81 protein-coding genes, 9 tRNA genes, 1 rRNA gene, 1 riboswitch and 2 other annotated features are annotated in these 102911 nt (G+C 30.4%); of the genes, 77 read left to right on the forward strand and 14 right to left on the reverse strand.

Translation table 11 applies throughout. The features are described from left to right. Nucleotides 1-353: 353 nt before the first annotated feature. From carA to CLCHR_RS04690, 3 genes are all read left to right on the forward strand, one after another. Complete coding sequence (carA, locus tag CLCHR_RS04680) at nt 354-1403, forward strand: glutamine-hydrolyzing carbamoyl-phosphate synthase small subunit (protein WP_079438533.1); 1050 nt, start codon at nt 354-356, stop codon at nt 1401-1403. A gap of 14 nt (nt 1404-1417) precedes the next feature. After that, entirely contained in the window at nt 1418-4627 is a 3210-nt protein-coding gene (gene carB, locus CLCHR_RS04685) for a carbamoyl-phosphate synthase large subunit (RefSeq protein WP_079438534.1), read from the forward strand. Between the two features lie 156 nt (nt 4628-4783). Then, entirely contained in the window at nt 4784-5020 is a 237-nt protein-coding gene (locus CLCHR_RS04690; RefSeq protein ID WP_079438535.1) for a hypothetical protein, read from the forward strand. Between the two features lie 120 nt (nt 5021-5140). Here CLCHR_RS04690 and CLCHR_RS04695 read toward each other — a convergent pair whose 3' ends face one another. Further along, on the reverse strand, nt 5141-6250 hold the full coding sequence (locus CLCHR_RS04695; RefSeq protein WP_079438536.1) for an HD-GYP domain-containing protein: 1110 nt from the start codon (nt 6248-6250) through the stop codon (nt 5141-5143). A gap of 330 nt (nt 6251-6580) precedes the next feature. Between CLCHR_RS04695 and murI the strand changes: the two genes are divergently transcribed. The 5 genes from murI (at nt 6581) to CLCHR_RS04720 (ending at nt 12385) form a co-directional block, all read left to right on the forward strand. Next, on the forward strand, nt 6581-7390 hold the full coding sequence (murI, locus tag CLCHR_RS04700) for a glutamate racemase (RefSeq protein ID WP_079438537.1): 810 nt from the start codon (nt 6581-6583) through the stop codon (nt 7388-7390). A 101-nt stretch (nt 7391-7491) separates the two neighbouring features. After that, a complete protein-coding gene (locus CLCHR_RS04705) occupies nt 7492-8016 on the forward strand; it encodes a peptidylprolyl isomerase (protein WP_079438538.1) in 525 nt (174 codons plus the stop codon). Nucleotides 8017-8061: 45 nt separating this feature from the next. After that, nucleotides 8062-8433 carry a DUF3783 domain-containing protein gene (locus tag CLCHR_RS04710; protein ID WP_079438539.1) on the forward strand — a complete coding sequence of 124 codons (372 nt, stop codon included), beginning with the start codon at nt 8062-8064 and terminating at the stop codon, nt 8431-8433. Nucleotides 8434-8435: 2 nt separating this feature from the next. After that, complete coding sequence (locus CLCHR_RS04715; RefSeq protein ID WP_079438540.1) at nt 8436-9104, forward strand: helix-turn-helix domain-containing protein; 669 nt, start codon at nt 8436-8438, stop codon at nt 9102-9104. Between the two features lie 110 nt (nt 9105-9214). After that, complete coding sequence (locus tag CLCHR_RS04720; RefSeq protein WP_079438541.1) at nt 9215-12385, forward strand: S8 family serine peptidase; 3171 nt, start codon at nt 9215-9217, stop codon at nt 12383-12385. A gap of 139 nt (nt 12386-12524) precedes the next feature. Here the strand turns inward: CLCHR_RS04720 and CLCHR_RS04725 are convergent, their stop codons facing one another. Continuing rightward, on the reverse strand, nt 12525-13481 hold the full coding sequence (locus tag CLCHR_RS04725) for a radical SAM protein (protein ID WP_079438542.1): 957 nt from the start codon (nt 13479-13481) through the stop codon (nt 12525-12527). 55 nt (nt 13482-13536) lie between these two features. Continuing rightward, a complete protein-coding gene (locus tag CLCHR_RS04730; RefSeq protein WP_079438543.1) occupies nt 13537-14613 on the reverse strand; it encodes a YkvI family membrane protein in 1077 nt (358 codons plus the stop codon). Nucleotides 14614-14892: 279 nt separating this feature from the next. On the opposite strand from CLCHR_RS04730, the gene mnmL reads away from it, so the two are divergent. Beyond that, complete coding sequence (mnmL, locus tag CLCHR_RS04735; RefSeq protein ID WP_079438544.1) at nt 14893-15819, forward strand: tRNA modification radical SAM protein MnmL/YtqA; 927 nt, start codon at nt 14893-14895, stop codon at nt 15817-15819. 59 nt (nt 15820-15878) lie between these two features. Next, complete coding sequence (locus CLCHR_RS04740; protein WP_079438545.1) at nt 15879-16598, forward strand: 2-phosphosulfolactate phosphatase family protein; 720 nt, start codon at nt 15879-15881, stop codon at nt 16596-16598. A 157-nt stretch (nt 16599-16755) separates the two neighbouring features. On the opposite strand, the gene CLCHR_RS04745 is transcribed toward CLCHR_RS04740, so the two are convergent. Further along, on the reverse strand, nt 16756-16977 hold the full coding sequence (locus tag CLCHR_RS04745) for a (2Fe-2S)-binding protein (protein ID WP_079438546.1): 222 nt from the start codon (nt 16975-16977) through the stop codon (nt 16756-16758). A 343-nt stretch (nt 16978-17320) separates the two neighbouring features. On the opposite strand from CLCHR_RS04745, the gene CLCHR_RS04750 reads away from it, so the two are divergent. Both CLCHR_RS04750 and CLCHR_RS04755 read left to right on the forward strand, forming a co-directional pair. Beyond that, nucleotides 17321-18004, forward strand: coding sequence for a response regulator transcription factor (locus CLCHR_RS04750; RefSeq protein WP_079438547.1), 684 nt, complete (start codon nt 17321-17323; stop codon nt 18002-18004). A gap of 3 nt (nt 18005-18007) precedes the next feature. After that, nucleotides 18008-19351 (forward strand): sensor histidine kinase, encoded by a 1344-nt coding sequence (locus tag CLCHR_RS04755; RefSeq protein WP_079438548.1) that lies wholly within the window; start codon nt 18008-18010, stop codon nt 19349-19351. A 64-nt stretch (nt 19352-19415) separates the two neighbouring features. Here the strand turns inward: CLCHR_RS04755 and CLCHR_RS04760 are convergent, their stop codons facing one another. Further along, nucleotides 19416-20225 carry a helix-turn-helix domain-containing protein gene (locus CLCHR_RS04760; protein ID WP_079438549.1) on the reverse strand — a complete coding sequence of 270 codons (810 nt, stop codon included), beginning with the start codon at nt 20223-20225 and terminating at the stop codon, nt 19416-19418. A gap of 275 nt (nt 20226-20500) precedes the next feature. Further along, nucleotides 20501-20590, reverse strand: a riboswitch (cyclic di-GMP riboswitch). Nucleotides 20591-21040: 450 nt separating this feature from the next. Here CLCHR_RS04760 and CLCHR_RS04765 point away from each other — a divergent pair. From CLCHR_RS04765 to CLCHR_RS04785, 5 genes are all read left to right on the forward strand, one after another. Next, complete coding sequence (locus CLCHR_RS04765; protein WP_079438550.1) at nt 21041-22093, forward strand: FtsZ/tubulin family protein; 1053 nt, start codon at nt 21041-21043, stop codon at nt 22091-22093. A gap of 704 nt (nt 22094-22797) precedes the next feature. Beyond that, on the forward strand, nt 22798-25911 hold the full coding sequence (ileS, locus tag CLCHR_RS04770; protein WP_079438551.1) for an isoleucine--tRNA ligase: 3114 nt from the start codon (nt 22798-22800) through the stop codon (nt 25909-25911). 252 nt (nt 25912-26163) lie between these two features. Beyond that, complete coding sequence (locus CLCHR_RS04775) at nt 26164-27162, forward strand: LacI family DNA-binding transcriptional regulator (protein ID WP_079438552.1); 999 nt, start codon at nt 26164-26166, stop codon at nt 27160-27162. Nucleotides 27163-27422: 260 nt separating this feature from the next. After that, a complete protein-coding gene (locus CLCHR_RS04780; RefSeq protein WP_079438553.1) occupies nt 27423-27866 on the forward strand; it encodes a MarR family winged helix-turn-helix transcriptional regulator in 444 nt (147 codons plus the stop codon). Beyond that, the gene (locus CLCHR_RS04785; RefSeq protein ID WP_079438554.1) at nt 27859-29232 is read left to right on the forward strand and encodes an MATE family efflux transporter; all 1374 of its coding nucleotides are present in this window, start codon (nt 27859-27861) and stop codon (nt 29230-29232) included. The genes CLCHR_RS04780 and CLCHR_RS04785 overlap by 8 nt, the downstream gene beginning before the upstream one ends. Before the next feature lie 137 nt (nt 29233-29369). On the opposite strand, the gene CLCHR_RS04790 is transcribed toward CLCHR_RS04785, so the two are convergent. Further along, nucleotides 29370-29555, reverse strand: a complete 186-nt coding sequence (locus CLCHR_RS04790; protein ID WP_079438555.1) for a hypothetical protein — start codon at nt 29553-29555, stop codon at nt 29370-29372. Between the two features lie 110 nt (nt 29556-29665). Between CLCHR_RS04790 and CLCHR_RS04795 the strand changes: the two genes are divergently transcribed. The 15 genes from CLCHR_RS04795 to CLCHR_RS04865 all read left to right on the forward strand — a co-directional run bounded on the left by CLCHR_RS04795 (nt 29666) and on the right by CLCHR_RS04865 (nt 46428). Beyond that, nucleotides 29666-30241, forward strand: a complete 576-nt coding sequence (locus tag CLCHR_RS04795; RefSeq protein WP_079438556.1) for a nucleoside recognition domain-containing protein — start codon at nt 29666-29668, stop codon at nt 30239-30241. Between the two features lie 52 nt (nt 30242-30293). Then, on the forward strand, nt 30294-30818 hold the full coding sequence (locus CLCHR_RS04800; protein WP_079438557.1) for a spore maturation protein: 525 nt from the start codon (nt 30294-30296) through the stop codon (nt 30816-30818). A 126-nt stretch (nt 30819-30944) separates the two neighbouring features. Beyond that, complete coding sequence (locus tag CLCHR_RS04805; protein WP_079438558.1) at nt 30945-32189, forward strand: aminopeptidase P family protein; 1245 nt, start codon at nt 30945-30947, stop codon at nt 32187-32189. Between the two features lie 86 nt (nt 32190-32275). Further along, the gene (locus tag CLCHR_RS04810) at nt 32276-34051 is read left to right on the forward strand and encodes an aminopeptidase P family protein (protein ID WP_079438559.1); all 1776 of its coding nucleotides are present in this window, start codon (nt 32276-32278) and stop codon (nt 34049-34051) included. A gap of 98 nt (nt 34052-34149) precedes the next feature. Next, nucleotides 34150-34393 (forward strand) — a binding site (T-box leader). Between the two features lie 192 nt (nt 34394-34585). Further along, on the forward strand, nt 34586-36514 hold the full coding sequence (metG, locus tag CLCHR_RS04815) for a methionine--tRNA ligase (protein WP_079438560.1): 1929 nt from the start codon (nt 34586-34588) through the stop codon (nt 36512-36514). Between the two features lie 263 nt (nt 36515-36777). Beyond that, complete coding sequence (locus CLCHR_RS04820) at nt 36778-37563, forward strand: TatD family hydrolase (protein WP_079438561.1); 786 nt, start codon at nt 36778-36780, stop codon at nt 37561-37563. Nucleotides 37564-37836: 273 nt separating this feature from the next. Next, nucleotides 37837-38886 (forward strand): 3D domain-containing protein, encoded by a 1050-nt coding sequence (locus CLCHR_RS04825; RefSeq protein ID WP_079438562.1) that lies wholly within the window; start codon nt 37837-37839, stop codon nt 38884-38886. Nucleotides 38887-39031: 145 nt separating this feature from the next. Then, nucleotides 39032-39589 (forward strand): ribonuclease M5, encoded by a 558-nt coding sequence (gene rnmV, locus CLCHR_RS04830; RefSeq protein ID WP_079438563.1) that lies wholly within the window; start codon nt 39032-39034, stop codon nt 39587-39589. Beyond that, complete coding sequence (gene rsmA, locus CLCHR_RS04835) at nt 39590-40435, forward strand: 16S rRNA (adenine(1518)-N(6)/adenine(1519)-N(6))-dimethyltransferase RsmA (protein ID WP_079438564.1); 846 nt, start codon at nt 39590-39592, stop codon at nt 40433-40435. It abuts the gene before it with no gap. Between the two features lie 103 nt (nt 40436-40538). Beyond that, a complete protein-coding gene (locus CLCHR_RS25080) occupies nt 40539-42833 on the forward strand; it encodes a collagen-like domain-containing protein (RefSeq protein ID WP_079438565.1) in 2295 nt (764 codons plus the stop codon). Nucleotides 42834-42845: 12 nt separating this feature from the next. Further along, on the forward strand, nt 42846-43415 hold the full coding sequence (locus CLCHR_RS04845; RefSeq protein ID WP_079438566.1) for a hypothetical protein: 570 nt from the start codon (nt 42846-42848) through the stop codon (nt 43413-43415). Between the two features lie 250 nt (nt 43416-43665). Continuing rightward, the gene (locus tag CLCHR_RS04850; protein ID WP_079438567.1) at nt 43666-44436 is read left to right on the forward strand and encodes a prolipoprotein diacylglyceryl transferase; all 771 of its coding nucleotides are present in this window, start codon (nt 43666-43668) and stop codon (nt 44434-44436) included. Further along, the gene (locus CLCHR_RS04855; protein WP_079438568.1) at nt 44426-45259 is read left to right on the forward strand and encodes a YhfM domain-containing protein; all 834 of its coding nucleotides are present in this window, start codon (nt 44426-44428) and stop codon (nt 45257-45259) included. Before CLCHR_RS04850 ends, CLCHR_RS04855 begins: the two co-directional genes overlap by 11 nt. A gap of 20 nt (nt 45260-45279) precedes the next feature. Continuing rightward, nucleotides 45280-46119 carry an Mrp/NBP35 family ATP-binding protein gene (locus CLCHR_RS04860; RefSeq protein ID WP_079438569.1) on the forward strand — a complete coding sequence of 280 codons (840 nt, stop codon included), beginning with the start codon at nt 45280-45282 and terminating at the stop codon, nt 46117-46119. Between the two features lie 117 nt (nt 46120-46236). After that, nucleotides 46237-46428, forward strand: coding sequence for a ferredoxin (locus CLCHR_RS04865; RefSeq protein ID WP_079438570.1), 192 nt, complete (start codon nt 46237-46239; stop codon nt 46426-46428). Nucleotides 46429-46583: 155 nt separating this feature from the next. Here the strand turns inward: CLCHR_RS04865 and CLCHR_RS04870 are convergent, their stop codons facing one another. Together CLCHR_RS04870 and CLCHR_RS04875 are read right to left on the reverse strand one after the other, a co-directional pair. Continuing rightward, nucleotides 46584-46790, reverse strand: coding sequence for a hypothetical protein (locus CLCHR_RS04870; protein WP_079438571.1), 207 nt, complete (start codon nt 46788-46790; stop codon nt 46584-46586). Nucleotides 46791-46911: 121 nt separating this feature from the next. Further along, on the reverse strand, nt 46912-47760 hold the full coding sequence (locus CLCHR_RS04875) for a DegV family protein (RefSeq protein WP_079438572.1): 849 nt from the start codon (nt 47758-47760) through the stop codon (nt 46912-46914). Between the two features lie 357 nt (nt 47761-48117). Here CLCHR_RS04875 and CLCHR_RS04880 point away from each other — a divergent pair, with 357 nt between their 5' ends. The 5 genes from CLCHR_RS04880 to CLCHR_RS04900 all read left to right on the forward strand — a co-directional run bounded on the left by CLCHR_RS04880 (nt 48118) and on the right by CLCHR_RS04900 (nt 55280). Then, nucleotides 48118-50226, forward strand: a complete 2109-nt coding sequence (locus CLCHR_RS04880; protein WP_079438573.1) for an anaerobic ribonucleoside triphosphate reductase — start codon at nt 48118-48120, stop codon at nt 50224-50226. Nucleotides 50227-50662: 436 nt separating this feature from the next. Then, a complete protein-coding gene (gene nifV, locus CLCHR_RS04885; RefSeq protein WP_079438574.1) occupies nt 50663-51829 on the forward strand; it encodes a homocitrate synthase in 1167 nt (388 codons plus the stop codon). An 18-nt stretch (nt 51830-51847) separates the two neighbouring features. Beyond that, nucleotides 51848-53770: an aconitate hydratase gene (locus CLCHR_RS04890; RefSeq protein ID WP_079438575.1), complete on the forward strand. Its 1923-nt coding sequence runs from the start codon at nt 51848-51850 to the stop codon at nt 53768-53770. A gap of 239 nt (nt 53771-54009) precedes the next feature. Further along, nucleotides 54010-54519: an anaerobic ribonucleoside-triphosphate reductase activating protein gene (gene nrdG / locus CLCHR_RS04895; protein WP_079438576.1), complete on the forward strand. Its 510-nt coding sequence runs from the start codon at nt 54010-54012 to the stop codon at nt 54517-54519. Nucleotides 54520-54668: 149 nt separating this feature from the next. Further along, nucleotides 54669-55280: a DNA-3-methyladenine glycosylase gene (locus tag CLCHR_RS04900; RefSeq protein ID WP_079438577.1), complete on the forward strand. Its 612-nt coding sequence runs from the start codon at nt 54669-54671 to the stop codon at nt 55278-55280. A 235-nt stretch (nt 55281-55515) separates the two neighbouring features. Here the strand turns inward: CLCHR_RS04900 and CLCHR_RS04905 are convergent, their stop codons facing one another. Then, nucleotides 55516-56481: a glycosyltransferase family 2 protein gene (locus CLCHR_RS04905; RefSeq protein WP_079438578.1), complete on the reverse strand. Its 966-nt coding sequence runs from the start codon at nt 56479-56481 to the stop codon at nt 55516-55518. 36 nt (nt 56482-56517) lie between these two features. Next, entirely contained in the window at nt 56518-57603 is a 1086-nt protein-coding gene (locus tag CLCHR_RS04910; protein ID WP_079438579.1) for an HD-GYP domain-containing protein, read from the reverse strand. A 391-nt stretch (nt 57604-57994) separates the two neighbouring features. On the opposite strand from CLCHR_RS04910, the gene serC reads away from it, so the two are divergent. Continuing rightward, nucleotides 57995-59077: a 3-phosphoserine/phosphohydroxythreonine transaminase gene (gene serC, locus CLCHR_RS04915; RefSeq protein ID WP_079438580.1), complete on the forward strand. Its 1083-nt coding sequence runs from the start codon at nt 57995-57997 to the stop codon at nt 59075-59077. A gap of 448 nt (nt 59078-59525) precedes the next feature. On the opposite strand, the gene asnS is transcribed toward serC, so the two are convergent. From asnS to murC, 3 genes are all read right to left on the reverse strand, one after another. Beyond that, the gene (gene asnS / locus CLCHR_RS04920) at nt 59526-60920 is read right to left on the reverse strand and encodes an asparagine--tRNA ligase (protein ID WP_079438581.1); all 1395 of its coding nucleotides are present in this window, start codon (nt 60918-60920) and stop codon (nt 59526-59528) included. 478 nt (nt 60921-61398) lie between these two features. After that, a complete protein-coding gene (locus CLCHR_RS04925) occupies nt 61399-62097 on the reverse strand; it encodes a metallophosphoesterase family protein (protein ID WP_079438582.1) in 699 nt (232 codons plus the stop codon). A gap of 43 nt (nt 62098-62140) precedes the next feature. Next, the gene (gene murC, locus CLCHR_RS04930; protein ID WP_079438583.1) at nt 62141-63520 is read right to left on the reverse strand and encodes a UDP-N-acetylmuramate--L-alanine ligase; all 1380 of its coding nucleotides are present in this window, start codon (nt 63518-63520) and stop codon (nt 62141-62143) included. A gap of 286 nt (nt 63521-63806) precedes the next feature. Between murC and purR the strand changes: the two genes are divergently transcribed. The 38 genes from purR to murD all read left to right on the forward strand — a co-directional run bounded on the left by purR (nt 63807) and on the right by murD (nt 100848). Then, nucleotides 63807-64622: a pur operon repressor gene (gene purR, locus CLCHR_RS04935; RefSeq protein ID WP_079438584.1), complete on the forward strand. Its 816-nt coding sequence runs from the start codon at nt 63807-63809 to the stop codon at nt 64620-64622. Between the two features lie 258 nt (nt 64623-64880). Continuing rightward, entirely contained in the window at nt 64881-65159 is a 279-nt protein-coding gene (gene spoVG, locus CLCHR_RS04940) for a septation regulator SpoVG (RefSeq protein ID WP_079438585.1), read from the forward strand. A gap of 334 nt (nt 65160-65493) precedes the next feature. After that, nucleotides 65494-66864, forward strand: coding sequence for a bifunctional UDP-N-acetylglucosamine diphosphorylase/glucosamine-1-phosphate N-acetyltransferase GlmU (glmU, locus tag CLCHR_RS04945; protein WP_079438586.1), 1371 nt, complete (start codon nt 65494-65496; stop codon nt 66862-66864). A 48-nt stretch (nt 66865-66912) separates the two neighbouring features. Then, nucleotides 66913-67878, forward strand: coding sequence for a ribose-phosphate diphosphokinase (locus CLCHR_RS04950; protein WP_079438587.1), 966 nt, complete (start codon nt 66913-66915; stop codon nt 67876-67878). 310 nt (nt 67879-68188) lie between these two features. Beyond that, nucleotides 68189-68875 (forward strand): response regulator transcription factor, encoded by a 687-nt coding sequence (locus tag CLCHR_RS04955; RefSeq protein WP_079438611.1) that lies wholly within the window; start codon nt 68189-68191, stop codon nt 68873-68875. Next, nucleotides 68876-70312, forward strand: coding sequence for a sensor histidine kinase (locus CLCHR_RS04960; protein ID WP_079438588.1), 1437 nt, complete (start codon nt 68876-68878; stop codon nt 70310-70312). It abuts the gene before it with no gap. A 1-nt stretch (nt 70313) separates the two neighbouring features. Further along, entirely contained in the window at nt 70314-70889 is a 576-nt protein-coding gene (gene pth / locus CLCHR_RS04965; RefSeq protein ID WP_079438589.1) for an aminoacyl-tRNA hydrolase, read from the forward strand. 14 nt (nt 70890-70903) lie between these two features. Beyond that, complete coding sequence (gene mfd / locus CLCHR_RS04970) at nt 70904-74407, forward strand: transcription-repair coupling factor (RefSeq protein ID WP_079438590.1); 3504 nt, start codon at nt 70904-70906, stop codon at nt 74405-74407. A 198-nt stretch (nt 74408-74605) separates the two neighbouring features. After that, nucleotides 74606-75640 (forward strand): peptidylprolyl isomerase, encoded by a 1035-nt coding sequence (locus tag CLCHR_RS04975; RefSeq protein ID WP_079438612.1) that lies wholly within the window; start codon nt 74606-74608, stop codon nt 75638-75640. 279 nt (nt 75641-75919) lie between these two features. Then, nucleotides 75920-76468 carry a stage V sporulation protein T gene (spoVT, locus tag CLCHR_RS04980; RefSeq protein ID WP_079438591.1) on the forward strand — a complete coding sequence of 183 codons (549 nt, stop codon included), beginning with the start codon at nt 75920-75922 and terminating at the stop codon, nt 76466-76468. Between the two features lie 96 nt (nt 76469-76564). Continuing rightward, entirely contained in the window at nt 76565-78100 is a 1536-nt protein-coding gene (locus CLCHR_RS04985; protein ID WP_079438592.1) for a putative polysaccharide biosynthesis protein, read from the forward strand. A 15-nt stretch (nt 78101-78115) separates the two neighbouring features. Next, a complete protein-coding gene (gene yabN / locus CLCHR_RS04990) occupies nt 78116-79567 on the forward strand; it encodes a bifunctional methyltransferase/pyrophosphohydrolase YabN (protein ID WP_079438593.1) in 1452 nt (483 codons plus the stop codon). Between the two features lie 220 nt (nt 79568-79787). Beyond that, nucleotides 79788-80063, forward strand: a complete 276-nt coding sequence (locus tag CLCHR_RS04995; protein ID WP_008422747.1) for an HU family DNA-binding protein — start codon at nt 79788-79790, stop codon at nt 80061-80063. A gap of 70 nt (nt 80064-80133) precedes the next feature. Then, nucleotides 80134-80394, forward strand: a complete 261-nt coding sequence (locus CLCHR_RS05000) for an RNA-binding S4 domain-containing protein (protein ID WP_079438594.1) — start codon at nt 80134-80136, stop codon at nt 80392-80394. A gap of 120 nt (nt 80395-80514) precedes the next feature. Beyond that, the gene (yabP, locus tag CLCHR_RS05005; protein ID WP_079438595.1) at nt 80515-80808 is read left to right on the forward strand and encodes a sporulation protein YabP; all 294 of its coding nucleotides are present in this window, start codon (nt 80515-80517) and stop codon (nt 80806-80808) included. Nucleotides 80809-80817: 9 nt separating this feature from the next. Further along, a complete protein-coding gene (gene yabQ / locus CLCHR_RS05010; RefSeq protein ID WP_079438596.1) occupies nt 80818-81210 on the forward strand; it encodes a spore cortex biosynthesis protein YabQ in 393 nt (130 codons plus the stop codon). A 76-nt stretch (nt 81211-81286) separates the two neighbouring features. After that, nucleotides 81287-81574 carry an FtsB family cell division protein gene (locus CLCHR_RS05015; protein WP_079438597.1) on the forward strand — a complete coding sequence of 96 codons (288 nt, stop codon included), beginning with the start codon at nt 81287-81289 and terminating at the stop codon, nt 81572-81574. 156 nt (nt 81575-81730) lie between these two features. Further along, nucleotides 81731-82141, forward strand: coding sequence for a S1 domain-containing RNA-binding protein (locus tag CLCHR_RS05020; RefSeq protein ID WP_079438598.1), 411 nt, complete (start codon nt 81731-81733; stop codon nt 82139-82141). A 271-nt stretch (nt 82142-82412) separates the two neighbouring features. After that, nucleotides 82413-82501 (forward strand) — tRNA-Leu (locus CLCHR_RS05025). 21 nt (nt 82502-82522) lie between these two features. After that, nucleotides 82523-82598 (forward strand) — tRNA-Met (locus tag CLCHR_RS05030). A gap of 7 nt (nt 82599-82605) precedes the next feature. Further along, nucleotides 82606-82682: transfer RNA gene (locus tag CLCHR_RS05035), tRNA-Met, on the forward strand. A gap of 6 nt (nt 82683-82688) precedes the next feature. Beyond that, a tRNA-Leu gene (locus CLCHR_RS05040) sits at nt 82689-82777 on the forward strand. A gap of 21 nt (nt 82778-82798) precedes the next feature. Continuing rightward, nucleotides 82799-82874: transfer RNA gene (locus CLCHR_RS05045), tRNA-Met, on the forward strand. 77 nt (nt 82875-82951) lie between these two features. After that, nucleotides 82952-83040 (forward strand) — tRNA-Leu (locus CLCHR_RS05050). A gap of 553 nt (nt 83041-83593) precedes the next feature. Beyond that, on the forward strand, nt 83594-86005 hold the full coding sequence (spoIIE, locus tag CLCHR_RS05055) for a stage II sporulation protein E (RefSeq protein ID WP_079438599.1): 2412 nt from the start codon (nt 83594-83596) through the stop codon (nt 86003-86005). A 204-nt stretch (nt 86006-86209) separates the two neighbouring features. Continuing rightward, entirely contained in the window at nt 86210-87616 is a 1407-nt protein-coding gene (gene tilS, locus CLCHR_RS05060) for a tRNA lysidine(34) synthetase TilS (protein WP_079438600.1), read from the forward strand. A 2-nt stretch (nt 87617-87618) separates the two neighbouring features. Next, nucleotides 87619-88158 (forward strand): hypoxanthine phosphoribosyltransferase, encoded by a 540-nt coding sequence (hpt, locus tag CLCHR_RS05065; RefSeq protein WP_079438601.1) that lies wholly within the window; start codon nt 87619-87621, stop codon nt 88156-88158. A 74-nt stretch (nt 88159-88232) separates the two neighbouring features. Further along, the gene (gene ftsH / locus CLCHR_RS05070) at nt 88233-90041 is read left to right on the forward strand and encodes an ATP-dependent zinc metalloprotease FtsH (RefSeq protein ID WP_079438602.1); all 1809 of its coding nucleotides are present in this window, start codon (nt 88233-88235) and stop codon (nt 90039-90041) included. 281 nt (nt 90042-90322) lie between these two features. Beyond that, the gene (locus CLCHR_RS05075) at nt 90323-91993 is read left to right on the forward strand and encodes a formate--tetrahydrofolate ligase (protein ID WP_079438603.1); all 1671 of its coding nucleotides are present in this window, start codon (nt 90323-90325) and stop codon (nt 91991-91993) included. Nucleotides 91994-92177: 184 nt separating this feature from the next. Beyond that, entirely contained in the window at nt 92178-92978 is an 801-nt protein-coding gene (locus CLCHR_RS05080) for a type III pantothenate kinase (RefSeq protein WP_079438604.1), read from the forward strand. Between the two features lie 46 nt (nt 92979-93024). Then, entirely contained in the window at nt 93025-93990 is a 966-nt protein-coding gene (gene dusB / locus CLCHR_RS05085; protein WP_079438605.1) for a tRNA dihydrouridine synthase DusB, read from the forward strand. A gap of 397 nt (nt 93991-94387) precedes the next feature. Then, entirely contained in the window at nt 94388-94870 is a 483-nt protein-coding gene (greA, locus tag CLCHR_RS05090) for a transcription elongation factor GreA (protein WP_079438606.1), read from the forward strand. A gap of 13 nt (nt 94871-94883) precedes the next feature. Next, nucleotides 94884-96389 carry a lysine--tRNA ligase gene (lysS, locus tag CLCHR_RS05095; RefSeq protein WP_079438607.1) on the forward strand — a complete coding sequence of 502 codons (1506 nt, stop codon included), beginning with the start codon at nt 94884-94886 and terminating at the stop codon, nt 96387-96389. Between the two features lie 293 nt (nt 96390-96682). After that, nucleotides 96683-96757 (forward strand) — tRNA-Asn (locus CLCHR_RS05100). A 321-nt stretch (nt 96758-97078) separates the two neighbouring features. Next, a tRNA-Asn gene (locus CLCHR_RS05105) sits at nt 97079-97153 on the forward strand. 405 nt (nt 97154-97558) lie between these two features. Continuing rightward, nucleotides 97559-97633: transfer RNA gene (locus tag CLCHR_RS05110), tRNA-Asn, on the forward strand. Nucleotides 97634-97710: 77 nt separating this feature from the next. Further along, nucleotides 97711-97884: a binding site (T-box leader), on the forward strand. A gap of 50 nt (nt 97885-97934) precedes the next feature. After that, nucleotides 97935-99326, forward strand: coding sequence for a glycine--tRNA ligase (locus CLCHR_RS05115; protein WP_079438608.1), 1392 nt, complete (start codon nt 97935-97937; stop codon nt 99324-99326). A gap of 145 nt (nt 99327-99471) precedes the next feature. Further along, nucleotides 99472-100848, forward strand: a complete 1377-nt coding sequence (gene murD, locus CLCHR_RS05120) for a UDP-N-acetylmuramoyl-L-alanine--D-glutamate ligase (protein ID WP_079438609.1) — start codon at nt 99472-99474, stop codon at nt 100846-100848. A 92-nt stretch (nt 100849-100940) separates the two neighbouring features. On the opposite strand, the gene CLCHR_RS05125 is transcribed toward murD, so the two are convergent. Continuing rightward, complete coding sequence (locus tag CLCHR_RS05125; protein WP_079438610.1) at nt 100941-101951, reverse strand: DUF5050 domain-containing protein; 1011 nt, start codon at nt 101949-101951, stop codon at nt 100941-100943. A gap of 638 nt (nt 101952-102589) precedes the next feature. On the opposite strand from CLCHR_RS05125, the gene CLCHR_RS05130 reads away from it, so the two are divergent. Further along, a 16S ribosomal RNA gene (locus CLCHR_RS05130) occupies nt 102590-102911 on the forward strand; the annotation flags it as partial.

The following is a 102911-nucleotide window of genomic DNA, read 5'->3' on the forward strand; positions in this document are numbered from 1 at the left end:
CTAATAAAACGATATGATAAACAAAGAAAAAATTATATAAAATATTAAACTATCCTTAATTTATCTTGACATAGAATGATCTATCAACTAAAATATTGAGAAAGAGAAAATTTAAAAGTTAAGATGCACTTTAACTTGGTCCTGTGAGGCCAAAAAGGGAACACGACTATGATATTTGGAAGCGTTGAAAAATTTCATAGCTTATTTTTTGAATTCAAATATTTGTAAGGTATATCACAGGATAGTGAAGAGCGTAGTTTTTACTGCAGTCTCTTTATTATCCTTTTGTTTTATATAAACAAAAATTTATAAGGTGTAGTTTTAGCAAAAATATATTTGTAGGAGGCTTGAGCATGAAGGCAAAGCTTATATTAGAAAATGGCATGGTTTTTGAAGGGAAGGCTTTTGGATACCTGAAGGAAAGTGTTGGAGAAGTAGTATTTACAACTGGTATGACAGGTTATCAAGAAGTACTTACAGATCCATCTTATTACGGACAAATAGTAACTATGACTTACCCTTTAATAGGTAATTACGGAATCAATCTTGAAGATATGGAATCAGATTCAATAAAAGTAAGGGGCTTTATTGTAAGAGAAAAGTGTAATATGCCTAGTAACTTTAGATGTGAATTAGAACTTGAAGATTTCTTAAAACAAGGAAAGGTTATTGGGTTAGAAGGAATAGATACAAGAGCTTTAACTAAAGTATTAAGAAATAGTGGTACTATGAGAGGAATTATTACACTCGAAGATGTTGATGATGAATATGTTAAAGAAAAAGTTGCGGGCTTTTCTACTAAGGAAGCTGTAAGAACTGTTACTACAGAAAAATCTTATACTGTTGAAGGCACAGGAAAGCATATCGCAGTTATGGATTTTGGTATAAAGACTAATATAATAAGGAACTTTAAAAAGAGAGGATGCAAGTTAACTGTATTCCCAGCCACAACTACAGCTGAAGAAGTTTTAAATGTTAATCCAGATTTAGTATTCTTATCTAATGGTCCTGGGGATCCAGAAGATTTAGATTTTGCTATAGAAAATATTAAAAAATTAGTTGGAAAGAAACCAATAACTGGTATTTGCTTAGGTCATCAATTATTAGGTTTAGCGCTAGGTGGTAAAACTACTAAATTAAAATTTGGGCACAGAGGATGTAATCATCCTGTTAAGGATTTGGAAGCTAACATTGTGCATATAACTTCTCAAAACCACGGTTATGTAGTAGAAAAGTTACCAGATGATATGGAAATTACTCACGTTAATATAAATGATGGAACTGTAGAAGGAATGAAGCACAAGACTTTACCAATATATTCAGTTCAATTCCATCCAGAAGCATCAGCAGGTCCAAAAGACAGTGAATACATATTTGATAAATTCTTAGAATATGCACTATAGGAGGGGTAAGTAAAATGCCATTAAATAAAGATATAAAAAAAGTTTTAGTTATAGGATCGGGTCCTATAGTCATAGGTCAAGCGGCAGAGTTTGACTACTCAGGAACTCAAGCTTGTGAAGCGTTAAAATCAGAAGGAATAGAAGTTGTACTTGTGAATTCAAATCCTGCGACAATAATGACAGATAAGGAAGTAGCGGATAAAGTTTATTTAGAGCCGTTAACATTAGAGTTTGTTGAGAAAGTTATTGCTAAAGAAAGACCAGATAGTTTACTTGCAGGAATGGGTGGTCAAACAGGACTTAACCTGGCTGTAGAATTACATGATTCTGGTACTTTAGAAAAATATAACGTAAAAGTAATTGGAACATCTATTGCATCTATTAAAGAAGGTGAAGATAGAGAATTATTCAGAAATATGATGAATAAAATTGGGGAACCAGTTATAAAGAGCGAAATTGTAACCAGTTTAGAAGAAGGTATGGATTTTGCAAATAAAATTGGATATCCAGTTATAGTTAGACCAGCGTATACTTTAGGTGGATCTGGCGGCGGTATTGCTAATGATGAAGAAGAACTTGAAACTATATTAAGATTAGGACTTCAATTAAGTACAATAGGTCAAGTTTTACTTGAAAAGAGCGTTAAGGGATGGAAAGAAGTAGAATACGAAGTAATGAGGGACTCTTATGGAAACTGCATTACTGTATGTAACATGGAAAACATAGATCCTGTTGGTATACATACTGGTGATAGTATAGTAGTTGCACCATCACAAACTCTTTCAGATAAAGAATATCAAATGCTTAGAACAGCATCAATAAATATAATTAATGCAGTTGGAATTGAAGGTGGATGTAATGTACAATTTTCATTAAATCCAAATTCCTTTGAATATGCAGTTATAGAAATTAATCCTAGAGTATCAAGAAGTTCAGCTTTAGCATCAAAGGCAACAGGGTATCCTATTGCAAAGCTTGCAGCTAAAATAGCACTTGGATATGGATTAGATGAAATAAAAAATGCAGTAACTCAAAAGACTTATGCATGTTTTGAACCAACACTTGATTATGTTGTTGTTAAGATACCAAAATGGCCTTTTGATAAATTCTTTGGCGCTGATAGACAATTGGGAACTAAAATGATGGCTACAGGAGAAATTATGGCTATCGGAGCTAATTTTGAGCAAGCGTTTTTAAAAGGTATTAGAAGTTTAGAAATAGGAAAATATTCTTTAGACCATAAGAAATTTAAGGAATATAGTATTGCAGATTTAAAAGATATAGTAATGAAACCAGACGATGAAAGAATATTTGCGCTATCTGAGATGATAAGAAGAGACTATATGATAGATAGAATAAACAAAATTACAGGTATTGATATGTTCTTTTTAGAAAAGATCAAATGGATAGTTGAAGAAGAACAAAGATTAAAACTTAGTAAAATAGAAGATTTAGATAAAGAATGGTTACACAACTTAAAGAAAAAAGGATTTTCAGATAAAGCTATTGCAGATATGTTGAAGGTTAGCCCAGATGACATTTATAGATTAAGAGATATATGGAATATAAAACCTTCGTATAAAATGGTTGATACTTGTGGAGGAGAATTTGAAGCATTATCACCTTACTATTACTCAACATATGAGCAATATGATGAAGTTGAGGTATCAGACAATAAAAAGGTTATAGTTATAGGTTCAGGTCCAATAAGAATAGGTCAAGGAATTGAATTTGACTATGCGTCAGTACACTGCGTAAAAGCATTAAAGAAACTTGGAATTGAAACTATTATAGTTAATAATAACCCAGAAACAGTAAGTACTGACTTTGATGTATCAGATAAATTATACTTTGAACCATTAACTGAAGAAGATGTTTTAAATATAATAGAAAAAGAAAAGCCAGATGGTGTAATACTTCAATTTGGAGGTCAAACAGCTATTAAGCTTGCAAACTTCTTGAAAGAACAAAATATTGTAACACTTGGAACTACAGCTGATCAAATAGATATGGCTGAAGACAGAGAAAAGTTTGATGATTTATTAGAGAGATTAGGAATAACAAGACCAAAGGGTAAGGGAATATGGTCTTTAGAAGAAGGATTAGAAGAAGCTAGAAGATTAAAGTTCCCAGTACTTGTTAGACCTTCATATGTAATTGGAGGTCAAGGAATGGAGATAACTCATGATGAAGAAGAGTTATCATACTATTTAGAGAATGCTTTTGCTAAAGACAGTAAGAATCCAATACTTATAGATAAATATCTAATGGGTAGAGAAATAGAAGTAGATGCTATATCAGATGGAGAAGATATTTTAATACCAGGTATCATGGAGCACTTAGAAAGAGCTGGAGTTCATTCAGGGGATAGTGTAACTATGTACCCAAGCCAAAATATTTCTGACAACATTAAAGCTGATGTATTAGAATATACTAGAAAGTTAGCTCTAGAAATTGGAATAAAGGGTATGATAAATATTCAATTCATAGAATTTGAAGGAGAATTATATGTAATTGAAGTTAATCCAAGAGCATCAAGAACAGTACCATATATAAGTAAGGTAAGTGGAGTTCCAATAGTAGATTTAGCAACACGAGTAATGCTTGGTGCTAAATTAAAGGATTTGGGATATGGAGTAGATGTATATAAAGAGCCTAAATTAGTTTCAGTTAAAGTACCTGTATTCTCAACTCAAAAATTACCTAATGTTGAAGTAAGCTTAGGGCCTGAAATGAGATCTACAGGAGAAGTTTTGGGAGTTGGTAGAAATCTAAAGGAAGCACTTTATAAAGGATTTGTTGGGGCGTATATGTACCCTTCAAAGGAAAAGGGAAAAATACTTGCTACAATTAACAAGCATGATAAGGCAGAATTCTTACCAATAGCAAAAGATTTAGCATCAGTAGGATATAAATTTATTGCAACATCGGGAACTTGTGAGTTATTAAGGGAAGCAGGTATAGAAGCTGAAGAAATTAGAAAAATAGATGAAGAAGAACCAAATATTTTAGATATAGTTAAGAATAGAGAAGTGGACCTGGTTGTAAATACCCCAACTAAGGGAAATGACTCAAAAAGAGACGGATTCTTAATAAGAAGAGCAGCTGTTGAGAGAAACTTAGGAGTAATTACTGCATTAGATACATTAAGAGCTATTGCGGATGTAGAACTTGAGAAGTTTGATGAAAGTAAAGATTTAGAAGTATTTAATATAGCAGAATAAGAAACATAAATGGACCTCTAAGGACTTAAGATTAATATATCTAGTCTTTAGAGGTTTTTTGTAAAAAAATGTTGTTTAGATAGAATTGTTGACAAATGAACATATGTTCTATATAATACAATTAATGAACATATGTTTGGTTAGGAGATGTGTATTGTGAGTGAAATAGGAAATTTTTTTGTTAAAGTTAATTGTAAGAATGTTGATAATATTAGAAGTTTAATAATAGATAGACAAGGGAATTTTATGAGTCAACAAGAGAAGTATATAATGTGTGCAGGAAAGTATGACAAAAATGGATGGACATTAGTTTTTAGAGCTAGAAGCTATAAAGAAGCAGAAGAATTAGCAAATTTGAATCCATTTGAACATAAGAAACAAAGAATTAATTAAAGTAATATTTAACAAGCACTATTTATAAGTGTTGTAAAAGTATGATATATAATATTATTTTCAAATAAATATTAATAGATAGAAAAACAAGCTACAAATATAATAAATCGGCAGCTTATTTTATACTTCATATTTTATATTAGATATAACTACTGAAAGGTTGTCCACTAAATTAATCTTAGAGCCAACTTTATTTGGTAGATTACTTTTAAGTATTTTTACAACTGGTCTTAATGGAAAGTTCGGAAGAGTTTCTTCAACTACCCCTATGTCGCCATTACTCAAACTTACAATTGTGCCTTGAGGAAAAGGAATAACAATTTTGCAAAATACACTAATCATATCATAATCAAATAGTGTTCCTGCATTAGACATTAAATATTCTAGTGCATCACTTGGGCACATAGCTCTTTTATATGGCCTATCAGATGTTAATGCATCATATACATCCGCAATACTAACAATTCTAGCCAAGTAGCTAATTTCTTTACCATTTATACCATTAGGATAACCTAATCCATCAAATCTTTCGTGATGTTGTAAAACTATTAATTTAATATGAGCACTTAAAGTAAAAAATCTATTTAGAAAATTATATCCATATCTTGAATGATTTTTTATTATATCAAATTCTTCTGGCGTTAATTTTCCAGGTTTTTGAAGAACCTCTCGTGGGATGAATGACTTTCCAATATCATGAATTAGCGCACCAATACAAAGATAAGTTAAATTTCTTTTCGAAAGATTTAAACTAATTCCAAGTATAAGTGATATAACAGCAACGTTAACACAATGGGAATAAGTGTAGTTATCCATGCTTTTTATATCAACTAATGAAAGAAGTACATTTTTATTTGACAAAACATTTTCTAATAATTCATCTGCTATTTTATTAATTGAGTTAAAGTATTTTTTCTCTTGCTTTGAATACTCTTTGATACTACGTTGCTCAAATTTATGAACCGAAGCTATCCTTTCTATATCGGAAAAAGTTTCCTTAATAACAGATATAGATTTTTGCCTTAATTCTGGTTTTATTATATCTTCAATTTCAGCAGTACTGTAGTCATCAACTATATAAAGTGAAAATATTTTATATTCTTTAACTTTTTTTAATATAGCATCAGTCAATACAACTCCAGCTTTAAGCAAGCATCGCCCATCAGAAGTATATATATTTTTACCCAATAAAGAACTTTCTCTAACACATTCAATAGGAATTAAACGCATAATTATATACCTCGCTGCAATAATAATAACAATTATATCATAAAAATTGTGTAAAATTATAGTATAATAATGAAAAAAATGCTAAGGTATAGGATTTTAATATAATTAGCAAAAGAATTAAATCTAATATATAAATGAATACTACAATCGCTAGACATCAGGTAGATAAAGTAATAAAATATTTATTATGATAAGTTTTTAGATTTAACTGATTAAATTTATAATTTCTTAAGTAATAAAAGCAAACTATGTGTTGTTCAGTTTTGTCTATATTTTCGTAAATATTTATTATAAAATGAGCATGTTTTAAATATAGTTATATCATTTTACATGCCTAATTTTAGAGAAAGATGGAGTGAGGGCACTTTGTATATTAATAATAATCCAATAGGATTTTTTGACTCAGGGGTCGGTGGATTAAGTGTAATGAAAGAAGCTATTTTCGTCATGCCCAATGAAAATTATATATATTTTGGAGATTCAAAAAATGCTCCTTATGGAACTAAGGAGTTGGATGAAGTTAAAGATCTTACTTTGAAAGCGGTAGATTTTTTATTAAATAAAGAAGTTAAGGCAATTGTAGTGGCTTGTAATACTGCGACTAGTGCAGCTATTGAATTAGTTAGAAGTCAATATAAGCATATTCCAATAATAGGAATAGAGCCGGCATTAAAGCCGGCAGTAAAGCTTAATAGAAAAGGTAATATAATAATAATGGCAACGCCCATGACGTTAAGAGAAAAGAAATTTAAATCATTAATGGAGAGATATAAAAGTGAAGCGAGTATAATATCTTTACCTTGCGCTGGACTTGTAGAGTTTATAGAGCGAGGAATTCTAGAAGGTAAAGAATTAGAAAATTATTTAAAAGAAAAGTTTAAAATATATCTGGAAGATGATATAAGTGCAATAGTTTTAGGATGCACACATTATCCTTTTATTAAAAAGGCTTTAGCTAGCGTTGTTGGAGAAAATGTGCCTCTTATTGATGGGGGAAAGGGTACCGCTCAAGAATTAAAAAGAAAACTTTTAGAAAAGGATCTATTAAATGATTCAAAGTCAAAAGGAGAGGTAATGATCTATAATTCTATAAATGATAATAATATTATAGATTTCTGTTATAATCTAATTAATATATAAATATAATTTAGATTTATAAATGCACATGAGTTATGAATTTAATTTTATATTTTAGATAATAATACTATTTAAGATTGATTTCGAGAGGAGAAATTATTAAGATGAAGAATCCAATTATTACAATGACTATGGAAAATGGTGGAGTTATTAAAGCAGAATTATATCCTGAAATAGTACCAAATACGGTAAATAATTTTATAGATTTAATTAATAGAGGATTTTATGATGGATTAATTTTTCATAGAGTTATTCCAAACTTTATGATTCAAGGGGGATGCCCAGAAGGTAGCGGTATGGGTGGTCCAGGATATTCTATAAAGGGAGAATTCACAAGTAATGGATTTAAGAATACTTTAAAACATTCAAGAGGTGTACTATCAATGGCTAGAGCAATGAATCCAAATTCAGCAGGTAGCCAATTCTTTATAATGGTAGCAGATTCGCCACATTTAGATGGGCAATATGCATCATTTGGTAAGGTTATTGAAGGAATGGAAGTAGCAGATAAAATTGTTGCTCAAAAGACTGATAGGTCAGATAGACCATATGAAGATCAAGTTATTAAAAGTGTTACAGTTGATATGCAAGGCGAAGAAATGAAGGCACCTGAAATAATAGAAGATTAAAAGACATATTAATTTAAGTTATAAAAATGAAAAGAGGTGTCATAAATGGCTACAAATAATAAGTGTATATTAGCATATGGGTTAGATCAAGAACAAATTGATAAAATTAAAGGACAGAATATTAAAGTCATAGAAGTAAATAATAAGATGGCTTTAATGAAAATAGAAGATATAATTAATGGGAATACCAATGATAATTCTTATGATGAATTGCCATTAAATGAGAAGGCACTTATTTTTAATGGATTTAAAGACGAACAATTAAAAGTTACTATTCGATACATCAGAGGGTTTGTTCAAGGTGGAGTATTAGCTATATCTACACCACAAAACTATAGATGGACATTTAGCTATTTATTAGAACATTTGATTGAAGAAAGAGAATGGTTTAAAGAACAACAAAAGGGGAGAAAGTAAAAGTGAGTCGTGTAGGAGAAAATATTAAGCAGGCTAGAGAAAAAAGTGGTATGACAGTTAAAGCTCTAGCAAAGAAGCTAGGTGTAGCGGAAAAATATTTGAATGAAGTTGAAATGGGAAGAAAAGTCGCACCAGAATCGTTCATTGATAAAGCAGCTAAGGTTTTAAAAGCTGATTTAAATGATATCAGCATGGTGGTTACTGATGAAGCTTTAATGGAAGAAAAAAAGACTTTAAAGGAACTTCCAAAAAGAAATGTAGAAAGTTCAGAAGTGTGGACAGATGCCTTTTCATCAGTACTTAGAAGTGTTCCTATATATGATTACTCTTTATCTAATAAAAAAGGATCAAAAGAAATGCCTGTTCATTCAAATAAGATAGATAATTACCCACAAGACAAAGTCTTCTATTTAGAAATAGAAGATGATGAAATGAACGGTTTTAGAATGTTAAAGGGAGATATTGCTTTTGCTCATAGTGTAAAGGAAGTAAGCAACAATGGTTTTTTCTTAGTTGACTATAAGGGGAAGAGGAAAATACGACAAGTAAAAGTTCTAGGAAATGCCAAGTTGCTTTTGGTAAGTAATGCAGGAAGTTTGATCACTGAAACTATGGAATTAAAAGAAATAGACGTAATTGCAAAATTAGAAAGAGTTGAAATCAAACTATAACTAAATAATGAAAAGAGTATAACTGGATCTTCCAGTTATGCTCTTTTTTATTACATAAGAATATTTTATGAGTAATATAATTTAAAGATAGAATTATTTGGGATGTGATTATGATAGTGGCATTAGAAAGGCAATTACCCTCAAAGGTAGATGCATCAATAGGATTATTAACTAATGTACCAAAAGCAATACTAGATGAGTTAGGCTATAAATATCAAAGTCAAGGTAACAACATAGAACTTACAATTCTGTATAGAGGTAATGAAGAGGAAACAAGAGCATTCGTTGAAGGAATAGGTGGGAGTTTTCAAGACTTGGGGTTTAACTTTGCAGTAGTTATTATACCTGCTAATATGCTAGAGCAATTGGCAGCTAGTACTACAATTCAATATATAGAATTACCTAAAAGTCTATACGAGCAAGATCAAGAAAGTAATAGAGTATCATGTATACCTCAATTATCTCCTGATTTTAATGTTTCAGGTGAAGGTGTATTAGTTGGATTTGTTGATTCAGGAATAGATTATACTCATCCGGCATTTATGAATACACAAGGAACTACTAGAATAGAGTATATTTATGATTTGAGCACTGGAGGTCAGGTTTATAACAAACAAACCATTAATGAGGCAATAAATTCTTCTAATCCATTTTCAATAGTTCCTTCACTTGATAATACAGGGCATGGAACGCACGTAGCAGGTATTGCATGTGGTGGAGGAAATATTAACCCAATGTACAAAGGTGTAGCACCTACTGCGTCAATAGCGATGGTTAAAGCTGCAAGAGGAACCACAATTTTAAGTTCACAGATAATGCAAGGTATTAAATTTTTGTTAGATAAGAGTAAGGAACTAAATATGCCTTTAGTTATTAGTATTAGCTTAAGTACAAACGATGGAGCTCATGATGGAAGCAGCTTACTTGAACAGTATATTAGAACAGTTTCAAATTTAGAGCGGGTATCTATAACTATTGCAGCTGGGAATGAGGGAGATGCCGGGCATCATGTTGGAGGAGAATTACTTAAAACACAAAGGAAAATTTTCAATATAGCAAGTGAAGAAAAGTCCATAGTTATGAATTTATATAAACCAATTCTGTCAAATATGTCAATGACGATAACAAATCCAACAAGCCAAAGTAGTGGAAATATTACTATACAAGAGGGATATATCCAAGGAGCAATAGGAAGTGATAGGTACGATATATATGTATCAGGTCCAAAACCTTTTGAGTTGAATAGTGAAATAAAAATAATACTTTCAGCGAGAACTAATTTTCTAGCTCAGGGAGTATGGGCTTTGGAATTAAATGTTATAAATGAATATTTGGGAACATATTCAATATGGCTTCCAGTATTAGAAGGTCTTAATCCAGCAACAAGATTTTTAGAACCAAATCAATTTAATACGCTGGGGATACCTGCTACAGTGGATAATATAATTGCAGTAGGAAGTTATAACTATCGAACTAATAACTTATCATCGTTCAGTGGAAGAGGAGCACAAAATCAGGGGAATTTAGTGAGACCGGATTTGGCTGCTCCTGGAGAGGAGATAGTTGGGCCAGTGCCAAATGGAGGATATGATAGTAAAACGGGTACATCCATGGCCACACCTCAAGTTGCAGGAATATGTGCACTAATGATGCAGTGGGGGATTATCCGAGGAAATGATCCTTATTTATTTGGACAAAGGTTAAAGTACTATTTAATAAAGGGGGCGCAAAGAAGACGCATAGATGTAACATATCCTAACCCTTTGTGGGGGTATGGAGAAGTATGCGCATTTAATAGTTTAAAACTACTTCAAAATGATTTAAGTTCCATTTTAACTAGGAGATATATATCTAATAAAGATATACCAGTAATAAATATCAACCTAAGTAAATATAATATTCTGAGAAAAAATATAAAGAGGAAGTTTATGGAGAGTACAAGTAGTGGAAGTTCTACACAAAATATTGGTAGATTAAAAATTCAATGTTTCAGAGGATCTGATTATATTCCAATTGATGGTGCTAGAATAACTGTAAGAGGAGGAGAAGGCTCTGATAATGTAAATAGTGTTCAGCTAGTTACAGATACTGTTGGCTTGACACAAATAATAGAATTAAATGCACCACCTTTAGAATATTCTCTAAATCCGAACAGTAACCAGATGCCTTATAGCCTATATGATATAACAGTTGAAAGAGATGGGTTTAATCCGATTATAATACGCGGATGTCAGGTATTTCCTACACAAGTTGCTTATCAGATATGTAATTTAACAAGTAACTCAGGAAGGGGAAGTATGCGGCAAGAAGTTATAAATATACAACCAAATAGGTTAAATGGTAATTTTCCACCTAAGATACCAGAGGATCCAGAGAAACCATTACCAGCACCAACTTCAGGGGTCGTATTGCCTCAGCCTATAGTTCCAGAGTATATTATTGTACACCAAGGAGGACCTGATGATCCATCAGCACCAAATTACAAAGTTCCATTTAAAGATTATGTAAAAAATGTTGCTTCTAGTGAAATATATTCAACATGGAATGAATCTGCTATAAGAGCAAATATTTTTTGCATTGTATCATTTACATTAAATAGAATTTATACTGAATGGTATAGGGGAAAAGGAAAGAATTTTGATATTACTAGCTCAACAGCCTATGATCATGCATTTAATTTCGGAAGAAATATTTACGACAGTATAAGTGAAATCGTAGATGAAATATTCTCTACTTATATAAGACGAGTTGGAGCTAAGCAGCCACTTTTATCACAATATTGTGATGGTAAGAATGTTACTTGTCCGCAGTGGTTAAGTCAATGGGGAAGCCAGAAATTAGCACAACAAGGTATGGTACCTTTTGAAATACTAAGAAATTATTATGGAAGTGATATTGAATTAACTACAGCTGAAAAGGTTTCTGGAAGTCCTCAATCATATCCAGGAAAACCACTTACTATAGGATCTTCAGGCCAACCTGTAAGAACAATACAAAATCAATTGAATAGAATAGCTAGAAACTACCCTTTAATACCTAAAGTAGCCGAAGATGGGCAGTTCAACCAAAAGACTGCAGATGCAGTAAAAACATTTCAACAGATATTTACATTACCACAAACAGGTATAGTTGATTATGCAACATGGTACAGAATTTCAGATATTTATGTTGGAGTAAGTAGAATAGCGGAGCTTAGAGGAACATTAGGAATGCGTGAGTTTATTCCACCAGTTATACCAGGATTAGATAATAAAAGAGGAATACCAAAATTTTATTACTAATTTGATTTTATCTAATTTTGAATGTGAAATACTTTTGGTATATGAAGCAAATAAGGTTAATAGGGATGTATTTGTAAGAGGTTTGATTTATTATTATCACAAATACATCCCTGTATATTTAATGCAATTGAAAATACATCTATTTTTTTACACCATCTAAATTAAATTCAGGAATAAAGTCAGATGTATTAGTACCTTCGTCTTGAATAAAACCATTTTTAATTCCAAGTTCCAAAGCGTAATTAATTAAGCTGTCATAATGTTTGGAATTAAGTGGCCTATTAATCTCTGGAAAGTTGTGAGCTTTAAACATAGGAATGTATTGGTTCATTAAACTTATATAAATATCATCCTTATACCTATTATATAAAAAATCTATAATCTTCTTTGAATCAAAAAGAAGTCCTGGTAACATTAAGTGTCTTACAATAACTCCTTTGATCATATTTCCCTTTGAATCAAATTTAGGTATTCCAACTTGACTAACCATTTCACTTATTATTTGTATTGTATTGTCAGCATAATTATCAACATTAGAATATTTTTTAGCATATTTATCATTGAAGTACTTAAAATCTGGTAAATAAACATCAATATATCCATCTAATAATTTTATAGTCTCAATGGAATCATAACTATTAGTATTATATAAGATTGGTATAATTAATCCATTTTTCTTTGCAATTTTTAATGAGTCAATTATTTGAGGAACAAAGTGAGTTGGAGTAACCAAATTAATATTATTAGCACCTTTTTCTTGAAGCTCTAAGAATATTTCTGAAAGACGATCTATAGATACTTCAATTCCAGTAACTAATGGATTGGAATTTGGAGGTTGAATATCTAAATTACATTCTATACCTTGACTTATGTTGTAATTCTGACAAAATACACACTTAAGGTTACAATGAGAAAAGAATACAGTACCAGAACCTTTTCCTTGTGATATAGGAGGTTCTTCCCAAAGGTGCAGAGAGGCTCTGGCAATTTTTACTTTATTTGATGCTCTGCAAAATCCTATTTCACTATTATTTCTATTAACTTTGCAATTTCTAGAACAGAGAGTACACTCGTCTAATAAGCTTAAATAATTCATTTGTATCAATCCTTCTGATGGTAATTAAACTTTATATTAATAAAGTATATCATATTTATTTTTCTTCAGGCATATTAGAAAGTTCTTTTTTATGTTTGAAAAAGAAAAATATGCATTGAAATATAAATATTAAGCTTAATAACCCGAACATTGGATATAACTTAGTTATTAGGTTTCCAAATCCAAATTGAGAAATTACAAGGGCAATACCAATTACTATGAATATAGCCTTTTTAAATTTGATATTAAATGAGCGTTCTATAGTTTTACTAATTGAATATATATCTGATACTTCAGTTGAAAACATCTCTAGCCAAATAATTACAAGTAGCAGAGCTTGAATTATATTACCAAATCTATTTGCTACAAAAAGTAATGGAATTTCATATTTATATATATAAGGCTGATTAACTGTTAGTAATAAATTAATCATTAAGCAAAGTATAGTAAGACCAATTGAACCAACTATAATTCCCATAATCATGGTTCTAGTTTTTTTCATTTGTGTACTAAGTGGAACTAAAACACCGGATGCCGAAAGTGTATTGTATCCTGCATATAATATTGTTGAAAATAAGATTCCAGATTTCCTAGGTGGGAAACTAGATATATTATTAAGTGAAACAGAATCCTTACAAAATGTAAAATATAAAACTGTAATTAAAGAAAGAGTGCAAACTAATCCAGGTACAATGAATGAGTTTACTTCAATCAGGCCTTCTGTATCCCTAAGTAAAAAAAAGATACCAACTAAAATCATTATTAATGAACCAATTATTTTTGGAATTCCAAAGAATTGGTGAATTAAAGCCCCACTTCCAGCAAGTATTATTGAGGCACTAGAGATTAAGAATAAGGTAGTTATTACTCCAGTAAACTTACCAAATATATTTGGACTTATTATATTCATAACGTCACTATATGAACTAAGGTTGTAATGAATACTTATTTTCGAGATTATTGAACTCATCAAAATATAAAATATACCACAACCTATGATACCTAAAAAGCTAGATAGTCCATATTGAGTGAAAAATTCTGTGATTTCTTTTCCAGAGGCAAGTCCAGCACCAACAATCGTTCCAATAAATACAGTGGCAACTTGAAATACCTTCAATAATTCCTTTTTCAAATTTATCCCCCTTGAAGAATGTTTCTTTTACTAATTATATAAGCTTTACTTTTGATTTATTCTTTAAATGTTACAATATTTAAAGAAAGTATATTAAAAAGACATAGGTATTTTTTTAGGTTACAATTTATAAGTAACATTCATAATGTACATTTATTAATTTAAAATGTAGAATTAATAAAGAATAAAAATTTAGTTACATAAATTAACAAAGATAAAATTAATATATAAAAAGTGTTGTAGTAAATAAAATGACTTCACATAATACTAGGAGGAAACATGAATAATTTTTGGTCAGGAAAGAGATATCATAGTTTAAACTATTTTTTAAGAAACAAATTTGGAGAAAAAGTATTCAAAATATCATTAGACGGAGGCTTTTCTTGCCCTAATAGAGACGGAAAGATTAGTAAGGGTGGTTGTCTTTTTTGTAGTGAAAGAGGTTCTGGAGATTATGCAGGCGATAGAGAAGTATCAATAGCAAATCAATTTGATGATATAAAAAAAATGATGGCACAGAAGTGGAAAGGTGGGAAGTACATAGCTTACTTCCAGGCTTACACTAATACATACGCACCTGTTAGTGAATTAAGAAGAAAATATGAAGAGTCACTGAATCAAGAGGGGGTTGTAGCAATTGCAATAGCTACAAGGCCAGATTGTCTAGATGACGACGTATTAGACTTATTAGAAGATATAAATGGTAAGGTTTATCTTTGGATAGAACTTGGTCTTCAAACATGCAACGATGAAACTGCAAAGAAAATAAATAGAGGTTATAGATTAGACGTTTTTGAGAATGCAATGAAGAAACTAAAAGAAAGAAATATAGATGTAGTTGTACATGATATTTTGGGATTACCAGGTGAAACCAAAGATGATATGATAAAAACAATAAATTATATTGCTCATTCAGGCGCTAAGGGGATCAAATTTCATCTTTTACATTTAATGAAGCAAACACCTATGGTGAAGTTATATGATGTTGGTGAGCTTGAATTTTTGTCCCAAGAGGATTATATTGAGCTAATAACAAAAGGAATAACTCTTTTGCCAAAAGAGATGGTTGTGCATAGACTGACAGGAGATGCACCGAGAGAACTTTTAATTGGTCCAATGTGGAGTCTAAAAAAGTGGGAGATTTTAAATTCCATAGATAAAGCTTTAGAAGATAATGATATGTGGCAGGGAAAGAACTTTAAATGAGAAATTTTAGAGATCAAATACTGTTAATAGGTATTTAAAAATAAAGGAGGGATTCAACAATGAAGATAGATGTTATAATATCCGCTGAGGACATACATGATAGTAAAATTAAAAATAAGATAGTTGTTGTAATAGATATATTTAGGGCAACTTCTGTAATTATTACAGCACTGAATAATGGATGCAAGGAAGTTATTCCTTATTTAACTATTGAAGAGACATTAGAATTTGCTAAGAAATTAAATAGAGAAGATTATGTGCTAGGGGGAGAAAGAAAAGCAGTTAAAATAGAAGGTTTTGATCTATCTAACTCTCCACTAGAATATACTAAAGAATTAATAAGAAATAAAACAGTTTTATTTACCACAACAAATGGAACTAGGACTCTTGCAAAATCAGTTTCAGCAAAAAAGGTATTTATAGCAGCTATGATAAATGCAGAATCTGTAGCAAAGAAGCTGATTAACATTAATGAGGATGTAGTAATCATCAATGCAGGGACGAATGGGAATTTTTCAATGGATGATTTTATTTGCAGCGGATATATAATTAATGAAATGTTAAAATATAATAAGAGTATGGAACTTACAGATATATCAAAAACAGCAAATATAATATATAAGGAAAATTCCGATATTTTAAGTTATGTGAGAAAAGCAACACACTATACTGTGATGAAGTCTTTAAAGTTAGATTCTGATATCGAATATTGCGTTAGAAAAAGTATTATAGAGATAGTGCCAGAATATGATGGGGAGAGAATTACTTATACAAAATAAGATAGCTAATAAAATAAATTATTAAATAGATGTAGTTATTGAGAGTATGTATAAATAACCTTTAATATGAGAAGAACACATACAAGTCATAAATAAAAAGTATGTGTTCTTCTTTACTTAATTTTAGAACTTGATTTTTATAAATAATCAAATTAATTTAATAGTTATCGTCTTTATGTTTTTTTAACAGTTCATATATTCGAGGAGAGCAATTTCTCCCTTTACAAGCACCGCTGCCTGCTCCAGTAGCGGCCTGAACTTCTTTTACTGTTGAAGCACCATTTCTAATTGCTTCTTTAATTTTAGATCTAGGAATTGCCTTACAAGTGCAAGTTTTTGTTAATTTATCTAAAATAGCTTCATTCAAATTATTATCCATATTAATTCTCCTAAAATACATTATTAAAGTTAAAGAAAATATTCTTTAACTCAATTATACAGTTTAGATAAAAAGTTTAAAGAAAATTATTTAAGAAAGTAATATTATTGATTTTATTTTAATATACTAATTATTTAATTATATGTAATAGAAGCTTTTAATATGCTTATTTAAAATTGAAGGCTATAGATTTTGCTATTTAGAATTTTGAAAACTGCAAAACATGAGGAGATTAAGCTATTATTAAGAAAATTATTATATAATTGAAATAAAATTAGAGGATAATGGAGAAGTTAGTTCATCTACTAACTGATATATGATTATTAAACTAGAGGTGATGATAATGGTAAATGTGTTGCTCGTTGAAGATAACATAGAAATAAGTAAAAATATAGAGGAATATTTTAAAGGAGAGGTAGAAATTCAGGCTGTTTATAATGGCTCAGATGCAATTGAATATCTGGGAGCATATGATTATGATATTGTAATTTTAGATCTTATGTTACCAGAAGTAAGTGGAATGGGTGTTTTAAAGCACATCTCTAAAAATTGTTTAAATACTGGAGTGATCATATTAACAGCTAAGGAAGAGCTTGGAGATAAACTTAAGGCTTTTAATTTGGGGGCTAATGATTATCTAACTAAGCCGTTCTTTATGGAAGAATTAAAAGCTCGTATTAATTCAATTTTAAAAAGCATGGGAAAAGTTAAAAAGCCTAATATCCTTGAATTTAAGAACATGGAAATAGATATGAAGGTAAAAAAAGTGTTTATAAATAACAAAGAGCTAGAATTAAATGAGAAATTATACAGACTTATTGAGTATATGGTAATAAATAAAGGTGTATTATTATTTAAGGAACAAATATTTGATAATGTGTGTGGATACAATAGTGATGCAGCAACTGAAATTATCGAGGTCTATATAAGTAGGTTAAGAAAACAACTATCCGCATTCGGGTATGGTAAGTATCTTATAACTAAGAGAGGGATGGGATATTTACTAGACGAAAGTATAGAGGATTAAAACATGAAAAAGGATATATTTTTATCAACAAAGAAAAAAATTATAGCTACAAGTACAATTGTAGTATTTACATGCTTAATTGTATTTGCAATAATAACTCAAATATTATACTCATCAACGGTTTTAGATAATATAGATCACCAACTTATAGAACAAAAAAAATTCTTTCTTCAACAGGAATCGGATTTTAGTTATGAACAGGGTCTAAACAAAAATGATGTTATTACAAGAGAAAATGGATTAGGCGATAAATTTAAGGATAAATCATTGCAACAACAAAATAAACCTGAAGGTTTTAGTGGAAGATTAGATGGAAAACCAGCACATATCCCTCCCAATTTAATTGTTATTATATATAAAAATAATACTTTTGAAGCCATGAGTAAAAATTTATACTTTAGTGAAGAGAATTTACCAGTGATTCCATTAAGTGCAGAGGATGAGATAGTTACAATTACAAGTGGTGGGTATAGTTTCAGGGGTATAGTAGTTAATAATGGCGAATATAAAATACAAGTTCTTGCTAATATTGATGCTGAAGAACGTTCATTAAGCAGATTAAGAAATTCTATTATAGCAAGTTTAATTATACTTATTATACTAGCAACATTACTTTCAGCATATCTAGCTTCTAAAGTAATAAAGCCAATTAGGGAAGCTTATGAGAAACAGGTTTATTTCGTTCAAGATGCATCTCATGAAATGAGAACTCCATTGGCTGTAATTAAAGGAAAACTGGAACTATTAGCTCATTCATGGGGAGATACTATAGATAATCACTTTGAACATATTTCTAAGATGATGACGGAGGTAAGAGGACTAGAAAAACTAAACAGTGATTTATTACTATTGTCAAAAGAAGATTTAGATTTAGCTGTTAATATCACGAGTTTTAAACTAAATGATTTTATTGATGATTTAAGTGAATTTTATTTGGATTTAGCGGAGATTAAGGAAAAGACCTTTAAAGTAAATGGATTAGAAGAAAATATATCTGTTCAATGGGATTATGATAAGGTAAAAAGATCAATAGTAATTTTAATTGAAAATGCATTTAAATATACTAATGAAAATGGTGAGATAATATTAAGTGTAGAGGATATGAACAAATATGTTAAGATATCGGTAAAAGATAATGGAATAGGAATTAAGGAAGAAGAACAATCTCGTATATTTGATAGATTTTATAGAAGTGAAGCTGTTAGAGGAGAAAATATTGGTGGTACTGGAATTGGATTAAGTTTATTGAAATCAATTTCGAAAAATTTTGGGATAAAACTGAAAGTTAACTCAGAGTATGGTAGTGGATCAGAGTTTATTTTAATAATCCCAAAGATAATAAAGTAAGAATATAACAAAATAAGAACAAGTTAGAATAATGATTTTAACTTGTTCTTATTTTATTAATAAATTATCTAAGCCCAAACAGCCTACCCATAAAACTTAATTTCTCTTTAGTAGTATCCATTTCCTGTTGGACATAATAAGCGCGCTCTATAACATTTTTGAATCTTCTAATTTCATCAATTAAATTTATATCCCTAGAATTAGAAGCTTCATTAAACTTATCAAATTGTAATTTTAGAATATCTTCTAAGGAAAGTTTCTCTGAAATTAAATTATCTATTTTTAGAGATAGCTCATTATATAGGTTATTTTTTTCTTCATAAGCTTTCTCAAATTTATAGTCAATGTATTCTTTTATTTCTTTTAACATATCTTCCTTAAATAGTTTTAATTGATCATTTTGTTCCGATGCGAGGTCAACAATTTTTTTAATGCGTAATTCATTATCTTCTTTAATCTTGTTTGATAAAGTTTCCTTTAAACTACTAATCTCTTTATTTTCAAGATCAATTATCGTTGATATTATTTCTTTAACAGATAAGGAATTACTTTCTTTAACTTCAACTAATTCTTCCAGGTTCAATGGTAGTGATTCACAGTATTTTTGAATCTCCTTAACAGTCATTCCTTTATTTTTCAAGTTAATTAAAAACTCAAGTTTATCTATATCACTATTGGTATATCTAAACTCTTTATTTAAAATTTCAATTTTTAGAATGTTATCAAAAACATTAGTATAATACCGTATACTACTATCTTCTTCCCCTAATAAACTGGCTACTTGATTAATTGAATAATGTAATATATCCCCCCTTTTTATGTTTTTTACAGTTAACTTATCAGGAATATGCATATATTTATCTTCATAATCCATAATATTTTAAACCCCCTCTTTTAGGTTAAAGTAAAGTATTAATTATCGCAGTTAAGTTATTCTGATGTATATTGGAAAGTAAAAGTATAAGAGAAAATTTATATAAATTATTTTTAAATACAAATAGTTTTTTGAAATAGAGTATTTGAGAATATTGTAGGCAATTAACTATAAGATTAGTTGCGTTCAATAAGTTTTCAAAAAATAAAGGTGACTATATAATAATAGTCACCTAAATATAACAAAAGTAAAAAAACATCTTATTATAATTATATTTTGGCAACCTGACAATCATAGAAAATTAAATTTTCCTTAGACTCATGGCTTTGCGACCCTACTTTTCAATAAGTGTGCTAGTATCATTTATAGTTATAAAAAATTATATTTTAAAAGAGCTTGTTTATGTTTTAATTATAGAATAATTAAAACATCTTATCTATAAATATTTTCTAATTTCCATGAAACTCAAGAAATAACTTTCGAAAATAAATATATTTTAGTATGTAAAGTTAACTTTATAATATAAAGTTAGTAATATGTAATAAGTAATATTAAAATTGTACATTCATTAATATTATCGACAGATTATAAAGTGTTTTTACCTTATTCGATTATATTACTTATTTTAACCTTAAATTACTTATTTATATTAAATATCCTTTAAATATTAATAAATATAGTATAAAATTGTAATGTAATAAAATATTTCTAATAACTATTATACAATAAATACAGGCATATAAAAATCAAAAAATCAAAAAATCTTTTAGAATAGTAAAAAATCCGATATATATTGATTAAATAGGGGGATTATTATGGAAAAGAGCAAAATATTATTAGTTGCATTAGGACAAGGTGCAGGTAACATTGTTGATGGTCTGTTAGGTAGAAATAAGAATTATAATGGATTATTTTTTAATAGTAGTTTATTTGATATTAAACCATTAAAAAATGCAAATATAGATAAAAACGTTTATTTATATCCAGGGACAGATGGATCTGGCAGAGATAGAAATAAATCAAAAGAGATGATAAAAGATAATGCAAATGCAATAGGAACTTTATTAAGAAAGTATCCTCAAACAGAAGTTATGGTTGTTTTTACAAGCATGGCAGGGGGGACGGGATCTGGCGCAATCAAGACGTTCATACAGATAGCTTCAGCTGCTATTCCAACTACAAAAATTAATGTAGTAGCAATTCTTCCAAGCCTGACAGAAGATCAACTATCATTTAAGAATACAATAGAATGTTGGAATGACATTAATGGTGTAATTGATTCAATTAGTGATATTAAGTTTGTTGATAATAATAAAAGAAATACTTATAAAGAAATAAACAATGAAGTGATTGAAAGCTTAGATTTAGCATACAATCTAATGGGAATTCATATTGATGGAAATATTGATAAAAAGGATTCGTTTAGAATAAATACTGCTGAAGGATCTGGTATTGTTTTAAAGCTTTATGATGGTTTAAAGGATGAAAAGACGGCAATAGATCTGGCTATAAAAAACAGTGTATTTGCTCAACCTGACACATATGATTGTGATTATTTAGGGATAAATTTAAAAATAGACGGATACGATCCAAATGAAGTATCAAAATGCTTTGAAGTTTATAAAAGCACATATATTACCTATAACAATGATTTCAATATAGTTGTTCTAGGTGGATGTGACACACCTACTGAGTCAATTAAGTTAGTTAAAATGGCGTTAGATGATAAATCTAAAAGAAAATTATCAAGGAGCAGGGACAGGGGAATCATTATAAATATTGATGAGAATGTTGGTAAGGAAAATAACCCTAAAATTGAAGAGTTAAGTGAGTATAATAATGATGAATTAGAATTCTCTTTTGATTAAATATATAATAATATAAAAAGCTATTTCTAAGTAGGAATTACTACACCTACGTAGAAATAGCTTTTTTATTTTATATTAAAAGTATATATTAGTACTTTATAATAAATTTATGGATCAATATATACAATTATAAACCTTATTGCAAGGTATGCATGTGCCAATATCATAATCTATTATTTGTCCACAATTATTGAAAAAACATCATGGTTACCTTTTCTCTGTTATATTTGATGTTAATGAATACAATATAACATTTAGGTAAACTATAGGTAAATAAATAAGTGTATTAATATTAATAGAACTTTATCTTACAAGATACTATTAATTGACATTTAAAAATCATTAATATATAATATTACAATAAAAGACTATGATTAGGAAAAGTACCTTAGATATTATTTTTAGAGAGTAGCTGTATGGTGCAAAGCTATAATAAATCTCGGAGAAAATCACCTAGGAGTTGGAGACTGAAAAGCATTAATGCCCAATAAGTTATCACGTAACAGCCTGCGTTAAAGGATAGAGTATGTATGTACTTGAAATAAAGCATTTAATATTATTTTTTAGATGTTTTGCCTTAGGTGGTTTGCGAATTCAACTTCGTCCTGTAGGATGGAGTTTTTTTACGTTTAGAAAAATATATAAATTTTGAAAAATTATTGAGGAAAATATATAGTTTACTCAGAATGAAAGGGGAATTTTTAATGTACAATAAGGTAGATTCGTCAAAAGGTACCGTCAACATGGAAAAAGACATAGCAAAGCTTTGGAAAGAAAGAGATATTATCAAAAAAAGCTTTGATTCAAATCAGGATGGAGAATATTTTACTTTCTATGATGGACCTCCAACAGCAAATGGAAGACCTCACGTTGGTCATATTTTAACTAGAGTTATGAAAGATATTATTCCAAGATATAAAGTTATGAAGGGACATAGAGTTCTAAGAAAAGCAGGATGGGATACTCATGGTCTTCCAGTTGAACTTGAAATAGAAAAGAAGCTTGGAATTTCAGGAAAAGAGCAAATTGAAGATTTCGGTGTAGAAAATTTCATTAAAGAATGTAAAGATAGTGTATTTTCATATGTTAGTTTATGGGAAGAGATGTCACATCAAATAGGATTCTGGGTTGATATGGAAGATCCATATGTAACTTATCATGATGATTATATAGAATCAGAATGGTGGGCATTAAAGAAGTTATGGGATAAAGGTTTATTATATAAAGGTCATAAGGTAATGCCTTACTGTCCAAGATGTGGAACGGCTTTATCATCTCATGAAGTTGCTCAAGGGTATAAAGATGTTAAAGATTTAACTGCAACTGCAAAGTTTAAAGTTAAAGGAGAAGAAAACAAGTACATTCTTGCTTGGACAACAACTCCTTGGACATTACCATCTAACTTAGCATTATGTATAAATAAAGCATACACATATGCTGATGTTAAAGTTGGTGAGGAAGTTTATGTATTAGCTAAGGACTTAATTGGAACTGTTCTTGGAGATACAGAACATGAAGTAATCAAAGAATATAAAGGTGAAGAATTACTAGGTACTGAATATGAACAATTATTACCTTTTGCTAAGGTTGAAGGTAAAGCATTTGTAGTAATTCATGGAGATTATGTAACACTTTCAGATGGTACTGGTATAGTACACATTGCACCAGCTTATGGTGAAGACGATAGTCTTGTTGCAAAGCAAAATGGTATTACATTTGTAAACTTAGTAGATGCAAGTGGTAACTTTGTTGAAGAAGTAACTCCATGGGCAGGAAAATTTGTTAAGAAGTGCGATGAAAGTATCTGTAATTACTTAGAAGAAAATAATAAATTATTTAATAAGCACAAACATCTTCACTCATATCCTCATTGCTGGAGATGTGACACACCACTTTTATACTATCCAAAAGATAGTTGGTTTGTTGCAATGACTCAAATGAGAGATAAATTACTTGAAAATAATAATAAAGTAAATTGGTATCCTGATAACATTAGAACAGGAAGATTTGGTAAGTTCCTTGAAAATGTTATTGACTGGGGTATTTCAAGAGATAGATACTGGGGTACACCACTTCCAATATGGCAATGTGAATGTGGTCACAGAGATTGTATAGGAAGTAGAGCTGAATTAGAAGAAAAGGCAACTACAGATTGCAAGGGAATAGAATTACACAAACCTTATGTAGATGGAATCAAGTTAAAATGTTCTGAATGCGGAAAGGAAATGAGTAGAACTAATGAAGTAATTGACTGTTGGTTTGATTCAGGGTCAATGCCTTTTGCACAATGGCACTATCCATTTGAAAATAAAGAAAAATTTGAAAAGAATTTTCCAGCTCAATTTATATCAGAAGCTGTTGACCAAACAAGAGGATGGTTCTATACATTAATGGCTTTATCAACATGTTTATTTGATACAAATCCATTTGAAAACTGTATAGTATTAGGTCACGTATTAGATAAAAAGGGACTTAAGATGTCTAAGTCTAAAGGAAATGTTGTTGATCCATTTGAAGTGTTAAACAGTCAAGGTGCAGATGCTACAAGATGGCATTTCTATACTGCAAGTGCTCCATGGCTTCCAACAAGATTCTCAGTTGATGATGTTGCAGAAACTCAAAGAAAGTTCTTAGGTACTTTATGGAACGTATATTCATTCTATGTTTTATATGCTGAAATAGATAATTTTGATCCAACTAATTATGCTGATTTTGTTTCAGACAACGTGATGGATAAATGGATTATATCTAAGCTAAACACATTAATTGAAACAGTTGATGATGGATTAAACACTTATAAGATTACTCAAGCAGCTTTAGCTATTGAAGACTTTACAGATGAATTATCAAACTGGTATGTAAGAAGAAACAGATCTAGATACTGGACACAAGAATTAACAGATGATAAAATTGGTGCTTATGTAACATTATATAAAGTGTTAGTTAACCTAGTTAAGGTAGCATCGCCATTTGTACCATTTATGACAGAAGAGATTTATCAAAATTTAGTTTTAAATCTTGATAAGAATGCTCCAGAAAGTATTCACTTATGCACATGGCCAGAAGTGAATAAAGAAGCTATAAATGAAGAATTAGAAAAGGAAATGGATTTAGCTTACACATTAGTTAAGCTTGGAAGAAGTGCTAGAAATGCTGCTAACATTAAAAATAGACAGCCGCTTTCAGAGCTGCTTATTTCAACAAAATCACTTCCAGAATATTATGGAGATATAGTAAAAGAAGAATTAAATATCAAGATGGTTGAATTAGGAGCTGACCTTTCTAAATATGTTAACTTCGAAATTAAACCTAACCTACCTGTTATAGGTAAAATGTACGGTAAATTAATTCCTCAAATCAGAAAGGCAATTTCAGAAAAGAATCAAATGGAATTAGCTCAAAAGATTCAAAATGGTGGAAGCGAAACTATAGTTGTCAATTATATAGAAATAGTTCTTACAAACGAAAATCTTTTAGTTACTATGCAGGGATTAGAAGGTTATGCATTTGCAGGGGAAGGTGAACTAGGAGTTGTTTTAGATACAACAGTAACACCAGAACTTCAAGAAGAAGGGCATGTAAGAGAAATTATTTCAAAGATTCAGAACATGAGAAAAGATAAAGGGTTTGAAGTTGCAGATAGGATTAACCTTTATGTAGCAAATAATAATATGTTAATAGATATTATTAGAAAATTTGAAGAAACAATTAAGAAAGAAACTTTAACTTCTGAAATTATTTATAACCAAGAAACTGCTTACTCAGAAACAGTTATAAATGGTGAAGTGCTAAATATGAATGTCGAAGTAATAAAATAATGAAATCGGCTAGGAATAAAAAGATTCTCTTGGAGTTCCTAGCCATTTTGTTTTATATTAATTCTAGTTAAAATAATACTAACTTATTATTATACTTAAGATCTTTTAATAAAATTATGAATTTAAGTTTAAAAACTATGATTTCTGACAAAACTTAGAATAAAATAATAAATTATTGTAAGTTCTGTTGATTTATAATGTAATATATTAGTATAATGAAATTATCTAGAAAAATTCAAAGGAGGAATAATAATGGCTACTTCTATTAAGGATGTTGCAAAAGAGGCTGGAGTATCAATTGCAACTGTTTCTAGAGTTTTAAATGATATCGATGTAGTAAACGAAGATACTAAGAAAAAGGTATTAGATGCAATTAAGAAACTTGGATATAGACCTAATATAGTCGCAAGAAGTTTAAAAACTCAAAGAACAAAAACAATAGGAATTTTACTTCCGGATATATCAAATCAATTCTATCCAGAGATTGTAAGAGGTGCTGAGGACGTTTCAAATATATACGATTACAATATAATATTGTGTAATTCAGACCTTGATATAGAAAAGGAAAAAGAATATTTAAGAGTACTTAAAGAAAAAATGGTTGATGGTGTAATTTACATGAGTAGTTCTTTAAATGAAGAAATATTAGAATTAATCAATGAATTAGATTTAAAAACCGTGTTAGTTGAAACTAGAGATAAAGAAGGACTATTACCGAGTGTAACAATTGATAACGTTAAGGCTAGTTATGATAGCACAAAGTTATTAATTGAAAAAGGAATAAAAGAAATTGCTTTTATAGGACCAGAAAAGGAAAGCAGAAATGCATGGGGAGATAGGTATATCGGGTATGAAAATGCCATGAAAGAATCAGGAATTGAAATAGATTCTGAGTTAGTGTACCTAAGCTCAATGAAAGTAAAAAGTGGATACGAAGGAATACAAAAATTCTTAAAACAAAATAAGAAGTTTAAGGGTGTCATATGTGCATCAGATGATATAGCAATGGGCGCAATAAATGCTCTAAGAGACAATAAAATAAAAGTTCCTAAAGATGTTAGCGTGGTTGGATTTAATGATAATTTTGCAGCATCAATATTCTATCCAAAGATTACAACAATTTCTCAACCAACTTATGACATGGGATCAGTTGCAATGAGAATGCTTATTAAAATGTTAAATAAAAAAGAATTAGATGAACCACATTATGTTTTAGAGCATCAGTTAGTTGAAAGAGAAAGTACGGTTTAGTAAGGAATAAAAGTAATTTCTAAAATCTATATTTGATTTTAACGATTACTAAAATAATTAATCTATAAGCTTTAAGATGACTGTTTCAAAATAATTAAGTATTATTTCGAAACAGTCATTTATTGTCCAAAATTTAGATAGTTGCACTCGCAACTATCTAATGTTAATATAATTAGTGCAACCATTAATTTGAATATGTGATAAATATGGGCAGTGTATGAGACTATATTTATTTAATAGTATGATAGGAGAGAAGAGAGATGGAAGGTTACCAACATATAGGCAAATATATTGGTGAGATTCATAGATCTAGTTGTATGTATTTTAGCAAAAGGTTTAGTAAGTTTGAAATAGGTTCAGGCCAATACCTATTCTTGTTAAATCTTTATAAGAATCCAGGAATAACACAGGAAGAATTAACAGAGAAGGTTAAGCTAGATAAAGCAACTACAGCAAGAGCCATAAAGAAACTAGAAGATAAAGGTTATGTGAGGAGAATTAAAAAGGAAAGTGATAGACGGGCTTATATGCTGGAACTCACAGAAAAAGCAGAGCAAATAAAAGAAGAAGTATTTTTAATAATGGAAGAATGGGAAGATAAAATTAGGAGTTGTTTTACAAATGAGGAATCTGAAGAATTAATGAAATTATTAAATAAACTATCTAAAAGTTCTTTGATAAGTAAGGGGGAATTATATGAATAATCAAAAGAGATTAGAAGAAATGAGTGTAGGGAAATTATTGTTGGAGTTTTCTATTCCAGCTATTATAGGTATGTTAGTAAATACTTTATATAATATTATTGATAGAATATTTATTGGGCATATAGAAGGAATAGGAAATCTAGCTATGGCCGGTGTTGGAGTAACTATGCCACTTATGACTATAATATTAGCATTTGGTATGTTAATTGGAATTGGTACAGCTACAAAGATATCAATAAAGCTTGGAGAGCATGATAAAGAAAGCGCTGAAAAGTTATTAGGGAATGCATTCACACTAATAATAATAATAAGTATTTTTTTAACAGTATTTGGACTAGTATTTTCAAATCCATTATTAAAAATGTTTGGAGCAAGCGAAAATATTATAGGTTACGGAGAAGATTTTATTCAAGTAATTTTTATTGGATGCATATTTAATATGATTAGTTTTGGTCTTAATCATTCAATTAGAAGCGATGGAAGTCCTAAAATAGCAATGGCATCAATGCTTATGAGTGCTATTATAAATATTATATTAGACCCTATATTTATATTTGGTTTAAATTTAGGAGTTAGAGGAGGAGCACTTGGAACCGTTGTTGCACAATTAATAAGCAGTATTTGGATTTTATATTATTTTACTAAAGGATCTAGTACCCTTAAAATTAGGAAGAAGAATTTAAGACTCGATAAAAAATCTGTAATGGGGATAATTGCTATAGGAGTAAGTCCGTTTAGTATGCAAATTGCCCAAAGCGCCGTGCAAATAATTGCAAATAATTCTTTGCAAATATATGGTGGAGATATAGCAGTAAGCGCTATGACAATAATAGGTAGTCTGGCTATGGTGTTTTTAATGCCGATTTTTGGATTAAATCAAGGGCTCCAGCCTATAATAGGATATAACTTTGGCGCTAAAAAATATGATAGAGTAAAGCAAGCTGTAAGATATGGAGTTATTGCGGCAACTATAATTGTTACAGTAGGATTTATAGTTATAGAAGCAGCTTCAGAGCTATTAGTTAAAGTGTTTAACAATGATCCTTCTCTTATAGAAGTTACATCCCACGGAATGAGAATATTTTTACTTATGCTTCCATTTGTAGGAGGGCAAATTATAGTCACTAATTACTTCCAATCTACTGGAAAAGTTAAAATATCAATGTTATTAAGTCTGTTAAGGCAGGTTATAATATTGATTCCATGTCTCTTAATAATCCCTATGTTTAAGGGATTAGATGGCGTATGGATTGCAGGAGCGACTTCTGACTTTTTATCAGTCATAATAACATATGTGGTGTTTGTAAGAAAATCAAAGGAACTAGTAGAAAATAAAAAACCACAAAAAGTTATACTTGAAAATTAAAGGATTTGAATTTAAATATTTTTCTTAAACTTTATCGAAATAACAACTTATATCTGGGGAATGGGTATATAAAAACAATATATAAAGCACAGGAATACAGTAGTATTACCTGTGCTTTTAATTATATTATATGTAGTTTAAAGGATTCCTTCGGTTTTTAAAATATTCTCTAATTTTTGAACTCTAGATGATAGATTAATAAACTTTTCTTTTAGTAGTTCCTTTGAAGGTTCATTATCAGTTATAAATTTTTCTATATCTTCTACAGTTTTTAAAGCTTCCTCTACATCTTGTTGAGCTATTTTTAAATTTAAATCGTCCATAAAAGTTCTCCTCTTAAATATAATTATGTTTAGTAACTATATCCTATCACTACTAAAAAATAAGTGCAAGGAATATAAATGTAAAGAACAATTATACTATGGGGGAGAATATGATAAATTATATTTGGTTCATTTTAATATTTTTTGGTGTTTTAGTTGGATTACTAAGTGGAAATGGAGAAGTAATTTCCAAGGCTATAGTAAATTCTAGTAGTAGTACCGTAACTTTTATTATAGAACTTACAGGAATAATGTGTTTCTGGTGTGGAGTTATGAAGGTAGCGGAAAATAGTGGTCTTACAGAAAAAATATCTAAATTATTAAAGCCTATTCTTAAGCGTATATTTAAAGAAGTTGCTAAGGATGAAAAGGCTTTAGGTGCTATAGTCATGAATCTTACTGCTAATATGATGGGATTATCTAACGCTGCAACACCTTTTGGAATTAAAGCAATGGAAGAAATGGATAGGCTTAATAGAGATAAGGGAACTGCATCTAATGACATGGCACTTTTTCTGGTCTTAAACGCGACATGTATTCAATTAATACCATCTACGATAATTTCAATAAGGGCAGCTTGTAATTCAGCAAATGCAGGAGTGATAATACTACCTACGCTAGTATCTACAGCAACTGCAGCAATAGTTGGAGTAATATGTTGTAAAATTTTGCAGAGATATTTTTAGGAAATGAAATAGTATCATCATAATTAATTTTGCAGGAGGAATAATAAATAGTATGTTTAATTATTTGAGTAAAAGCATAATACCAATAATATTTTTACTTATTATAACATATGGAATGTTTAAGGGACGAAAAGTCTATGAGTGGTTTATTGAAGGCGCTAAAGATGGTCTAATGGTAACGTTAAGAATCTTTCCGTACCTTTTAGCTATGATAATTGCTGTACAAATATTTAAGGAAGCGAACTTAATGAATTTGTTAAATAACTTAATAGCTCCAATCGGAAACTTAATAGGATTGCCAAAAGAGCTAATTCCACTATTAATAATAAAGCCGCTATCAGGAAGTGGGGCTATTGGTGTATTTACAGATGTAATAAAAAGTTTCGGACCAGATACAAGAACTGGGCTTATAGCATCAGTTGTAATGGGAAGTACAGAAACGATATTTTATACAATTACAGTTTACTTTGGTGCAGTAAAGGTAAAAAAAATACGGCATACTTTATGGGCAGCAGTTTTCGCTGATCTTACAGCAATAATTATGGCTGTATTTGTGGTTAATTTATTTTTAGTTTAGGTATCCTAGTGACAAAAGTTTTGGTATATTAATTTCTTATTGTCATTAAGTACCTTTATTTGTATAAATTTTTGCAGTATCATATTTAGAGAAAGAAATATTTGTAGAAAGAAAGAGGCTAGGTTTATGGATAAGAGTACTTATATAGATAATAGAAAAAAATTTATAGAAACAATAGAAAATAATTCAATAGTAATATTATTTGCAGGAAAGCCATGCAAAAAAACAGGTGATGAGTTATATGAATTTACTCCAAGTAGAAATTTCTACTATTTAACAGGAATACAAGAACAAGAACATATTCTTGTATTATCTAAATATAAAGATGTTATAAATGAAAAATTGTTTTTAAAAGATATAGATTTAGATAAGGAAATGTGGAATGGAAAGACATTAAGAGATAGCGAAGGAAGAGAAATATCAGGGATACAAGACGTAGTATATATAAAGGACTTTAATTCATATATAAATAGATTGGTTAAAGGAGCTGAAGAAATTAATTTATACTTGGATTTAGATAGAGAAGATATTGATGAAGCTGATTCAATAGCTAATATTTTTGCAAAAGAAATCAAAGATAAATATCCTCAGCTTACAATAAAGAACTTTTCAAACAAGATTGCACCGCTAAGAATGACTAAATCTGAGCAAGAAATAGAAGAAATGAAAAAGGCAATAGAGATTACAATTGATGGTGTAAAATCTTTAATGAGAAATGCAAAAGCTGGGATGAAGGAATATGAGCTTGAGGCATATTTTGATTTTGAATGTAAAACTAAAGGTGTTAAGGATTTTGCATTTAGAACAATAGCAGCGTCAGGTAAAAATGCGACGATACTTCATTATGTAGAAAATAATAGTGAGATAAAGGATGGAGATTTAATACTTTTTGATTTAGGGGCACAATGGAACTTATACAATGCAGATATAACCAGGGTGTTTCCGGTAAATGGAAAGTTTACAGATAGACAAAAGGAAGTTTATGAAGCTGTTCTTAGAGTTAATAAAGCGGTTATTGATAGAATAAAACCAGGAATTGATTCAAAGGAACTTAATATATGGGCTAGAGATTTAATTGCTGAAGAATGCATTAAACTAGGAATTATTAAAGAAAAAAGTGAAGTTACAAAATATTATTGGCATAGTATAGGACATAGTTTAGGATTAGATACTCATGACTTGGGAATTCACGGAAGAGAATTTATATTTACTGAAGGAATGGTATTTACTGTAGAACCAGGAATATATATAGGCGAGGAAAGCATAGGTATAAGAATAGAAGATGATATTTTAGTTACTAAAGATGGATGTGAAGTTCTAACAAAGAATATGATAAAAGAAATTAGTGAGATTGAAGAATTTATGAAGTAAGATAGAATGAAGAAAATAATAGGTATATTAACTGGTTATTTTCTTTTGGATATTAGAATAAGAAATAATTTATAGTGGGGATGAATATGAAAGTATCAGAGAAAATACAAAAATTAAGAGAACTAATGAAGAAAGAAAAGATAGATTATTATATAGTGCCAAGTGGAGATTTTCATCAAAGTGAATATGTGGCTGAATGCTTTAAATCAAGAGCGTATATAACTGGATTTACAGGCTCAGCAGGAACAGCCATAATAGGAAGGGAAAAGGCAATTCTATGGACAGATGGAAGATACTTTATACAAGCTAATGAGCAATTAAAGGATTCCGGGGTAGAACTGTTTAAGATTGGAATTCCAGGATGGCCAACTTTAGAAGAATGGTTAATTGATAATATGGCCGAGGGGCAAACTTTAAGCTTTGATGGTAGAGTAGTATCGGTTAATCAATATAAAGAGATTCTAAGAATAAAAGAAAATAAAAATATAAACATTGTTATGGATAAAGATTTAATTGATCAAATTTGGATAGATAAGCCTAAAATGCCTAAGGAAATGATTTTCTTACATGATATAAAATATTGTGGAAAGTCTGCTGGTGAAAAAATACAAGAAGTAAGAAATGAAATGAAGAAATTAGGTGGAAAATCATATATTATAGCATCTTTGGATGATATAGCTTGGCTTTATAATATTAGAGGTAATGATGTAAAGTATACGCCAGTAGTATTAGCATATGCGCTAATAGATGAGAAAGAAGCAGTGCTATATACTAATGAAGAAAAAGTATCAGGTATAGATAAAGAAAAATTATCTAGCGAAGGAATAGAAATAAAAAGCTATGAAGATGTATTTAAGGATATAAAGGAAATAAAGGATAGCGTTATATTAGATTCTGATAAGGTAAGTGCTTACATATACGAGCAGATACGTGATGATGTGAAGAAAATAGAAGAATTGAATATATCTACAAGATTAAAGGCCATAAAAAATAATACAGAAGTAAAAAGTATTAAAAATTGTCAACTTAGAGATGGAGTTGCAATGGTAAAGTTTATTAAGTGGATTAAGGAAAATGTTGATAAAGAGACAATTACAGAGCTTACTTTAGCAGATAAATTATGCGAAATTAGAAGTCAAGGTGATTTATTTATTGAAGAAAGTTTTGGAACAATTTCAGGATACAAAGAGCATGCTGCTATGATGCACTATTCAGCGACAGAAGAAAGCGCATATAAATTAGAAAAAGAAGGAATACTGTTAGTCGACAGTGGGGGGCAATATTTCGATGGGACTACTGATATAACACGTAGTATCATATTAGGCCAAATAAGTGAAGAAGAAAAAAGAGATTTCACATTAGTATTAAAGGCACATATTAATCTCATGAAAGCTAGGTTTTTAAAAGGAACTACAGGATCTAATATTGATATATTAAGTAGAAGGGTTTTGTGGGAAGAAGGCATAGATTATAAATGCGGAACAGGACATGGAGTAGGTTTTTGCTTAAGTGTTCACGAAGGACCACAAACAATAAGACCAATTCCAAATAAAATTGCTTTAGAACCAGGAATGATATTAACTAATGAACCAGGAATATATAGAGAAGGTAAACATGGAATAAGAACAGAAAATATCATGTTAGTTATCGAAGCTGAAAAAAATGATGAATTTGGGGAGTTTTATAAATTTGAAACTTTGTCATATTGTCCTATAGATATAGAAGGGATAGACGCAGAATTATTAACTAGGGATGAAAGGGAGTGGTTAAATAATTATCATAAAGAAACTTATGAAAAATTAAGTCCTTTATTAAATGATGATGAAAAGCAATTCCTTAAGGAAGTTACTAGAGAAATATAAAATGTATTTAATAGAAAATTATCCTATTGCTTCTAAGTGAAACAAATAGTATAATGTAAATAATTTGAGTATTATCATAAATAGTAGATTAATATAATAAAAATGCTATGAAAAGAAGAGTAATAAAAGAATCATTCTATAAGAGAGCTAATATATGCTGAAAGTTAGCGTTTGTGAATTTTATGAAGATGGACTTAGAGCATATTTTTTGAGCTAAAGTTGTTTAGTTAGGAAAATACGGGAGCAACCGTTATATTGCAGGGTGATGATGGTCACCTACTGAGTTATTTATTGTGAGATAAATAAGAATTAGAGTGGTAACGCGTGTAATACGTCTCTATGTAATTTTTTTAGAAATTACATAGAGATTTTTTTATTATATAAATATAGTTTTCAATGTAGAATTTACTCGTGCAATTATGGGAAGAGTTATAAGTGAAGCCCGCAATAGATGTATTTAGGCAACTTAATTATAATTTTCCATGAATTGCAACATGTAAAAATATTGATTGAAAATAAGGAGGAACAGAAGAAATGTGTAAAAAAACATATTATATTACTACACCAATCTATTACCCATCAACAAAACTTCATATAGGAAATACTTATACTACAGTTGCAGCTGATGCAATTGCTAGATTTAAGAGATTGACAGGATTCGATGTAATGTTCTTAACAGGAACTGATGAGCATGGTCAAAAAATCCAAAGAATAGCTGAAGAAAAGGGAATTACACCTAAGGAACATGTAGATGAAGTAGTTGCAGGGATTAAAGATCTTTGGGGCATGATGAATATAAGCTATGATAAATTTATTAGAACTACTGACGATTATCATATTAAAGCTGTTCAAGATATATTTAAAAAGTTATATGATCAAGGAGATATATATAAGAGCTCTTATGAAGGGTGGTATTGTACCCCTTGTGAATCATTTTGGACTGATACGCAGTTAGAAAAGGGTAATTGTCCAGACTGTGGAAGGCCAGTTGAAAAATCAAAGGAAGAAGCTTATTTCTTTAAGATGAGCAAATATGCAGATAGATTAATAAAGTACATTGAGAATCATCCAGAATTCATCCAACCAGAATCAAGAAAGAATGAAATGCTAAATAACTTCTTAAGACCAGGACTTCAAGATCTTTGCGTTTCAAGAACTAGCTTTAACTGGGGAGTGCCTGTAACTTTCGATGAGGGCCACGTTGTATATGTTTGGATTGATGCACTATCAAACTATATAACTGCTCTTGGATATGGCCAAGATAATAAGGAATTATACGATAAATATTGGCCAGCAGATGTACATTTAATAGGAAAAGATATTTTAAGATTCCATACCATTTATTGGCCTATAATGCTAATGGCTTTAGATTTACCACTTCCAAAGCAAGTTTTTGGTCATGGATGGTTACTTGTAGATGGTGGAAAAATGTCAAAATCTAAGGGTAATGTAGTAGATCCAGTTGTACTTGTAAATGAGTTTGGAGTAGATCCGGTAAGATATTATCTATTAAAAGAAATTCCTTTTGGAGCAGATGGATTATTTAATAATGAAATATTTATAAAGAAGATTAATTCTGATCTTTGTAACGACTTAGGTAATCTTTTATCAAGAACTGTTGCAATGGTTGAAAAGTATTTTGGTGGGGATATGCCTGCTCAATCTGAAAAGGAAGCTATTGATGACGAATTGATAGGATTAGCATTGGCTGCACCAGCTAAAATTGAAGCAGCTATAAATGAATTGAATATACCTCAAGCATTAGAATATGTTTTTGAATTAATAAGAAGAGCTAATAAGTATATAGACGAAACAACTCCATGGATATTAGCCAAAGATGAAAGTAAAAAAGCTAGACTTGGAACAGTACTTTATAATTTAGCTGAGAGTCTTAGATTTGCATCAGTAATGATTTCAGCATTTCTTCCAGATACAGCTAAGAAAATTAATAATCAAATTAATACAGAAGAGATTTCATGGGATTCACTGAAGTCATTTGATGGAACAAAGACTGGAACAAAGATGGTTAAAGCAGAAAATTTATTCCCAAGAATAGATGTTGACAAAAAATTAGAAGAACTTGAAGCTTTAAGAGCGGCTTCTCAGCCTGCAAAGAGAGAAATTACGCCGATAAAAGAAGAAATCACAATAGAAGATTTTGAGAAGATTGATTTAAGGGTAGTTAAAGTATTAGCTTGTGAGCCAATAAAAGGTGCTAAAAAGTTATTGAAGTTAAAAGTTGATTTGGGTGGAGAAGAAAGACAGGTAGTATCAGGAATAGCAAGTTATTATAAACCTGAAGAATTAATAGGAAAGAACGTAGTATTGGTTGCTAATTTAAAACCTGCAAAACTTAGAGGAGAGTTATCTCAAGGAATGATTTTATGTGCTGCAAGTGATGATGATAGCATATTAAAGGCTGTAAATCCAGGGGAATTAGAATCTGGTAGCATAGTAAGATAAGCGTATTATACATTGCTTTTTACTTTATTATAAGCATAAAAAGAACGTCTCACTTAGGGGAGTGAGACGTTCTTTAACCATATAAAACTAATGGTTAAAGGGGTAAATAATAATGCTTTAACTACTTTACAATTTAATTTTACGACAGGAATATGTCAGTTACGTGTCAAAATAAAAATTTAGAGTATTAGTTTAACAAGTGCAAATTATTGGATATAATAAAAAATATATAGTTATAAAACAAAGGAAAGGGATATAAAGTTATGGAAGAAAAATTTAAAATAATAGATAGTCATGCACATTATGATGATGACGCTTTTAATGAGGATAGAGAACTGGTATTAGAAGAAATTAAGAAAAATGGAGTTGTTGGAGTATTAAATTGCGCATCATCATATAATAGTCTAAGTGCTACAGATAAATTGACAAAAGAATATGATTTTATGTTTGGTGCATTAGGAATACATCCAGAAAATGCATACGAACTTAAAGAAAGTGCAATACAAGAAATCAGAAATTATATAGACATCAATGATAAGATAGTAGCGATAGGGGAGATTGGTCTAGATTATTATTGGGATGAAAATCCACCTAAGGATGTACAAAAAGACGCGTTTAGAAAACAAATGAACTTAGCGAAAGAATTAGGACTTCCAGTAGTAATTCATGATAGAGATGCACATAGTGATACTCTAGAAATAATGAAAGAATTTCCAGAGGTTACAGGAGTAATACATTGCTTTTCAGGAAGTGTGGAGTTTGCCAAAGAATGTATAAAACTTGGATACTATATAGGATTTACTGGAGTTATAACATTCAAAAATGCAAAAAAAATAATTGAAGTGGCAAAGGAAATACCATTAGAAAGAATCCTTGTTGAAACTGATTGTCCATATATGGCACCTGAGCCTAATAGAGGAAAACGTAATAAATCGGATTATATTGAATATATAATTACAAGAATTGCTGAAATCAAAGAAATTGACCCTTACAAGGCAAATTTGAGCTTTAATGAGAATTTTTTGAGATTGATTAAAAAGGAAATATAAGGTAAAATATATTTTGTACATTTATTTATTATTTCCAACATTTAATTTATATTTACACATAAAAAGTAAAAGGTTTCCAAAACTTAATATCATTAAATTCTTAACTTTATTAATGAAGTAATATTTAAAACTGCTATCATTTTATATTATTATTTATTATGCACAGGGTGCATTATTGCTATGCTTCATTATAATGCAAGAGGTTACAAATTTGACAAGTCTAGAATAATAATATATAATTCAAAAGACACTCTTGCCAAAGGAGGGAAATTAATGATAGAAAAATTGAAAGAATTCACAATGAAAAGTTTTTCTAACGGTCCGAAGGCAAAAATTTTAATAGGGGCAATTACAATGTTAATTGTAGTTGTTGTAGCAGTGACAATAATGAGCATGAGAAATACGCTCATAATTAGTATAGACGGTAAAGAAGAGACTTTTGTCACGTACAAGGGGACTGTTAAAGATGTGTTGCAAGAAAAGGGGATACAATTATCCGAAAAAGATAAAGTGCAACCATCCTTGGAATCCAAAGTATCTGAGAAAGAAACTATTAAATTAAAGACAGCTATTCCCGTAGAAGTGAAAGCAAACGGGGTAAAAGTACAGGTGCAGACAGCAGAAGATACTATTGAGGATATGCTAAATGCAGAGAAAAATACATTAAAAGAGCAAGGGATAGAATTTGATAAAGATGTAGATGAAGTATCACCTTCACTAGATTCTAAATTAGGAGAAGACGTAAGTGTACAACTTGTCAAAGTAGAAACAAAGAACCTTGTTGAAAAAGAGACAATTAACTTCGATACAATAGTTGAAAAAGATGAAAATCTAGACAGTAGTGTTCAAAAGGTTAAGAGTGATGGAGTTAATGGTGAGAAGGAAATTACTTATGAAATAATATATAAAGATGGAGTAGAGATTTCTCGCAATATAAAGAGCACTAAAACTATTTTAGAACCCAAAAATGAAATCGTGGTAAAAGGAACTGGTCAAGTATACGCTAGTAGAGGCGGAGAAAGTATAACTTATAAGAAAAAACTTGATTGTGAAGCAACGGCTTATAGTAACCATTCAATTACGGCTACAGGGAGAACTCCTGTTAGAAATCAAGGTGGCTTGAGTACGATTGCAGTTGATCCACGTGTAATACCATTAGGAAGTAAAGTTTACGTAGAGGGCTATGGATATGCAATAGCAGCTGATACAGGTGGTGCTATAAAAGGCAACAAAATTGATATATACCTTAATTCATCAAATGAATGTAATAATTGGGGAAGAAGATCAGTTAACGTATTAATAGTTGCTTATCCAGGACAATAGTAACTTATTTTAAGAGATAACATTTGTTATCTCTATTTTTTTCTTTAAATTATAGTTATTTTATCATATTATTAGAAATAGGATAAAATAACTATAATTATGCTCTTATTAGGGCAAGTTTTAATGAATGAAAGGAAGTAGAATATTGATAAAGGAAGTAATCGTTGTTGAAGGAAGAGACGATGTTGATGCTGTAAAGAAAGCAATAGATGCGGAAATAATAGCTGTTGGCGGGTTTGGAATAAATGCGAAAGTAATTGAAAGAATACAGGAGGCTCAAAAAAGAAAAGGAGTAATTGTTTTAACTGATCCGGATTTTGCGGGGGAGAAGATAAGAAGAATAATATCTAAAAGAGTTAAAGGTATAAAACATGCGTATATTGCCAAAGAAGATGGGCTTAAAAATGGAGATATTGGAGTTGAAAATGCATGCCCAGAAGTTATTATAAAAGCTCTTGAGATGGCTAAAGTAACACAAGTAGAAAAGCAGGAATTTTTTAATATGCAAGATATGTTTTATTTTAAATTTACGGGAGATGCTACATCTAAAATTAGAAGAGGTATACTTGGTAAGATATTAGGCATAGGTTATGGAAATGCTGCTCAAATGGTTTCTAGATTAAATAATTATGGAATAACAAAAGAAGAATTTACTAATGCTATAAAAGAGGTAGAAAAACAATTGGAAGTAGGTAAGAAATAAATGGATTTAAAAGATATAAAAACTCAGGAGTTAGTTAAAAAATATAATTTCAAATTTTCGAAGAGTCTGGGGCAGAATTTTTTAGTTGATGATTCAGTACTTAATGATATAGTTAGCGGAGCAGAAGTAAATAATGAGGATTTCATTATAGAAATTGGTCCAGGAGTAGGAACTTTAACAGCGCAATTATTAATGAAGGCTAAAAAAGTAACTTCAATTGAATTAGATAATGATTTAATACCAATACTTCAACAAGAATTAGGCGAAAATAAAAATTTTGAGTTAATACATAAAGACGCACTTAAAGTTGATTTTAATGAACTCATAGGTGAAGAGAAGAGTGTTAAGCTTGTGGCTAATCTGCCGTATTACGTAACTACCCCTATAATAGTTAAACTTTTGAAAGGTGGATATAACTTTAAATCTCTAACTATTATGATACAAAAGGAAGTTGCAGAAAGAATGAATGCTGAACCAGATTGCAAAGACTATGGATCATTATCTGTTTTAGTTCAATATTATTGCAATACAAGTATAATAAGAAGAGTACCTCCAACTTGCTTTATACCAAGACCAAAGGTGGAATCAATAGTAATAAGATTAGATAGATTAGATGAGCCTAGAGTAAAAACTAAAGATATAAGTTTTATGTTTGAGCTAGTGAGAGCCGGATTCAATATGAGAAGAAAGACTTTATGGAATGCTGCAAAGACGCTCCATGTAAATAAAGAAAAATTGGAAGACGCGTTTAAAAGGTCGGGAATTGATCCTAAGAGAAGAGCTGAGACTTTGTCATTAGAGGAATTTGGGTTATTGGCGGATTCTTTATATGATATAAAGCTTTAATTCAAAAAGATTGAGGTATTATCTTTAGAATGTAATTGAATCATAATACTAAATATTCCGCATATACTATATGGAATAAATATATGCGGAGGGAATATAAGGTTTGGCACATAATAAATTGTATAGAAATTTCATAATATTACAAGAAGATGAAAGAGGATACTCTCATTCTAATGATAAAACCTTATCTGGGTATGCTAAGGTTGAAGCAAAAGGAGATAAATGTAAAGTATCTTTTTATGCTCAAAATCTTAAGCCAGAAGATAACTATTCAATGGTACTTATCTGTTGCAAAAGAGACTCAAAACAATTAATTGATTTAGGGCCTTTAGCAATAAATGAAGTTGGAAAAGGAGATACCAGCAAGGAGTATTATGTAAATAACATAGCTGGACTTGGAATATCTTATGATAAAATATCAGGTGCTGCCATTTGCAGAGTGAAGGATAATGAAACAGATTTCATAATGCATGGATTTATGAATGGAGAAGAGTCTGCTGATAATTGGAGAAAATTTAAATTTATAAAGACAGATTCCAAAAAGTATATTAATAAGACAGATTTAGAAGTAAAAAAGAAGGATATTTCTAATTCTAGTATAGTCAGTGTATCGGCGGTAAATATCCTAGATTCTAATTCTGAGAAAGTTAAATTACAAGCTGAAGTAGTTGAACGCAAAAATAGTGAAAATACAGTTCAAAACAAAGATGATATAGAGTCAGTGGATATAACAAAAGATAATTCTATGGTGGAAATTAGAAATACTGAAATTAATGAAAATATAGACGATGTAATAGATACTTCTTATGAAGAGAGACATAAAAATAAAGATTATAAGAAATATGATAAATGCGATAAACATGATAAATCTGATGAACATGATAAGTATAGCAAATGTGATGATTGTGAAAAACATGAAAAATATGATAAATGTGATGAACACGAAAAGAATCATAAACATGATATGAGTAATGAGTACGGTAACCATCAAAAGTGCGATAAATATGATATTTATGGTAAGAGTGATGATGTGGAAGATATTATTAACAAATTATCTAAAAAATTAGAGACTTATGACGGTATAATTGATGCAAAAATAGATTATAATCATGATGATATTGTAGTCTATGGTTTTATAAAGGACGAGAAAGATTATAATTGTGAGTGGAAGAAATTTAAGTTAGAAAAGAAGTGTAGAAGCGAGAGTCAGGACTTTATTAATACTCCAAGTAATTCTAAGAGATTACAAGAAAACTTTGTCTTAGATAAGTTAACCGGAATAAATGATTCAGGAAGAAAAGATATAATAGATTTTGATGAATATGAAAATGACATTAAAAAAATAGAGCCAATGGGACCGATGGGAGAAAAGGGACCAATGGGACCAGCAGGAGATAAGGGACCAATGGGATCAGCAGGAGATAAGGGACCAATGGGACCAGCAGGAGATAAGGGACCAATGGGATCAGCAGGAGAAAAGGGACCAATGGGACCAGCAGGAGATAAGGGACCAATGGGACCAGCAGGAGATAAGGGACCAATGGGATCAGCAGGAGATAAGGGACCAATGGGACCAGCAGGAGATAAGGGACCAATGGGATCAGCAGGAGATAAGGGACCAATGGGACCAGCAGGAGATAAGGGGCCAATGGGACCAATGGGAGATAAGGGGCCAATGGGACCAATGGGACAAACAGGGCCGATGAATACAGAATGCCAAACTAAAACAATCCATCTAATAATGAAACAGCCAGAAGTAGTAAAGGAAAAAGAAAAATGCCATTCAGACAAAAAGGAAAAATGCCATTCAGGCAAAAAGGAAAAATGCCAAGCGGAGAAGGAAAAAATAACTTTAATTAATGTAGGGGCAACCACAAGCAAAAAAGAAACAATAAATCCATGTGGTTGTAATCAACTAGATCTAAGCTATGTAGAACCAGTAAACTTAAATAATAATCAACAATCAACAACAAATAAAGGGTTTAATATTACTGGAGAAGTTACTCTATATTTTGAGAAACTTGCAAAAGGATTTCAACCTTACAATGGTAATTTAGCTGATATAAATCATTGCAAGTGGTATAAAATCAATGTAAATAGCATAGAGGATTTGTCTGATGATTCAAACTATAATCAATATACCTTAGCATATTATCCAATGTTGAATTACTATCCTTATATCAGTAAATCAGGTCACTTCTTATTGGGGTACAAAGGTAATAGAAATGGAGAGATTCAGTATATTGTATATGCTATACCAGGAAGCAAGGAAAAGAATGATCAACCATATGGCGGAAGAACAGGTTTTGTAACATGGACTAACGATAATAATGGCAGAGGATATTGGCTAATGTTCTATGATTTTAAAAACTCTTCCATTGTAATACCAACAAAATAAGGTAATATTCATATGAATAAAAAGCAATTAATCGTTACGTCAATATTGTTATCATTAATGTTGATACTAGCTATAACGCAAGGATTCTTCAAAGAAAACTTTGAACAGGTAATTCTCATGGATCAGGGTATAAGTGGATTTAAGGAATACAAAATTTATAAGGATAAATACATTGTATCATTTCCTAGTGAATGGTCTGTAACAGAAAAAGAAAGTAAAGAAGACCAATATGTAAGTTATAGATTGGATTTCAAAGACAAGAATAGTAAGATTACTGGTTTATTACAAGTGATAAATACTAATGAAGATTTAAATGTATTTGCAGAAAATGATTTAAATAATCAATATCTAGAGTACTATAACTCGGAAGTGGTGCCTTTTAAGAATCCGAATAATTCTGGAGTGCTAGTACAGTATGAAACATCTGTAAAAAATGGGTACGAATTTAAAAATGAATGTTATTATTTGAATTTAGGAGAAGGTAAAACAGTAAAAATATTATTTAATCTTAAAACTAAAGATTATAAAGATAATGTGAAAACTATTATTAATACGATTATTTCGAGTATTAAGACATCTTAGAGGGGGAGTATAATTAAATTTAATTTGTATTTATACTTTCATATGTAAGTTTAGTTAATAATCACGTATAAGAAAAACTTACAATACTTTATTTGATGTAAAACATAAAGTTATTTAAAAGTTATATTTAAAACTTTTAAATATATAAATTAAATTTGCCAAGGATAAGTATAAGTATTATAATTTAAGTATTAAGGAGAGGCGCAGATTAGCTTCTCCTTGATACTTATTTGACGTTTGGGGGAGAAAAATGAGGATAGTATTATTTGAGATATTTGGGATACAAGTAAAAAGTTATGGACTAATGATAGCAATCGGTATAATAGTCGCGGCAGCATTATTTATAAATAAAGGGAAAAAGAAAGGCTTCGATGAAGATTCCCTATTAAACTTAATTATTTTTGCTGTACTAGGCGGAATGCTTGGAGGGAAAGGGCTATTTATATTAACTGAAATAAAAGATATTATTAAAGAACCAAGTATATTACTTAATTTTGGATATGGTTTTGTAGTTTATGGTGCGATTGCTGGTGGGGCCTTAGCTATGTATTTATATTCTAAGAAAAAAGGTTGGAATATAGCTGAAATGCTAGATATGACTGTTCCAGGACTTGCAATAGCACAAGGATTTGGAAGAATAGGATGCTTTTTTGCAGGGTGTTGTTATGGAGCTGAAACCTCATTGCCAATAGGCGTTGCATTTCCTAAAGGATCTCTTGCGCCAGCAGGTGTACATTTGCACCCAACACAAATTTATTCTTCAATTTTTGATTTTTCATTAGGATTTCTGCTATTATATTATAGTAGAAAAGAGAGACAAACTGGTAAAGTCACGGGTTTATATTTAATAATATATAGTATAGGAAGATTTTTAGTTGAGTTTTTAAGAGATGATCCAAGAGGGAATGTTGGCATTCTTTCAACATCTCAATTTATTGCAATATTTACTTTAGTGCTTGGATTTATGGTTTTTAATAATGGCAAGATTTTTAAAGGAGCGAAGAAAAATATTGAAGAATAATAAGTTTTTAATTGTTTTATCTATATTATTATGCATAGGTACAATGTTATCAGGATGTACTTTTATTAATGATATGGAAGTTAAAATGAATCTTAAAAATGAACAATTTGAATACATAAAGCAGAATAAGGTAGATAAAATTGTTATACAAAATGTAAGAGATAGTGGATTTAGGTTTGTTGTGACAGATAGTAAGGCAATAGAAGATATTTATAAACTTTTATCAGAAGGTAGCGAAGTTTCAAAAAAGAGTTCCCTTGATCCAGACTATATTTTTGAAATATATATCGGAGAGGAAGTAAAAAAATATCAATATGTAGTTGGCGCTAATGAACGTGGTGCAGGAAATTTTTATGATGATAATAAAGCTTTTTCAGTACCAAAGAATTTAGAAAATACTATAATGCAAAACTTATCATTTATAAGAAAGCCAAGAGATTTTGAATATATATACTATCAATCAATATTAAAGGTTATTGAGAGTAAAAAAAATAATTTAGCCGGCGGGAATAAAGTTGGGGTAGATATAGGTAGCGACACAGACTGTTTAAAATATATATTCTCTGTAGATTTAGAAGAATTTAAGAAGAACTTAAATGAAGTTTTACCTGGTATTAACATTGTTAGTAATAACTATGAAGACTTTGATACAATAATTAAAGTTAAGAATAGAGGATATAATAGCACAACTTTTAAAACATTAATAACTATAGATGATAAAAAGAATAAATCATTTGAAAATTATTATATATCAGCAGAATATAATTATAAGGATTGGGACATTAAAATAAGTGAACCAAATAAAGTACCACAAGATTGGTAAGGAATTAAGGAGGACGTGCGATGAGTTGCGAAGATTGTAAGAGTAAGGATACCTGTAAGTCTAAAGGAGAAGGGTGTAAAGAAGAAAGCCTAAAATTAGCTTCTAGATATGGAAGTATTAAAAATATCATAGGAGTTATAAGTGGAAAAGGTGGAGTAGGTAAGTCAACTGTCACAGGAATAATGGCAGCAATGTTGGCCAAAAAAGGATATAAAGTAGGTGTGTTGGATGCAGATATTACAGGGCCATCTATGCCAAGATTCTTCGGGATTAATAATAAGAGAGCAAAAATAATTCCGTTAGAGAATGATATGGTAAAATTTGAACCAGTAGAAACAGATAGTGGAATAAAGATAATTTCAATGAACCTTTTAACAGCTGTGGAAGATGAGCCAGTTATTTGGAGGGGACCAGTGATTACAGGAGTATTGAAGCAAATGTTTGTAGAAACTAATTGGGGTGAACTTGATTATTTGCTAATCGATATGCCGCCAGGAACTGGAGATATAGCTTTAACAGTTATGCAGGAGTTTCCAATAAATGAAATAGTAATAGTTTCAACTCCTCAAGATATGGTATCTATGATTGTTAAAAAAGTAGTTATAATGGCTCAAAAAATAGGTGTAAAGATTAAAGGCGTCGTAGAAAATATGGCGTATATAAATTGTCCTGATTGTGACAAGAAGATAAGAGTGTTTAGTAGAAAATCTTCAGAAGAAAATGCTGATTATTTAGGGATTCCATTGATAGGTGAATTACCTATTAATATTGACCTTACAGAAGCGCTAGAAGAAGGAAGAGCTGAAGAATATGTTAAAGAAGATCCTTTATATGCATTGATCTTTGAAGGGTTATATTAAGTTAAATGATTACGAGTTTTAATTATTATTTAAAAATATTCTGATATACATACATAACTTATATTTCTTGGGAAATAATAAGTTATGTAATTTTATATTAGAGGAGATGAAGTAATTATGACACCAAAAGTAGATAAAGATACATGCATAGCATGTGGATTATGTCCTTCTATATGTCCAGAATGTTTTCAAATGGAAGATGATGGTAAAGCTGGAGCTGTAGTTGATGAAGTTCCAGAAGGTTGCGTTGATGAAGCAAAAGAAGCAGAAGAAAGCTGTCCAGTAGATGCAATTGCAATAGAAGAGTAGAATTTAATTGCAAAACAGGATAACAGAGGAACTCTAAAATAGAATTTGTATATTGTATAAAGATGGGATTGATTTTGTTTTTCACAACATCAATCCTATCTTTATTTATTAATAAATTAAGTAAAGACATATAATCTACTTAATTTGTCTGATAATTATAAACAGTCAATTGAGTTATATATATTAGATTTACTACTCTTATTATGGTTTGTTGTATAATTTTGACCAGTTTTATTTAAGTTTATTGTATGATGAGGAATAGACATATAGGGTAAGTTATTTATGGGAATAGTATATATATCATCATTACTATTTATTATGGTAGCATCTCTATAAGTTAAATCTAATATGAAATCCTTCATTAAAATACATCCTTTCAATAAGTTTAATTTTTTATATTATTCACATATACAAATATAAGTATTCACATAAAGGATTTTTTAAATAAAAAAGACGAGCTTTTAATCTCGTTCTTTTTATAAATTAATCAATTTTTTCAACAATGAATCCTACGAGTCCTGGACCGGTATGAACTCCTAGAGCAGGTCCTATTGAGCCACCTAAAGTACATTCTACTATATTAGGAAGATGTTTTATAGTATCATAAAGCATCTCAGCCTTATCAGGAGCGTTTCCATCTAAAATCCAAACTTTACACTTACTAATTGATAGGTGCTCTGATAATAAACTTGTTAAACGAGATATGCATTGCTTTATTCCTCTGGCCTTGCAAACTGTATGATATATTCCATCGCTACCCACAGTTATAATAGGCTTAAGGTTTAAAGCATCAGCTATTGTTCCAGAAACCTTGCCTATTCTACCACCCTTAATTAAATATTCCAATGTGTCTATTGTGAAAAATACATCTATCTTATCTCTAAAAACTGGTAATTTATTTATAATATAATCAAAAGATTTGCCTTCTTTAATTAAATTTGCCGTTTGAATAACCATAGCTCCTTCTGACATAGTTAAAGTCATAGAGTCAAACACGAAGGTTTTTATATCAGAAACATTATCAGCTGCAAGCCTTGCGGAATTATAGGAGCCAGAAAGATTGCTTGATATAGTAATTATAATTGCATGAGTAAATCCTTTAGATTTTACCTCTTCTAGAGCTGCTGTGAATTTTTCAACACTAGGTAAAGAAGTTGTTGGAATTTCTCTAGGTAAAGATTCATAAAGCATTGTAGGAGTTATATCTATACCATCATCGTACTCTCTGTCTGAAAAAATAATTTTAAATGGTATTATTTTAATATTATTTTTTTGTGCAAAATCAGTATTTAAATCAGAAGCACTATCTGTTATTAATGCAATCTTATCCATTTTAGTTCCTCCTAAAATATATTATCTTAATTTAATTATAGCACCATTTGTAAAAAATGTATTTTTTTATTAGTGTGTGCAGATTATTTTGTATAAACAATAAATTTTTAATATAAAATAAAAGAAGAGAATTACATAGAATATAGTAAGAGACAACATTAGAAGATATTCATAATAAGTCAACTATAGAAAAGTTGCAAAAATCAGCCTAATCGAAAGATAATTGGATATAACTTGGGATAATTAAAATCTAGTAGCTTAAAAATAAAAAATTAGAAGTATTGCTAAGGAATATCTTATACAGTATAATAATACGGTAGTAATTATACTATATATTGTGCCATGGAGGGAATAATAATGCTATATGTTGTGAAACGCGACGGGAGAGAGGTTGAATTCAATTCAGACAAAATAGCCCAAGCAATTAAAGGATCAGCTAATGAAATCGGTTTAAATTTAAGAGAAAGTCAGGTATTAGATACTGTACATAAAGTTATCACATATATTGAATCAGAGTATAAAAGAACGATAACTGTGGAACAGATACAAAATTTTGTAGAAGAAGCATTAAAGGATGAGGGACACAAAGATATAGCAGTAGCTTATTCATCATACAGAAGAGAGAGAACAAAGGTAAGAGAAATAAAATCAGATTTAATGAGAGCTATAAGGCAAATTGGAATTGAAACTGATAGAGATAACGCAAATGTAGGGAATAATTTTAGTTCTAAACTATTGAGAATCGCATCTGAATCAAATAAGTGGAATACCTTAGCTATAATGCCAAAGAATTTGGCAAGGGCGCATGAAACAGGTGATTTATATTATCATGATCTAGATAGCTACAATTTAACTGTAAATTGTTTGCATATTCCAACTAAGGAAATTTTGGAAAATGGATTTAACACTGGATATGGAACAATTAATGCTCCTAGAAGAATAGAAACAGCTGCTGAATTATCATGTATATTATTACAATCAACTCAAAATGATATGTTTGGTGGGCAATCGCATCCAGATTTTGATAATGATATGGCTATATTTGTAGATCCTACTAGAGATGAAATTAGAAAAGAATTAGAAGAATTAGAAATACCAGAAAATAAAATAGAACAGCTAATTGAAAAAAAAGTGAGAAAAAAAGTTCAACAAGCCATGCAAGGTGTTGTATATAATCTTAACACAATGCATTCACGAGCAGGTTCACAAGTTCCATTCAGTTCTATTAATATTGGATTACCTACAAGTGAAGATGCGGCACTTGTATGCGAAGTTTTCCTTTTAGAATATGAAAAGGGATTAGGAAAAGGAGAACAGCCTATTTTCCCTAACATAATATTTAGAGTTAAGGAAGGCGTTAATAGGGAAGAAAATAATCCATATTTCTACTTATACAAATTAGCGTGTAGAGTAGCATCAAAGAGAATGAATCCGACATTTATGAATATTGATGCAGATTTTAACAAGGAATATTATGACCAAGGGTATGTTCCTGCAACAATGGGATGTAGAACGTATCTTATGAAAAATATTAATGGTGAGCCAGGTTGCAAAGGTAGAGGAAACATAGCACCAACAACTCTTAATCTCCCAAGAATAGGGCTCCAGGCTAAAGGTGATATAAATAAATTCTTTGAAATACTAGATTCTAGAATGGAATTAGCTAAGGAATCTTTGATGCATAGATATGAAGTGCTAAAAGGCTTAAGAGTTAAAGACTTACCTTTTGTCGCAGGTCAAGGACTTATGAAGGGTGCTGAGAATTTAGGGCCTGATGATTCTATTGAACCAATATTAAAGCAAGGCACTTGGGGGATTGGATTTATAGGAATAGCTGAGACCTTAGTAGCTTTAATTGGTAAACATCATGGTGAAGATAGTGAAGCAAGGGCTTTAGGGGTAAGAATTATTGAACATATAAGACAGTACTGTGACAGACTTACAGAAGAATATAAATTAAACTGGAGCTGTTATGCTACTCCGGCAGAAGGTCTTTCAGGTAAATTTATAAAGCAAGATCAAAAGATATTTGGAATAATAAAAGGTGTAACAGATAAAGAATATTACACAAATAGTTATCATGTACCAGTATCACATCCAATATCTATTAAAGAAAAGATTGATATTGAAGCTCCATATCACAAATTGTGTAATGGAGGTCACATTAGTTACTTAGAGGTTGATGATACACCAGATGCAGAAACAGTAATGGATATAATAAATTATGCATATAAGAATACAAATATAAGCTATGTCGGGGTTAATTTCCATATAAGATATTGTAGAGAATGTGGAACTTATCTTCATAATAATGAAAATAAATGTCCAAAATGCGCAAGTCAAGATATACAAGGAATATCAAGAGTTACAGGATATTTAAGTTTAGACGAAAGATTTGGCGCAGGAAAGTACCATGAAAGAGAAGATAGAATATCTCATACAGGAGATCATGGACATCATTATTAATATATAATTAATAATCTATAGACTATGTTAAGATGAAAGTAAATTTAAGTTACTTAAGCATTTTAACATAGTTTTTTATATTTACGCATGAAAATTTAATATATATGACATGTAAGTAAAATATTGAAACTATGGATGTAACTATTTGGTATAAAATCTAAATAAAAGGCGTAAATTTGTTAGAAGAGTAAAAGTTTGATTTCTTGAAGTATTGCAATATTTGAAAAAAAACTTGCAATAATAGGTGTAATTTCATATTAAATCAGTTGTTTTTTAAAATAACGTGAAGGAGAGAGTGTAATACGCTGCAAAAAAAGAAAATAAATCTTGTGCAAATTTGCTTATCTATGATATTATAAATATACATGAAAATGTTAATTTATTAAAAATATTGCTTTAAGCTATAAGTTAAATAATATATAATGGGGGGATTGCAATGGCAGTTAGTAATTTAAAAACTAACAAAAAAGTTTCTATAGTAGATACTACTCTTAGAGATGGTGAGCAAACAGCAGGGGTAGTTTTTGCTAATGAAGAAAAAATAGTAATAGCACAAATGCTAAGTGACTTAGGTGTTGATCAATTAGAAGTGGGAATTCCAACAATGGGTGGGGACGAAAAGAAGGCTATAAAAGAAATTGTAAAAAGAAATTTAAAATCTAGCATTATGGCATGGAATAGAGCTGTAGTTAGCGATATAGAACAATCGATAGATTGCGGAGTTGATGCAGTTGCTATATCAATATCAGTATCAGATATACACATTCAGCATAAGCTTAAAACATCTAGAGAATGGGTATTGGAAAGCATGGTTAAGTCTGTAGAATTTGCAAAGAAGAATGGTCTTTATGTATCTGTTAATGGGGAAGATGCATCTAGAGCAGATAAAGACTTTTTAGTTGAATATATTAATGCAGCTAAGCAAGCAGGTGCAGATAGATTTAGATATTGTGATACTGTAGGAATTATGGAGCCATTTAAAATTAGAGATGATATTAAATATATATATGATAAAACAGGATTTGATATAGAAATGCACACTCATGATGACTTTGGAATGGCAACAGCTAATGCTGTAGCAGGCATTAAGGGTGGAGCATCGCATGTTGGAGTAACTGTAAATGGTCTTGGAGAAAGAGCGGGTAATGCGGCATTAGAAGAAGTTATAATGGCATTAATGCTTGTTTACGGATATAATGGTGATGGAATAAATACTCAAATGTTTAGAGAAGTATCACAATATGTATCAAGAGCATCAGGAAGAGAACTTCCAATATGGAAAGCTATTGTTGGAACGAATATGTTCGCACATGAATCAGGAATTCATGCAGATGGAGCAATAAAGGATCCTAAAAACTACGAAGCGTTTGATCCAGATATAGTTGGACTTGAAAGACAGATTGTAATAGGTAAACACTCTGGAAGAGCTTCGGTAATAAATAAGTTTAAAGAATATAATAGAGTACTTACAGAAGATGAAGCAAGTGGAATATTAGAACTTGTAAGATCTACCTCAGTTAGATTAAAAAGATCTTTATTTGATAAAGAAGTAGTTCAATTATATAATGAATATCATAGACAATTAGAAGAAAATAAGCAATAGAAGCAGGAGGAATAAAAAGTGGGCGATAATTTAGTTTATAAGATTTTAAAGAGTCATGTTGTTGAAGGTGAATTAAAAGCAGGGGAACCAATAGCGTTAAAAATTGACCAAACATTAACTCAAGATTCAACAGGAACAATGGCATATCTTCAATTAGAAGCTATGGGAATAGATAGAGTGAAGACTAAGAAATCAGTGGCATTTATAGATCATAATATGTTACAACAAGGGTTTGAAAATGCAGATGATCATAAATTTATTCAAACAGTTGCATCTAAATATGGAGTGTATTTTTCAAAACCAGGTAATGGAATATGCCATCAAATATTCTTAGAAAGATTCTCAACACCAGGAGATACATTAATAGGATCTGATAGCCATACACCAACAGCAGGTGGTGTTGGTATGCTTGCCATGGGTGCAGGTGGATTAGACGTTGCTCTTGCTATGGGAGGCGGAGCTTATAACATTAATACTCCAAAGGTAGTAAAGATTGAACTTACTGGAAAATTAAATAAGATGGTAGCAGCTAAAGATGTTATTCTTGAAGTTTTAAGAGTATTAACTGTTAAAGGTGGAGTAGGTAAAGTTTTTGAATATGCTGGTGAAGGCGTTAAAACACTTTCAGTTCCAGAAAGAGCTACTATAACTAATATGGGAGCTGAACTTGGAGCTACAACTTCAATTTTCCCAAGTGATGAAAGAACTTTAGAATTCTTTAAAGCTCAAGGAAGAGAAGAAAATTGGATGGAATTTAAACCAGATGCAGATGCTGTATATGATGAAGTAGTAACTATTAATTTAAGTGAATTAACTCCACTTACAGCTAAGCCACACAGCCCAGATAATGTAGCTAAGGTTAGTGAAGTGGGTAAGATTAAAGTTGATCAAGTAGTTATAGGAAGTTGTACTAACTCTTCTTATGAAGATTTAATGAAGGTTGCTAAGATATTAAAAGGTAAAAAAGTGCATCCAGATGTTAGCTTAGTAATAGGACCAGGATCAAGACAGGTTATGGAAATGATAGCTAGAAATGGTGCCTTAGCAGATATAATCAGCTCAGGAGCAAGAATACTTGAGAATGGTTGTGGACCATGTATTGGTATGGGTCAATCACCTGGAACTGATGCAATTTCACTTAGAACTGTAAATAGAAATTTCTATGGTAGAAGTGGAACATTATCAGCACAAATATATATAGTAAGTCCCGAGACTGCAGCAGTTTCAGCTATAAATGGAGTTTTAACTGATCCAAGAGAAATGGATGTAGATTTAACAATAGATATGCCTAAGGAATTCTTAATAGATGATTCAATGATCTTAGCACCAGCATCAACTAATGCTGAGGTTGAAGTTGTTAGAGGACCAAATATTAAGCCATTCCCAGTAAGCAAGCCATTAGGTGAAGAAATAGATGGTAAAGTATTAATAAAGGTTGAGGATAATATTACAACTGACCATATTATGCCTTCAAACTCAAAGTTATTACCATTTAGATCAAACATACCTTATCTTGCAGAATTCTGCTTCAACACAGTAGATACAGAATTCCCTAAGAGAGCTCAAGAATACAATGGTGGATTTATAATTGCTGGAGGAAACTACGGTCAAGGTTCAAGTAGAGAGCATGCTGCACTTGCACCATTATACTTAGGAGTTAAAGCAGTTATAGCTAAATCATTTGCAAGAATTCATAAAGCTAACTTAATTAACAATGGAATAGTTCCAATGGAATTTAAGAATGAAGCTGATTATGACAAAATTGATTTAGTTGATGACTTGAAGATGGAAGATATCAAAGCTGCGTTAGAATCAGGAGTAGTTAAAGTTAAGAACTTAACTAAAGGAACTGAATTTGAGGCAACAGTTGATTTAACAGAAAAAGAAATCGCGGTTATTAAAGAAGGCGGAAGACTTAACTACGTTAAAGCAAATAGCTAATTTAAAGTATACAATAATAGCTGAATTAAGAAATTTATTTTAGGGCACAAGAATTCATATACAATTAGGATTCTTGTGCCCTTCTTATATAAAACGAATGTATTTTAAACCTGATTTAATTTGATATGTCAAATATCAAAGTTATTAGAAATTGTAAATATAGTTGAAATTAAGTTATAATTGATAAATAAAAAGGATATAAAAGATTTAGAAATTAGTTTAGAAAGAAGTGCATTAAAATGGAGAAAACAATAAGATTATCTGGAATAGCATATGAGAGTTTGGTTAATGGGCCTGGTATGAGAAGAGTATTCTTTGCACAAGGCTGTAAACATAACTGTAAGGGGTGTTTTAATCCAGATACTCACGATTTTGATGGAGGAGACGAGAAAAATATAGATGAATTGATTAATGATACTTTACAAAATCCGATTATAAAGGGTGTTACATTTAGTGGCGGAGATCCGTGGGAACAGGCTGATAAATTCGCATATATGGCAAAAGAGTTTAAAAATAAGGGCTTAAATATTTGGAGTTATACAGGGTATACTTACGAATATATTATTGGAAGTATAGATAGTAGACTAGGTTGGAGAGATTTATTAAATAATATTGATGTTCTTGTAGATGGAAGGTTTGAGGAAGGGAAGATGCTAGATGGACTTAAATTTAGAGGATCTACAAATCAGAGAATAATAGACGTAAAAGAGAGTTTAAAATTGAAAGAAATTATAGTCTTGAATTATTAGTAAACAATATTTATAAATTATCCACAAAATTGATTAATAGTATTAAAATCTGTGGATAAAAATTAGAGTTTGTGGATAAATATTTAATAAAAAGAACAAAGATATCACAATATAAATATAAGTTATATTGAAAGTTAGGTGATTAAGCTTTGATTTTAGATAAAGAATTTTATAAACAAGGTGCGCTAAGTTTAGCAAAGGAACTTCTAGGTAAAGTTGTCGTGAGAACTGTTGATAATGTCACTCTAAGAGCTAAAATTGTTGAGACGGAAGCCTACATAGGAGAAATAGATAAAGCATCTCATGCTTATAATAATAGAAGAACAGAAAGAACAGAACCACTCTTTAAAGAGGGAGGTATTGCATACGTATTTTTTATTTATGGGAAATATCATTGCTTCAATGTTATAAGTGGACTTGAAAATAAAGGTGAGGGCGTTTTAATAAGAGCATTTGAACCGTTGAATGAATTTGATTATCTAGCAAAAAAAAGATTTAATGAAAGTTATGAGAAATTATCAGAGACTAAGAAAAGAGCAATTTCAAATGGCCCATCAAAATTATGTATGGCTTTTTCTATAGATAAATCAGAAAATTATAAGAAACTCTATGAAAAAGGAGATTTATATATAGAGGATGTAAAAATTGAAAAATTTGAAATAGCAGAGACAAAAAGGATTGGAATCGATTATGCGGAAGAAGCTATAGATTTTCCGTGGAGATTTTATATAAGGGGAAATAAATATATTTCTAAAAAATAAGTAACCGAAATAACAGCTATAATGCAATTATTTACTTAGGAGGTATAAGGTGTAATGATTCTAATATGCGGTCTCTTAAATAACATGATATTACATATATAATGTTAATATTAGTACATCTAATGCGGTAAAAAATAATAAATGAAAAATACTGATAAAATATAAAGTAAGAATAGGGCTTATCAGTATTTTTTTAACGAATTTAATAAAGAGAAAGTTAAGAAATAGTAATTACTTACTTATCATTTTTGTCAGTATCAGTAAGCTTATCTGAAATAATAAATCTTGGTCTTCTTTTAGTCTCATTATATATTTTTCCAATATATTCGCCTATAACGCCTAAGGATAGAAGCTGTATTCCTCCTAGCATCCAAATTGACAGAGTTAAAGAAGTCCAACCAGTAACTGTTCTACCCATGAAATTAACTATCAAGGAGTATAATAGGGCCGCGCCTCCAATAATAAATATAGCGAAACCAATGCCAGCTATTATTCTTATTGGTTTTATACTAAGGGATGTGATTCCATCTAATGCGAATGCAACCATTTTTTTTAGTGGATATTTAGATTCACCGGCAAATCTCTCGTGACGCTCATATTCAACAATTGAGTATTTATAACCAATCAAAGGAACCATTCCTCTAAGAAATAAGTTAACTTCTTTATATTCACTTAATCCCTCTAAAGCGCGTTTACTCATAAGACGATAATCTGCATGATTATAGACCATATCAACACCAAGAGTACGCATTAACTTATAAAAGGTTAATGCAGTTACTTTTTTAAAAAATGTATCGGTTTCTCTTGATGACCTTACGCCATAAACAATGTCTGAGCCGTTATAATACTGTTCGACGAATTTACCTATAACATTAATATCGTCTTGCAGATCTGCATCTAATGATATGGTCATATCTGAATATTCTTTAGCTGTCATAAGTCCTGCAAGCAAAGCGTTTTGGTGGCCTCTATTTCTTGATAAATTGATGCCTGAAATTGTATTATTTCTTTCATGGAGATCTTGAATTATACTCCAAGTTTTATCCTTTGAACCATCATTGACAAAAAGTATCTTACTTTTACAAGAAATTAATTGTCTTTCAATCATATTATTGATCTTTTCAAGTAATCTTCCAGCAGTTTCTTGTAAAACTTCTTCTTCGTTGTAACAGGGAATAACAAGGTATAGTATATCTTTCATAAATTTCCTCCGGTAGACCGTTATATTAAGAATATGCTATAGCTCATACTTTATACTTGTTATTACTGTTGAAATCTCATCTATTAAATTAACTTCTTTATTAATCATATTTGAATCAGTACTCCTAAGTATTTTTACAATAGGTCTTAGCGGGAAATTTGGAAGCGTTTCTTGTACTACCGCTATGTCACCAGTACTAAGTTCAACTAAAGTTCCCTTAGAGAAGGGAATCACAATTTTGCAAAAAGTAATTACTATATCATAATCAAATATTTTACCCGCATTTGACATTAAATATTCTAAAACGTCGCTAGGAAACATTGCCTTTTTATTTGGTCTGCCCGAAGATAATTCATCATATGCATTAGCGATGCTAACAATTTTACTTAAAATATTTATTTCACCATTTGTTAAACCATTAGGATATCCTAACCCGTCGCATCTTTCATGATGTTGAAGTGCTATTACCTTACTATGAGCACTCAAGTTATAGGAGTCAGATAAATACTTATATCCTAAAGTAGAGTGTTGTTTTAAGATTAGAGTTTCTTCAGGTGTTAATTCCTCTTCCTTCATAAGGATTTCCTTAGGGATAAATGATTTACCCACATCGTGTAGTAAAGCACCAATACAAAGGTGCTGTAGCTGCTTTTTAGGAAGTTTTAAGGTAATACCAATAATAAGTGATATTACAGCAACATTTACAGAGTGTGAATATATATAGTTATCCATGCTTCTTATATCAACTAATGAAAGTAGGATATTTCTATTACTTAGTATGTTTTCTATTAAATTTTCAGCCATATTTTCAATATTCTCAAAATAAACAGTTTCCTTTTTGGAAAATTTATCAGCAACAGTAAGTCTATTTATGTTCGAGAAAGCTTCTTTTATAGTTATAATTGCTTTTTGTCTTAACTCGGGTTTTATAATATCTTCAATTTCTTCAGAACTATATTCATCAATTATATATATTGATAGAATATTTATATTCTTTATTTTCGATATAACTCCTTCACTTAGAGTTACACCTTCCCTTACTAAAACTCTACCGTCAGAATCATATAATGTTTTACCAATAATTGAATTTGGTTTTACACATTCAATTGGAACTAATCTCATTGCTATCGTCTCCTCAATTGTTTGGTTATAGTACAATTTACAACATAATTCGCAGTTTATATTCTTAATATAATAGTAGTATATCAGTAAAGTTATCCCATTTATAGTACTATAGGAAAAAATATATAAATATTTATGTAATATATTGTAATATTGTATGGAAAAATTAATGACACGAATAATTATAATTATTGAATGAGATTTAGGAGGAGACAGAAATAAGAATTGAATTCACTTATAGTAAGGTAAGCAAAGTTTTGAGGATTTTATTTTTTATGTAAATTTCTAATTTTTTATACTGTTTAAGTTAATAAATTTGTTACTTGATGTTTAAATTATGTTATAATATTATAGATTACAAATAAAAATATCAAAAGGGGGCTTTTTTCAAATGTCAAGAGTTTATAATTTTTCAGCTGGACCAGCTGTATTGCCAGAAGAGGTTCTTAAAGAAGCAGCAGAAGAAATGTTAGATTATGCTGGTACTGGTATGTCAGTTATGGAGATGAGTCATCGTTCTAAAGCTTTTGAGGGGATTATTACAGAAGCAGAACAATCGTTGAGAGAATTAATGAATATTCCAGACAACTACAAGGTATTATTTCTTCAAGGTGGGGCATCACAACAATTTGCAATGATTCCAATGAACTTAATGAAAAATAAAGTTGCAGATCATATTGTTACAGGGCAATGGGCTAAGAAAGCAGCATCGGAAGGGAAAATATATGGAAAAGTTAATATCTTAGCTTCTTCAGAGGATAAAACTTTCTCATATATACCAGATCTAAAGGATTTAAAGATTTCTGAGGATGCTGATTACGTGTATATATGCCATAACAATACCATATACGGAACAAAGTATAACGATCTTCCAGAAGTAGGGGACAAGGTGTTAGTAGCAGATATGTCATCAGATTTCTTATCTGAACCAGTGGATGTATCAAAGTATGGATTAATTTTTGCAGGAGCTCAAAAGAATGTAGGACCTGCTGGAGTTGTTGTAGTAATAATTCGTGAAGATTTAATTACAGACGATGTATTGCCAGGTACTCCAACAATGTTGAAATATAAGATTCATGCTGATAATAAATCATTATATAATACACCACCAGCATATGGAATTTACATATGTGGAAAAGTATTTAAATGGCTTCAAGATAAAGGTGGATTAGAAGCAATGAAGAATATTAATGAAGAAAAAGCTGCTATATTATACAATTATCTTGATTCAAGTAATATGTTCAAAGGAACTGTTGTAAAGAAGGATCGTTCTTTAATGAATGTACCATTTGTAACTGGTTCAGATGAATTAGATGCTAAGTTCGTTAAGGAAGCTAAAGCAGCTGGATTTGAAAACTTAAAGGGACACAGATCTGTTGGTGGTATGAGAGCAAGTATATATAATGCTATGCCAATAGATGGTGTTAAAGCTTTAGTTGAATTTATGAAGAAATTCGAAGAAGAAAATAAATAATAAAGTTAATATAATATAAAGGGGGAATCGATAGATTTCCCCTTTTAGATTGCCTTAACTACGTATGGTGTATAGACAATAAATACAATATATACAAAGGCTAAGAATATTAATTGTATTTTAACTATTTTTTTATAAGGCATTAATAATATAAACACCATACATTAGGTTTTCAAAGTAATATTAAGATAATATATATTATGAAAACAAAATATATTAAGAGAATAGTAGTATAAGCACCATATAAAGGCATAGCAGTGGAATACATAAAAATAAGAATGTATTAGTTAGATTAGCATTTAATTAATGTAGGATATATTTTGTATAAAAAAAAGAGAGATAAAATAACTCTTTACCTCTCTTTCACTACTTATAGAATAATATTATGCGAAAGTATATAAATAGGAATGCGCATATAATATGTTAAAGTATACTATATGTCAAATGATTAGAACTCGCTTGTTCCTGGAGTTCTAGGGAATGGTATTACGTCCCTAATATTTGTCATACCTGTTATATACATAATTAACCTTTCAAAGCCTAAGCCAAATCCTGCATGTTTAGTTTCGCCGTATTTTCTTAATTCTAGATACCACCAGTAATCTTCTTCAGATAAACTCAATTCAGCCATTCTGCTTTTTAGGACATCTAATCTTTCTTCTCTTTGGCTACCACCTATAATTTCACCAATGCCTGGTACTAGAAGGTCTGTAGCTGCAACTGTTTTGCCATCTTCATTAAGTCTCATATAGAAGGCTTTTATATCTTTAGGATAATCTGTTACGAATAAAGGTTTCTTAAAGTGTTCCTCAGTAAGAAATCTTTCATGTTCTGTTTGTAAGTCTATACCCCAAGTCACAGGATAATCAAATTGCTTTCCACAATTCTGTAGTATATTAACAGCTTCTGTATAAGTAACCCTAGCAAAATCAGATGAAACTACATGATTTAATCTTTCAAGTAATCCTTTATCAACAAATTGATTAAAAAACTCTAATTCTTCTGGACACTCATCCATAACATATTTAATAACATATTTAAGCATATCTTCTGCAAGTTCCATATCGTCTTGTAAGTCAGCAAATGCGATTTCAGGTTCAATCATCCAAAATTCAGCTGCATGTCTTGTGGTATTAGAGTTTTCCGCTCTAAATGTAGGACCGAATGTGTATATATTTCTAAATGCTAGAGCGAAACATTCTCCATTTAATTGACCAGATACAGTAAGGTTAGTTTCCTTGCCAAAAAAATCCTTGCTAAAATCTACATTTCCATCCTTAGTTAATTCAGGAGTTTTAGAATTTAGAGTTGTCACTCTAAACATTTCTCCAGCACCTTCACAATCACTGCCGGTTATTATAGGCGTATGTGTATATACAAAATTCTGATCTTGGAAGAACTTATGGATAGCATAAGCGGCAACAGAACGAACTCTAAAAGTTGCTGCAAAAGCGTTACTTCTAGGTCTTAAATGAGCTATTGTTCTTAAGTATTCAAAAGTATGCCTTTTCTTTTGTAGCGGATAATCTGAATTTGACATACCTTCGATGTTAACACTACTTGCCTGAATCTCAAAGGGCTGCTTTGAATCAGGTGTTGCAACTAGTGTACCAATGACTGAAATTGATGAATTTATAGGCAACTTTGATATTTCCTTAAAATTACTTAGTTTATCATCAATAACTACTTGGATGTTTTTAAAGAAAGAACCATCATTAACTTCAATAAATCCGAATGCATTAGAGGCTCTAAGAGTCCTTATCCAACCTGATATTGTTATCTCCTTTGATAAGAAATTGTCAGTATTTCTATAAAGGCTTCTAACTGAAATTGATTTTGCCATATTATATGACCTCCATTTTTATAATTAATCTTTTGATTAAAATAAAAGTTATGTTAATGAAATGTTTTCATTATACGAAATACTATTAATTTAACCCATTGCGCTTAATAATAAATTGATTTTACAACACTTTCTTAGTGAATGCAACTTAGAGCCTGTCTTTAATTAGATAATAATTTGTAATTTTAAATGCCTAAGTTATAAGTACAATGTAAAATAAATGAAATATTAATAAATTTAATCAATAATATTATATTATTTTCAAGTTCAGCATAAATAAGGCTTTAAAATATACACTTACGAAATAAAAAATAAGCTGTAAATGTTCATAAGAGATATGAATTCATTTGCTACTAAATCTTAATAAAAATAAGATTGTATAAAAAATTCAAAATCTGCTTAGAACATTTCAGCAAATTTATATATATAAGATAACAATAGACGTAATGTCCAAAGAGTAATTCCTTGTAAGGCTTGTCTATTCTAAGCCGTTTTCTAGGCTCTGAATCAATCCATTTGGAAATTCTAGTATAGTCATATCTTTAATAATTCTTTTATAAGCATAAGGTATTTCTTTTATTTGAACTTTCATGCCATCTTCTTTTGTTATAGTTAATATACAATAAGTACTATTTGGTCGGCCAATTTTTGGTTTACCTACACTACCACAATTTATATATACCTTATTTCCGAATTCTTTTATTCCAGGAATATGGGTATGAGCACAAATTAAGACATCCTCATTAAGATCATTCATAATATTTAGAGTATTATCATCATCTTTTAAAAGATATTCATTAATTTTATTTGGGCTTCCATGAACAAATAAAAGATTTTTATTAAGAATATTTAAAGTCAAACTAGTGGATAAATTTTTGAGAAATATTCTGTTCTCCTCTCTTAATTCATTGACGGTCCAAGGGAGAGAGAAACTGTTAATGTGAGTTTCTCTTATGAAAGAATATTCATTATCGACCACAGAGATATCATAATTCCCTTTTATGCAAAGAATATGCCTTCTTCTAATCATTGAAATTACTTCATTGGGATGTGGACCATAGCCAACTAAGTCGCCTAAACAAATAATAGTATCAACTTTTTCAGAATCTATATCTTCTAAGGCATTCATAAGAGCATATACGTTAGCATGAATATCTGAAATTACTGCTATTTTCATAAGCATTCCTCCTATGTTGTTTAAAAAAGTTAAAAATGTTTACTTAAGATTTCAAATAATTTTCTCCAACAATAACTACATCACCAGCACCTACGGTTAGTAATAAGTCACCAGAAGCGAGTTTTGATTTTACATAGTTTAGGGCTTCGTCATGAGAGTGCACATTGGTACAATTTACACCTTTATCCCTTATAGCATCACCTAATTCATCAGAAGATACAAGACTGTTATTTTTCTCACGAGCAGCATAAACGTCCATTAATATAAGTTCATCTGTATCATAGAAACATTCAGTAAACTCATCAAATAAAGCTTTTGTTCTAGTGTAAGTGTGTGGTTGAAAGATGCAAAAAGTTCTATTATGATGAATTTGTTTTGCAGTGCTTAAAGTCGCTTTAATCTCTGTAGGATGATGAGCATAGTCATCTATTACAGTAACACCATTTAATTCACCTTTATATTCAAATCTTTTATGGGCACCTTTGCACTTTGATAATCCTTCAATTATACTATCATAAGAAATATTGAAAATTAATGAAACGCAGATTGAAGCAAGAGCGTTTAATATATTATGCTTACCAGGTACATCTAAAGTTAAGTTAAATAAATATTTATTATCTTTATATACATCAAAGGTTGCACAACCATTTTTATTGAAAACTATGTTCTTTGCAGTAACATTAGCATTATCAGTAAAACCATAGCTTAAAGTATTGCAAGTTGCTTTTAATAACACTTCTTTAACTCTAAAATCATCACAGTAACCCACTAGGTATCCATCATCTGGAATAAGTTTAGAGAATTGTAGGAAGGTATCTGCAATTTCATCTATATCTTTATAACAGTCCAAGTGATCAGCATCGATGTTTAAAATTATTCCTACATAAGGGAAGAATTTTAAGAACGAACGTTTATATTCGCAAGCTTCAGTTAAAAAATATTCACTATTTCCTATTCTAAAATTACCACCTATTGCATCTAACTCGCCTCCAACTAAAATCGTTGGATCTAAATCACCAGCAAGAGTTATATGAGAAAGCATTGATGTACATGTAGTTTTTCCATGTGTACCTGATATAGCTACATTATATTTATGCCCCTTCATAATTTGTCCTAAGAATTCAGCTCTATCCATTAATAAAATATTTTTTTCTTCAGCTTCTAATAATTCAGGATTATCAGATGGTATTGCTGCAGTATAAACTACTAGATCTACGTCTTTAATATTTTCTCTTTTGTGACCTATGTAAATTTCAGCACCTGAAATTCTTAATTTATCAATAATAGGAGAATCTTTAAAGTCTGAACCAGATACTTTAAATCCGCTGTTTAATAGAACAGCAGCAAGTCCGCTCATGCTAATTCCACCAATGCCAATGAAATGAATTTTTTTATCTTTATCTTTTATAAAATTGAAAGACAAATGATCAACTCCTTTAAACTTAATAAAACAAAATATAAAATTATTTTCAACTTAAATTAAATCATTTAGTTTTATACTTTAAATATAATTATATACATTTTTCTGAAAATCAACCATAGGAAAAAGTAAATACACAATATTTTATGCATATTTGATTTATTTGTGAACAGCATATAAACATATATAGTAACTTTATAACTAAAAATATTGATATTAACCTAAATTTAGCATAAAATATGAATATTAAAGCGATTTAATATAAAAAAATTCGTGTAGGAGAATTAATATGGAAAAGTTTACGAGAAATAAGAGGGTAGTTGCCATAACCAAAATTTTATTAGAGAGTCCTAATAAAATACTAGGATTAAATAGGTTTTCAGAATTATTAAATGCAGCAAAATCTACTATAAGTGAAGATATAGTTGTTGTTCGTGAAGTTTTAGAAAAGCTTAAAATGGGTAGAGTTGAAACAATCGCTGGTGTAGCCGGAGGAATAAAATACATTCCACAAAGTGGCGAAGAGGAAAAGAAGGATTTTGCACTAGAAATATGCAGACAATTAAGTGACGATGGAAGAGTTATTCCGGGAAATATAATATACATGACAGATTTAATGTATAATCCGAAAATAATAAGTAAAGCTGGGGTTATGCTTTCATCTTGTTTTCAAGGAAAAGAAGTTAATTATGTAATAACTGTTGAGACTAAAGGGATTCCTTTAGCTTATGAAGTTGCAAGAAACTTAGGCGTACAGTTAGTTATTGCTAGAAGAGATAGCCAGGTGACAGAAGGTCCAACAGTTACAATAAATTATGTATCTGGAAGTAATGGTAGACTTCAACAAATGTCATTATCAAAAAAATCAATGAAGCCTTCTAGTAAATGTATATTTATTGATGATTTTATGAAAGGTGGAGGTACTGCTATTGGAATTAAGGATTTATTAAAGGAATTTGATAGCGAATTAGTCGGAATTGGAGTACTAGTAGATAATAAACAAATTGAAAAAAAATTAATTGACGAATATGTTTCTATAGTAGAATTGAAAGCAGTAGATAAGTCTGCAATCATAGGAATACAACCTTCGAAAATATTTTCTTAAAAACGCTAATGTTCACGTCTGTAATATGTACTAAGATTTTTTTATATGAGCTATACCGTGTTGTCTTTAAAACTTATATTTCAAGGGAGCATTTTAAATTTAATCAGGACAATCTCTTAATTGTATTATTTTATGTAAATTTCCACAAAAAAATAAATTTTTAAGGATTTATCAAATATAAAAAAGGAATTTAGAAATTTGTGGAGAAAATATATAAATATTAAATATTTTTAAAGCAACTGGGAGGGGTGGAGTAAAATGCAAATAACAGACGTTAGAATTAGAAAGATTGCATCAGAAGGTAAAATGAAGGGAATAGTTTCTGTTACATTTGATAATGAATTTGTAATTCACGATATCAAGGTTATAGAAGGACAAATGGGTTTATTTATTGCTATGCCTAGTAGAAAAACACCAGATGGAGAATTCAAGGATATAGCTCACCCAATTAATACAGAAGCAAGGGAAAAAATTCAAACTGCAATTTTAGAAGCTTATGAAAAAGCTATTTCAGAAGAAATTGTAGATGGGGAATAAACTTAGGAACAAAAGGAAGTTTTTATAACTTCCTTTTGTTTTGTATAATATATTTATAGTTGTTATGTAAAACATATTTATAGGCAAATATTAGATTGTTAATAGTTGAAATAAGTATGGCTTTCAAATATAATTAATTTAATATGAATATTTAATACATTATTTAAAGAAATAATCGTATTAATAGAAGGCATATTAATAAAAATAGCAAATCGATGTGTTTGATTAATTTAATTGCAATACAAATTTTTTATATTTTGTAATAGTGGTTATGACATCTTAGATTCGTTATTTATTTCATATAGCTAAATTTAAAAAAAGGTGTGATATTATAATGTATAAATGTGCGTTAGTTTTAGCCGCAGGCCAAGGTAAGAGAATAAAATCAGATTTACCTAAAGTTTTGCATAAAGTATGTGGCAAGGAAATGTTAAAGCATGTTATAGACTCAATAAGAAACTCAGGAATTGATGATATAGATGTAATTGTAGGTAAAGGTGCTGAAATTGTAAAAGAGAGAACATTAGATAAAAATGTAGTATATTCATTACAAGCTGAGCAGCTAGGTACTGGGCATGCAGTTAAGTGTGCTAATGAATTTTTAAGAGATAAAAAAGGAGTAGTCGCAATATTTGCAGGTGACACTCCTTTAATAAAGCAATCAACCATAGAGAAATTATTTAATGATCATATTGAAAATAAAAATGCTGCGACTATCCTGACTTCACTAGTAGAGGATCCAACAGGCTATGGAAGAATTGTACGTGACGATAATAATCAAGTTTTGAAAATAGTTGAACACAAGGATTGTAATGAAGAAGAACTTAAAATTAATGAAATGAATACTGCAATTTACTGTTTTAACATTGAATTATTAGTAAATGCTTTAGAAAAAATAAATAATAATAACCAACAAGGGGAATATTACCTTACAGATGTAATAGAAATATTAAAATCCCAAGGAAATCAAGTTGGAGCAGTTGTAACTGAGTATGAAGAGACTATAGGAGTGAATTCAAGAGTTCAGTTAGCAGAGGCAGAAGAGATTTTAAAAGATAGAATAAATCTTAAGCATATGGAAAATGGAGTTACGTTAATCGATCCTAAAACTACATATATAGGAGTTGATGTTGTAATAGGAAAAGATACAATAATATACCCTAACAATATCATAGAGGGTAATACAGAGATAGGGGATAATTGTTTAATTTATCAGAATTGCAGAATATCAGATAGTACTATTGGAAATGGAGTAGAAATTCAATCATCAGTTGTACTAGATAGTAATGTTGGTGACAATACTACAGTTGGACCTTTTGCGTATATAAGACCTGAATCTACAATAGGTAGGAATGCAAGAATTGGGGATTTTGTAGAAATAAAGAAATCAACAATAGGGGATGGAACTAAAGTATCTCACCTAACTTATATAGGAGACGCAGAGGTTGGTTCAGAATGTAATTTTGGATGTGGAACTGTAGTTGTAAATTACGATGGAAAAAACAAGCATAAGACTATCATTGGAGATCATAGCTTTATAGGCTGTAATACTAATCTTGTATCACCTGTCAAAATTCACGATAATACGTATATTGCAGCAGGTTCTACTATTACATCGGAAGTTAATGAAGGCGATCTTGCTGTTGCAAGGGCTAAACAAAGAAATATTAAGGGATGGGTAGAGAAAAAAGGATTAAAAAAGTAATAGTTTCAGCAATGAATCAGCCAAAATTTTAAGGAGGTCTTCTTGATTATGATAACTCATGGGAGAAATATAAAAGTATTTACTGGGAATTCGCATCCACAACTTGCTCAAAATATAGCTGATATACTAGGAGTTCCGGTAGGAAAGTCTAAAGTTTCAACGTTCAGTGATGGAGAAATATCTGTGGATATTAATGAAACTGTTAGAGGAAACGATGTATTTATAGTGCAATCCACGTCTGCACCTGTTAATAATAATCTGATGGAATTATTAATTATGATAGATGCATTTAAGAGAGCATCTGCAGGTAGAATAACAGCGGTTATTCCATACTATGGATATGCAAGGCAGGATAGGAAGGTGAAGTCTAGGGATCCTATAACTGCTAAGCTAGTTGCAGATTTGCTAACGGCGGCAGGAGCAAACAGAGTATTAACTATGGATTTACATGCTTCCCAGATTCAAGGATACTTTAATATTCCAGTTGATCATTTACTTGGAGCACCAATACTTGCACAACATTTTATATCAATGGGATTAGTAGATCAAAAAGATGTTGTGGTAGTTTCACCAGACTTAGGAAGTGTAACTAGAGCAAGAAAGTTTGCAGATAATCTGCATGCACCGATTGCGATTATAGATAAGAGAAGACCAAAAGCAAATGTTTCAGAGATAATGAATATTATAGGTGATATTGAAGGCAAAAGATGTATATTAATTGATGATATGATTGATACTGCAGGAACTATAGCAAACGCAGCAAATGCACTTAAAGACTTAGGGGCTAAGAATGTTTACGCATGTTGTACCCACGGAGTATTATCAGGACCAGCAATGGATAGGATAAACGAATCGGCAATTGAAGAATTGGTGATGTTAAATACAATTCCTCTAAAAGAAGACAGAAATAATAGTAAGATCCTATCAATTTCGGTTGCTCCATTGTTTGCAGAAGCAATAAAGAGAATTTATGATGATCAACCGATAAGTAAGTTATTTGAATGTCACCAATAATTTAGGCATGGATACATTTAAGGAACATTATTAAAATAAAACAGAATGTATATTTATTCTTATATATTATAGAGTAAATATATATTCTATTTTTTATAAGTAAAGTAAATTTAACAGTATAGATTAGTAAACATATAAGAATTCATATTATATATTTAACTGAAATATAATTAGTAATTACTTGGTTAATTATTATCAAAATATTAGCTTTAGTAGATACTTATATATTTCTTTGTTTGCTATAAAAAGTAAATAAATTATGCTATATTAGGATATGAATAATATGCATATAATGCAAGGAGGAAAAGTATTGGAAGGAGTTACAAACAAGGTATTAATTGTAGATGATGATGAAAACATTAGTGAAGTAATCGATATGTACTTAAAGAGCTCTGGATATAGCACAAAGATAGCTCTGAATGGTAAAGATGCTCAAGAATTATATTTAGATTATAATCCAGATATTGTTTTACTTGATGTTATGATACCTTACATAGATGGAATCGATGTATTAAAGTGGATAAGAAAACAGAAGGAAACGCCAGTTATAATGATTACAGCAAAAGGGGATACCTTTGATAAGGTCTTAGCATTAGAAATTGGTGCTGATGATTATATTGTAAAACCTTTTGAGCCTAAAGAGTTATTAGCAAGGGTTAAAGCAGTATTAAGAAGATATTCTTCAGAACATATAAAGAATGAAATAATAAAATTAAGCGATTTATCAATAGATTCAACTTCATATAAAGTAATGTATAACGGAGAAGAAATAAAAATGCCACCAAAAGAATTTGAATTATTATATTACTTAGCGAATAATAAAAATAAGGTTTTTACAAGAGAACAACTACTTTGTGAAGTTTGGGGATATGACTATCCAGGGGATTCTAGAACAGTAGATGTGCATATTAAGAGATTAAGAGAGAAATTAAGTGGTGGAGAGCAGTGGGAAATACAAACTGTATGGGGTGTTGGATATAAATTTGAGGTGAACTAAATGAAATGTGGAAGTCTGCTTCAAAAATTAATAATGACATTTATAATAATATTGACCATTGTATTGGTTTCTTTAGCATGGATATTATCTATGTGGTTTAGAATTACCTACTTTGCAGAAAAAAGAACACAGTTTGCGCAAGATGGAGAGTATATATCGAAGGCAGTTAAGATATATAATATTCAACAGAATCAAATCGAATTAGATAAACTTCAGGGAATAGTAAATATGTCCAGTGTTGGAGCCAATGCAGATATAATCATTACAGATAAATCAGGTCGTATATATTTAGATTCTAAAATTGAAAGCAGGGCAAATGGTGAGGAGAAACCAAATATTTCAGATAAAAACATGAGAGATTTGGTTAGTGGAGCCCCATTAGAATATATTAGTGATCGTTATACTTATATATACCCAATAATAGAACAGGACGAGTTTCAAGGGTATGTAGCAATGACAGCTCCATTATCAATAATAAGCAAGCAGCTGCATAGAATTTATTTAATCATATGGATATCAGCATTGTGTGCTATGGTTTTTGCTTCAGTAGTTTTATCTTTGGTTTCTAAAAAAATATTGATTAACCCTTTAGCTGAAATAAATAATGCTGCCAAAAGATTTGCTAATGGAGAAGTTAATAAAAGAGTTTATGTAGAGTCACAAGATGAAATTGGTGAATTAGCTAATTCTTTTAATATAATGGCTGAATCTTTAGAAAAGGTTGAAAATAATAGAAGAGATTTTATTTCTAATGTTTCTCATGAGTTAAGATCACCTATTACATCTATAAAAGGATTCATTGCAGGGATAATTGATGGGGTGATTCCAAAAGATAAAGAGGGATATTATTTAGATATAGTTTATAGTGAGATACACAGATTAACGCGATTGATTAATGATTTGTTAGATTTATCAGCCATTGAATCGGGAAAGTTAAAATTCGATATAAAAAAAATTAACATAAATGAATTAATTAGACTTTGTGTATTAAACAATGAACAAAATATAAAAGAAAAAGGTATAAAGTTAAAAATAGATTTGCAAAATGATAATTGCTATGTTAAAGCCGATGAAGATAAAACCATGCAGGTCTTAACTAATTTACTGGATAATGCTGTTAAGTATTGTGGAAATAATGGATTTGTAAAAATAAGCACATACTATAAAGGTAATAAAGTTTTTATAGCAATATATAATAATGGACCTAAGATCACAGAAGAAGAGATAAGAAATATATGGACTAGATTTTACAAATCAGACAAATCTAGAACAAATAAAGTAAGCACTGGGCTTGGATTACCTATAGTTAGGATGATACTTATGCAGCAAGGTGAAGAAGTATGGGTTAAAAATGATCCTGATATAGGTGTTACATTTACATTCTCGCTTACAAAGTATAAGAATAAAAAAGATAAGTATCAAAGGAGGAAGGAATAGAATGTTTTTAATAGTAGGCCTTGGAAATCCGGGGAGGGAGTATGAAGATACACGACATAATATTGGTTTCAACGTTATTGATAGTATTGCTAAAGAGTATAATATTGAAATAAATAGGCAAAAATTTAAAGGTATATGTGGAGAAGGCTTTATTGAAGGAAAAAAGGTTATGCTCCTAAAGCCTACTACGTATATGAATTTAAGCGGAGAAAGCATAAGAGAAGTAGTGGATTTTTATAATCTTGATAGCAATGAAGTCTTAGTTATATATGATGATATTAGTTTAGAAGTAGGAACATTAAGAATAAGAGAAAAAGGTAGTGCGGGTGGGCATAATGGTATTAAGAGCATCATAGCGCACCTTGGTAGTGATGTTTTTCCTAGGATAAAAGTAGGCGTAGGACAACCTAATGGTGACCTAGTTAAACATGTATTAGGTAAGTTTACAAAAGAGGAAATGGTTATTTTGAACCAAAGTATTGAGATTTCAACAAAGGCAAGTGTTGAAATAATAAAGAACAACACTAAGGTGGCTATGAATCAATTTAATGGATTCAAAGCAAATACAACAGTTTAAGGAAGGTGCATGGGATGAGATTAAAAGGGTTATTAGAGCCCTTGGAAAGTAGCAGAGAATTTCAAAGTATAATTCAAGGTATTAATAATAAGAAATATCCTATTGGTATATACGGTGCATCTGAATCAGGTAGAGGGTATATCATAAGCGGAATGTTCGAAAACACCGATAGATCTATGGTTATTATTACTCAAAGCGACATGGAAGCGAAAAATCTTTATGAAGATTTGATATTTTATACAAATGAAGTTTACTATTTTCCAGTTAGAGAAATGGTTTTTTATAACATTGATGCTATTTCTGGTGATTTAAGATGGGCAAGATTAAAGGTAATAAACGAAATATTAAATAAGAAAAAGAAAATAATAGTAACCTCAATAGAGGCCTTTGCATCTAAATATACTCCACATAAATCATTTTTGGAGTATAGCATGAAATTAAAAGAAGGCGCTGAAGTTAATTTTACCGAAATATCAAGAAAGATGATTCAATCTGGTTATGAAAGAGTAGAAATGGTAGAAGGTAAAGGACAATTTTCTCTAAGGGGAGGGATATTAGATGTATTTCCGACAGGTTCAACTTATCCATATAGGGTTGAACTTTTTGGTGATGAAATAGAATCTATTAGGACGTTTAATGCAGAATCCCAGCGAAGTATTGAAAAAGTAAAAAAGATAGATATTTTTCCGGCCAAAGAAATTATTGTATCTGAAGAAACGTTAAAACTTGGACGTGACAAGCTCAAAGAAGAATTTGATAAAATAGCTTCTAATGACAAGGGAAGTGAAAGAGTAGAAAAATTAAGAAAAATATTAAATAAGAATTTAGAAGTTTTAGAGGAAACATCATCGTTTGAAACTATAGATAGCTACCTGCCTTATTTTGTAAATGAACCAGAAAGTTTATTTGATTATTTTAAGGATTATTTCTTTATTGTAGATAATGTGCAAAGGTGTAAAGGAAAATTAGAGTCTACCTATTTAGAATTTGAAGAAAATTTTACAGCTTTTTCAGAAAGAGGAGATATATTTCCGGGGCAAGGAAATCTATTACTTAACAAAGAAGAAATATTAGAGTTATTTGAAGAGGAAAGAATTGCTTTTTTTGAATCTTTAAATAAAGTGACAGATTGGCTAAGCCCAGTCTCAGTAGTGGATATTGCACAAGTAACACTTAATAGCTACCAAGGGCAATTAGATCTATTAATTGATGAAATACTAAGTAAAAAGAAGGCAGGATACAAGACGTTAATACTATCTGGAACAAGAGCCAGGGGAGAACGTTTAGTAGGAACCTTAAGAGATAGAGGAATAGAAAGTGTCTATAGAGACTCTGTTGAAAAAATTGAATTTGGTGAAGTTGTAATAACTTTTGGTAATCAACTAAAAGGATTTGAATATCCAGAGTATAAAATTTGCGTAATATCAGATAGAGAAGTATTTGGTGAAGCAAAGAGAAAATTAAGAGCCAATAATAAGTCAAAGCGAAAAGGGATTTCTAAGATAAAGAGCTTTGCTGAATTAAAACCAGGAGATTATGTAGTTCATGCTAATCATGGTATTGGAGTATATAAGGGTATTAAGCAAATTGATGTTGGAGGGCATAAAAGGGATTATCTTGATATCGTATATGATAAAGGAGATAAATTATATGTTCCTGTGGATCAGCTTGATTTAATCCAGAAGTATGTTGGAAGTGAGGGCAAGTCTCCTAAAGTTAATAAGCTTGGAAGTGCAGAATGGCAAAAAGCAAAGGCAAAGGCTAGGAAATCGATTAATGAAATAGCAGAAGATTTAGTAAAATTATATGCTATGAGAAGCACTGTAAAAGGACACAAGTTTCCTAAGGACACAGAGTGGCAAAAACAATTTGAGGATGAATTTCCTTTTGAAGAAACTCCAGACCAATTGACATCGTTAGAAGAAATAAAGCATGATATGGAAATAGATAAGCCCATGGATAGACTTTTGTGCGGAGATGTAGGATATGGAAAAACAGAGGTTGCGCTTAGAGCCGCATTTAAGGCTGTTATGGATGGAAAACAAGTTGCAATACTAGTTCCAACTACTATATTGGCAGAGCAGCACTACAAAAATATAAAAAACAGATTTTCGGATTTTCCTATAAAGATAGATATGGTAAGTAGATTTAGGACCGGAAAGCAGCAGAAAGAAATCCTACAAAAAGTAAAAGAGGGAAATTTAGATATACTGATTGGTACTCATAGGTTGGTATCTAAGGATATCCAATTCAAAGATCTGGGATTACTAATTGTAGATGAAGAGCAAAGATTTGGAGTAAAGCAAAAAGAACAAATTAAAGGGATAAAGAAGAATGTCGATGTTTTAACTTTAAGTGCCACTCCAATACCTAGAACGCTCCATATGTCTTTAAGTGGAGTTAGAGATATTTCAGTTATTGAAACGCCTCCAGAGGAGAGATACCCTGTCCAAACATATGTGGTAGAGCAAAATGACCAGCTTATAAGAGACGCTATCCTTAGGGAAATTGGTAGAGGTGGTCAGGTTTATTTTGTCTATAATAGAGTGGAAGATATAGATAGAATGGCAAAGTACGTGCAGACGTTAGTACCTGAAAGCAAAGTTGGAGTAGCTCATGGGCAAATGGCAGAAAGACAACTTGAAAAGGAAATGTTCGATTTCATGTCACAAGAATATAACGTATTAGTTTGTACAACGATAATAGAAACAGGGATGGATATTCAAAATGTAAATACAATAATAATTTATGATTCAGATAAAATGGGGCTTTCTCAATTATATCAATTAAGAGGTAGGGTAGGAAGATCTAATAGAATTGCATATGCATACCTTTTATATACTAAAGATAAGGTTCTAACCGAAGTGGCTGAAAAGAGGTTGAAGGCATTAAAAGATTTTACTGAGTTAGGGTCCGGATTTAAAATTGCCATGAGAGATTTAGAAATCAGGGGCGCAGGAAATATGATGGGTTCTTCTCAGCATGGGCATATGGCATCAATAGGATATGATTTATACTGTAGGATGCTTGAAGATACTGTTAAGCTGCTTAAGGGAGAAATTCAAAAAGAGCCTATAGAAACAACTTTGGATATAAAAGTAGATGCATTTATATCAGAGAATTATATCGAGGATGAAATCCAAAAGATTGAAGTTTATAAGAAGATAGCAGCAATCGAAGGCTTGGATGATTACAATGATATAAAGGAGGAGTTAGAAGATAGGTACTCCAAAATTCCAGAACCAGTATATAATCTAATGGATATTGCATATATAAAAAGCCAAGCAAAATCTATTTTCATAGAGGAGATAAAGGAAACACCAAAAGAAATGATATTTAAATTTGCACAGGGTGAAAGTGAATATAAGAACATATTCAAAACTTTAATGGATGAGTATAAAAGTAGTGTTGTATTAAAATTTGGATCAAACCCTTATTTTGCATTTAAACTAAAGTATATAAAGAAGGAAAATAAACTAGAATTTCTAAAAGAAGTCTTTAATGACATAATACTGTAACAAACATATGGTATAAAAGAGAAGTACGAATAAAATAGTGTAAAAAATTTGAATAATAAAAATAATATTGATATACTAATATTATGACTTTTTACAGGAAGATATATTGAAAAATAACATTGTCCGACTTGAAGAGTCATGATATTTATGGCAGGTTATTTTTTAAAGTTAAAATCTAGGATAAGCGAGGGGAAAATTTTGAAGAAATTAAAAAAGATTATTGCAGTAATAGCTGTATCGACAATTGCAGTGACAGCTATGGGATGCAAGATGATTGAGAAGACACCAGAGGCGATAAAGAATACAGTTCTTGCAACTGTTGGTAACGAAAAAGTAACAAAAGGTGATTTAGATAAAGAAATGGAGAAGTATACAGCTCAATTTAAGCAACAATATGGAGAAGATTACGAGAATAATGCACAAGCCAAAGAACAATTACAAAAAATGAAAAAACAGCAACTAGATAGCCTAGTAACTCAAAAGATACTTTTACAAAAGGCTAATGAGTTAAATTTAAAGCCATCGGATGATGAGATAAACAAACAAGTTGATGATCAAATTAACCAATCTAAAGCTCAATTTCCTGAAGAAGGACAATTTGAAAGTGTTTTAGAGCAAAATGGATTGACAGAAGATCAGCTTAAGGATCTTATAAAGAATGAAGTTATAATGAAAGCTGTTCAAGATGATATAGTAAAAGATATAACAGTTACAGATGAAGATGTTCAAACATATTATAATGAGAATAAGGATGCTAAATATACACAAGGAGCTGGTGCAACTGTATCACATATTTTAATTGCCGAAAAAGCTGGTGATGGATCAATAGACTTTGATGCATCGTTAAAAAAGGCAAATGATTTAAAAGCTAAATTAGATGCTGGATCTGATTTTGCAACATTGGCTAAAGAAAATTCAGTAGATCCGGGAAGTAAAGATCAAGGCGGTACTTTAGGATTTCAACCATATAATTCAACACAATTAGTTCCGGAATTTGTAGAGGGATATAAGAACTTGAAAGAGAATGAGATCTCTGCTCCAGTAAAGAGTCAATATGGGTACCATATAATAAAAGCCACTGGATTGAAAACCTCTCAGGTTACGCCTTTAGATCAGGTTAAAGATCAAATAAAATCATCATTATTACAACAAAAGCAAGGCGATGCATTTAACTCTAAGTTAGAAGAGTGGAAAACAGATTTAAAAGTTAAAACTTATGAAGATAAGCTTTAATTAAAAAATAGTGATATTAATAATTTAATATTATTAAATGAAAGGACCGTTACAGAATAGTTTAGTATTATTCTGTAACGGCTTTTTTGTTCATAAATAATTTTTTAATGATAAGGTATATTTTAAATATAAAACATAACTGTATTCGGCACTTTTTAATTAAATTACATGAGAAAAATTATTTATATAAAATTTGTCTATAAGTGTATAAAATTTCTAGAAATTCAAATAATAATATTGCAACCAATTAATAGAGTTTCAAAGGAGGTTATATAACCAATGAAGGCAACAGGAATTGTTAGAAGAATTGATGATCTAGGAAGAGTAGTAATACCTAAGGAAATAAGGAGAACATTAAGAATAAGAGAAGGAGATCCACTAGAAATTTTCACAGATAGAGATGGTGGTGTAATATTAAAAAAATATTCTCCAATTGAAGAACTTACTAATTTCTCAAAGGAATATTGTGAAAGCTTGCAACAAGTTATAGGTCACGTTGTATTAATAGCTGATAAAGATGCATTTGTTTCAATAAGTGGAGCACCTAAAAAAGACTACATAGAAAGAAAAGTAAGCAGTGAACTAGAAAAAATAATGGATGGAAGAAAAACTGTACTATTAAATAAAGCTAATAATTCAGTAATACCATTACATAATGATGATGATGAAGCAATATACACTAGTCAAGTTATATCGCCAATTATAGCAGAAGGTGATGAAATTGGTGCTGTAATTATCTTATCAAAAGAGGATGTAGAGCTTGGAGAAGTTGAAACAAAGTTAGTTGAAACAGCAGCAGCATTTTTAGGAAAGCAAATGGAGCAATAATATTGATAATTTAGTTACGGTATGAAAAATAAAAGGAATAATACCTCTAAACTTACAATAATAATTATTAGTAACGTGTAAGTTTGGAGGTGTTTTATGAATAAACAATCCCTAATAAAAGGGAGTATCATTCTTGGAATTGCAGGAATATTAACTAGATTCTTAGGGTTATTTTTTAGATGGCCACTAATAATGTTAATTGGAGATGAAGGAATAGGATATTATCAAATGTCATATCCGTTATATATGTTTTTTATAGCCATGGCTTCAGGAGTTCCTGTTGCAATTTCAAAGATGATATCAGAAAAAAATGCAACAAATGATATAAGTGGAAGCTTTGAAGTAATGAAGGAATCCGCTATTTTAATGGCCATTATAGGGACAGGCACTACATTGGTATTGTTCTTCTTTGCAAGACCAATAATAACATTTTTAAAATGGGATCCAAAAGCATATTATTCATTAATAGGAATATCCTTTGCACCGATTGTAATATCTTTTGTAACTATATTTAGGGGCTTTTTTCAAGGTCTACAAAATATGACCCCGTCAGCTATATCGCAAATACTAGAACAGGTTGGAAGAGTTATTTTTGGAGTAGGATTAGCTGTATTTCTATTACCACGGGGGATTGAGTATTCAGCAGGTGGCGCGGCCTTTGGAGCGACGGCGGGTGCAGTCATGGGTGGTTCATATTTATATGCGAGCTATAAGAAGATAAGAAAAAGTTACAAAGTGAAAAAAATAAAGAGTAATCCTGAAATATTAAGCACAATTTTAAGGATTGCAATTCCAATTTCATTAGGTACAACTGTTAGTAGTATTATGAATTTAATTGATTCCATTTTAGTTCCGCAAAAATTACTACAAGCAGGATTTACAAACACACAGGCAACTGTACTTTATGCACAGCTAACAGGAAAGGCTTCTGTTATTATAAATATTCCACTGACTCTTTCCATAGCAATCTGCACATCATTAATACCAATTATAGCTGAAAACTTTATTCTTAAAAAACAAAGAGAATTAAAAAACAAAATAGATGCATCTATGAAAATGGCAGCAGTAATTGCAATTCCGTGCACATTTGGACTATTTTTTTTGGCAGGACCAGTAATGAAGCTTATTTTCCCTGGTAAGTTTGAAGGAATAGAAATATTAAAGTATTTATCATTGACGATCCCTTTTATTATAATTACTCAGACAACAACAGCAATATTGCAGGGAACAGGGAATTATATAAAACCTATTGTTAACTTGCTAATAGGATGTGTAATAAAAGTTATATTAACATGGACTTTGGTCTCAATGGAGGCTTTTAATATATATGGAGCTGTAATTGCAAGTTTTAGTGCGTATGTAGTAGTCAGTATCTTAAACATAATAACTTTAAAGTTTACCTTAAAGATAGGACTTAACCTATATGAAATATTAATTAAACCAGCATATGCATCAACCATTATGATGTTATTTGTATTATTTAGTTATAATATTATATATAAGAATACAATAAGTAATGGATTATCTTGCCTAACATCTATACTTTTGGGTATTATAGTATATATTACATTAATAATCGTATTTAAGGTATTTGATATGGAAGAAATAAAAAGTAGACTTAAACGAAGATAAAAGGAGAGAAACCTGATGATTAAAATAATTGGATTAGGGCCAGGGGATAAGAATGCACTAACGATAGGAACAATATATGAACTTGAGAATAATAAAAATATATTTCTTAGAACAGAAAAGCATCCGACTGTAGAATATTTGAAGGAAAAAAAAGTTATATTTGATACTTATGACAATGTCTATGAGAGCATAGAAAACTTTGATCAGGTATACTCAAATATAGCTAATGACTTAATTAAAAAACATGAAGATTTAGGAGATTTAATATATGCAGTACCGGGTCATCCATTAGTTGCTGAAAAATCAGTGTTCAATCTTATAGATCTATGTAAAAAGAGCGACATAGAATATAAGATAGTGCCAGCGGTAAGTTTTATTGATGCTATGATAGAAAGTCTTAGGATTGATCCTATAGAAGGACTGAAAGTTATAGACTCTTTTGATATAGGAAATCAAGTGTTAGATAAGAGAATCGGTACAATAGTTACACAAGTTTATAATCAATTGATAGCGTCAGAAGTCAAATTAAAGTTACTTGATAATTATAACGATGAAACTGAAATTTATTATGTAAGAGCTGCAGGAATAGAGGGGCAAGAGAGTATACGAAGGATACCTATATTTGAGTTAGATATGCAGGAAGATATTGACTATTTAACATCTATATATATACCTAAGGATACTAAAAATAAAAAAGATTTTACTGATCTTTTAGAGATAATAGAAATTCTAAGAAGTGAAGCTGGTTGTCCGTGGGACAGAGAACAGACTCATAAATCTCTTGAAAAAGCATTAATAGAAGAAAGTTATGAAGTTATAGATGCAATAGAACAAGAAGATGATGACTCATTAATTGAGGAACTGGGAGATGTACTTCTGCAAGTTGTTTTTCATGCATCCATAGGTAAAGAAGATGGTTTTTTTGATATAAGTGATATAATAGAGGGTATTTGTAGTAAAATGATAAACAGACATCCACATGTGTTCAAAGATTCAAGCCAGTTAAATTCTTCTGAAGAAGTATTAGAAAAATGGGATGACCTAAAAAGGAACGAGAAGGGCTATAGAAGTATTAGCGAAGAAATGAGAGGAATAACAAAAGGATTACCTGCTCTATTAAGAGCACATAAGGTTCAAGAAAAAGCAAAAAAAGTTGGATTTGATTTTGAGCATATTAATTTTGCAATAAATAAGGTAAAAGAAGAACTTACAGAGGTAATTGATGTATATAATACAAAAAATGTGGAGAAAATAAAAGAAGAAGTTGGAGATTTATTATTTTCATGTGTAAATGTTGCAAGATTTTTAAAGGTAGACCAAGAAATAGCATTAAACTACACTATAGACAAGTTCATAAAGAGATTTGAGTATATTGAAAAAGTTGCAAAGGAAGAAAATGTTGAATTAACGAATATGAAGTTAGAGGAAATGGATAAACTCTGGGAGATTTCAAAAGAATTAGATTAATGCATGATTTAAATAAAGGAATTTTCTAGTTTGTGCAGAATAATTATTTTATAAAGAACTATGTTGTAACGATTTATTGGATTATTTAGTTATATATAGGAAAAGAAAGCGTTTTTCTATAGACGGGTAGCTGAAGAGGTTATATAATAAAGAAGTGCAATTTAGTACATAAAAGAAAACAGTTAAAAATATATAACTGGATTTTAAGGAGGATGTTATTGTGAATAAAGCAGAATTAATTACTAGTATGGCAGAAAAAAGTAAGTTAACAAAAAAAGATGCAGAATTAGCATTAAAAGCTTTAATTGAAAGTGTTGAGGAAGCTCTAGAAAAAGGAGAAAAAGTTCAACTAGTTGGATTTGGAACTTTTGAAACAAGAGAAAGAGCAGCTAGAGAAGGAAGAAATCCAAGAACTAAGGAAGTTATTAATATTCCTGCAACAACTGTTCCAGTATTTAAGGCTGGTAAAGAATTCAAAGATAAAGTTAACAAGTAATAAAATACATGTTAGACAGAGTAAATATGAACCCGAGTTTTCTCGGGTTCTTTTGATAAAGGAGAAAATTATGAGATTAGATAAATATTTAAAAGTATCTCGTATCATAAAGAGAAGAACAGTAGCAAAAGAAATATGCGAGAGTGGCCGTATATTAATTAATGATAAAGTTGCAAAACCTTCCACAAAAATAAAGGAAGGAGATATAATTCAAATAACCTTTGCAAATAGAATACTAAAAGCAGAAATTGTTAACATAGCAGAACATGTGAGAAAAGAAGATGCAAAGGCTATGTATGTTATTGTTGAAGGGGAAGAGGATAAAGAGTAGAGACTTATAGAGTTTTCTTACTCTTTTTTGATATATAGACATAGCTATAAAGGATTCTGGATTCTAAATTACAATATATAAACATATATTGTATAAGAAAAGTGAATGGAGGAATCTTTGATGGAGAAAAGAGTGGAAAATAAAATAGAAGATAATAAATCAAGTTTAGCTTTAGAAAATAGAAAAAAACTAACTTTAAGTGGAGTTATAGAAGTTATAAGTTTTGATGAACAAAAGATAGATTTAACTACCTGTCTAGGTAACTTAACTATTAAGGGAGAAGAATTAAAAATGAATAAGTTAGATGTGCAGAATGGTGATGTTATAATAGCTGGGAGTATTGCGTCTATAGTTTATAATGGTAAGGTGACCAAAAAAAATAATGAAAGTATAATAAGTAAATTATTTAAGTAGGAATATAGTATGCCGTTAGGATTAAATATGCAAATCAATCTTGTTATATACAGTCTAATAGGAGGGGTTATAACAGGCGTATTATTCGATATATATAGAGCAATAAGAGGATTAAATTCCATGAAAATATTGACAATAATAGAAGATCTATTATTTTGTATACTTATTGCTCTAATTGTGTTTACCTTTCTGCTATATACTAATTATGCGTTTTTGACTCCCTATGTATATATTTTTATAACCATTGCTATTTTATTGTATTTTAGATTTTTCAGTAAGTATTTTTATACGGGCGAGATAATAATAGGAAAATCATTTTACAGATTTATTCGAATTATATTAAAAAATACATTATATCCATTAAAAATAATTATATATAAAATTACAGATAGACGTAAATAAGAAAAAATTACTTGAATAATAGTATTATAGTGTTTACAATAGACTTAGGAGAATTTGCAAAATAGAGGTTCTATAGATGAAAAAAAAATTAATAAAAAGAATAATAATTGCTGGATTTATTATCTTCTTTGTATTTAGTTATATTAAACAAAGTATAACAGTGAATAGAATTCAGAAGGAAATTGATAGTAAGCAATCCCAATTAGATGAAGTTAAGCAAAAAAATCAGAGGCTTCAAGATGAGGTTGAAAAGATTAATTCAGATTCGTCAGATTATCTGGAAAAATTAGCAAGAGAAAGACTTGGAATGATTAAACCAGGTGAAAAAGTTGTTAATAATGAGATAAACCCAAATTCTAAATAATTTTCATAATATAGAAAAGCCTATAAAACTCTGTTAATATAATAAAATTAAATAATAATTAAATTTGTATTTAAAATTAAAGAACATATTTTATAAATTAGAATTTGTTCTTATAAATTTATATATTTTTAAAATTTAAGGAGGAGTCTTTTAAACATGACCTTAATGGCAGGAAACATAGTAGAGGGCACAGTGATAAACATTACAAATTTTGGAGCTTTTATTGAAGTTGAAGGCAAAACTGGATTAGTTCATATTTCAGAAGTCGCAGATTCTTACGTAAAAGATATTAGAGAGCATCTTAGCGAGCAGGATAAGGTGAAAGTAAAAGTTATCTCAATAGATGATAACGGAAAAATTAGTCTTTCTATAAAACAAGCAAATGTTCAAAAAAAATCAGTTAAACCTGTAGAAATTGATTGGAAGTCATCTGATAAGAAAAAGACAACTAATTCAGGTAATTTTGAAGATATTATGTCTAAGTTCTTAAAAGATAGCGAAGAGAGAATGCAAGATGTAAAAAAACATCAAGAATTTAAAGGTAAGGGTGGAAAAAAAGGATATTAGACCTTTTTAAAGCTGTGATGAACATATAAATATAAAATTTTATTAGTTGAAAGTTTTTAAGTGTAGAATAGATTGGCTAGAAGTTTTAGGTATTCTTTTACGGTTTATTCTACACTATAAATTTCACTACAGACTACTGATAGTGGGAGTTGGAGCGTTACATAATTATTTAAAATTTAAGTTTTAAAATTTATATTGATTTTTTTGTTGACAGCATGAGAGTTATATACTATAATTAGCTTTGTTGTTGAGACTTAGTTAAGTACAACATGCCGAAGTGGCGGAACTGGCAGACGCACAGGACTTAAAATCCTGCGGTAGTTAAACACCGTACCGGTTCGATTCCGGTCTTCGGCACCATATGTATGATAAAAATAATATCGCGGGGTGGAGCAGTTGGTAGCTCGTCGGGCTCATAACCCGAAGGTCGTAGGTTCAAGTCCTGCCCCCGCAACCATTGATATGGCGGAATAGCTCAGCTGGCTAGAGCACTCGGTTCATACCCGAGGTGTCGTAGGTTCAAGTCCTATTTCCGCTACCAATATGTGCCGAAGTGGCGGAACTGGCAGACGCACAGGACTTAAAATCCTGCGGTAGTTAAACACCGTACCGGTTCGATTCCGGTCTTCGGCACCATATATATGATAAAAATAATATCGCGGGGTGGAGCAGTTGGTAGCTCGTCGGGCTCATAACCCGAAGGTCGTAGGTTCAAGTCCTGCCCCCGCAACCATAAATAATTAATATGAATCTCTAATAAAAAAAGAGATTGCGTAAATTCTTTTAAATTAAAGAGAATGCGTATAATATGCCGAAGTGGCGGAACTGGCAGACGCACAGGACTTAAAATCCTGCGGTAGTTAAACACCGTACCGGTTCGATTCCGGTCTTCGGCACCAAAGACTTAAGCTAATTGTAGCTTAAGTCTTTTTGCATTAAAGAATAATAAGTAAATAATAGATTTCTAATCGGTATTAAAGAGTTGGTATTAAAGTATCAGTAATAGCTGATGCGATACATATTAGGATAATTCATTTTTAGTAGCCATATATAAGGGTGTAATGTAAGTAGTTGGATAAATTATTTGCGCTACGCCCTTTATTAGTTTTAAAAACAATTTGTAATATATAAAACCTAAAAAAGTGATAAAAATAGGGTGCTATTCACATCTATATAATTTTATGAAAAAATAATTAGTTATAAATTTCTAATAAAATAATATTAACGACAAATTAATTATTAGATTAAAAGTGCCATAGCTGGCTCAATATATTGATTTAACATTGATTTAAAAGAAACTTAACGAACTTTATGATAGATAGAATAATACACCAAATCATTAAATCTTAGAGAATTTTAGATGAAGTTGTCCTACGAAAATTTAATTGTAGAAACAGCTTATGACATTTATCTCAAAATAGAGATGCTATAATCATATTACATTATTTGGAAATGAGGCGAGCTAATGTGCAATATGGATTAGGTATGAATAAATACGAAGAAATAAACGAGATGACCAAGATAAAAAGAAAAGTTTGGTTAAGAGCATCTGTAGCGAAATTAGGGATCATTTTAGTTATAGGTATCTTACTTGGAAGAGTAAATTTGTTATTAAATCAATCTGATAGCCGGGGGATTGCACCCATAGGTATAGCATATTTAATAGCCATTATTACAAGAGAAAATAAAAAGAAGAGTTTAGTTGCAGCAATAGGAATTGCTATAGGTTACTTAACGATTAATGATTTGCTAACTGATGGGTATATTTATTTGGTATCTGTAATTTTGATAACAATGTATTATATTTTTATATCGCCAATTAAAAGAAGGCAAAAAGAATTGGCAAGCTTCGTAATAATATTTGGAAGTTTCTTCTTTTATGGACTTTTCATAAATAAATATGAATTGGGAGTGAACATAACTTTATGTTTGATACAGACATTAATTGTTGTTCCTATATATTATGTCATAAAATATGCTTTAAATTCTTTAGAGGAAGTTAATACTAATTATTTTTTTTCTTCTGAGGAGTTAGTTAGTATAGGAATATTTATGTGTTTAATAATTGCTGGAATAGGAAATATTAATTTCATGGATTATTCAGTGAGGAATATATGCGCATTAACATTAGTCTTAGCGATTGCATATGTAGGTGGTGCCGCATATGGAGCGATGATTGGAGTTGCAATGGGAATAATGATAGGTGTGGCATCTAATGATATGATGTATAGTGTAGCCTTTTTTGGAGTTGGCGGTCTTATAGTCGGAGTATTCAAGGATACAGGGAAAATATTTTCAATACTCTCAGGTGTAATAATTTATACTGCATTAGCTCTATATTCGAATGCAGTAACATTGAAATTAGGGATTGAGGTTTTAAGTAGTTCTATTCTATTTTTATGTATTCCCAAACCTGTGTATAAAAGTATTGAAGTTGAGATAAATCCGTACAAGAAGAAAGCATCGTTAGGAGAAATTCAATTGGATGCTATAAAGGAGGAATTCACTTTTAAATTAAAAGAACTGACCAATGTATTACTTGTAGTTTCAAAATGCTTAAGAAATGATAGTGAAAATGAAAAACTGCTAATTAAATCAAAAGGAAGTGCCTTGGTAGAAAATTTAGCTGATAGAAGTTGCTTAAATTGTGAAAATAAATCTTTGTGCTGGGAGAAAGGTTTTCATCAAACATTTAATTCTTTTCAACAGTTAATACAAAATTATGAGAAAGGAAATTTAGCTATACCGGTGGACTTGCAAAAGAAATGTGTTAAGAATTTTACTTTGCTAAGGAACACAGAGGCTATAGTAAGTAATTATAATATAAATGAAGCTATAAAGGAGAGATTGGCGGAGGGGAAGAATATAGTATCAGCACATATATCAAATATATCGTGTACATTGGATAATCTTCTAAGTGATTTTAAAAGAGAAGTTAGTATTGATTCTGATTTGGAGAGAATCGTAAAGCGCGTATTAAATAAGAACATGATTCATTATAATGATGTTTTTTGCTATGTGGATAAAAATGGTAGAGTCAAAATTAGATTGAGTATAAATAATTATGAAAAAAGTAATTATTGTGAGAAGGATATTCTTTCTTTACTAGGTAGTGCAATAAGAATAAAGTTATATGTAGGGGATAATGGATGTAATATTAATACTAAGACGAACGAGTGTACAATTGTTATAGAGGAAAAACCGAAGTACTCTATGGTTTCATATGGTGCTATAGAGCCTAAAGAAGGGGAAACTCAAATAGGAGATAGTTATAGTTTTGGAAAAACTACAAATGGAAATTATATGACTATATTAAGTGATGGAATGGGATCAGGTCCTGAAGCGAGGGAAGAAAGTAAATCAACTGTTGATTTAGTGGAAAAACTTATGGAAGCAGGATTTAATGAGGATATAACTGTAAATACAGTCAACTCTATTGTGGGGATGAGATTTGCAGAAGGTGAGAAATATTCTACATTGGATTTGAATAAAGTCAATTTATATGATGGTGAAACAGTGTTTGTTAAGATTGGCGCAGCACCTAGCTTCATAAAGAGGGGACGTGAGGTGAAAACAATCAATTCAAAAAACTTGCCATTTGGGCTTGTAGATGAAGTTGATGTAGAAATCATTAAAGAAACATTAAGGCCTGGGGATATTTTAGTAAATGTAAGTGACGGAGTTTTAGATATTGATAAATTAAATTCTGGAAGGTCTAATTGGATAGAAGAATTTTTAAAGAATATTAATGCAGATCCTAGGGAGCTTTCTGAAAAAATACTAAAACAAGCAATGAAGTTGAGTAAAGGGATTATTAAAGATGATATGACAGTAGTGGTTTCAAAAGTTTATTTAGATAGCTGAGGAGGTGTGACTAGTTAATTATTCTCTCAGATACTTAAATATTATTAATAGCTGTTTCGAAGCTATATGTAAAATAGTTTTGAGACAGCTATTAATAATTTTACTTGAGTTAATATTTACATATGCAATATATATGCGTAAAATATACTATACAGCATTATGTTTACCGATACTATATTACAAAAAAAGTAGGTGTGTTAATTTTTGTATACAAAAGTGCTATCTTATATAAGAGATAATAATTTAATTAAACCGGGAGATAAAGTTCTAATAGCTCTTTCAGGAGGACCTGACTCTGTATGTCTTTTGAATATATTATTCCAATTAAAAGAGGAATTAGAGATAGAAATAGCTGCAGCGCATTTAAATCATCTTTTAAGAGGTGACGATTCATATAAGGATGAAGAATATGTAACTAATATATGCAGGGAAATGGGAATAAGATACTTTATAAAACGTGTGGATATAAATGAATATTCTAAGGAATATAAGGTGTCTTCAGAAATGGCAGGTAGAAGTGTTAGATATGATTTTTTTGATGAGATTCTGAAGAAGGAAGGATTTAATAAAATTGCTACAGCACATAATGCTAATGATCAAGCGGAAACGATTTTATTTAGGATTATGAGGGGGACTGGTCTTGAAGGAATTGTAGGAATTAAGGCATTTAGAGATGAAAAGATAATAAGGCCCATTTTATGTCTTGGAAGAGAAGAAATTGAAAAATATATAGAATCTAAAAATTTAAAACCTAGAATTGATAAAACTAATTTTGAAAGAATATATAATAGGAACAAAATAAGATTAGATATATTACCATATATGAAAGCTAATTTTAATGAAGATATAGTACAAACTTTGAATAGGATGTCAGTGCTTTTAAAAAAAGATAATGAATTCCTTGAAAAATTATCTCTAGATTTATACAATAAATATTGTGTAGAATATGATGATTATTTTATAATAAAAAGGGAGATATTTAGAGAAGAAGAAGCCGTGCTTAATAGAACACTAAGACATGCCATAACTAAGTATTCAAAATCGAACTATGATTTTGAAATGAAGCATATATATATGATTATTGATTTAGCTAAAAAGGAATCTGGGAAAGTATCAGAATTACCAAATCAAATTTATGTTGAAAATATTTATGGAGATATATACATAAAAAGAAAAAAAGAAAAACTAAATACAATTAATATCAAAGAAGAGATAAATCTAAATAAGAATAATGCGCATAACAATACAATTGAATTTCGTAATTATTACATTAAGTTTTCAGTGATGAATAATCACAAAGAAAATAGTATAAATTTAAATGAAAGTAATTTAATAAAATATTTTGATTTTGATAAGGTAAATGGGATTATTTCAGTAAGAAATAGAAAGAATGGAGATAAAATTGTTCCTTTAGGTATGAATGGAAGTAAAAAATTGAAAGATATCTTCATTGATATGAAGATTTCAAAAGATGAAAGAGATACTATCCCCATTTTATGTTTTGATGAAAGAGTTGCATGGATTATTGGGGTCAGAAATTCAGAAGAATATAAAGTTACTGCACAAAGTAAAAATATATTAAAAGTAGTTGTCGAGAGGAAGGAATATTGAATATGAAACAAGATATACAAGAGATATTATTTTCAGAAGAGGTCTTAACAAAGAGAATTAAAGAACTTGCTGATAAAATAAGTAATGATTATAAAGGAAAGGATTTAGTTGTAGTTGGAATATTAAAAGGATCTGTTTTATTTGCGGCAGAGTTAATTAAGAATATATCTATTCATTGTGAAATAGATTTTATGGCAGTATCAAGCTATGGAAATTCTACAGAGACATCTGGTGTTGTGAGAATTTTGAAAGATTTAGACAATAATATTGAAGGAAAAGATATACTAGTAGTTGAAGATATTGTTGATACAGGAGTTACTTTAACATATTTATTAAAATATTTAGAAGCTAGAAAGGCAAATAGTATAGAAATAGTAGCTTTACTAAACAAGCAAGCAAGAAGAGTTTCGAATTTAGATGTTAGATATGTTGGGTTTGAAGTACCCGATGGATTCATAGTTGGGTATGGAATAGATTATGCTGAAAAATATAGGAATCTACCGTTTATAGGTATATTAAAACCTGAAGTATATGAAAAATAGGGGTTGCAATTTTCGTTGTAATAAGAATATTCGTATGGTAAAATTTTAAATATGATGAGAGAGGGGGGCCTTGAATGAAAAAATATTCAAGCGCAGCTGTATGGATTGTGTGTTCTGTCATGCTAGTTTTAGCAGCAGTTACTATGTGGCAGACAGGAAAAGGGTCAAGTGATATGGCATATAGTGCATTCGTACAAAAGTGGAATGCAAACGAAATAGAGAGCGTTATAATTAAAGAAGATAGTATGACCATAGAAGGTAAGACAACTGATAATAAGAGTTTTGTTACGTATGCTCCAGGTGAACTTGTTAGTTCATTAATAGAGAATCAACCCAAATCAGAAGTTAAAGTGGTTTTTGAAAAACCATCTAATAATGCAACATGGATTGCAACATTGCTTCCATTTGTGTTGATGGCAGTATTTATATTTATATTCTTATTTATATTTACACAACAGTCCCAAAGCGGAGGTGGAGGTAGAGGTGTTATGAATTTTGGTAAAAGTAAGGCCAAAATGGTAACTCCAGATACTCAAACTGTAACGTTTGAAGATATAGCGGGTGCAGATGAAGAAAAAGCAGAACTTGAAGAAATTGTTGATTTTCTAAAGTTGCCAGCTAGATATATACAAATGGGTGCTAGAATACCTAAGGGTGTATTATTAGTTGGGCCTCCTGGAACAGGGAAAACTTTACTTGCAAAAGCAATAGCGGGAGAAGCGGGAGTACCATTTTTCAGTATATCAGGTTCAGATTTTGTTGAGATGTTTGTTGGTGTTGGTGCATCAAGAGTTAGAAGTTTATTTGAAGAAGCTAAGAAAAATTCGCCTTGCATTGTTTTCATAGATGAGATTGATGCTGTTGGAAGACAAAGAGGTGCTGGATTAGGCGGCGGTCATGATGAAAGAGAACAGACGCTAAATCAACTTCTTGTTGAAATGGATGGGTTTGGTGTAAATGAAGGCATAATTATGATTGCGGCAACAAACAGACCAGATATATTAGATCCTGCATTATTGAGACCTGGAAGATTTGATAGACAAATAATGGTTGGAGCGCCAGATGTAAAAGGCAGAGAGGAAATTCTGAAAGTACACACAAAAAAGAAACCTCTTAAAGACGATGTTAAATTAGATGTACTTGCAAAGAGAACGCCAGGATTCTCAGGAGCAGATTTAGAGAATTTAACAAATGAAGCAGCTTTACTTGCAGTTAGAAGAGAAAGAAAACAAATTTCTATGTCTGAAATGGAAGAAGCCATAACTAAGGTAATTGCAGGACCAGAAAAGAAAAGTAGAGTAATAACTGAGCATGATAGGAAATTGACAGCCTACCACGAGGCAGGTCATGCAGTTGTTATGAGATTGCTTCCGAATTGTGACCCGGTTCATGAAATAAGCGTAATTCCGAGAGGAAGAGCTGGTGGATATACTATGCATCTTCCTAAAGAGGATACTTCATACACTTCAAAATCTAAATTAGAAGATGAAATGGTTGGACTCTTAGGTGGAAGAGTTGCTGAAAAATTGATCATGGGGGATATAAGCACTGGTGCTAAAAGTGATATAGATAGAGCAAGTCATATAGCTAGAAGTATGGTTATGGATTATGGTATGAGTGAAGTAATTGGAACAATATCATATAATGCATCTAGTCATGATGAAGTGTTCCTTGGAAGAGATTTGGGAAAAGGCAGAGATTTTAGTGAAGAAATTGGTTCTAAAATAGACAAAGAGATTAAAAGATTTATTGATGAAGCATATGATAAGGCTAATAAACTGTTAAAAGAAAATATGGATATATTACATGCTGTAGCACAAGCTTTAATTGAAAAAGAGAAGCTAGATGCAGAAGAATTCGAAAAGATCTTTATAAATAATTAATGAGTAAAAGCTATTTCAGTGTAAAACATTTTGAAATAGCTTTTGTTTTTTCAAGGAAAATCATAAATGTATTGAATTGGCTAACTATAGGCTATTTAGGAAATATATATTTTGCATAATTTATAATTGCTATACTCAAAATAGTAATAAGTATCAGCAATAATGCGAATAATTTGAGTATATTTCTATGAATTGTTCGAAAAAACTTTTATTGAATAAATTGAAGTGATATAATGTATATACAATATATCGATTATGGTTAATATTAGGAGGATACTTAAATGAAAAGTGATATTCAAATTGCACAGGAAGCGAAGATGGAGCCGATAAAAAGTATAGCTGAAAAATTAGGTCTTTGCGAAGATGATATTGAATACTATGGAAAATATAAATGTAAGATATCTTTAGATGTGTATGATAAAGTAAAGAATAATAAAGACGGAAGATTAGTTTTAGTAACAGCTATAAACCCAACACCAGCTGGTGAAGGAAAATCAACAGTCACTGTTGGTTTAGGGCAGGCGCTAAATAAGATTGGTAAGAGGGCGGTAATAGCGTTGAGAGAACCATCCCTAGGACCGGTTTTTGGAGTAAAAGGTGGAGCTGCAGGTGGTGGATATGCCCAAGTAGTTCCGATGGAAGATATTAATCTTCATTTTACTGGTGATATGCATGCTATTACATCTGCTAATAACTTATTGTCAGCTGCTATAGATAATCATATACATCAAGGAAATATTTTAAAGATTGATTCTAGAAGGATAGTTTTTAAAAGAGTTATTGACATGAATGATAGAGCGTTAAGACATATTGTTGTTGGAATGGGTGGAAAGGTTAATGGGTTCGTTAGAGAAGATGGGTTCAATATAACTGTTGCATCTGAAATAATGGCTATTTTATGCTTGGCAAGTGATTTAGAAGATTTAAAAGAAAGAATGGGGAATATAGTTGTTGCATATGATTTAGACGGTGAACCAGTATATGCAAGACAATTGGAGATTCAAGGTGCTATGGCTTTACTTATGAAAGATGCAATTAAGCCTAACCTAGTTCAAACATTAGAAAATACTCCAGCATTAATACATGGGGGGCCATTTGCTAATATTGCTCACGGGTGTAATTCTATAATGGCAACTAAGTTGGCTTTAAAGCTTGGAGAGATTGCAGTAACTGAAGCAGGATTTGGAGCAGATTTGGGAGCTGAGAAGTTCTTTGACATAAAGTGTAGATATGGAGAGTTAAAACCAGAGTGTGTTGTAATAGTAGCGACAATTAGGGCATTAAAACATCATGGAGGAGTAGCTAAGACTGAATTGAACAATCCAAATGTTTCAGCTTTATCAAATGGAATAGCTAATCTAGAAAAACAAATAGAGAATATAAAGAAGTTTAATGTAACACCAGTTGTTGCTATAAATAAATTTGTAACAGATAGTCTAGAGGAAGTAGAATTTATTAAAAACTTCTGTGATAATATGGGAATTAAAGTAGCCCTATGTGATGTATGGGCCAAAGGAGGAGAAGGTGGAGTTGAACTAGGAAATATAGTGTTAGATATATTAGATAAGAACAATTCAAATTTTTCACCAATATATGATAAAGAAGATTCTATTGAAGAAAAAATACAGACTATTGCCAGGGAAATTTATGGAGCTGACAAAGTAAATTATACACCAGCTGCTAAAAAACAAATTGCTGAACTAGAAAAATTTAGATTAGATAAATTGCCTATATGCATGGCAAAAACGCAGTACTCTTTATCAGATAACCCAAGTCTTTTAGCTAGGCCGCAGGGATTTGATATAACTGTAAAGGAAGTTAGAGTATCTAATGGTGCAGGATTTATAGTTGTCCAAACTGGAGATATAATGACAATGCCAGGTCTTCCTAAGGTTCCGGCCGCAAACAAGATGGATGTCTTAAAGAGTGGAGAGATAATAGGATTATTTTAACTTATAAAAGTATTTATTAAAATAAAAATATAAGAAAATGATGGGATTGTATTAAAATGATCGTTAAACCCTTGACAAATAAATTAGAATTGTTAAAATTATATTGTTATTTTTAAGTGAATTTCTAAATTAAGGCAGCTCTTTGGGCTGCTTTTAATTTAACTGTATTAAGGTGGTGCTTTCTATGATTTTACTTGTTGATGCAGGTAATACTAATATTGTTCTGGGAGTACATGATGGAGAAAAGTATATAGCTAGTTGGCGTATTTCAAGTGAAGGAAATAAAACTTCAGATGAGTATGGTATACAGGTTATGCAATTATTTAACTTAAGTAATATCAATCCTAAAGATATTGCTGGAGTTATAGTCTCTTCTGTTGTTCCTAATATAATGCATTCTTTAGAAAATATGTTAAGAAAATGCTTTTGCCATGAACCTATAATAGTTGGACCGGGAGTGAAGACGGGAATAAATATTAAATATGATAATCCAAGAGAAGTTGGGGCTGATAGAATAGTAAATGCCGTTGCGGCGTATGAAATCTATAAAAGACCAGTTATAATAATTGATTTTGGAACAGCCACGACTTTTTGCGCGGTTAGGGCAAATGGAGATTATCTTGGAGGATGTATATGTCCTGGAATAAGAATTTCAGCAGATGCTTTATTTGAAAGGGCAGCTAAGCTTCCAAGAGTAGAATTGGAAGTGCCTAAGAATATGATTTGCAAAAATACTGTATCAAGCATGCAGGCAGGAATTTTATTCGGTTATATTGGGCAAGTTGAATATATAGTTAAAAAGATGAAACAGGAAATGAAAAATTCTAAATATAAGGAAGAACCGTTTGTGCTAGCAACAGGTGGGTTAGCTAATTTAATAGCTAAAGAAACTGATGTTATAGACAAAGTTGATTCGGATTTAACTTTAGAAGGATTAAAAATATTATATGAAAAAAATAAGGAAACGGAAAATTTTCAAAGCTAAAATAATATGCAGTCCGAAAATATAGAAGGTGAGGAGTACATTCTAAATGAAGATAGGGAAGTTAACCTTTGAGAATAATATATTCTTAGCACCCATGGCAGGTGTAACAGATATATCTTTTAGAGGACTATGCAAAGAAATGGGATGTGGGTTAGTTTATACTGAAATGGTTAGTGCTAAAGCGTTATATTATGGAAGTGAGAATACACAAGCATTGCTTAGAACAGCAGATGAAGAAAGACCTGTGGCGGCTCAAATCTTCGGAAGAGATCCGGAGATTATGGCAAATATTTGCGAGGAACATCTTAATAATAGAGATGATATTTGTATTATAGACATAAATATGGGATGTCCTGCTCCTAAAATAGTTAAAAATGGAGAAGGGTCTGCATTAATGAAAGAACCAGAACTTGCATTTAATATTGTAAAGGAAATAAAAAAGGTTTCATCAAAACCAGTTACTGTTAAGTTTAGAAAAGGATTTGATGATGATAACATTAATGCAGTAGAATTTGCAAAAGGTATGGAACAAGCAGGGGTTGATGCAATTGCTATCCACGGAAGAACTACAAAACAAATGTATCAAGGGTTTGCCGATTGGGATATAATAAAAAAAGTCAAAGATGGTGTGTCAATACCTGTAATAGGAAATGGAGATGTATTTTCTCCAGAAGACGCTTTAAAGATGAAAGAAATAACTAACTGCGATGGCATAATGATAGCTAGAGGAAGTCAAGGAAATCCATGGATATTTAAGCAAGTTAGCAGCATATTAAAAAATGAACCTATTAAAGAAATATCACATAGGGAAAGAGTTGAAATGTGCCTTAGGCACTATGAATTGGCACTTAAATACGATGGTGAATTTAAAGCTATAAGAGAGATGAGAAAACATGCATCATGGTATATTAAAGGGTTACCAAGATGTACAGATATTAAAAATGAAATTAATACAATAAATGATAGCAGCAAAGTAATAGAAATTTTGAAGAAATATAAAGAAGAAGTATAATTTGATCACTAAAATCATATTATTAATACTCGCATAAATTTATTATTTATACGTATTAAAAATAATATTGTAGATATTATAAGATTAACAACAAATTTCTAACTTAAATCAAATAATATTTTAGTGATGAATTAAACAGAATACTATGAATTGCTTTCAGTTAGGATTTATTGACATATCAAATATGCTGATTTATAATTAGTTAAATGATTTTGAGGCTAAGGAGATATTATAATGTATTTATGTTAGTTTGATAAGTTTTATTTTATTAACAGTATAATATCTTAATGATAAAGCGTATAATAAGAAAACTTAGGTAATATTAGTTTGAATCAAACTCAATAATTACAATTATTAATTAAATAATTATAAAAGGTTTTAAAGGGGAGTAAAGTATATGAGCCAATCAAAACAATATGTAATGACTTATGAAGGTGTAAAAAAGTTAGAAAGTGAACTTGAATATTTAAAGACAGTAAAAAGAAAAGAGATAACTGAAAAAATTAAAATTGCATTAGGATATGGAGATTTGAGTGAAAACTCCGAATATGATGAAGCTAAAAACGACCAAGCATTTACAGAAGGAAGAATAATTCAATTAGAAAACATGTTGAAAAATGCTGTAGTTGTTGATGAATCAGAAATTCCAAGTGATATAGTTTCAGTTGGATCAAAAGTTAAAGTCAAAGATTATGAATTTGATGAAGAAGTGGAATATTCAATAGTGGGTTCAGCAGAAGCGGATCCTATAAATTTTAAAATATCAAATGAATCACCAGTTGGAAAAGCTTTAGTTGGTAAAAAAGTTGGTGATATAGTGGAAGTAACGGTTCCTGATGGAGTGAATAAATTTGAAATCTTAGGAATAAGTAGAAGTTAATTGGAGGTACATTATGTCAACAGAAGAAATGAGTATGCAAGAGTTAGAGTCTCAATATAATGAACAAGAAGGATTGAGAAGAGATAAGCTTGCAGATCTACAAAATGCTGGAAAAGATCCTTTTGATGTTTATAAAGTTAACAGAACTCATACATCAGAAGAGGTTAAGGCAAACTATGATGAATTAGAAGGTAAAGAGGTAACAGTAGCAGGAAGAATAATGTCCAAGAGAGGCCAAGGTAAGGTTGTGTTCTCAGACATACATGATAAAGATGGAAAGCTTCAACTATTCTTAAAGATTGATAAGGTTGGAGAGGAGAATCTAAAGCAATATAAAACTCTTGATTTAGGTGACTGGGTTGCTGCGACAGGTGAAGTGTTTACAACAAAAACAGGCGAAGTATCGGTAAATGTAAATACTTTTGAATTAACTTGTAAGTCTCTAAAGCCGCTTCCAGAGAAATGGCATGGATTAAAAGATCCGGATTTAAGATATAGACAAAGAGAAGTTGATATAATTACAAATTCAGGAGTAAAGGATACTTTTATTAAGAGAAGTAGAATTATTTCAGCAATGAGAGAGTTCTTAGATACTAGAAGTTTTATAGAAGTAGAAACGCCAATACTTGGTGCTATAGCTGGTGGTGCGGCAGCTAAACCATTTGTTACGCATCACAATACTTTAGATATGGATATGTTCTTAAGAATAGCACCAGAATTATATCTTAAGAGACTAATTGTTGCTGGATTTGAAAAAGTATATGAAATAGGAAGAAACTTCAGAAATGAAGGTATGTCAGTTAGACATAATCCAGAGTTTACATCTATTGAATTATATGAAGCTTATTCTGATTATAATGATATGATGGAAATTACAGAAAATATGGTTGCATATATTTGTGAAAAGATAAATGGAACTACTAAAGTTACTTATCAAGGTACAGAAATAGATTTTAAACCACCATGGAGAAGAATAACTATGGTTGATGCTGTTAAAGAATATGCAGGTGTAGACTTTAACGAAATTAAATCTAATGAGGAAGCTCAGGCTATAGCAAAAGAGAAACATATAGAATTTGCTAAACCATTAGATACAGTTACAAAGGGTGAAGTACTAAATGCCTTATATGAGGAATTCGGTGAAGCAAACATGATTCAGCCAACGTTCGTTACAGATTATCCAGTTGAAATTTCACCTCTTACAAAGAAAAAGAGAGGAAATCCTGAATTCACTGAGAGATTCGAAGGTTTTGTATTCGGTAGAGAACTTTGTAATGCATACTCAGAATTAAATGATCCTATAGTTCAAAGAGAAAGATTTGAACAACAAGCTAAAGAGAGAGAACTTGGAGACGATGAAGCGTATATGTTAGATGAGCAATTCATGAGCGCTCTTGAAACTGGTATGCCGCCGACAGGTGGAATGGGAATGGGTATAGATAGACTTATAATGTTCTTGACTGATTCAGCTTCAATTAGAGATGTTATATTATTCCCAACAATGAGGCCACAAAAATAATAAAGAAGCTAAGTAGGTCCTGAAAAAGAAATTTTTGTAAAGTTTAATACGTAGTAATATATACGATAAAAGATTCATATGTGTTCATATAGAACGTGTATGGATCTTTTTTTATATTGATTAGGATTTTGCATATAGATATATTTCGAGAAAACTCAATGAAATTTCAATATATTGTAAAGAAACTAGTTATTATGAATTTTAAACAAGTTATTCTTAACTTATTTAAAAAAATTAATATAAAAAGCTTGCATAATTATAAAAGTTTGATATAATAGATTAAGTAATGACGTTCCGCGATAGCTCAATGGTGGAGCACTCGGCTGTTAACCGATAGGTTGGAGGTTCGAGTCCTCTTCGCGGAGCCATTTTTTTATACTTTTTTGAAAAATAAAAATCAGTAAGTAGTTAAGGGTAGAAAGTGTTTTCTACCCTTTTAATATATTAAATTATATTCATGTTATGTAAATTTGCATCCATGTTAAGGTAAAGGTGACATAAGTTCTTGAAGTACCGGATCTCTAATAGATTTATCTGCAAGGTATATATTGTAAGTATTGTCCCCCATAAATGAATTACATATTTAGGTTTAGACGGAGATAAAAGTTCATATTTGAAAAAAATAAAAGAATTGAAAAAAAGGGTTGCATAATTATAAAAAGGTGATATAATAGATTAAGTAATGACGTTCCGCGATAGCTCAATGGTGGAGCACTCGGCTGTTAACCGATAGGTTGGAGGTTCGAGTCCTCTTCGCGGAGCCATTTTTTTATACTTTTTTAGAAAATAGAAATAAGTGAAATAGCTAAGGGTGGGAATTATTCTCCACCCTTTTAATATATTAAATTATATTATTTTTGTTATGATTAAAATCGAAAATTTTAAGGTATATCAGTTGAAGATTTTTATGTTGATAAATTGTAATTATAAACTGTTAAAGTGAATTAGATTGGATGTAAGTACTTTTTTCATAACGGAAATTCCGGAATGCTAGATTTCTAGTGAAACTGCCTATGAGGTGTATTTGTTCATATAATTCCTCCTCAAATTATTGCTCATTATCAGGTTTATATATAAACACAAGTCTATATATAAAAGAAAATAAATAAATATGAAAAATGGGGTTGCATAATTATAAAAGTTTGATATAATAGATTAAGTAATGACGTTCCGCGATAGCTCAATGGTGGAGCACTCGGCTGTTAACCGATAGGTTGGAGGTTCGAGTCCTCTTCGCGGAGCCATTTTTTTTATACTTTTTTAAAAGATAATTTAATCTTGACATATAAAGGAATTTTGTTAAAATAAATTTATAAATTGAATATACACGTTGAAAAAGAGGAGTAATTTATAAGTAAATTAAAGAGAGATGATGTTTGGTGGAAATCATTATTATTTGTAAATGAATGGAGCTTTTGAGTGTAGGTTAATTAGAGAAGAAAGATGGGCTAGAGCCAAGAAGGGTGGAACCGCGGAATTGTATTTCGTCCCTTTGTGCTTATAGCCTTTTTATTTTTATCAAAAAATATTTGGAGGGATAAAACGATGGCAGTAGAAAAAACAATGGAAAAGATTGTAGCTCTTTGTAAAAATAGAGGATTTGTATTTCCTGGCTCTGATATATATGGTGGGCTAGCAAATTCGTGGGATTATGGTCCTCTAGGAGTAGAGTTCAAAAATAACGTTAAAAAAGCATGGTGGAAGAAATTTGTTCAAGAAAGCCCTTACAATGTTGGATTAGACTCCGCTATTTTAATGAATAGAGAAGTCTGGGTTGCTTCAGGACACGTTGGAGGTTTCTCGGATCCGTTAATGGACTGTAAAGAATGTAAGGCAAGATTTAGAGCAGATAAATTAGTTGAAGATCATATGACAGAAAATGGAGCAGAGGTAGCTAGCGCTGATGGATGGACTAATGATCAGTTAAAAGAATATATTGAGAGTAATAATATAGTTTGTCCGAAATGTGGAAAAATGAATTATACAGATATAAGAAAATTTAATCTTATGTTTAAAACATTCCAAGGTGTTACGGAAGATGCTAAAGCAGAAATTTACCTAAGACCAGAAACAGCACAAGGTATATTTGTTAACTTTAAAGCTGTACAAAGGACATCTAGAAAGAAAGTTCCGTTTGGTATAGCTCAAATAGGTAAATCTTTCAGAAATGAGATTACACCTGGTAATTTTACTTTTAGAACAAGAGAATTTGAACAAATGGAATTAGAATTCTTCTGTAAACCAGGAACTGATTTAGAATGGCACAAATACTGGAAGGATTATTGTTGGAACTTTTTGCTTAATCTAAATGTAAAACCTGATAATTTAAGGATGAGAGATCATGGTGAGGAAGAGCTATCGTTCTATTCAAATGCGACATCGGATATAGAATACTTATTTCCATTTGGATGGGGTGAACTTTGGGGGATAGCAGATAGAACTGATTACGATTTATCTAAACATCAAGAACACTCAGGACAAGATCTAAGCTATTTAGATCAGACAACTAATGAAAAGTATATACCATATGTTATAGAGCCATCATTAGGCGCTGATAGAGTTGCTTTAGCATTCTTAATTGAAGCTTATGATGAAGAAGAGTTAGAAGGTGGAGATGTTAGAACTGTAATGCATTTACATCCAGCATTAGCTCCATTTAAGGCGGCAATATTGCCTCTTTCTAAGAAGCTTTCTGAAAAGGCTCTAGACCTTTATGGAGATTTAAGCAAAAAGTTTAACTTAGATTTTGATGAAACTGGAAGTATAGGTAAGAGATATAGAAGGCAGGATGAAATAGGAACTCCTTTCTGTATAACAATTGATTTTGATACATTAGAAGACGAATCAGTTACTATTAGAAATAGAGATACTATGGAACAAGAAAGAGTTAAGATAAGCGAGCTAGAAAATTACATTCAATCAAGTTTAGAATTCTAAAAACAAATATAACTGACTCAAAATAATTTCTTTTTGAGTCGGTTTATTTTTTTTGTCGAAGTGCTATAATTAAAATAGTAAAGAACAGATTTTGGTAATAAATTATATCATATAGGGATAGATGATTTGAATTTGGAGGATAGACATGAAAAGAGACTTTAAAGATTTTAAGAAATTTATAGTTGGGAAAGAAGTTGGTGTTGTTGGAATTGGAGTAAGTAACATTCCACTAATTAACTTCTTACTTACTTTAGGTGCTTCAGTAACAGCATTTGATAAAAAAAATGAGGAAGAGCTGGGTGAAGTGGCCGATGAATTTAATAATAAAGGAGTAAAACTAGAGCTTGGAGAAAGCTATTTAGATAAACTTTCAGGATTTGATGTAATATTCAAGACACCTTCAATGAGGATTGATAGCGAGTCATTAGTAAAGGCTAAGAATGAAGGGGCATACATTACATCCGAGATGGAGGAGTTTGTGAGATATACTAAAGGAAAGGTATATGGAATTACAGGCAGCGATGGAAAGACAACAACTACAACAATTATTTCAAAATTGCTTCAAGAACAAGGATATAAAACTTGGGTTGGAGGAAATATAGGAACTCCGTTATTCTCACAAATAGAAAACATTAATGATGGAGATAGGGTTGTATTAGAGTTGTCTAGTTTTCAACTTATGACAATGACTCAAGAAATTGATGTTGCTATATGTACAAATTTAACTCCAAATCATTTAGATATGCATAAAGACATGCAAGAATATATAGATGCAAAGAAGAATATTTTCTTATTCCAAAGTTCAGAAGGACTTTTGATAGTGAATAGAGAGAATGAAATTACTCATGAATTCGTAAAAGAGGCAAGGGGAACTGTGAAAGAATTTAGTTCTAAAAGAGAGATATTAGATGGCGCCCACTATAAGGATGGTATGCTTTATGTTGAAGGAAAAGAAATTTGTGAAAAGGATGATATATTAATAAAAGGAATGCATAATGTTGAAAATTATCTCGCAGCATTTATAGCAACTAAAGATGATGTTTCAGTGGAGACAATGAAAAAGGTGGCTGAAGCTTTTACAGGAGTTGAGCATAGGTGCGAATTGGTAAGAGAAATAGATGGAGTTAAGTATTATAATGATTCTATAGCATCAAGTCCTACAAGAACTTTAGCCGGATTGAAGGCATTTGATGAAAAGGTGATAATAATTGCAGGTGGGTATGATAAACATATACCTTTTGAGCCACTAGCATATGAAGGCTATCCTTATATAAAAGAACTAATACTTTTAGGTGCTACAAAGAACAAGATCAAAGAAGTATTTGACAAATTGGAAAAGGAGAGAGGATTAAAAATCAATATAAAGATAGCGGAATCCTTAGAGGAAGCTGTAAATATAGCTAAGAGGATAGCTAAAAAAGGAGACATTGTAACCTTATCGCCAGCATGCGCTTCATTTGATATGTATCCTAATTTTATGGTTAGAGGAAATAAATTTAAGGAAATCGTGAAAAACTTATAGTAGCAGTATGTTTGAAGGGTAAATATATATGGATGAATGAAAATGATTCGCTTATAATGAAGAATTTTCATTCATCCTTTTTATTTGATAGACTAACTTTTGGTAGAGAATTTGGCATAGCAAATGTTATTTACATTAATACTTGGGCTATAAAAAATTCCAGAAGAGGTTAAGTAATAATCATTAATTCCTTGAGAAATTTCAGGTTTATAAGTTGTAGTTGATTTGCCTAAATCCACCGATAATGAGTATAAGTTATTTGAATCACTTCCGTTAATAAAGTACAAAGACTTATTAATCTCTTTTAATTGGAACCCGTTCATTATGTAAATTCTTTTACAATCTAAAGTAGAAGGATCTATTGAGTATAAATTATTATTATCAGAAGAGTTAAAGAATAACAACTTACCATCGTATACTACAAAGCTATTTGCTGTGTAATCAGTAAGTTTCTGTCTAGCAGTACCGTCTGTTTTAATTGAATATAACTTTGCACCATCACTTAAATTTTGATATATAACGAAATCACCGTTGATAATGAATGATCCTACGTTATCGGTTGATAGTAATTGATTTGCAGATGATACAGTATCATACTTGTATATATTATTATCATTCTTATTTTTGTAAAACAATTCTGTGTTAACAGCAATTAAATTATCAACTGAATGTGTATTTAACTTACTATATGTTTTGTCAGTTATATTAAAAGAAGATAAAGCACCATTTTCTGAGTCGTTAGAAAAAAATATATTTTTATCTATCAATACTATATTGCTGGAAGAATAGTCTGCGAAGTCAGTGACATTTTTGCTTTCGAGAATATCCTTTGGTAGTGGATCAGGAATTGTTGAAATTCTATTATTTTCATCTGGATTAGGAAAAATTAAATCATTCCCATTAAAAACGAATGGACAAAAGTATGAAGAATTATCAGTTAAAGAGAATGTAACTGGGTCACTTGCTGTAGAATTTGGAACCTCCAATGATTTTGGTGAAGGGGAACTTGGAGTAGAATCTTTAGAAGATGCCGTGTTATTTGTGCAACCTATAAAAGAAATTATAGTAACTGATAGTAATAAACTTAATATTTTTTTATTCATCATCGAAATCTCCCTGAATTAAAATTATATTTATGTTATAAGATTCGCTAATAATACTAGTAAATCATATATATAGTTATTGTCGTACAATATATGTAGGTTCTATAGAGTATAAATTGTTTAAGTTAACGAAATTCGAAATTGAAATAATAAAATCAACAGAAGGAGTATATTATTGTAGTAATTAACAATAAAATATATAACGAACACTACTATATTATATAGTAGAATAAATTAGTATAAGAGTAAAGCTTAGTTGTATAAATTAATAATTCTCTAAGAATTACTTAAAAGCAAGATTAACTTTGCCAGGCGTGTCTGTTAATGAAATATATAGTATAAATGAGAAAATTAATGAAATATAAGAATAATTCTAATATATTGGATATGATTAATAAATTGATTAGAAAAAACGTGGTACTATAATATTTGTTGTCACGGCAAGTGAGCAACAAGTAAAAACATGGTTAGTAAAATTATTTGAAAAAATCTTTAAAAAGATATTGACAATAAAAACTAAGAATGTTATCATAATAAAGCAGTCGAGTGACTGAGAGATCTTTGAAAATTGAACAGAATATATAAATACATTTAAGTAAACCAGCAATTCTTTATTTGAGTAAGCTAAGATTAAACTTTTTATTGAGAGTTTGATCCTGGCTCAGGACGAACGCTGGCGGCGTGCTTAACACATGCAAGTCGAGCGATGAAGTTCCTTCGGGAACGGATTAGCGGCGGACGGGTGAGTAACACGTGGGTAACCTGCCTCATAGAGGGGAATAGCCTTTCGAAAGGAAGATTAATACCGCATAAGATTGTAGTTTCGCATGAAACAGCAATTAAAGGAGTAATCCGCTATGAGATGGACCCGCGTCGCATTAGCTAGTTGGTGAGGTAACGGCTCACCAAGGCGACGATGCGTAGCCGACCTGAGAGGGTGATCGGCCACATTGGGACTGA

This window comes from Clostridium chromiireducens (genome assembly GCF_002029255.1).
GTDB lineage: Bacteria > Bacillota > Clostridia > Clostridiales > Clostridiaceae > Clostridium > Clostridium chromiireducens.

Coding starts and splice junctions, on each gene's coding strand:
- carA (WP_079438533.1), top strand. CDS start 354: ATGAAGGCAAAGCTTATATTAGAAAATGGCATGGTTTTTGAAGGGAAG.
- carB (WP_079438534.1), top strand. CDS start 1,418: ATGCCATTAAATAAAGATATAAAAAAAGTTTTAGTTATAGGATCGGGT.
- CLCHR_RS04695 (WP_079438536.1), bottom strand. CDS start 6,250: ATGCGTTTAATTCCTATTGAATGTGTTAGAGAAAGTTCTTTATTGGGT.
- murI (WP_079438537.1), top strand. CDS start 6,581: ATGCCTAATTTTAGAGAAAGATGGAGTGAGGGCACTTTGTATATTAAT.
- CLCHR_RS04705 (WP_079438538.1), top strand. CDS start 7,492: ATGAAGAATCCAATTATTACAATGACTATGGAAAATGGTGGAGTTATT.
- CLCHR_RS04710 (WP_079438539.1), top strand. CDS start 8,062: ATGGCTACAAATAATAAGTGTATATTAGCATATGGGTTAGATCAAGAA.
- CLCHR_RS04720 (WP_079438541.1), top strand. CDS start 9,215: ATGATAGTGGCATTAGAAAGGCAATTACCCTCAAAGGTAGATGCATCA.
- CLCHR_RS04725 (WP_079438542.1), bottom strand. CDS start 13,481: ATGAATTATTTAAGCTTATTAGACGAGTGTACTCTCTGTTCTAGAAAT.
- mnmL (WP_079438544.1), top strand. CDS start 14,893: ATGAATAATTTTTGGTCAGGAAAGAGATATCATAGTTTAAACTATTTT.
- CLCHR_RS04740 (WP_079438545.1), top strand. CDS start 15,879: ATGAAGATAGATGTTATAATATCCGCTGAGGACATACATGATAGTAAA.
- CLCHR_RS04745 (WP_079438546.1), bottom strand. CDS start 16,977: ATGGATAATAATTTGAATGAAGCTATTTTAGATAAATTAACAAAAACT.
- CLCHR_RS04750 (WP_079438547.1), top strand. CDS start 17,321: ATGGTAAATGTGTTGCTCGTTGAAGATAACATAGAAATAAGTAAAAAT.
- CLCHR_RS04755 (WP_079438548.1), top strand. CDS start 18,008: ATGAAAAAGGATATATTTTTATCAACAAAGAAAAAAATTATAGCTACA.
- CLCHR_RS04760 (WP_079438549.1), bottom strand. CDS start 20,225: ATGGATTATGAAGATAAATATATGCATATTCCTGATAAGTTAACTGTA.
- CLCHR_RS04765 (WP_079438550.1), top strand. CDS start 21,041: ATGGAAAAGAGCAAAATATTATTAGTTGCATTAGGACAAGGTGCAGGT.
- ileS (WP_079438551.1), top strand. CDS start 22,798: ATGTACAATAAGGTAGATTCGTCAAAAGGTACCGTCAACATGGAAAAA.
- CLCHR_RS04775 (WP_079438552.1), top strand. CDS start 26,164: ATGGCTACTTCTATTAAGGATGTTGCAAAAGAGGCTGGAGTATCAATT.
- CLCHR_RS04780 (WP_079438553.1), top strand. CDS start 27,423: ATGGAAGGTTACCAACATATAGGCAAATATATTGGTGAGATTCATAGA.
- CLCHR_RS04785 (WP_079438554.1), top strand. CDS start 27,859: ATGAATAATCAAAAGAGATTAGAAGAAATGAGTGTAGGGAAATTATTG.
- CLCHR_RS04790 (WP_079438555.1), bottom strand. CDS start 29,555: ATGGACGATTTAAATTTAAAAATAGCTCAACAAGATGTAGAGGAAGCT.
- CLCHR_RS04795 (WP_079438556.1), top strand. CDS start 29,666: ATGATAAATTATATTTGGTTCATTTTAATATTTTTTGGTGTTTTAGTT.
- CLCHR_RS04800 (WP_079438557.1), top strand. CDS start 30,294: ATGTTTAATTATTTGAGTAAAAGCATAATACCAATAATATTTTTACTT.
- CLCHR_RS04805 (WP_079438558.1), top strand. CDS start 30,945: ATGGATAAGAGTACTTATATAGATAATAGAAAAAAATTTATAGAAACA.
- CLCHR_RS04810 (WP_079438559.1), top strand. CDS start 32,276: ATGAAAGTATCAGAGAAAATACAAAAATTAAGAGAACTAATGAAGAAA.
- metG (WP_079438560.1), top strand. CDS start 34,586: ATGTGTAAAAAAACATATTATATTACTACACCAATCTATTACCCATCA.
- CLCHR_RS04820 (WP_079438561.1), top strand. CDS start 36,778: ATGGAAGAAAAATTTAAAATAATAGATAGTCATGCACATTATGATGAT.
- CLCHR_RS04825 (WP_079438562.1), top strand. CDS start 37,837: ATGATAGAAAAATTGAAAGAATTCACAATGAAAAGTTTTTCTAACGGT.
- rsmA (WP_079438564.1), top strand. CDS start 39,590: ATGGATTTAAAAGATATAAAAACTCAGGAGTTAGTTAAAAAATATAAT.
- CLCHR_RS04845 (WP_079438566.1), top strand. CDS start 42,846: ATGAATAAAAAGCAATTAATCGTTACGTCAATATTGTTATCATTAATG.
- CLCHR_RS04850 (WP_079438567.1), top strand. CDS start 43,666: ATGAGGATAGTATTATTTGAGATATTTGGGATACAAGTAAAAAGTTAT.
- CLCHR_RS04860 (WP_079438569.1), top strand. CDS start 45,280: ATGAGTTGCGAAGATTGTAAGAGTAAGGATACCTGTAAGTCTAAAGGA.
- CLCHR_RS04865 (WP_079438570.1), top strand. CDS start 46,237: ATGACACCAAAAGTAGATAAAGATACATGCATAGCATGTGGATTATGT.
- CLCHR_RS04870 (WP_079438571.1), bottom strand. CDS start 46,790: ATGAAGGATTTCATATTAGATTTAACTTATAGAGATGCTACCATAATA.
- CLCHR_RS04875 (WP_079438572.1), bottom strand. CDS start 47,760: ATGGATAAGATTGCATTAATAACAGATAGTGCTTCTGATTTAAATACT.
- CLCHR_RS04880 (WP_079438573.1), top strand. CDS start 48,118: ATGCTATATGTTGTGAAACGCGACGGGAGAGAGGTTGAATTCAATTCA.
- nifV (WP_079438574.1), top strand. CDS start 50,663: ATGGCAGTTAGTAATTTAAAAACTAACAAAAAAGTTTCTATAGTAGAT.
- nrdG (WP_079438576.1), top strand. CDS start 54,010: ATGGAGAAAACAATAAGATTATCTGGAATAGCATATGAGAGTTTGGTT.
- CLCHR_RS04905 (WP_079438578.1), bottom strand. CDS start 56,481: ATGAAAGATATACTATACCTTGTTATTCCCTGTTACAACGAAGAAGAA.
- CLCHR_RS04910 (WP_079438579.1), bottom strand. CDS start 57,603: ATGAGATTAGTTCCAATTGAATGTGTAAAACCAAATTCAATTATTGGT.
- serC (WP_079438580.1), top strand. CDS start 57,995: ATGTCAAGAGTTTATAATTTTTCAGCTGGACCAGCTGTATTGCCAGAA.
- asnS (WP_079438581.1), bottom strand. CDS start 60,920: ATGGCAAAATCAATTTCAGTTAGAAGCCTTTATAGAAATACTGACAAT.
- CLCHR_RS04925 (WP_079438582.1), bottom strand. CDS start 62,097: ATGAAAATAGCAGTAATTTCAGATATTCATGCTAACGTATATGCTCTT.
- purR (WP_079438584.1), top strand. CDS start 63,807: ATGGAAAAGTTTACGAGAAATAAGAGGGTAGTTGCCATAACCAAAATT.
- spoVG (WP_079438585.1), top strand. CDS start 64,881: ATGCAAATAACAGACGTTAGAATTAGAAAGATTGCATCAGAAGGTAAA.
- glmU (WP_079438586.1), top strand. CDS start 65,494: ATGTATAAATGTGCGTTAGTTTTAGCCGCAGGCCAAGGTAAGAGAATA.
- CLCHR_RS04950 (WP_079438587.1), top strand. CDS start 66,913: ATGATAACTCATGGGAGAAATATAAAAGTATTTACTGGGAATTCGCAT.
- CLCHR_RS04960 (WP_079438588.1), top strand. CDS start 68,876: ATGAAATGTGGAAGTCTGCTTCAAAAATTAATAATGACATTTATAATA.
- pth (WP_079438589.1), top strand. CDS start 70,314: ATGTTTTTAATAGTAGGCCTTGGAAATCCGGGGAGGGAGTATGAAGAT.
- mfd (WP_079438590.1), top strand. CDS start 70,904: ATGAGATTAAAAGGGTTATTAGAGCCCTTGGAAAGTAGCAGAGAATTT.
- spoVT (WP_079438591.1), top strand. CDS start 75,920: ATGAAGGCAACAGGAATTGTTAGAAGAATTGATGATCTAGGAAGAGTA.
- CLCHR_RS04985 (WP_079438592.1), top strand. CDS start 76,565: ATGAATAAACAATCCCTAATAAAAGGGAGTATCATTCTTGGAATTGCA.
- yabN (WP_079438593.1), top strand. CDS start 78,116: ATGATTAAAATAATTGGATTAGGGCCAGGGGATAAGAATGCACTAACG.
- CLCHR_RS05000 (WP_079438594.1), top strand. CDS start 80,134: ATGAGATTAGATAAATATTTAAAAGTATCTCGTATCATAAAGAGAAGA.
- yabP (WP_079438595.1), top strand. CDS start 80,515: ATGGAGAAAAGAGTGGAAAATAAAATAGAAGATAATAAATCAAGTTTA.
- yabQ (WP_079438596.1), top strand. CDS start 80,818: ATGCCGTTAGGATTAAATATGCAAATCAATCTTGTTATATACAGTCTA.
- CLCHR_RS05015 (WP_079438597.1), top strand. CDS start 81,287: ATGAAAAAAAAATTAATAAAAAGAATAATAATTGCTGGATTTATTATC.
- CLCHR_RS05020 (WP_079438598.1), top strand. CDS start 81,731: ATGACCTTAATGGCAGGAAACATAGTAGAGGGCACAGTGATAAACATT.
- spoIIE (WP_079438599.1), top strand. CDS start 83,594: ATGAGGCGAGCTAATGTGCAATATGGATTAGGTATGAATAAATACGAA.
- hpt (WP_079438601.1), top strand. CDS start 87,619: ATGAAACAAGATATACAAGAGATATTATTTTCAGAAGAGGTCTTAACA.
- ftsH (WP_079438602.1), top strand. CDS start 88,233: ATGAAAAAATATTCAAGCGCAGCTGTATGGATTGTGTGTTCTGTCATG.
- CLCHR_RS05075 (WP_079438603.1), top strand. CDS start 90,323: ATGAAAAGTGATATTCAAATTGCACAGGAAGCGAAGATGGAGCCGATA.
- CLCHR_RS05080 (WP_079438604.1), top strand. CDS start 92,178: ATGATTTTACTTGTTGATGCAGGTAATACTAATATTGTTCTGGGAGTA.
- dusB (WP_079438605.1), top strand. CDS start 93,025: ATGAAGATAGGGAAGTTAACCTTTGAGAATAATATATTCTTAGCACCC.
- greA (WP_079438606.1), top strand. CDS start 94,388: ATGAGCCAATCAAAACAATATGTAATGACTTATGAAGGTGTAAAAAAG.
- lysS (WP_079438607.1), top strand. CDS start 94,884: ATGTCAACAGAAGAAATGAGTATGCAAGAGTTAGAGTCTCAATATAAT.
- CLCHR_RS05115 (WP_079438608.1), top strand. CDS start 97,935: ATGGCAGTAGAAAAAACAATGGAAAAGATTGTAGCTCTTTGTAAAAAT.
- murD (WP_079438609.1), top strand. CDS start 99,472: ATGAAAAGAGACTTTAAAGATTTTAAGAAATTTATAGTTGGGAAAGAA.
- CLCHR_RS05125 (WP_079438610.1), bottom strand. CDS start 101,951: ATGAATAAAAAAATATTAAGTTTATTACTATCAGTTACTATAATTTCT.